General features: G+C 61.8%; 112 protein-coding genes and 3 tRNA genes (2 of these 115 running past the window's edge). 56 read left to right on the forward strand and 59 right to left on the reverse strand.

Annotated elements, in window-relative coordinates; genetic code table 11:
- The 3 genes from mfd to ACZ5YV_RS05390 all read left to right on the forward strand — a co-directional run.
- On the forward strand, nt 1-381 hold the final stretch of the coding sequence (mfd, locus tag ACZ5YV_RS05380) for a transcription-repair coupling factor (protein ID WP_464788896.1). Its footprint begins 3,177 nt before the window's first position; the window shows 381 of its 3,558 coding nt (coding positions 3,178-3,558); its start codon lies off the left edge, out of view; the stop codon is at nt 379-381.
- A gap of 135 nt (nt 382-516) precedes the next feature.
- On the forward strand, nt 517-927 hold the full coding sequence (locus ACZ5YV_RS05385) for a hypothetical protein (RefSeq protein WP_464788897.1): 411 nt from the start codon (nt 517-519) through the stop codon (nt 925-927).
- A 31-nt stretch (nt 928-958) separates the two neighbouring features.
- On the forward strand, nt 959-1,642 hold the full coding sequence (locus tag ACZ5YV_RS05390; protein WP_464788898.1) for a TorF family putative porin: 684 nt from the start codon (nt 959-961) through the stop codon (nt 1,640-1,642).
- Between the two features lie 6 nt (nt 1,643-1,648).
- Here the strand turns inward: ACZ5YV_RS05390 and ACZ5YV_RS05395 are convergent, their stop codons facing one another.
- Nucleotides 1,649-3,667 (reverse strand): putative bifunctional diguanylate cyclase/phosphodiesterase, encoded by a 2,019-nt coding sequence (locus ACZ5YV_RS05395; RefSeq protein ID WP_464788899.1) that lies wholly within the window; start codon nt 3,665-3,667, stop codon nt 1,649-1,651.
- A gap of 121 nt (nt 3,668-3,788) precedes the next feature.
- Between ACZ5YV_RS05395 and moaA the strand changes: the two genes are divergently transcribed.
- The 3 genes from moaA to ACZ5YV_RS05410 all read left to right on the forward strand — a co-directional run bounded on the left by moaA (nt 3,789) and on the right by ACZ5YV_RS05410 (nt 5,729).
- Complete coding sequence (moaA, locus tag ACZ5YV_RS05400) at nt 3,789-4,802, forward strand: GTP 3',8-cyclase MoaA (protein WP_464788900.1); 1,014 nt, start codon at nt 3,789-3,791, stop codon at nt 4,800-4,802.
- Nucleotides 4,799-5,575 (forward strand): NAD kinase, encoded by a 777-nt coding sequence (locus ACZ5YV_RS05405; RefSeq protein WP_464788901.1) that lies wholly within the window; start codon nt 4,799-4,801, stop codon nt 5,573-5,575. Before moaA ends, ACZ5YV_RS05405 begins: the two co-directional genes overlap by 4 nt.
- Nucleotides 5,576-5,654: 79 nt before the next feature.
- Nucleotides 5,655-5,729: transfer RNA gene (locus ACZ5YV_RS05410), tRNA-Asn, on the forward strand.
- Between the two features lie 250 nt (nt 5,730-5,979).
- Here the strand turns inward: ACZ5YV_RS05410 and ACZ5YV_RS05415 are convergent.
- From ACZ5YV_RS05415 to ACZ5YV_RS05430, 4 genes are all read right to left on the reverse strand, one after another.
- Nucleotides 5,980-6,923 (reverse strand): IS630 family transposase gene (locus ACZ5YV_RS05415; RefSeq protein WP_464786945.1). Its coding sequence is split into 2 segments (ribosomal slippage): nt 5,980-6,585 and nt 6,588-6,923, totalling 942 coding nucleotides; the frame shifts between segments, so codons are not numbered across the junction.
- 198 nt (nt 6,924-7,121) lie between these two features.
- Nucleotides 7,122-8,420, reverse strand: coding sequence for an SPOR domain-containing protein (locus ACZ5YV_RS05420; RefSeq protein ID WP_464788902.1), 1,299 nt, complete (start codon nt 8,418-8,420; stop codon nt 7,122-7,124).
- A 13-nt stretch (nt 8,421-8,433) separates the two neighbouring features.
- Nucleotides 8,434-8,952, reverse strand: a complete 519-nt coding sequence (locus ACZ5YV_RS05425) for a hypothetical protein (protein WP_464788903.1) — start codon at nt 8,950-8,952, stop codon at nt 8,434-8,436.
- 16 nt (nt 8,953-8,968) lie between these two features.
- On the reverse strand, nt 8,969-9,691 hold the full coding sequence (locus ACZ5YV_RS05430) for an AAA family ATPase (protein ID WP_449472118.1): 723 nt from the start codon (nt 9,689-9,691) through the stop codon (nt 8,969-8,971).
- Nucleotides 9,692-9,871: 180 nt separating this feature from the next.
- On the opposite strand from ACZ5YV_RS05430, the gene ACZ5YV_RS05435 reads away from it, so the two are divergent.
- The 3 genes from ACZ5YV_RS05435 to purU all read left to right on the forward strand — a co-directional run bounded on the left by ACZ5YV_RS05435 (nt 9,872) and on the right by purU (nt 12,949).
- Nucleotides 9,872-10,918: an SPOR domain-containing protein gene (locus ACZ5YV_RS05435; RefSeq protein WP_464788904.1), complete on the forward strand. Its 1,047-nt coding sequence runs from the start codon at nt 9,872-9,874 to the stop codon at nt 10,916-10,918.
- Between the two features lie 73 nt (nt 10,919-10,991).
- A complete protein-coding gene (locus ACZ5YV_RS05440) occupies nt 10,992-12,011 on the forward strand; it encodes a 2-oxoadipate dioxygenase/decarboxylase family protein (protein WP_464788905.1) in 1,020 nt (339 codons plus the stop codon).
- A 71-nt stretch (nt 12,012-12,082) separates the two neighbouring features.
- Nucleotides 12,083-12,949, forward strand: a complete 867-nt coding sequence (gene purU / locus ACZ5YV_RS05445) for a formyltetrahydrofolate deformylase (protein ID WP_464788906.1) — start codon at nt 12,083-12,085, stop codon at nt 12,947-12,949.
- Nucleotides 12,950-13,494: 545 nt separating this feature from the next.
- On the opposite strand, the gene ACZ5YV_RS05450 is transcribed toward purU, so the two are convergent.
- The 4 genes from ACZ5YV_RS05450 to ACZ5YV_RS05465 all read right to left on the reverse strand — a co-directional run bounded on the left by ACZ5YV_RS05450 (nt 13,495) and on the right by ACZ5YV_RS05465 (nt 17,206).
- A complete protein-coding gene (locus ACZ5YV_RS05450) occupies nt 13,495-13,707 on the reverse strand; it encodes a DUF2093 domain-containing protein (protein WP_464788907.1) in 213 nt (70 codons plus the stop codon).
- Nucleotides 13,707-15,110, reverse strand: a complete 1,404-nt coding sequence (locus ACZ5YV_RS05455; protein ID WP_460987942.1) for an NAD(P)H-dependent flavin oxidoreductase — start codon at nt 15,108-15,110, stop codon at nt 13,707-13,709. The genes ACZ5YV_RS05450 and ACZ5YV_RS05455 overlap by 1 nt, the downstream gene beginning before the upstream one ends.
- A 94-nt stretch (nt 15,111-15,204) precedes the next feature.
- Entirely contained in the window at nt 15,205-16,344 is a 1,140-nt protein-coding gene (locus ACZ5YV_RS05460) for a glycosyltransferase family 4 protein (protein WP_464788908.1), read from the reverse strand.
- Nucleotides 16,337-17,206, reverse strand: coding sequence for an alpha/beta fold hydrolase (locus ACZ5YV_RS05465; protein ID WP_464788909.1), 870 nt, complete (start codon nt 17,204-17,206; stop codon nt 16,337-16,339). The genes ACZ5YV_RS05460 and ACZ5YV_RS05465 overlap by 8 nt, the downstream gene beginning before the upstream one ends.
- A 67-nt stretch (nt 17,207-17,273) precedes the next feature.
- Here ACZ5YV_RS05465 and ACZ5YV_RS05470 point away from each other — a divergent pair, with 67 nt between their 5' ends.
- Both ACZ5YV_RS05470 and astD read left to right on the forward strand, forming a co-directional pair.
- Entirely contained in the window at nt 17,274-18,668 is a 1,395-nt protein-coding gene (locus ACZ5YV_RS05470; protein ID WP_464788910.1) for a protein adenylyltransferase SelO, read from the forward strand.
- Nucleotides 18,669-18,823: 155 nt separating this feature from the next.
- On the forward strand, nt 18,824-20,257 hold the full coding sequence (gene astD, locus ACZ5YV_RS05475) for a succinylglutamate-semialdehyde dehydrogenase (protein ID WP_464788911.1): 1,434 nt from the start codon (nt 18,824-18,826) through the stop codon (nt 20,255-20,257).
- A 166-nt stretch (nt 20,258-20,423) separates the two neighbouring features.
- Here the strand turns inward: astD and ACZ5YV_RS05480 are convergent, their stop codons facing one another.
- From ACZ5YV_RS05480 to cobA, 5 genes are read right to left on the reverse strand one after another with little or no spacing between them, the layout of a single operon-like run.
- Nucleotides 20,424-21,215: a phosphoadenylyl-sulfate reductase gene (locus tag ACZ5YV_RS05480; RefSeq protein ID WP_464788912.1), complete on the reverse strand. Its 792-nt coding sequence runs from the start codon at nt 21,213-21,215 to the stop codon at nt 20,424-20,426.
- Complete coding sequence (locus tag ACZ5YV_RS05485) at nt 21,208-21,648, reverse strand: DUF934 domain-containing protein (RefSeq protein ID WP_464788913.1); 441 nt, start codon at nt 21,646-21,648, stop codon at nt 21,208-21,210. Before ACZ5YV_RS05485 ends, ACZ5YV_RS05480 begins: the two co-directional genes overlap by 8 nt.
- Complete coding sequence (locus ACZ5YV_RS05490) at nt 21,641-23,272, reverse strand: nitrite/sulfite reductase (RefSeq protein ID WP_464788914.1); 1,632 nt, start codon at nt 23,270-23,272, stop codon at nt 21,641-21,643. The genes ACZ5YV_RS05485 and ACZ5YV_RS05490 overlap by 8 nt, the downstream gene beginning before the upstream one ends.
- A 2-nt stretch (nt 23,273-23,274) precedes the next feature.
- Nucleotides 23,275-23,571 (reverse strand): DUF2849 domain-containing protein, encoded by a 297-nt coding sequence (locus tag ACZ5YV_RS05495; protein WP_449472101.1) that lies wholly within the window; start codon nt 23,569-23,571, stop codon nt 23,275-23,277.
- Nucleotides 23,568-24,356: a uroporphyrinogen-III C-methyltransferase gene (gene cobA, locus ACZ5YV_RS05500; RefSeq protein WP_464788915.1), complete on the reverse strand. Its 789-nt coding sequence runs from the start codon at nt 24,354-24,356 to the stop codon at nt 23,568-23,570. Before cobA ends, ACZ5YV_RS05495 begins: the two co-directional genes overlap by 4 nt.
- A gap of 301 nt (nt 24,357-24,657) precedes the next feature.
- Between cobA and ACZ5YV_RS05505 the strand changes: the two genes are divergently transcribed.
- Nucleotides 24,658-25,053, forward strand: coding sequence for an MAPEG family protein (locus tag ACZ5YV_RS05505; RefSeq protein ID WP_464788916.1), 396 nt, complete (start codon nt 24,658-24,660; stop codon nt 25,051-25,053).
- A gap of 42 nt (nt 25,054-25,095) precedes the next feature.
- On the opposite strand, the gene ACZ5YV_RS05510 is transcribed toward ACZ5YV_RS05505, so the two are convergent.
- A complete protein-coding gene (locus ACZ5YV_RS05510) occupies nt 25,096-26,580 on the reverse strand; it encodes a replicative DNA helicase (protein WP_196226296.1) in 1,485 nt (494 codons plus the stop codon).
- Nucleotides 26,581-26,699: 119 nt separating this feature from the next.
- On the opposite strand from ACZ5YV_RS05510, the gene ACZ5YV_RS05515 reads away from it, so the two are divergent.
- The 5 genes from ACZ5YV_RS05515 to ACZ5YV_RS05535 all read left to right on the forward strand — a co-directional run bounded on the left by ACZ5YV_RS05515 (nt 26,700) and on the right by ACZ5YV_RS05535 (nt 29,688).
- Complete coding sequence (locus ACZ5YV_RS05515; RefSeq protein WP_460987934.1) at nt 26,700-27,182, forward strand: UPF0262 family protein; 483 nt, start codon at nt 26,700-26,702, stop codon at nt 27,180-27,182.
- A 72-nt stretch (nt 27,183-27,254) separates the two neighbouring features.
- On the forward strand, nt 27,255-27,881 hold the full coding sequence (locus tag ACZ5YV_RS05520) for a glycoside hydrolase family 25 protein (protein ID WP_464788917.1): 627 nt from the start codon (nt 27,255-27,257) through the stop codon (nt 27,879-27,881).
- Nucleotides 27,878-28,327, forward strand: a complete 450-nt coding sequence (locus ACZ5YV_RS05525) for a cytidine deaminase (RefSeq protein WP_464788918.1) — start codon at nt 27,878-27,880, stop codon at nt 28,325-28,327. Before ACZ5YV_RS05520 ends, ACZ5YV_RS05525 begins: the two co-directional genes overlap by 4 nt.
- Nucleotides 28,328-28,329: 2 nt before the next feature.
- Nucleotides 28,330-28,884, forward strand: a complete 555-nt coding sequence (dcd, locus tag ACZ5YV_RS05530; protein ID WP_449472091.1) for a dCTP deaminase — start codon at nt 28,330-28,332, stop codon at nt 28,882-28,884.
- A gap of 45 nt (nt 28,885-28,929) precedes the next feature.
- Nucleotides 28,930-29,688 (forward strand): metallophosphoesterase family protein, encoded by a 759-nt coding sequence (locus ACZ5YV_RS05535; protein WP_464788919.1) that lies wholly within the window; start codon nt 28,930-28,932, stop codon nt 29,686-29,688.
- A gap of 24 nt (nt 29,689-29,712) precedes the next feature.
- Here the strand turns inward: ACZ5YV_RS05535 and ACZ5YV_RS05540 are convergent, their stop codons facing one another.
- Entirely contained in the window at nt 29,713-30,408 is a 696-nt protein-coding gene (locus tag ACZ5YV_RS05540) for an anti-sigma factor family protein (protein ID WP_464788920.1), read from the reverse strand.
- Nucleotides 30,405-30,893 (reverse strand): RNA polymerase sigma factor, encoded by a 489-nt coding sequence (locus ACZ5YV_RS05545; RefSeq protein ID WP_464788921.1) that lies wholly within the window; start codon nt 30,891-30,893, stop codon nt 30,405-30,407. The genes ACZ5YV_RS05540 and ACZ5YV_RS05545 overlap by 4 nt, the downstream gene beginning before the upstream one ends.
- Nucleotides 30,894-30,981: 88 nt before the next feature.
- Here ACZ5YV_RS05545 and ACZ5YV_RS05550 point away from each other — a divergent pair, with 88 nt between their 5' ends.
- A complete protein-coding gene (locus ACZ5YV_RS05550) occupies nt 30,982-32,289 on the forward strand; it encodes a S8 family serine peptidase (protein ID WP_464788922.1) in 1,308 nt (435 codons plus the stop codon).
- A gap of 100 nt (nt 32,290-32,389) precedes the next feature.
- Complete coding sequence (locus ACZ5YV_RS05555) at nt 32,390-33,079, forward strand: hypothetical protein (protein WP_464788923.1); 690 nt, start codon at nt 32,390-32,392, stop codon at nt 33,077-33,079.
- 203 nt (nt 33,080-33,282) lie between these two features.
- Here the strand turns inward: ACZ5YV_RS05555 and ctrA are convergent, their stop codons facing one another.
- Nucleotides 33,283-33,990: a response regulator transcription factor CtrA gene (ctrA, locus tag ACZ5YV_RS05560; RefSeq protein ID WP_196226306.1), complete on the reverse strand. Its 708-nt coding sequence runs from the start codon at nt 33,988-33,990 to the stop codon at nt 33,283-33,285.
- A gap of 209 nt (nt 33,991-34,199) precedes the next feature.
- Nucleotides 34,200-35,093: a LysR family transcriptional regulator gene (locus ACZ5YV_RS05565; protein ID WP_464788924.1), complete on the reverse strand. Its 894-nt coding sequence runs from the start codon at nt 35,091-35,093 to the stop codon at nt 34,200-34,202.
- A 107-nt stretch (nt 35,094-35,200) separates the two neighbouring features.
- Between ACZ5YV_RS05565 and ACZ5YV_RS05570 the strand changes: the two genes are divergently transcribed.
- Nucleotides 35,201-35,920 carry a pirin family protein gene (locus tag ACZ5YV_RS05570; protein ID WP_464788925.1) on the forward strand — a complete coding sequence of 240 codons (720 nt, stop codon included), beginning with the start codon at nt 35,201-35,203 and terminating at the stop codon, nt 35,918-35,920.
- A 113-nt stretch (nt 35,921-36,033) separates the two neighbouring features.
- Nucleotides 36,034-36,633 (forward strand): NAD(P)H:quinone oxidoreductase, encoded by a 600-nt coding sequence (gene wrbA, locus ACZ5YV_RS05575; RefSeq protein WP_464788926.1) that lies wholly within the window; start codon nt 36,034-36,036, stop codon nt 36,631-36,633.
- Nucleotides 36,634-36,738: 105 nt separating this feature from the next.
- Here wrbA and ACZ5YV_RS05580 read toward each other — a convergent pair whose 3' ends face one another.
- Complete coding sequence (locus ACZ5YV_RS05580) at nt 36,739-37,725, reverse strand: acyltransferase family protein (protein WP_464788927.1); 987 nt, start codon at nt 37,723-37,725, stop codon at nt 36,739-36,741.
- Between the two features lie 64 nt (nt 37,726-37,789).
- On the opposite strand from ACZ5YV_RS05580, the gene ACZ5YV_RS05585 reads away from it, so the two are divergent.
- The 5 genes from ACZ5YV_RS05585 to ACZ5YV_RS05605 all read left to right on the forward strand — a co-directional run bounded on the left by ACZ5YV_RS05585 (nt 37,790) and on the right by ACZ5YV_RS05605 (nt 40,764).
- Nucleotides 37,790-38,467: an RluA family pseudouridine synthase gene (locus ACZ5YV_RS05585; protein ID WP_464788928.1), complete on the forward strand. Its 678-nt coding sequence runs from the start codon at nt 37,790-37,792 to the stop codon at nt 38,465-38,467.
- Nucleotides 38,454-38,858: an alternative ribosome rescue aminoacyl-tRNA hydrolase ArfB gene (gene arfB / locus ACZ5YV_RS05590; protein WP_464789155.1), complete on the forward strand. Its 405-nt coding sequence runs from the start codon at nt 38,454-38,456 to the stop codon at nt 38,856-38,858. Before ACZ5YV_RS05585 ends, arfB begins: the two co-directional genes overlap by 14 nt.
- Before the next feature lie 9 nt (nt 38,859-38,867).
- Entirely contained in the window at nt 38,868-39,353 is a 486-nt protein-coding gene (locus ACZ5YV_RS05595; protein ID WP_464788929.1) for a GAF domain-containing protein, read from the forward strand.
- Between the two features lie 127 nt (nt 39,354-39,480).
- Nucleotides 39,481-40,332, forward strand: a complete 852-nt coding sequence (locus ACZ5YV_RS05600) for an RcnB family protein (protein WP_464788930.1) — start codon at nt 39,481-39,483, stop codon at nt 40,330-40,332.
- A 54-nt stretch (nt 40,333-40,386) separates the two neighbouring features.
- Entirely contained in the window at nt 40,387-40,764 is a 378-nt protein-coding gene (locus ACZ5YV_RS05605; RefSeq protein WP_464788931.1) for a VOC family protein, read from the forward strand.
- A gap of 35 nt (nt 40,765-40,799) precedes the next feature.
- On the opposite strand, the gene ACZ5YV_RS05610 is transcribed toward ACZ5YV_RS05605, so the two are convergent.
- Nucleotides 40,800-41,618, reverse strand: a complete 819-nt coding sequence (locus tag ACZ5YV_RS05610; RefSeq protein WP_464788932.1) for an arginyltransferase — start codon at nt 41,616-41,618, stop codon at nt 40,800-40,802.
- 124 nt (nt 41,619-41,742) lie between these two features.
- Nucleotides 41,743-42,990, reverse strand: a complete 1,248-nt coding sequence (locus ACZ5YV_RS05615; RefSeq protein WP_464788933.1) for a threonine ammonia-lyase — start codon at nt 42,988-42,990, stop codon at nt 41,743-41,745.
- Nucleotides 42,991-43,087: 97 nt separating this feature from the next.
- Here ACZ5YV_RS05615 and ACZ5YV_RS05620 point away from each other — a divergent pair, with 97 nt between their 5' ends.
- Together ACZ5YV_RS05620 and ACZ5YV_RS05625 are read left to right on the forward strand one after the other, a co-directional pair.
- Entirely contained in the window at nt 43,088-43,957 is an 870-nt protein-coding gene (locus ACZ5YV_RS05620) for an NAD(P)-dependent oxidoreductase (RefSeq protein WP_464788934.1), read from the forward strand.
- Complete coding sequence (locus ACZ5YV_RS05625; RefSeq protein WP_464788935.1) at nt 43,954-45,648, forward strand: amidohydrolase; 1,695 nt, start codon at nt 43,954-43,956, stop codon at nt 45,646-45,648. Before ACZ5YV_RS05620 ends, ACZ5YV_RS05625 begins: the two co-directional genes overlap by 4 nt.
- A gap of 1 nt (nt 45,649) precedes the next feature.
- On the opposite strand, the gene ACZ5YV_RS05630 is transcribed toward ACZ5YV_RS05625, so the two are convergent.
- The 19 genes from ACZ5YV_RS05630 to ACZ5YV_RS05720 form a co-directional block, all read right to left on the reverse strand.
- Nucleotides 45,650-47,392 (reverse strand): MFS transporter, encoded by a 1,743-nt coding sequence (locus ACZ5YV_RS05630; protein WP_464788936.1) that lies wholly within the window; start codon nt 47,390-47,392, stop codon nt 45,650-45,652.
- The gene (locus ACZ5YV_RS05635) at nt 47,393-48,145 is read right to left on the reverse strand and encodes an FkbM family methyltransferase (protein ID WP_464788937.1); all 753 of its coding nucleotides are present in this window, start codon (nt 48,143-48,145) and stop codon (nt 47,393-47,395) included.
- Nucleotides 48,142-49,287 carry a glycosyltransferase family 4 protein gene (locus tag ACZ5YV_RS05640; RefSeq protein WP_464788938.1) on the reverse strand — a complete coding sequence of 382 codons (1,146 nt, stop codon included), beginning with the start codon at nt 49,285-49,287 and terminating at the stop codon, nt 48,142-48,144. Before ACZ5YV_RS05640 ends, ACZ5YV_RS05635 begins: the two co-directional genes overlap by 4 nt.
- A complete protein-coding gene (locus ACZ5YV_RS05645; protein WP_464789156.1) occupies nt 49,284-50,573 on the reverse strand; it encodes a hypothetical protein in 1,290 nt (429 codons plus the stop codon). Before ACZ5YV_RS05645 ends, ACZ5YV_RS05640 begins: the two co-directional genes overlap by 4 nt.
- 29 nt (nt 50,574-50,602) lie before the next feature.
- Nucleotides 50,603-51,355, reverse strand: coding sequence for a methyltransferase domain-containing protein (locus ACZ5YV_RS05650; protein WP_464788939.1), 753 nt, complete (start codon nt 51,353-51,355; stop codon nt 50,603-50,605).
- Nucleotides 51,356-51,418: 63 nt separating this feature from the next.
- Complete coding sequence (locus tag ACZ5YV_RS05655) at nt 51,419-52,552, reverse strand: glycosyltransferase (protein WP_464788940.1); 1,134 nt, start codon at nt 52,550-52,552, stop codon at nt 51,419-51,421.
- Complete coding sequence (locus tag ACZ5YV_RS05660) at nt 52,552-53,901, reverse strand: sugar transferase (RefSeq protein ID WP_464788941.1); 1,350 nt, start codon at nt 53,899-53,901, stop codon at nt 52,552-52,554. Before ACZ5YV_RS05660 ends, ACZ5YV_RS05655 begins: the two co-directional genes overlap by 1 nt.
- 94 nt (nt 53,902-53,995) lie before the next feature.
- On the reverse strand, nt 53,996-55,891 hold the full coding sequence (locus ACZ5YV_RS05665; RefSeq protein ID WP_464788942.1) for an XrtA/PEP-CTERM system amidotransferase: 1,896 nt from the start codon (nt 55,889-55,891) through the stop codon (nt 53,996-53,998).
- A gap of 11 nt (nt 55,892-55,902) precedes the next feature.
- On the reverse strand, nt 55,903-57,438 hold the full coding sequence (xrtA, locus tag ACZ5YV_RS05670; RefSeq protein ID WP_464788943.1) for an exosortase A: 1,536 nt from the start codon (nt 57,436-57,438) through the stop codon (nt 55,903-55,905).
- Entirely contained in the window at nt 57,435-58,664 is a 1,230-nt protein-coding gene (locus ACZ5YV_RS05675) for a TIGR03087 family PEP-CTERM/XrtA system glycosyltransferase (RefSeq protein WP_464788944.1), read from the reverse strand. The genes xrtA and ACZ5YV_RS05675 overlap by 4 nt, the downstream gene beginning before the upstream one ends.
- Nucleotides 58,661-59,731, reverse strand: a complete 1,071-nt coding sequence (locus ACZ5YV_RS05680; protein ID WP_464788945.1) for a FemAB family XrtA/PEP-CTERM system-associated protein — start codon at nt 59,729-59,731, stop codon at nt 58,661-58,663. The genes ACZ5YV_RS05675 and ACZ5YV_RS05680 overlap by 4 nt, the downstream gene beginning before the upstream one ends.
- Nucleotides 59,728-60,576, reverse strand: a complete 849-nt coding sequence (locus ACZ5YV_RS05685) for an XrtA system polysaccharide deacetylase (protein WP_464788946.1) — start codon at nt 60,574-60,576, stop codon at nt 59,728-59,730. The genes ACZ5YV_RS05680 and ACZ5YV_RS05685 overlap by 4 nt, the downstream gene beginning before the upstream one ends.
- A gap of 8 nt (nt 60,577-60,584) precedes the next feature.
- Complete coding sequence (locus ACZ5YV_RS05690) at nt 60,585-61,796, reverse strand: XrtA/PEP-CTERM system-associated ATPase (protein ID WP_464788947.1); 1,212 nt, start codon at nt 61,794-61,796, stop codon at nt 60,585-60,587.
- 19 nt (nt 61,797-61,815) lie between these two features.
- A complete protein-coding gene (locus ACZ5YV_RS05695; RefSeq protein WP_464788948.1) occupies nt 61,816-63,399 on the reverse strand; it encodes a hypothetical protein in 1,584 nt (527 codons plus the stop codon).
- A complete protein-coding gene (locus tag ACZ5YV_RS05700) occupies nt 63,396-64,313 on the reverse strand; it encodes a P-loop NTPase (RefSeq protein WP_464788949.1) in 918 nt (305 codons plus the stop codon). The genes ACZ5YV_RS05695 and ACZ5YV_RS05700 overlap by 4 nt, the downstream gene beginning before the upstream one ends.
- Before the next feature lie 11 nt (nt 64,314-64,324).
- Nucleotides 64,325-65,842, reverse strand: a complete 1,518-nt coding sequence (locus ACZ5YV_RS05705; RefSeq protein ID WP_464788950.1) for an XrtA system polysaccharide chain length determinant — start codon at nt 65,840-65,842, stop codon at nt 64,325-64,327.
- A 1-nt stretch (nt 65,843) separates the two neighbouring features.
- Nucleotides 65,844-66,488, reverse strand: coding sequence for an XrtA/PEP-CTERM system exopolysaccharide export protein (locus ACZ5YV_RS05710; RefSeq protein WP_464788951.1), 645 nt, complete (start codon nt 66,486-66,488; stop codon nt 65,844-65,846).
- 133 nt (nt 66,489-66,621) lie between these two features.
- On the reverse strand, nt 66,622-67,854 hold the full coding sequence (locus ACZ5YV_RS05715) for a pyridoxal-dependent decarboxylase, exosortase A system-associated (protein WP_464788952.1): 1,233 nt from the start codon (nt 67,852-67,854) through the stop codon (nt 66,622-66,624).
- On the reverse strand, nt 67,851-69,383 hold the full coding sequence (locus ACZ5YV_RS05720) for an acyl-CoA ligase (AMP-forming), exosortase A system-associated (protein ID WP_464788953.1): 1,533 nt from the start codon (nt 69,381-69,383) through the stop codon (nt 67,851-67,853). Before ACZ5YV_RS05720 ends, ACZ5YV_RS05715 begins: the two co-directional genes overlap by 4 nt.
- Nucleotides 69,384-69,433: 50 nt before the next feature.
- On the opposite strand from ACZ5YV_RS05720, the gene ACZ5YV_RS05725 reads away from it, so the two are divergent.
- Together ACZ5YV_RS05725 and ACZ5YV_RS05730 are read left to right on the forward strand one after the other, a co-directional pair.
- Entirely contained in the window at nt 69,434-70,441 is a 1,008-nt protein-coding gene (locus ACZ5YV_RS05725) for a GNAT family N-acetyltransferase (RefSeq protein WP_464788954.1), read from the forward strand.
- A gap of 29 nt (nt 70,442-70,470) precedes the next feature.
- A complete protein-coding gene (locus ACZ5YV_RS05730; protein WP_464788955.1) occupies nt 70,471-70,761 on the forward strand; it encodes a phosphopantetheine-binding protein in 291 nt (96 codons plus the stop codon).
- Between the two features lie 160 nt (nt 70,762-70,921).
- Here the strand turns inward: ACZ5YV_RS05730 and trxB are convergent, their stop codons facing one another.
- From trxB to ACZ5YV_RS05755, 5 genes are all read right to left on the reverse strand, one after another.
- Nucleotides 70,922-71,884 (reverse strand): thioredoxin-disulfide reductase, encoded by a 963-nt coding sequence (gene trxB / locus ACZ5YV_RS05735; RefSeq protein WP_464788956.1) that lies wholly within the window; start codon nt 71,882-71,884, stop codon nt 70,922-70,924.
- A 128-nt stretch (nt 71,885-72,012) separates the two neighbouring features.
- On the reverse strand, nt 72,013-72,750 hold the full coding sequence (locus ACZ5YV_RS05740) for a proteasome-type protease (protein ID WP_464772196.1): 738 nt from the start codon (nt 72,748-72,750) through the stop codon (nt 72,013-72,015).
- Between the two features lie 24 nt (nt 72,751-72,774).
- Nucleotides 72,775-73,647, reverse strand: a complete 873-nt coding sequence (locus ACZ5YV_RS05745) for a transglutaminase family protein (protein ID WP_464788957.1) — start codon at nt 73,645-73,647, stop codon at nt 72,775-72,777.
- A gap of 16 nt (nt 73,648-73,663) precedes the next feature.
- Nucleotides 73,664-74,596 (reverse strand): alpha-E domain-containing protein, encoded by a 933-nt coding sequence (locus tag ACZ5YV_RS05750; protein ID WP_464789157.1) that lies wholly within the window; start codon nt 74,594-74,596, stop codon nt 73,664-73,666.
- Between the two features lie 166 nt (nt 74,597-74,762).
- Complete coding sequence (locus tag ACZ5YV_RS05755; RefSeq protein ID WP_464788958.1) at nt 74,763-76,172, reverse strand: circularly permuted type 2 ATP-grasp protein; 1,410 nt, start codon at nt 76,170-76,172, stop codon at nt 74,763-74,765.
- A gap of 230 nt (nt 76,173-76,402) precedes the next feature.
- Here ACZ5YV_RS05755 and ACZ5YV_RS05760 point away from each other — a divergent pair.
- Nucleotides 76,403-76,479: transfer RNA gene (locus ACZ5YV_RS05760), tRNA-Met, on the forward strand.
- 131 nt (nt 76,480-76,610) lie between these two features.
- Here ACZ5YV_RS05760 and ACZ5YV_RS05765 read toward each other — a convergent pair.
- From ACZ5YV_RS05765 to ACZ5YV_RS05775, 3 genes are read right to left on the reverse strand one after another with little or no spacing between them, the layout of a single operon-like run.
- A complete protein-coding gene (locus ACZ5YV_RS05765) occupies nt 76,611-77,006 on the reverse strand; it encodes a hypothetical protein (RefSeq protein WP_464788959.1) in 396 nt (131 codons plus the stop codon).
- Nucleotides 77,003-77,485: a hypothetical protein gene (locus tag ACZ5YV_RS05770; RefSeq protein WP_464788960.1), complete on the reverse strand. Its 483-nt coding sequence runs from the start codon at nt 77,483-77,485 to the stop codon at nt 77,003-77,005. Before ACZ5YV_RS05770 ends, ACZ5YV_RS05765 begins: the two co-directional genes overlap by 4 nt.
- Entirely contained in the window at nt 77,485-78,228 is a 744-nt protein-coding gene (locus ACZ5YV_RS05775; protein ID WP_464788961.1) for a hypothetical protein, read from the reverse strand. Before ACZ5YV_RS05775 ends, ACZ5YV_RS05770 begins: the two co-directional genes overlap by 1 nt.
- A gap of 399 nt (nt 78,229-78,627) precedes the next feature.
- On the opposite strand from ACZ5YV_RS05775, the gene ACZ5YV_RS05780 reads away from it, so the two are divergent.
- A complete protein-coding gene (locus ACZ5YV_RS05780; protein WP_464788962.1) occupies nt 78,628-79,059 on the forward strand; it encodes a universal stress protein in 432 nt (143 codons plus the stop codon).
- Nucleotides 79,060-79,087: 28 nt separating this feature from the next.
- Here ACZ5YV_RS05780 and ACZ5YV_RS05785 read toward each other — a convergent pair whose 3' ends face one another.
- The gene (locus tag ACZ5YV_RS05785; RefSeq protein WP_464788963.1) at nt 79,088-80,986 is read right to left on the reverse strand and encodes a potassium transporter Kup; all 1,899 of its coding nucleotides are present in this window, start codon (nt 80,984-80,986) and stop codon (nt 79,088-79,090) included.
- A 189-nt stretch (nt 80,987-81,175) separates the two neighbouring features.
- On the opposite strand from ACZ5YV_RS05785, the gene ACZ5YV_RS05790 reads away from it, so the two are divergent.
- From ACZ5YV_RS05790 to ACZ5YV_RS05805, 4 genes are all read left to right on the forward strand, one after another.
- Nucleotides 81,176-82,402 carry an NAD(P)/FAD-dependent oxidoreductase gene (locus ACZ5YV_RS05790; RefSeq protein WP_464788964.1) on the forward strand — a complete coding sequence of 409 codons (1,227 nt, stop codon included), beginning with the start codon at nt 81,176-81,178 and terminating at the stop codon, nt 82,400-82,402.
- A gap of 80 nt (nt 82,403-82,482) precedes the next feature.
- Complete coding sequence (locus tag ACZ5YV_RS05795) at nt 82,483-83,193, forward strand: head GIN domain-containing protein (protein ID WP_464788965.1); 711 nt, start codon at nt 82,483-82,485, stop codon at nt 83,191-83,193.
- A gap of 490 nt (nt 83,194-83,683) precedes the next feature.
- Complete coding sequence (locus tag ACZ5YV_RS05800; RefSeq protein ID WP_464788966.1) at nt 83,684-84,958, forward strand: ammonium transporter; 1,275 nt, start codon at nt 83,684-83,686, stop codon at nt 84,956-84,958.
- A gap of 4 nt (nt 84,959-84,962) precedes the next feature.
- A complete protein-coding gene (locus ACZ5YV_RS05805; protein ID WP_464788967.1) occupies nt 84,963-85,808 on the forward strand; it encodes a glycosyltransferase family 2 protein in 846 nt (281 codons plus the stop codon).
- Here the strand turns inward: ACZ5YV_RS05805 and ACZ5YV_RS05810 are convergent.
- Nucleotides 85,805-87,136, reverse strand: coding sequence for an MFS transporter (locus ACZ5YV_RS05810; RefSeq protein WP_464789158.1), 1,332 nt, complete (start codon nt 87,134-87,136; stop codon nt 85,805-85,807). The two genes, ACZ5YV_RS05805 and ACZ5YV_RS05810, sit on opposite strands and share 4 nt — an antisense overlap.
- A 166-nt stretch (nt 87,137-87,302) precedes the next feature.
- On the opposite strand from ACZ5YV_RS05810, the gene cyoA reads away from it, so the two are divergent.
- The 7 genes from cyoA (at nt 87,303) to ACZ5YV_RS05845 (ending at nt 94,236) form a co-directional block, all read left to right on the forward strand.
- Nucleotides 87,303-88,439, forward strand: a complete 1,137-nt coding sequence (cyoA, locus tag ACZ5YV_RS05815; RefSeq protein WP_464789159.1) for a ubiquinol oxidase subunit II — start codon at nt 87,303-87,305, stop codon at nt 88,437-88,439.
- A gap of 180 nt (nt 88,440-88,619) precedes the next feature.
- A complete protein-coding gene (cyoB, locus tag ACZ5YV_RS05820; RefSeq protein WP_464788968.1) occupies nt 88,620-90,638 on the forward strand; it encodes a cytochrome o ubiquinol oxidase subunit I in 2,019 nt (672 codons plus the stop codon).
- 6 nt (nt 90,639-90,644) lie between these two features.
- Complete coding sequence (gene cyoC, locus ACZ5YV_RS05825) at nt 90,645-91,289, forward strand: cytochrome o ubiquinol oxidase subunit III (protein ID WP_464788969.1); 645 nt, start codon at nt 90,645-90,647, stop codon at nt 91,287-91,289.
- Nucleotides 91,286-91,675, forward strand: coding sequence for a cytochrome o ubiquinol oxidase subunit IV (cyoD, locus tag ACZ5YV_RS05830; RefSeq protein ID WP_464788970.1), 390 nt, complete (start codon nt 91,286-91,288; stop codon nt 91,673-91,675). The genes cyoC and cyoD overlap by 4 nt, the downstream gene beginning before the upstream one ends.
- A gap of 50 nt (nt 91,676-91,725) precedes the next feature.
- Nucleotides 91,726-92,388 carry an SURF1 family protein gene (locus tag ACZ5YV_RS05835; RefSeq protein ID WP_464789160.1) on the forward strand — a complete coding sequence of 221 codons (663 nt, stop codon included), beginning with the start codon at nt 91,726-91,728 and terminating at the stop codon, nt 92,386-92,388.
- Entirely contained in the window at nt 92,385-93,713 is a 1,329-nt protein-coding gene (locus ACZ5YV_RS05840; protein WP_464788971.1) for an ATP-binding protein, read from the forward strand. The genes ACZ5YV_RS05835 and ACZ5YV_RS05840 overlap by 4 nt, the downstream gene beginning before the upstream one ends.
- Nucleotides 93,703-94,236 (forward strand): response regulator transcription factor, encoded by a 534-nt coding sequence (locus tag ACZ5YV_RS05845; RefSeq protein WP_464788972.1) that lies wholly within the window; start codon nt 93,703-93,705, stop codon nt 94,234-94,236. Before ACZ5YV_RS05840 ends, ACZ5YV_RS05845 begins: the two co-directional genes overlap by 11 nt.
- Nucleotides 94,237-94,244: 8 nt before the next feature.
- Here the strand turns inward: ACZ5YV_RS05845 and ACZ5YV_RS05850 are convergent.
- Nucleotides 94,245-94,318 (reverse strand) — tRNA-Gly (locus ACZ5YV_RS05850).
- Nucleotides 94,319-94,542: 224 nt separating this feature from the next.
- Here ACZ5YV_RS05850 and ACZ5YV_RS05855 point away from each other — a divergent pair.
- Together ACZ5YV_RS05855 and ACZ5YV_RS05860 are read left to right on the forward strand one after the other, a co-directional pair.
- The gene (locus ACZ5YV_RS05855) at nt 94,543-96,507 is read left to right on the forward strand and encodes a hybrid sensor histidine kinase/response regulator (RefSeq protein ID WP_464788973.1); all 1,965 of its coding nucleotides are present in this window, start codon (nt 94,543-94,545) and stop codon (nt 96,505-96,507) included.
- Between the two features lie 149 nt (nt 96,508-96,656).
- Nucleotides 96,657-97,577, forward strand: a complete 921-nt coding sequence (locus ACZ5YV_RS05860; protein WP_464788974.1) for an alpha/beta fold hydrolase — start codon at nt 96,657-96,659, stop codon at nt 97,575-97,577.
- Here the strand turns inward: ACZ5YV_RS05860 and ACZ5YV_RS05865 are convergent.
- The 3 genes from ACZ5YV_RS05865 to epsC all read right to left on the reverse strand — a co-directional run bounded on the left by ACZ5YV_RS05865 (nt 97,560) and on the right by epsC (nt 99,663).
- Complete coding sequence (locus tag ACZ5YV_RS05865; RefSeq protein WP_464788975.1) at nt 97,560-98,504, reverse strand: NAD(P)H-dependent flavin oxidoreductase; 945 nt, start codon at nt 98,502-98,504, stop codon at nt 97,560-97,562. The two genes, ACZ5YV_RS05860 and ACZ5YV_RS05865, sit on opposite strands and share 18 nt — an antisense overlap.
- Nucleotides 98,505-98,596: 92 nt before the next feature.
- Entirely contained in the window at nt 98,597-98,941 is a 345-nt protein-coding gene (locus ACZ5YV_RS05870; protein ID WP_464788976.1) for a DUF2794 domain-containing protein, read from the reverse strand.
- Nucleotides 98,941-99,663, reverse strand: coding sequence for a serine O-acetyltransferase EpsC (epsC, locus tag ACZ5YV_RS05875; protein ID WP_464788977.1), 723 nt, complete (start codon nt 99,661-99,663; stop codon nt 98,941-98,943). Before epsC ends, ACZ5YV_RS05870 begins: the two co-directional genes overlap by 1 nt.
- Before the next feature lie 156 nt (nt 99,664-99,819).
- Between epsC and ACZ5YV_RS05880 the strand changes: the two genes are divergently transcribed.
- Nucleotides 99,820-100,593 carry a sulfite exporter TauE/SafE family protein gene (locus ACZ5YV_RS05880; protein ID WP_464788978.1) on the forward strand — a complete coding sequence of 258 codons (774 nt, stop codon included), beginning with the start codon at nt 99,820-99,822 and terminating at the stop codon, nt 100,591-100,593.
- A gap of 39 nt (nt 100,594-100,632) precedes the next feature.
- On the forward strand, nt 100,633-101,559 hold the full coding sequence (locus ACZ5YV_RS05885) for a hydrogen peroxide-inducible genes activator (RefSeq protein ID WP_460987871.1): 927 nt from the start codon (nt 100,633-100,635) through the stop codon (nt 101,557-101,559).
- A gap of 3 nt (nt 101,560-101,562) precedes the next feature.
- Here the strand turns inward: ACZ5YV_RS05885 and ACZ5YV_RS05890 are convergent, their stop codons facing one another.
- The 3 genes from ACZ5YV_RS05890 to pgsA are packed head-to-tail and all read right to left on the reverse strand — an operon-like array spanning nt 101,563 to nt 102,830.
- Complete coding sequence (locus tag ACZ5YV_RS05890; protein WP_464788979.1) at nt 101,563-102,006, reverse strand: molybdenum cofactor biosynthesis protein MoaE; 444 nt, start codon at nt 102,004-102,006, stop codon at nt 101,563-101,565.
- Nucleotides 102,003-102,263, reverse strand: a complete 261-nt coding sequence (locus ACZ5YV_RS05895; protein WP_464788980.1) for a MoaD/ThiS family protein — start codon at nt 102,261-102,263, stop codon at nt 102,003-102,005. Before ACZ5YV_RS05895 ends, ACZ5YV_RS05890 begins: the two co-directional genes overlap by 4 nt.
- A 3-nt stretch (nt 102,264-102,266) precedes the next feature.
- Nucleotides 102,267-102,830, reverse strand: coding sequence for a CDP-diacylglycerol--glycerol-3-phosphate 3-phosphatidyltransferase (pgsA, locus tag ACZ5YV_RS05900; RefSeq protein WP_460987868.1), 564 nt, complete (start codon nt 102,828-102,830; stop codon nt 102,267-102,269).
- A 146-nt stretch (nt 102,831-102,976) separates the two neighbouring features.
- On the opposite strand from pgsA, the gene ACZ5YV_RS05905 reads away from it, so the two are divergent.
- Entirely contained in the window at nt 102,977-104,272 is a 1,296-nt protein-coding gene (locus ACZ5YV_RS05905; protein WP_464789161.1) for an MFS transporter, read from the forward strand.
- Nucleotides 104,273-104,279: 7 nt separating this feature from the next.
- On the opposite strand, the gene ACZ5YV_RS05910 is transcribed toward ACZ5YV_RS05905, so the two are convergent.
- Entirely contained in the window at nt 104,280-104,462 is a 183-nt protein-coding gene (locus ACZ5YV_RS05910) for a hypothetical protein (protein WP_464788981.1), read from the reverse strand.
- Between the two features lie 108 nt (nt 104,463-104,570).
- Here ACZ5YV_RS05910 and ACZ5YV_RS05915 point away from each other — a divergent pair, with 108 nt between their 5' ends.
- The 8 genes from ACZ5YV_RS05915 to ACZ5YV_RS05950 form a co-directional block, all read left to right on the forward strand.
- Entirely contained in the window at nt 104,571-106,631 is a 2,061-nt protein-coding gene (locus ACZ5YV_RS05915; protein WP_464788982.1) for a transglycosylase domain-containing protein, read from the forward strand.
- A gap of 138 nt (nt 106,632-106,769) precedes the next feature.
- Nucleotides 106,770-107,192 (forward strand): iron-sulfur cluster assembly scaffold protein, encoded by a 423-nt coding sequence (locus tag ACZ5YV_RS05920; RefSeq protein WP_464788983.1) that lies wholly within the window; start codon nt 106,770-106,772, stop codon nt 107,190-107,192.
- Nucleotides 107,192-109,012, forward strand: coding sequence for a cation:proton antiporter domain-containing protein (locus ACZ5YV_RS05925; protein ID WP_464788984.1), 1,821 nt, complete (start codon nt 107,192-107,194; stop codon nt 109,010-109,012). Before ACZ5YV_RS05920 ends, ACZ5YV_RS05925 begins: the two co-directional genes overlap by 1 nt.
- On the forward strand, nt 109,009-109,335 hold the full coding sequence (locus ACZ5YV_RS05930; RefSeq protein WP_464788985.1) for a DUF423 domain-containing protein: 327 nt from the start codon (nt 109,009-109,011) through the stop codon (nt 109,333-109,335). Before ACZ5YV_RS05925 ends, ACZ5YV_RS05930 begins: the two co-directional genes overlap by 4 nt.
- A gap of 47 nt (nt 109,336-109,382) precedes the next feature.
- Nucleotides 109,383-109,847: a Fur family transcriptional regulator gene (locus ACZ5YV_RS05935; RefSeq protein ID WP_464788986.1), complete on the forward strand. Its 465-nt coding sequence runs from the start codon at nt 109,383-109,385 to the stop codon at nt 109,845-109,847.
- A gap of 49 nt (nt 109,848-109,896) precedes the next feature.
- The gene (gene dxs, locus ACZ5YV_RS05940) at nt 109,897-111,831 is read left to right on the forward strand and encodes a 1-deoxy-D-xylulose-5-phosphate synthase (protein WP_464788987.1); all 1,935 of its coding nucleotides are present in this window, start codon (nt 109,897-109,899) and stop codon (nt 111,829-111,831) included.
- Between the two features lie 62 nt (nt 111,832-111,893).
- Complete coding sequence (locus ACZ5YV_RS05945; protein WP_464788988.1) at nt 111,894-112,349, forward strand: SRPBCC family protein; 456 nt, start codon at nt 111,894-111,896, stop codon at nt 112,347-112,349.
- Nucleotides 112,336-112,378 carry the beginning of an ArsR/SmtB family transcription factor gene (locus tag ACZ5YV_RS05950; protein ID WP_464788989.1) on the forward strand. 287 nt of this gene lie beyond the right edge of the window, so the window shows 43 of its 330 coding nt (coding positions 1-43); it begins with the start codon at nt 112,336-112,338; the stop codon falls past the right edge of the window. The genes ACZ5YV_RS05945 and ACZ5YV_RS05950 overlap by 14 nt, the downstream gene beginning before the upstream one ends.

Below are 112,378 nucleotides of genomic sequence, written 5' to 3' on the forward strand. Positions count from 1 at the left end.
CTGCGCATGGGGCTGTATCGCCGCCTGAACGATGTGGAGGATCGGCAGGGGCTGGAGGCTTTTGCTGCGGAACTCATCGACCGCTTCGGTAAACTGCCGACGCCGACGCAGAACCTGTTCAAGATCATCGAGATCAAGCAGAATTGCGTGACGGCCAATATCTCGAAGATCGATGTGGGACCAAAGGGCGCGCTGGTCAGCTTCTTCGAAGACCGCTTCCCGAAGCCGGAGGGCTTGGTCGCCTATATCCAGCGGCTGAATGGAGTGGCGCGATTGCGGCCGGATAGCAAGGTCGTGGTCAATCGTGCCTGGGCTGACCCGGCGGCGCGGCTGAACGGAGCGCTGCAATTGTCGAAGGGATTGGCGAAGTCGGCTAGCTGACAATGGATGGCCCGGAGATTGCCCCTCTCGCCAGCACCCCTTTGTCGTGCGTCAGCAAAGTAGCAGCAACATCGGTCATCTAAATGCTCCGTCGATGACTGGACAGCAAAGTCCGGCATCGAGCAGGAGATTGACATGATTTCGACCTTCGTAGCGATGGCGGCTGTCGCCGCCACGCACAGCGTGCAGATCGACCATGGCGGAACGCCGGTGCAAGCCACCTACTCGGCTCGCGTCGAGTTCGTTACCAGGACGGTCGGTGCGAAAACACCCAACCGCGTGGATATGCAACGGTGCCAATGGACCGCGACGGTCATAGTGGACCGCGCGCTCAATCATAGTCCGGCGCTGGCCCGCACGGTTTCGCATGACAAGCGCTTTTCCGGCAGCGAACATGGGGCATGTACCGCCGGCCGCAAGTCGGGTGAACGCAATATGGCACAGCATGACGCGGCGATCCGTGAACATCTGGTCGCGGTGGCCGAGAAGGATCGCGCGCCGTTGATGGCCGAGCTGGATGCGGTTCGCAATCTTGCCTCAAACTGACGCACGCTTGGTGGCGGCGGCGGCAATGATAATGGCCGCCACCTCTTCCCCCGCCTTGGCGCAATATGCCGACCGGTTTTCGGCAACCGCCGAGGCCACAAGCGATGAACGTCGGCGGGGGTTGAGCTGGAGCGATGGCGACCCGGTTGTGCGAGGGACAATCGCCGTACAGGCGACGGAGGGATTGAGCTTCGATGCCGCAGCGACGTCCTTGTGGAACAGTAGCCGTCACGGCGGCGCAGATGCCGTGGTGGACCTTGGCACATCTTATGCCCGGCAGATGGGCGCGTGGCGGCTTTCTGCGAGAGGGGTATATCATCTGTTTCCCGGCGCGTCGGGACAGGGATATGGCGAGGTTGGCGCTGGCGCAGGCTTTCTGATCGGCCCGGCAAATATCGACATCAACGCCAGCTATGCACCCCGGCAAGGTTCGATTGGCGGAGATAATCTTTACCTCTCGGCTTCGGCGTCCGCTGGCATCCCCGGCACGCCGTTCACCGTTTCGGCGCATGTCGGTCGTTCGAGCGGTCGGACCCGAGATGTGGTCGATTCGACCCGCCTGCGGCCTGATGGCACATATTGGGACCATGGGATCAGCATCGATTATCTGAAGCGACAATGGTTTGCGGGCGTGCGTTATGCGAACAGCAGCATCGATGATCAGGCGCACCACTCGGGAGCAACGTTAATCGGCCGGGCAGGAATCGTTTTTTAGGAGGCCTCAGCCCTTTAACGCCATCGCGGCCAGTTCGGCGGAGGATATCCCGGCGGATCGCAGAAAGCCCTGATAATAATCACAACCTTCGCGCGCCAGCAGATCGAGTTGCTGCTGTGTCTCGACCCCCTCGGCAATGACGCTCATACCAAGGGACTTGGCCATGTGAATGACGCCCCGGACCACGATCCGGTCGCGGGCAGTCCCAGCGATGTCCTGGGCCAGACCGCTATCGATCTTGAGATAGTCGAGGGGGAGGCTCTTCAAATAGGCAAGGCTGGAATAGCCGGTGCCGAAATCATCGACCGCCACCGCCAGCCCCTCCGCGCGAAGAGCGGTGAGAAGCGCGGTGGCCGCAGCGATATTTTCGATAAGGCCGCTTTCGGTGATCTCAACCGTCAGGCGTGAACGGGGAAAGCCGCTTTCGTCAACGAGGTTGAGGAGCTGCGACATGAAGCCCGGCTGCGCGATGTCGGCGGCGGTCACGTTGATCGACAGGCGAAGGTGCGAGAGGGTCCGGGGCCATGCCGCTGCCTGACGCAAGGCTTCCGCCTGGATGTGGGCCGAAAGTGGAAGCATATAGTCGGATCGTTCGGCGGTCGCGAAAAGCATGCCCGCGCCAAGGGGGCCATATTGAGGATGGTTCCAACGGGCGAGCGCCTCCACCCCCGTCATGTGATCGCCACCCACCGGATATTGCGGCTGGAAGACGATGCCGATTTCTCCCCGATGCAGCGCAAGGCGCAGGTCGGTTTCCAGCTGGTCGGCATCGACCTGTCGGCTGCGCTTTTCGGCCGAGAAGATGCGGATACCCTCTCCGCCCCCTGCCCGCGCGTCTGCCAGAGCGGTTCCCGCCCGCCGAAGCAGCCGGGTTGCATCATCGTCTGCTCGCGATTGGGCGATGCCGCAGCGGGCCGTCAGGCGGATTAGGTGGTCGCCCGCGCTGAAGGGCCGGACGATGACGCCGATCAACTGACGCGCGAGGAAGGTTGCGCGGTCGCTCGCAGCTGCCTCGCCTGTTAGGCCGACGAGAAATTCGGTCCCGGCGATGCGGGCCACGATCGCGCCGGGCGCTGCGTCTGCCGCCATCCGCTCGATCCTCCTTGCAATCCGGCCAAGCAGGGCGTCACCGACCACCTGACCATAGGCGGCATTCATGCGGTCGAACTGGCTGATCGAGAGCAGGAGGATCGTTGTCGCAAGACCGGAACGCTTTTCCAACCACTCAAGCGCTGCCTGTCGCGAACGAAGGCCGGTCAGGTCGTCCCGGCCGGTCGCGTCGTCCCCATGCGTATCGGACAACCACTCGACATCGGCAGCCACGACGCCATCGATCAGGCGTAAATGATGTACGAGCCGGTCACCCGGTCGCCCCGGCGCCGCATGGGCAAAGGATTCTGGTCGGCCTGATCGCATCATGCCCCGCAGACCCGCAATAACCGACCGCCGTTCCGCACGGGGTAGGCAGCGAGCAAACTGGGCCGGACTTATCGTCTGGCGATCGAGGTTGAGGTGCCGGGCGAGATTGTCACTGAGACGCAGGGATTGCCCTCCCCGCTCCAATTCCCAGAATAGCGCGTCGCCACGGCGTATGCGCTGGGCGCGCTGGCTGGGCAGCGTACCCCCACCCAGGCGGTCCACGAGGCGCTGGGCCGAAGCGAGCGTCGCCCGCAGTTGATCGGATGAAAATGGAGCGACGAGAAAATGGGTCGCCCCCGCTTCCAGCAGCGCCGTAACAGACCCCAGCGCCTGCGCGTCGATCAGGGCAATGAGCGCTCCACCGCCCGCCTCTACGGCCGGGGAAAAGGCATCGACGAGGCCGCTGGCTCCGTCCGCCGCATCGCGCATGTCGACAAGGGCGATCTGCGCATCGCTATGCAGGAACCGTTGCGGCGCATCCTTCGTGCGCCGGGCCGCGATGGCACGCCAGCCAGCCAGACTAGCCGCGCGCGACAAACCATCCCTGTCACCGGGCGACAAAATGAAAAGGCTGCGCTGTCCATGCAGTGCGGATTCACCGCTCACATCAAAACTCCCGGGGTACAGCGCATGGCGGGCATATAGCAGACAGGCGTTAGCGACCCGTTCACGCTCCTGCAACCGGCAGTGCTTGCACCGGACTTTCCCATGGCCTAGCTAGTCGAGCATGAACAAGCCCGATCTTGGGCGCACGGCCATGACCGATGCGTTGGGCCGCCGGATCAGCTATTTGCGGATTTCGGTCACGGATCGGTGCGACCTGCGCTGCCGCTATTGCATGGCGGAGCGCATGACCTTCCTGCCCAAGGATCAGGTGCTGACGCTGGAGGAGATCGCGCTGCTTGCCGACCTCTTCATCGCCCGGGGCGTTCGCAAGATTCGGCTGACTGGCGGCGAACCGCTGGTCAGACGGGACATTATCGACCTGGTGCGGCGCATTGGACGCCATTTGGGCGAGGGTCTCGACGAACTGACGTTGACCACCAATGGCACGCGGCTGGCCCAGCATGCGGAGGCGCTTTTCGACGCGGGCGTGCGGCGGATCAATGTCAGCCTCGACAGCCGCGATCCCCAGCGGTTCGCCCATGTCACGCGCAATGGGGACATCCGGCCGGTTCTTGAGGGGCTGGCGGCGGCGAAGGCGGCGGGTCTCGCGGTCAAGATCAACATGGTGGCGCTGAAGGGCGTCAATGATGATGAAATCCTGCCCATGCTCCAATGGTGCCACCAGCAGGGATTTGACCTGACATTGATCGAGACGATGCCGCTGGGCGAGACGGGTGAGGATCGCACTGATCATTATCTGCCGCTGACGGAAGTCGTGGAAAAACTGCGGCAGCAGCATGAACTGCGGCCGATCGCGCATCGCACGGGCGGGCCTTCGCGCTATCATGCGGTTGACGGGATGCGTGTTAAATTGGGGCTTATCACGCCCCTGACCAACAATTTCTGTTCAGATTGCAACCGTATGCGCATGACCTGCGAAGGGAAGATATTCATGTGCCTGGGACATGAGGATCATGTCGACCTTAAGACCGCCTTCCGTGAAGGTGGCGTCAGCGCGGTCGAACCACTGATCGACCGTGCACTGCGGTTAAAGCCTGCCAAGCATGATTTTCGCATCGGAGGCGATGCACCTGCTGCGGCGGTTAGCCGCCACATGAGCGTGACGGGCGGATGACCGAAGAGCCGCGCCGCGCTCTGCTCGCGTCCCCCACCCAAGCCGCCAAGGCCGCCGAGGAACGGCTTCGCGCCGCCTATGAGTTCGTTCCTGTCGAGCAGGCGAACATGATCATCGCACTGGGTGGCGACGGGTTCATGCTGCAAACGCTTCACTCCATGCTGGAGAACCGCCGGATCATGCCTGTGTTCGGAATGAACCTAGGCACTGTCGGCTTCCTGATGAACGAGTGGCGCCTGGAACGGCTGGAGCAGCGGATCGAGACGGCCAAGCCTTTCAAGGTCAATCCGCTGCGCATGACGGTGGATACCGTTGATGGCGAACGCTTTTCGATTCCCGCCATCAACGAAGTGTCGCTGCTGCGCGAGACGCGCCAGACAGCGAAGCTGGAAGTCCATGTGAACGGTCGGACAGCGCTGACGGAACTCGTATGCGACGGCGTGCTGGTCGCAACGCCTGCTGGCTCTACGGCCTATAATCTGTCCGCGCACGGTCCTATCCTGCCGCTGGGTTCGGGCTTGGTTGCGTTGACGCCGATCAGCCCCTTTCGTCCCCGCCGCTGGCGGGGGGCGATCCTGCCTGAAAGCACGGCGATCCGTTTCACCGTGCTTGATCCAGTAAAGCGCCCCGTCAGCGCGGTCGCGGATCAGCGCGAAGTCCGTGACGTCGCCGAGGTGGAGGTGCAGATCGATCGAGGGACGCCGCTCACCCTCCTTTTCGACCCGGAACATACGTTGGATGACCGGATCGCAGCGGAACAATTCATCGCCTGAAAAAATTCGCAATTCTGTCCTTGCCATCCGAAGAATCTCGCTGCTATAGGCGCGGCCTGCCCAGCGAGAGCCGGGCTGCTCCCCGATAGCTCAGCGGTAGAGCATTCGACTGTTAATCGAATGGCCGTAGGTTCGAATCCTACTCGGGGAGCCAATTTCGTCCACTTGGGCGGCTCCAGAAAATTGCGGAATATAATGGAATTCGTCCGAGCGGGCGGACAAGGCCTACGCATATTCGCTTGCCGGAATATCGCTGCGTCGCTTCTTACGTAGAGACTGTAGAGATGAATTGCTTGCTGCCGAAGCGACGCTGCTCACCGTCTCGAAAGAGCGTAAACATGACAAACCCCATCCTCATGAGGGGATGAGGTCATCGATCTGAAAGACTTTAGAGTCTTTCTGACTTAGATTGAGGCATATCCGGCTCCACGGATGTAATTGGCGCATTCTGCGGGCGGGAAGTGGTCGAGCAGTTTTCCGATGCGTCGCCATGTTGCCTCGACGGTGCGTTCGTTGGCCTTGCGGAGCAGACGCTTGAGCTTGGAGAACATCTCCTCGATGGGGTTCAGGTCGGGCGAGTAGGGCGGCAGGAAGAACAGCCTGATGCCCGCCGCCTTGAGCAATTTGCGCACGCGGCTGCCTTTGTGGCTGCCGAGATTGTCGACCACGATGATGCTGCCGGGTTCCAGCGCGGGGATCAGGAACTGCTCGACCCACGCGGTGAAGCTCTCGCCGTTTATCGGGCCATCGAGGACGCAAGGGGCCACGATGCCATCATGCCTGAGGCCAGCGATGAAGGTCAGCGTCTTCCAGTGGCCATGCGGCACCTTGTCGATCAGCGGCTCGCCCCGGTGATGCCAGCCATGGGTGCGGGTCATGTTGGTCTTCGCCCAGGTCTCGTCGATGAAGACCATGCGCTTGGGATCTACCCAGCGCTGGACCCAGCGCCAGCGGTTGCGGCGTCGGATGACGTCGGGCCGGTCCTGTTCCTTGGCGAAGAGCGTCTTTTTTTAAACGTCTTGCCCAAGCGGCCCATGAACCGCCACAGCGTGTCGCAGCAGACCACCACACCACGCTCTTCACGCAGCTGGGCCAGCAACTCGTGCAGCGTCAGGTCCTTCTTCTGCTCGATCCGCGCAAGCAACCACTCGCGCTCACGCGCCAGCAACGGGAGCATGTGACCGCCGACCTTGCCCGGCTCAACAGACCCGCGCGTTCGCCATGACTGCGCCCAGCGAACCCCCGTGGCCGGGCTCACCTCCAGCAACCGCGCAGCCCCCCGCGCCGACATGCCTCGATCCAGAGCCCGACAAAACCGAACCCGCAAATCCTGTGATAATGGCCTCATCCATGCTGGCCTCCTCACCAGTGGCCACCTTGAATCACACTTCCAACCGTCTGGAAATCCCCAACGATTCATTCAACATCGGAAAGACTCTAGAGCGCGCTGCGTTTAATCGGACGCAGGTCGCGCGCCCTAGTTTTTTTGTTATCGCATCGTTTTAAGCGCGAAACCGGTTCCCACTTTTGCGCACGATGCTTTAGGTCAGCGCGATGCGAACTGACGCGGCTTGGATGCCAGCGCCCAGCGCTGCGGCTCCGCGCCGGGGGCCTTTTCCCGAACGAAGCATTGGCCACGTCGAGCGCGGATTGCGCGGCATAGCGCAGTCGCTTCCCCGCGATCGTCAAAGCCGCTGACCGCGAGGCGAGCATAGCTGACGCCGTTCACGGTAATCTGGCTGGTGAGGACCGGCAAAGCGGCTATCGCGCTGTTCCGGCGGGCGATATCGTACCATTTCTCCTTGGCGATCGCAGCGTTTGAATAGGCGCCAAGTTGAACGACCCACGGGCTGTTCCCATTGCCATCGAAACGAAGCGCCGGGCGAGCCGCGAGCGGAGCGCGAGCGGCTGCCTGCTGGCGAAGCCCTGCCGCCTTTACCGGAGCATGGGATACTTTCAAGGGCGTCGCGGGGGCGACATAAGGCGTGAAGGCGACCGTCTGCTGAACTGGTTCCTGCTTCGTCGCTTCGGGGGCAACCTCCTCGGCAACGGAAGCGGTCGGCGTTTCGACAGCACTTGCCTCTGCCATCTGAACGGGCGCGGCTTCGGTCGTGAGGGCGAGCGCAACGGGCTGGCCCGCGTCACTGCCATCGACGGCAATACCCATCAGACCGGCAATGCGCTGCTGCGCGAAATCGGGAGCGGCGGTCTGCGCCCACTGGGCGATCCGCTGGTTGGCGGCGAGCGGTTCAAGGTCGAGGCCTGCCATCACGCGCGCGTCCTTCCACCGTCCCGCCAGCGCATAGGCATAGGCGAGATTTTGGCGCGTGCGCGCTGTGGCCGACGGATCGTGGATGGCTTCGGACAGGATGCGAACACCCTCCGCTGCGTCGCCCGCCATTGCCATAGCGAGCCCGTAGTCGCTCGCGGGAACGACGTCTGAATTGGTTGCGAGCAGCTCGCGCGCAGCGTCATTCTTCCCAAGCGCGACCTTTACCAGGGCGAGGCTGACGATGGTGCGGGGATCGCGATTGCCAAGGGTCATGGCGTCGCTGAGCGCGGTTTCGGCGGAGATGAGACGGCCGCTCGCAATATAGGCGCGACCCAGCAGCTGCCTATAATTGGCGTCTTGCGGAGCAGCTTGGACCGCTGCCTCTGCCGCCGCGACTGCGCGAACGCCATCCCGGCTGATCAACGCCTTATCGATGGCTGCTGTCACACGGCTGGAATCCTCCTTGGCCGCTGCGATAGCGGACGGACGGAATGCTGCGCCGGTGCAGCCGACCATCGTGGTCCCGACGATCAGTGACGAAAGTGCCGCCTTGGAAAGAGCGCTGCGCTTCATGGCTTGATCCTTCTTACTCTGCTTCGTCGCGCGGCAGTTGCTGCGCGAGCCGGTCGATTTCCGGCAGGCTGGAGAGGAAAATATCGAGTGCTTCGGTCACCATCTGTTGGGCAGAACGGCCCGCGACGGCGCTAGCAAGGCGCAGCTTCAAATGACGATCCGCGTCCAGCCTCAGCGTGAAGGCGGCCTTGCGGCCCTTGCTTCCGGAACGGATGGCGGGGGCGATCGTCTTGACCGCTTCTTCCATGCGCTCGGCCAATTCCTCTCGTTCGACAACGACGGAAGGGATGGGCGCGGCTACCGGCGGCAGCGTCATCGGGGTAAGCCCGACAACGGCGCGAGGCTCGGCAGGCACCGGCTCAGGCTCGGTCACGTCGAAGCCCATGTCGTTCCAGCCCAGATCATCCTGCAGCAGCGCTGCCGTTGCCTGATGGCCAAAGCCCATGATGGGGCGGCGCATGGCGGGTTGAGCAGCGCCCTTGCGGGCGAGAAGTCCGGAGGTCAGCGAAGCGAGTGGCTTGGGTTCGGCCATGATGTCTTCCCTCCCTTTACTGACCCACGACGCGGCGGCCGAAGCCACCGGTCGCTGGACGAACCGCACCGCTGGTGCCCGCCGTGCCGTTGGGCACCGAAAAGACCGTGCGACGGAAATTCTTTTCCAGGCGATCGGAAACATAGGTCCACAATTGCGTGACCTCGCCCGCCGAACGGCCGTTGGGATCAACCTCCATCACCGTGCGGCCGTCGATCATCGATGCGGCGAAATCGGTGCGGTGATGCAGCGTCACGGGCGCGACAGTGCCATGCTGGGAGAGCGCCACGGCAGCTTCCGACGTGATCCGCGCCTTGGGCGTCGCGGCGTTGACCACGAAGATCAGCGGCTTGCCTGCCCGTTCGCACAGGTCCACCGTCGCACCAACAGCGCGCAGGTCATGAGGACTTGGACGGGTCGGCACCACGATCAGTTCGGCCACGGAAATGACGCTTTGAATAGCCATGGTGATCGCCGGGGGCGTATCGATGACGGCAAGTTTGAAGCCCTGCTGACGCAGAATTTCAAGATCGGCCGCGAGACGAGCGACCGTCGTCTGGGCGAAGGCGGGAAATTCAGCCTCTCGTTCATTCCACCAATCGGCAAGGGACCCTTGGGGATCGATGTCGATCAGAACCACCGGGCCAGCGCCTGCCCTTTGCGCCTGAACGGCCAAGTGACCAGACAAGGTGGTCTTCCCCGATCCGCCTTTTTGCGATGCCAATGCGAGTATGCGCACGCGCGTTTCCCCCAGAAAATCCAATTGCCTGTTGGACTGCCACGGGGGCACCTAAAAATTGGTTAACTTCGGCGCATCCTTTGAAAGGAAGCATGATATGAAGAATGCTCCTCCTAATGCTAAGAGAGCGTTAACCTTGTTAGCTCATAGGCGGGGGCTACGCTGTTCTTTTAGGAGCACATGCACATGAAGTACATCTGGGGCATCTTGGCCGCCGCAACGATGCTGAGTCTGGCGCCGCCTGCCCTTGCCGATGTAAAAGCCGGGGTCGATGCCTGGCAGCAGGGTGATTATGAAAAAGCCGTCAGCGTCTGGCGGCCGCTTGCGCAGGCAGGCGATCCCGATGCGCAATTCAATATGGGCCAGGCGAACAAGCTTGGACGCGGTGTCAAAGCCGACATGGCCGTCGCGCTTGATTGGTATCGGAAGGCCGCAGCGCAGGGGCACGTCCGGGCAGAGGACAATCTTGGGCTGCTGATGTTTCAGCAAGGGGAGCGGGCTAGCGCCCTTCCCTATCTTCAGCGATCAGCGGCCCGCGGCGAACCGCGCGCCCAATATATCGTTGGCACCGCCCTTTTTAACGGAGATCTGGCGACCAAGAACTGGTCCCGCGCCTATGCCCTGATGAGCCGGGCGTCGGCGGCGGGGCTGGCGCAGGCGACGGCCAGCCTGAAGCAGATGGATAAATATATCCCTGATGATCAACGTCAGCAGGGGCTGGCGCTGGCGCGGGAGATGGGCCAGAACGAGGTAGCGGCGCTGGCGGAAGCCAATGGCCGATTGTCCACCATGCCCATTCTGCGCGAAGAAGCGCCGTCGATGGCGAGCGCCGATCTGCGACCTGCGCGCGCTCCGGAAAAGCCCGCGCCCGCCAAGTCATTGCCGAAGCCGAAATCTGAAGCACCCAAGGCCGCCTTAGCCGCCGCCCAAACGCCCAAACCAGTTGCTGAAAAGGCGAAGGCCAACAAGACGCCAGAGCCCCAGGTAGCTGCCAGCGGACCTTGGCGCGTACAACTGGGCGCATTTAGCGAAGAGGCCCGCGCGCGCGCGCTTTGGACCAGTCTGCGCGGTAAAGTGGCTGGTCTGTCGGCCTATCAGCTTTTTCTGGTGAAAGGCGGCGCCATGACCAAGTTGCAGGCTGGGCCGTTGGCGAACAACGCGGAAGCGTCTCGGCTTTGCAGTGCCATCAAGGCTGCTGGTGCCGACTGCATGCCCCGTAAAATGTGACGAGGCGTAATACTGGCTCTTGGAAGTCAGGGATCAGCGCGCGATAACGGCCATATCCGATATGGAGCGCGCCATGGCCGTCGATAGCGAGCAGGGAAATGTGACAGCGCTGGTCAGGGCCACGCTGGGCGATAGTGCTGCGGAGCAAGCGCTTGCGGCGCTTACGATCGCACCGCCTTTGCTGGCGGAAACCGACCCCTATGTCTCTCGAGCAGCGCTTGCCATGGCCTTGAACGTCATTCTGTTTCACGGCCTACTGCAACGGGTTCCGAGCGGCTCTGCTTATGTGGCTGACAGGCTGGCCAGCGGCGGCAAGGTGGTGTTCGATCATGGAGCACTGCGGACGATCCGCCTGCCCCAAGGCCCCACGGGAGCTTTGCCCGCCGGGGAAGACGCCTTCACGCGTATCTTAAGGCCATTGGGCTACACGCTGGCTGGGGTTTATCCCCTGGACCGGCTGAAGATGACCGGCCGCGGCTATGCTCATGCCGACGCTCGCCAGGACATTCCTCAATTCTTCGTCTCGGAACTGCATGTCGATCGATTTGATGCCGAGTTTGGTACAGTTGCGGCGCGCGTTTTTGGCACGTCGCGTGATCCGCTCGATCCGGAAACGCTGGCAGTATTGGGCGCCTATGAAGCGGGACAGCTTGTCCCCTTTGAGCATGCGCGGACGGCCTTGCTGGTTCTGGTGTCTGCCTTCGATCGGCAGCACGATCCTGCCACGTTGGAAGATTATGAGCTGTTGCTATCGCGGTCGCCTGAAGCCGCATGGATCGCGACGGAGGGTAACGCCTTCAACCATGCCACCGACCGGGTGTCGGATGTAGCGGCCTTGGCCCAGCGGCTGAAAGCTGAAGGTTGGCCGATCAAGGATGAGGTTGAAATTTCCCGCAATGGCCGCGTGAAGCAGACCGCCCTTCGCGCGGACCCGGTCGAACGGTTATTTGCCGGAAACAAAGTGCGGCAAGTCCCTGGTTCTTTCTACGAATTCATCAGCCGGGATGTCGATCCCGCAAGCGGGATGCTGGACCTGTCATTCGACGCGGGGAACGCGACCGGAATTTTCGCGATGACCAGCGCCAATGGTTGAGTTCCTTTAACGGCTTGATCATGGGAGCGGCATAAGGCAACGGCTTTCCCGATCATTCGCGGAGGCTCCCTTTGAACAATCCGGTTATCCCATCATGGGTGCTGACGCTTGTCTGCTCCGACCGTGTGGGAATCGTTGCAGCGGTCAGCCAGTTCCTGGCGGAACGCGGGTGCTTCATCACGGACAGCCAGCAATATGCCGACAGGGAAGCAGGGCGCTTCTTCATGCGGGTGGCCTTTGAGGCGACCGATGGCCGGATCGCGGATACGGAGCAACTGCAAGGCGAGTTCGATGCTGTAGGCGCGCGCTTCGGCATGGACTGGCGTATCACCGCCGCGCAGGAAAAGCCGCGCATGCTGCTCGCCGTTTCCAAGGGCTCGCACTGTCTTGCCGACCTCCTGCACCGTTGGCAGACAGGGACGTTGGCCATCGACATCATGGGAGTGGTGTCGAACCATCCCGATATGCGCCGGATTACCGAATGGCATGGCATCCCCTACCATGAGCTTCCGCCCAACGGGGATAAGGCGACGCAAGAAGCGGCTTTGCTGGATGTTTTCAGCCGATCACGATCGGATTATCTGATCCTCGCACGCTATATGCAGGTGTTGTCCGAAAAGCTTGTGGAACAGCTCGAAGGACGTTGCGTCAACATCCATCACAGCTTCCTGCCAGGGTTCAAGGGCGCGCGGCCCTACCACCGAGCGCATGAGCGCGGCGTCAAACTGATCGGCGCGACGGCGCATTTCGTGACCGCCGACCTCGATGAAGGGCCGATCATCGAGCAAGCCGTGGAGCGCGTCGACCATCGTGCCACGGCCGAAGACATGATCCGCATCGGCCGCGACATCGAGGCGCAGGTTCTGGCGCGGGCGGTCGGCTGGATCGCTGACCGCCGGGTGCTCCTGAATGGGGGCAAGACCGTCGTTTTCCGCTGATCAGATGCCGAGTTTCGCCCAAAAGTCTTCGGGCGCGATCACGGCATCAGCAGCGGCTCTGGGCTTCCGCGACCAGGACGAGTGTGGAATGTAGATGTCACGCCCTGTGTCCCGAGGGCGTTTGCGGCGTGCAAGAATGGGTCGAGGGCTCATCGTCTTCTCCTTAAGCGGAGGAACACGAAACCTTGCGTGGTCGCATGGGGGCCGTGCGCTTTAGCCGTTGTTGACGCGGAGCAAGCTGTCATCCTTCAAAAGCCGCGGAGCCTTAAGCTCGAGGCCTTTCTACAATGCCGCTTTTGAAAGGAAACATAGTTTTGCTTTAACGGCAGTCGCTTACGCTTGCCGCCGTTGCCCAGGTTCGATCAAAATAGAATGTCGTAAATAAACCAGCCCACAATGAGGAAGCTGGTGACGACACATATCCGATCGCCATAGATATCAATTCGCGACATCGCCGACATCCTTCCGCACGCGGCGATCTTTGTCGCCTGCGTGGACAGGATAACGCATCAAACCAGGAAAGGGAACAAAAAGTGCAGCGCCGATCAGGCGTTGACTAAGCCGCGATGACGCAGGAACGACTGGGTCGCCTCAACAGGACCCCGATAGGCCTCCTGAAATTCGGCGCTCCAATATTTAAGGTCGTCAAGATCGATACGTGCGCCCGAAACCGCACAAAGGACGAACTGGCCCGGGCGCACTATGTCGAAATGTGGCGTGTGATATTCCAACACCGCCAATCCCTGAATCTCCGCCATCAGTCGCCCGTCAAAATACGGTCTACGAGCTGCTTCACCGTCGGCACGAAACCGTTGGAATAGAAAGGATCCTGCTTGAACTTGTAAGCACCATGTCCGGCGAACAGGAGGTTCTTGTCCAGGTCCCCGCCATGCACCGCTTCTTGCAAGGATTTCTGAATGCAGAAGCTCCTTGGATCGGCGAGACGGCCGGTGGAGTTCGTCTCACTGTCCATCCAGCTTGAGAATGCGCACTGGCTGAGGCAGCCCATGCAGTCGGTCTGATCCTTGCGGATCTCCGCCCTTTCCTCTTCGGTGACGAATACCAGCGTGTTGTCGGGCGTCTTGAGAGCGGAGGTAAGGCCCTGCCCCACCCACTCGCGCGCGCGCAACAGGTCGCCGCGCGTCACCCAGAAATTCTTGCCCTTCACGCCTGCATCAAGCTGATGCGTGTGGTCGCCAGCCTGTTCCGTGCTGAACGGAATCTGGCGTTCCGACCGCGCCTCGAGCTGGCGGAGGAAGGGGTTACGGATCGCCGAGCTGTAGAAGCCGGTCGGCGAAAAGCGATGAAGCAGCACGTCACCGGGTTCCAACTGAGTCAGGCGTTCCTTCCACAGCTGAGGAATGGGGCTTTCCTGCGTCAGCAGCGGGCGTGTGCCGAACTGGAACGCGATGGTGCCCAGTTCCGGATTGTCGATCCAGTCGTTCCAATCCTTGAGGTGCCAGACCCCGCCCGCCATGACGATCGGCACTTCGTCGGATATGCCGCCTTCGCGCATGGTTTCCCGAAGCGCCTTGACGCGCGGATAGGGATCCTGAGGCTCCCGAGGGTCTTCAGCATTGGAGAGGCCATTATGACCGCCCGCCAGCCATGGGTCCTCATACACCACGGCCGCCAGCCATTCGGAAGCCTTTGAGTAAGCGCGCTTCCACAAGGCGCGAAAGGCACGGCCCGAACTGACGATAGGGAGGTAGCTCACGCCATAAGAGGCCGCGATTTCGCTGAGCTTGTAGGGCATGCCCGCGCCGCAAGTGACGCCTGCCACCATGCCTCTGGTCTTTTCCAGAACGCCGTGCAGCACGCGCTGCGCACCGCCCATTTCCCAGAGGACGTTGATGTTGATCGCGCCCTTACCACCAGCGATTTCGAAAGCGCGCTTCACCTGTTCGACCGCGCCATCGACGGCATAGGCAATCAGTTCTTCATGACGATCGCGGCGGGTTCGGCCGTGGTAGATCTGGGGAATGACATTGCCCATGCTGTCATAGCTGTCGGCATTGACGGCCGACACGGTGCCGATGCCGCCCGCAGCGGCCCATGCACCGGAACTGGCGTGATTGGAGACGGCCACGCCCTTCCCGCCCTCGACCAGCGGCCATACTTCACGACCACCATAGATGATGGGCTTCAAACCCTTGAACAACCTAATCTCCCGCGCAACAGCTGCTGGGTCACCCGTCGACTAAGCGCCGCTCTATAGCAGCTTTCACGACTGATGACGAATTTACGGCCGCGCCCTACCGCAAAATATGGGGGCTGGATAGTACCTGTCCATAAAGCGTCGCATAAGCATCCACCATTGCGGCCTCTTCGAAATCGCGTTGAGCCCGGTGCAGGTTCGCGTCACCCAGACGGTTGCGAAGCTCGGAGCTTGCTGCCAGCCGTCCTAGCGCGTCGGACAGCGCCGCCTCATCAAAGGCGATGAATGGCTGGTTTTCCGGCGCGACCATCTGAGCGACATCTCCGACATCGGTTGACGCCACCGGCAGGCGCGCGGCCATCGCTTCCACCAGCGAAATGGGGAATTGTTCACTGTCCGAGGACAGCGCAAAGATGTCGAGCAAGCCAATGAAACGCGAAGGATTGGGCAGAAACCCGGGCATGCAGATGTCATCAAGCCCATGCCGCGCCGCTTCCGCCATGATCAAGTCGCGCTCAGGCCCTTCTCCGATGACTACCAGTTGCAGCTTATCACGGTGCGGCGCGACGGCGCGGACCAGACGGGGGATATTCTTCACCGGACGCAAGCCGGCCAGCGTGCCGACAAGCAACTTGCCCGGTGAGCGCACCAGCCCTGGAATGGCGTCGGAAACGGGTTGAAGATATTGTGCGACGTCGATCCCGTTGCGGATCAAATGAACTTTCCGCGCAGGCTGATGCCACATCGCGCGGGCAATCTGATTGAGCCGGATGGACGGCACGACGACGGCCTGAGCGCGCTGGAGCGCCAGTCGGCGGTAGAGGTTGCGCCCCGTCCTGAGGCGCTCAGCCTCCTCGATGTTGAAGCCATCCTCATGATGGATGAGCGGGGGCATCGGTAGAAAGGATGAGCAGAAACGATGGGCCATGACGGCATCCATCGCGCCCCAATTATAGGTAAGAACGAGATCAAAGCTGGACATGAAGCGTCCCAGCGCCCGGAAGCGGCCGGGGCCGGGACGGCCGGTGAGTTGCGGGGGATCGGGGAAGCTGACATCTATTCCCGGCGCGATCGCCGATCGGGCGCCCATTGCTTCTGGCGCTGCGCTGACGATCGTATGGCTGGCGCGGTTTCCCCACAGGTTCATCAGGCGGACGGCACGCGCTTCCTTGCCGCCGAGGGAAAAACTGCCGTGAACATGAAGAAAGCGGGGCGGCCGCCGATGAGTGTCAGCCATGTAGGACTCGGGCGAGTAGGCGGTCGATGGCGGCGGCGGCTTCCAGCTCGTCCAAAATGGGCGCGTGGCCGACGTCGGGAACGGTCACGAGTTCAGCGCTCGAGCCAATATCTGACAGCATGCGTTCGGCTGTTGAGGCGCTGATAACGTCGGAGTGTTCGCCGCGCAGAATCAATGAAGGAATGCCATGGAAGGAAGACATTACAGGCCACAGGTCGACCCCGGCCTCTCCTCCGGCCAAGCGGAGGGGTTCGGCTATGCGCATGTCATAGTCCAGCACGACGCGGCCTCCGCTGTTGAGGCGGTACAGGCGCTTGGCCATGGCTAACCATTGTTCGAGGCCATAGCGGGGATAGATGTCGCGGTTCGCCTCTTCGAGGGCGCGTGCGGCCTGGACCCAGCTTTGATGTGATTGGCCAACGCCAACATAGGTGCGGATGCGGTCCAGGCCCGCCTGTTCGAGCTTTGGCCCGACATCGTTCAAGAGCGCACCGGCCAGCCATTCGCGGTGAGTCGCGGCGATCAACATGGTGATGAGGCCGCCGAGCGAAGTGCCGATGGCGACGAAACGGGTGATGGCAAGATCGACGAGAAGGCGGCTGATGTCCTGCAAATAGGTCAGCGGGACATAGGTCATCGGGTCCTTGGCCTGCGCGCTTTCGGCCCGGCCACGCATGTCGGGGCAGATGAGGCGCCAATCACCCGCCAGACGATCGGCCAGGGGTTCAAAATCGCGCGCGTTGCGGGTCAGGCCGGGCAGGCAGAGCAGTGGTGGGCGACCATCTTCACCGCCGCCATAATCGCGATAATGGAGCCGGAGGCCGTCGGGAGACCACCAATAGCCGTCGGTGAAGCTGGTCAACGGTCGTGCGCCCTCAAATAAATGTCCAGCGGTTGCAACTTCCTGCCCCGCTCCCCCATATCGCCGCATGGACAAATCCTCGCAAGCAAACAGATACAATCCGGCAAAGGAAATCTTCGGATTACAGCCGGATTTCGCCGATGAGGTCGCCCCAGCCGACTTCCCACAGACGATCTTACGATATCGTAACGACCGGGCCGCAGCCAGCGTAGGGTTGGAAACGCTGAGCGATAAGGAGTGGATTCGTCATTTCGGGCGATTTAACCCCCTGCCCGGCAACCTGCCCCAGCCCTTGGCGCTGCGTTATCATGGACATCAGTTCCGAACCTACAATCCCGACATAGGCGACGGCCGGGGTTTCCTGTTTGCGCAATTGCGGGATGGCACTGGACGGATTCTGGATCTGGGGACGAAGGGATCGGGGCAAACGCCCTATAGCCGCTTCGGCGATGGCCGCCTGACGTTGAAAGGCGGGGTTCGCGAGATATTGGCGACCGAGATGCTGGAGGCGCTGGGCGTCAATACGTCAAAGACCTTCTCGCTGATCGAGACCGGCGAGGCGCTGGAGCGCAATGACGAGCCCTCCCCCACCCGCGCGGCCGTGATGGTGCGGCTTAGCCATTCGCACATCCGCATTGGATCGTTCCAGCGCGCAGCCTATTTCGACGACAAACCCCTGTTGGAGCGGCTGACCGATTATTCGCTGCGGTCGCTTTATGACGAGGAGCCGGGGAACCACGCCCCCGCGCAATTGCTTGGGCGCGTGGTCGAACGGACGGCCGATCTGGCGGCAAGCTACATGGTTGCAGGGTTTGTGCATGGCGTGCTGAACAGCGACAATATCAATGTCACGGGCGAGAGCTTCGACTATGGGCCTTGGCGCTTCACGCCCTTGTGGGAACCAGGCTTTACGGCGGCCTATTTCGATCATGCCGGACTTTATGCATTTGGACGACAAGCAGAGGCGATCCATTGGGACGTGGCGCAGCTAGCTGTTTCCTTGCGCCCATTGGTCGAGGCAGAACCTTTGATCAAGCAGTTGGAGCGGTTTCCCGAGCTGTTCGGGCAGGCAACGGTTCGGCGCTTTTGCTGGCGGCTGGGTGTCGCGCCTTCAGGAGAGGCGGACGCGATGATCCAGGCGGCCGTCAATGGCATGGCCGCGAGCGGGACGCCGATCGACCGCTTTTTCCACGATTGGCGTGGTGGAGAGCCGCGTGACGGGGCGGACTATTCGGGTGAGGCATGGACTCCGTTCCGTGAGGTTGTCGCGGGGATGGAGGCAGGTGGCGGCAGGGAACATGAGTATTGGAGCGATGCGGCGCCCTGTTCGATGCATATCGACGAGGTTGAGACGATCTGGAGCGCCATTGCCGAGCGGGATGACTGGTCGCTGTTGCACGAGAAAGTGGCCGCGGTTCGGCGGATGGGTGAGGCTATGGGAAGTGGGCCGGAGGTGCCTTGAGGCGGGTGGGTTATAGAAAGGCGGCGCGTGTGAGCCACTGCGCTCGCTCCCCCTCTCCCCCGCCCTCTCCCCGGCGGGGAGAGGGAGCTTTTTCTTGTTTTCGCACGGCTGGGGTGCCCCTTCCCTAATCGGCGGTTATCCGCCATATCGGCTGTATGTCCGCGACGCTGACTTCGATTGAACCCGCCACTGGCACACTGTTGTGGCAGGGGACTGCCAGCGATGTAGAGGCGGAGGTCGCAAGGGTCACGACCGCTTGGCCCTCATGGGCTGCACAACCGATTTCCTATCGCATCGAGACGCTGCGTCGCTTCGTCAATGTCGTGCGCGCCAATGAAGAGGCGTTGGCCGACCTGATCGCGCGGGAGACCGGAAAACCGCTTTGGGACGCGCGAACCGAAGTCACGGCCGTGATGAACAAGGTCGACATTTCGGTGGCCGCCTATTCCGAGCGGACGGGGCAACGGCGGTTGGAATCGGCAATGGGTGCCCGCCAGTCGGTGCGGCACAAACCGCATGGCGTCATGGCGGTGTTAGGCCCCTATAATTTCCCTGCCCATCTGCCCAATGGCCATATCATTCCTGCCCTGCTGGCCGGGAATGGCGTGCTGTTCAAACCGTCCGAAAAGACGCCAGCGGTGGGCGAAATGCTGGTGCGTTTCTACCATGAGGCGGGCGTGCCGCAGGATGTCGTGCGGCTGGTGCTGGGCGGGCCGGAAGAGGGTAAGGCACTTGCGGCCCATGCCGACGTGAACGGCATTTTATTTACCGGGTCGGCATCAACGGGCCTGGCGATCAATCGGCAGTTCGCCAGCAATCCGGGCAAGATATTGGCGCTGGAAATGGGCGGGAATAATCCGATCGTCGTCTGGGACACCGGCGATATCGCCAGCGCCGCCGTCCTGGTGGTGCAGTCGGCTTTTCTGTCGAGCGGCCAACGCTGCACGGCTGCGAGCCGATTGATCGTCAAGGAAGAGCTGGCCGACCTGTTGATCGGTGAGGTCAAGAAGATCGCCGACCGGCTGATCGTTGATCATCCGCATGCCGACCCTGCCCCCTTCATGGGACCGGTCATCGACAATCATGCGGCGGACCAACTGACCGAAAGCTTCCTTTATCTGATGAGCCATGGCGGGCGGCCAATAAAGCATCTGGTGCGCCTGTCGGAAGACAGGCCGTTGTTGAGCCCCGCGATCATCGACGTGACCGCGATGACGGAACGGCCCGACGTGGAGCTATTCGGGCCGTTGTTACAGGTGATCCGCGTTCCCGATTTCCCGGCAGCGATCGCGGAGGCGAACAATAGCCGTTATGGCCTGTCGGCCTCCCTGATCGGCGGATCGCCTGAGCAATATAATCAGTTCTGGGCGAATATCCGGGCGGGCATTGTCAACTGGAACCGGCCGACCAACGGCGCTTCGTCCTCGGCGCCCTTTGGCGGTCAGGGCATTTCGGGCAATCATCGGCCGAGCGCTTTTTATGCGGCGGATTATTGTGCTTACCCTGTTTCATCGGCGGAGATCGAGCAGCCACGGGCATCGATCGGAATTGGACTGAAGGAAGTGGATGTCAGTGGGATGGGGGATTGAGGGAGTTATCTCGGCGTCCTTCCAGCCATTTCTGACGTCATGCCAGCGAAAGGCGTAAGCTGGCAACTCAGCACAAGGGATCAAATGGGCATCGCGTCATCCCAGCTTCCGTTGGGATGACGCGATGTCGATGTCTATCTCGCCCAACCGAAGTCGGCTCAGTCAATCAGAACACAGGCTGATTAGCCGGGTCTTCCGGATCAACCACGGGCGCCGGGATAGGCGTCACGGGCGTGTGAATGCCGCATTCCACCTTGTCCCAACCGCGCCAGCGTCCTGCGCGCGGGTCTTCACCCGGCAGCACTTTCGACGTGCACGGCTCGCAACCCACCGACAGATAACCTTGCGCCTCCAGCGGATGGCGCGGCAGGTCATGCTCCGCGAAATAGGCTTCCAGATCGTCCTTCGCCCAATCACCCAGTGGATTAATCTTCAGGCGGCCGTCTTCCACCTCGAAACGCGGCATATTCTGGCGCGTGGTGGATTGAAAAGCCTTGCGCCCGGAAATCCACGCGTCCAGCCCGTCCTTGGCGCGCTGCATCGGCTCGACCTTGCGGATGTCGCAGCATCCATCAGGATCATAGGACCAGCGCAGGCCCGTCTCGTCCTTCTTAGCCAGTACTTCCGCATTGGGAGTGACCGACCGGCTGTCGGAAAAACCCATCCGGCTGATGAGCGTATCGCGATAGTTCAGCGTTTCCGCGAACATCTTGAGCGTATCGACGAAGATCACCGGCACGCTCTTGTCCGCCCGCGCCACCAGATCGAGCAGCACGGCGCTTTCCGTACCGAAGGAAGACACAACCGCTACCTTGCCTGCCAGACCTTCGGCAAAGACGGTCTTGAGCATCGTCAATGCATCCACGCCTTCGAAACGCGCGTTCAGCGCGTCCGCGTCGGCCTGCGTGAAGGCAGGGCGGGCGTCGATTACGTCAAGCTGGCGGGCAGGTTCAGCCATTTATACTCTCCGGGTGCCGCTTCGCCCAAACCGGGCTGCGGCCATCGACGGTCTTTTGATAGACGTCGGCATAGCGATTAAGGGCGCGATCGACGGCGGCATCGTCCAGCGCCTTGTCGGGACGGAAGCTGTCGAAACCGCAGCGGCGCATCGCGTTGATCTGATCGACCAGCACATCGCCCACCGCGCGCAGTTCACCCTGATAACCGGCCTCGCGCAGGATACGGGCGGCCGAATAACCGCGCCCGTCACCATAGGCGGGGAAGTTCACCTCAACCAGCGACAGCCGGTCGAGATAGGGCAATAACTCGCGCGCATCCTCGCCCGCTTCGATCCGCACGGCAGTCGAATTGGACTGGCCGGTGAAGGATTCGACCGTCACGGCAGGTTCCTGCGCGGCTTCACCGTCGCGGAAAGTCAGGAACTCAACCATAGATCGCCTCCTTGAAGGGCTTCATGCCAAGACGGCGATAGGTGTCGAGGAAGCGTTCGCCTTCCTCCCGCTGAGCAAGATAGAGGTCGGTGACCTTCTCGATGGCATCGACGACGCCATCCTCCGAGAAGCCCGGCCCCGTGATCTGGCCGACGGCAGCATCCTGCGCGCCGGAACCGCCAAGCGACAGCTGGAAATTCTCCACGCCCTTACGATCCACGCCCAGCACGCCGATATGACCGGCATGATGGTGGCCGCAGGCGTTGATGCAGCCGGAGATTTTGACCTTCAGCTCGCCCAATTCCTTCTGGCGGCCGACGTCGGCGAACCGTTCCGAAAGCTTCTGCGCCAATGGAATCGACCGCGCATTGGCAAGGCTGCAATAGTCAAGGCCCGGGCAGGCGATGATGTCGCCGATCAGGTCAAGATTGGCCTCCGCCAGCCCAGCCTCGTCCAGCTTCTGCCAGATGGCATAAAGGTCCGCCTTTTTCACATGCGGCAGAACGAGGTTCTGCGCATGGGTCACGCGCAGTTCGTTCAGCGAATAGTGTTCGGCGAGGTCCGCCACCAGCTCGATCTGCTCGGCCGAAGCATCGCCCGGAATGCCGCCGCGCGGCTTCAGGCTGATGTTGACGATCGCATAGCCCGGCTGCTTGTGCGCCGCGACCTGCCGGTCCGCCCACAGGGCGAAGGCCGGGTCGCTACGGTCGATCTCGTCGCTCAGACCCTGATCATAAGTCGGGTTGGCGAAGAAGGGCCGGATGCGGTCCAGCTCCTCGCGCGGCGGGTTCAGGCCCAGTTCCCGCATGTGCGCAAACTCTTCCTCGACCTGCCGCTTATATTCCTCGACGCCCAGTTCATGGACCAGGATCTTGATCCGCGCCTTGTACTTGTTGTCGCGGCGGCCATAGCGATTATACACGCGCAGGCATGCCTCCAGATAAGGCACGATCTCATCTTCGGTGATGAACTCATTGATAAGAGGCCCAACCATTGGCGTACGGCCCATGCCGCCACCGGCATAGACTTCCGCACCAATCTGCCCATCGCGCGACACCAGCTTCAGGCCGATATCGTGAAGCCGCATCGCCGCGCGATCCTCTTCGCTGGCGATCACTGCGATCTTGAACTTGCGCGGCAGATAGGTGAATTCCGGATGGAAGGTCGACCATTGGCGCAGCAGCTCGGCCCAAGGGCGCGGGTCCGTCACCTCATCAGCGGCGACGCCAGCATATTGGTCGGACGAGATGTTGCGGATGCAATTGCCGCTCGTCTGGATGGCATGCATCTCAACCGTTGCCAGCTCGGCGAGGATGTCGGGCGCATCGGCTAGCTTGATCCAATTATATTGCAGGTTTGTGCGCGTGGTGAAGTGGCCATAGCCCTTGTCATATTTGCGCGCGATCTCACCCAGCTTGCGCATTTGCGGCGCGTTCAGCGTGCCATAGGGGATGGCAACGCGCAGCATATAAGCGTGAAGCTGGAGATAGAGGCCGTTCATCAAGCGCAGCGGCTTGAACTGGTCTTCGGTCAGTTGCCCGGCCAGGCGGCGTTGCACCTGATCGCGAAATTCCTCAACGCGGGCGTCCACGATGGACTGGTCATAGCTGTCATAACGATACATGGTCAGATCACCCAGTTGCCGGCATCGGCGTCATTCGGTTTAAGCGTCAGGTCGGGGCGCACCGTCGGTCCCAGAGCGCGGATGCGGTCCTTGATATGGGCCGGGCGCACGCCTTCGTCGGTCAGGGTGGCGTCGATCACATAGGGAGCGACCACCCGCAGCGCGGCTTCCTCGGCACGGGCAAGCTCGTCGCCCTTGTCGCCCACATCAACGGATTCGCCGACCTGCCGCGACCAGCCGTCGCCCGCCCACCAGATCACATCCCCGGTGCCAAGGTCATTGCCGGTCAAAATCTTCACGAATGCATCTCCGCCCCATTATTCACCTGTGCAGCCCAGCCGACCAGCACGTCCTGCGCCAGCGCATAGGCCGCCACTTCACCGACCACAATCAGGGCCGGACTTTTTACTTTTTCACGCGCCACCATGTCACCCAGATCGGTGAGCAGGGTGCGCAGCGTGCGCATATCGGAGCGCGTGCCATTTTCCAGCACCGCAACCGGAATGGCAGGCGACACGCCATCGGCAATAAGCTTGTCGGCGATATCCGCCGCCGTCGCCACGCCCATATAGATAACCAGCGTGCGGCCATGGCCAGCAAGCCCGGACCAGTCCTGATCCGTCAGCCCCTTGCACTGGCCCGCGACGAAGGTCACCGCGCTCGCCGCATCACGATGGGTGAGGGGAAGCTGCGCCTGCGCCGCGCAGCCGATCGCCGCGCTGATCCCCGGCACGATCTCGACCGGCACGTCAGCGGCGCGGCATGCTTCCATTTCCTCGCCTCCACGACCGAAGACGAATGGATCGCCGCCCTTCAGCCGCACGACATTGCGTCCGGTAAGCGCCAATTCCACCAGCAAGGCGTTGATGCCCTCTTGCGGCATCGAATGGCGGCTGCGCTGCTTGGCGACGGAAATCAATTCAGCATCGACCGAAGCCATCGCCAAAATCTCGGCCGAAACCAATCCGTCATGCACGATGACATCCGCCTGCGCGATCAGGCGCGCAGCGCGCAACGTCAGCAGTTCCGGATCACCCGGACCCGCGCCGACGAGAAAGACGGTAGCAGGGAGTTGTTCGGCCATGCTGGCCAGATGGCGGAAGCGCTCAACCGTTTCAATTCAGAATGCTTTGCCCATGGCGAAGGAAAATTTGGGGGATGGGGTGTCCAGGTCCGACACCCGACCCCTTCATCCCCGCAAAATCATCTCCATTCAGGCCGGAGGAACTCGGCCGCTTCATCTATACTAGCGTAGGGAAATGACACCGTTCGCCGTCGAGCGAGCCTCATCTTTCCCGTCTTACAGATGATGCCTCAAAGCCTCATGGTGCGAGCGGAGGAATGGCGATAACGTAACTCTCTTACCTGTGGAAAGGGGATACCGCATGGCGATCGAGCTCAAGATTTTGGCGTGGAGCTGCGTGCTCCTGATGGTGCATATTTTCGCGGCGGCGCATTTCAAAACGAAGCAATATGGACCGAAGTGGAACATGGGCGCGCGGGACGAGACCTTACCCCCGCTGGAGCCGATCGCCGGGCGGCTGGTGCGCGCGCAGGCAAATTTCCTTGAGACCTACCCCATCGCCGTCGTCGCGCTGCTCAGCGTGGTGATAGCCGACCGGACGAGTGACCTGACGGCCATCGGCGCATGGCTGTGGCTGGGCGCGCGGATCGTCTATCTTCCGCTTTACGCGATGGGCGTGCCGGTGGTGCGGACGCTGGTATATATGGTTGGGCTGATTGGTCTTATATTGGTGTTGCAGGCGCTCATCACGGGTTGAGCGCCCTCGCCCCTTAGTTCGAGCAGAGCCGAACTCAGTAGATCACTCATAATCGCCCATATAACCGCCGTCCGCGAGGTCGGAGAAGCGGGTGATCTTTGCGTCGAACTTCATACGGATACGGCCGGTCGAACCGTGACGCTGCTTGGCGACGATCAGTTCTGCAAGGCCGTAGATCCGCTCCATCTCCTGCGCCCATTCGAGATGTTCGCTACTCTCCTTGTTCCCCGGCTCCTTCGCGGCGACATAATAATCCTCGCGGAAGACGAACCAGACCATGTCGGCGTCCTGCTCGATCGAGCCGGATTCGCGAAGGTCGGACAGCTGCGGTCGCTTGTCCTCGCGCTGCTCGACCGCACGACTAAGCTGGGAAAGGGCCAGCACCGGGACATTAAGTTCCTTCGCCAAAGTCTTGAGACCACGGGAAATTTCTGAAATCTCCTGCACGCGATTGTCGCTCCCCCGGCCGCTGCCCTGTAGCAGTTGGAGATAGTCGACGATGACGAGGCCAATGTCATGACGCCGCTTCAACCGGCGCGCACGCGTACGCAGCGCCGCGATGGTCAGACCCGGCGTGTCATCAATGAACAGCGGCAGTTCCTGAAGGTCGCGCGCGGCGCGGGACAGGTTCTGGAAGTCGGCGCGGCTGATCTTACCCATGCGCAGCGCCTCTCCGCTGATGCCCGACTGTTCGGCAAGCACGCGGGTCGCGAGTTGGTCGGCCGACATTTCGAGGGAGAAGAAGGCGGTCTTGGCGCCCATATTCTTTTCTGGCGGGATGCCATCGACATGGTCGCGCATCCAGCGGGACGCGGCGTTATAGGCGATGTTGGTGGCGAGCGAGGTCTTGCCCATCCCAGGACGCCCCGCGAGGATCATGAGATCCGAATTGTGGAGGCCACCAATCTTTTCATTGAGACTGTTGAGCCCGGTGGTGATGCCGGAGACGTGGCCGCCACTGTTGAGAGCGCGTTCGGCCACCTGCACGGCCATGGTGGTGGCGGTGGCGAAGCTCTTGACGGAGCCGGTCTCGCCCTCGCCCTCGGATACTTTATAGAGCGCGACTTCGGCCATCTCTATCTGCTCGCGTGGGTTGACGTCCTCGCTAGTATCCAGAGCATTTTCAACCAGTTCTCGCCCAACATTCACAAGCTGGCGCAGGAGCGCGAGGTCATAAATCTGGCTGGCGAAATCGCGCGCGCCGAGCAGCGCCGCACCATTGCCCGTAAGCTGCGCGAGGTAGCCGACGCCACCCAGTTCCTTAAGAGCCGGGTCCTGTTCCAGCATCGGCTTAAGCGTGACCGGATTGGCGACCATGTCGCGCTCAACCAGCTTCATCACGGCTTCATAGATGCGGCCATGCAGAGGCTCGAAGAAATGCTCCGCCTTGAGCTTGAGCTGGACATCCTCGGCAATGCGGTTGTCGATCATCAGCGCGCCCAACAGCGCGGCTTCCGCCTCCACGTTGCGCGGGAGTTCGGGGATGCCTGCTTCTGCGGCGGGATTAATCTGCACCAGTTCGACCATGCGCCTCTCATCGCCCTCGCCGGGGTTCTGCGCAAGGGGCAAGCTGTGTCCCGACAGGCAAAGCTGTGGAGAACTCCCCCTTGCTTTTCATCGTCGGCAGCAGCAGGGACTATGGACCCATGACCGACCCGCGCATCATCGACATCACGCTTGACGAGCGGACGATCCTTTGGCGCAATGCCGATGTCGAGCAGGAGCGGCGGATCGCCATATTCGACCTGCTGGAAGATAATTATTTCGCGCCCCAGCGCACCCATGCCGATGATTATGCAGGTCCCTACCGCGTGCTGCTGCGCGTCGAGGATGGGCGGCTGGTGATCGAGATCAAGCGGGAGGATGGCGAACCGCTGGAGGCGATCATCCTCGGCCTCGGCCGGTTCCGGCGTCCGATCCGGGAATATTTCGCGATCTGCGACAGCTATTATCAGGCAATCAGCAATGCCTCCCCGCAACAGATTGAAACGGTGGACATGGCGCGCCGGGCCATCCACAATGACGCGGCGGAAATGCTGATCGAGCGGCTGGAGGGCAAGATCAAGGTCGATTTCGACACGGCACGACGCCTGTTCACGCTCATCTGCGTGCTGCATATCAAGGGGTAAGGGGACATTCGCCAGCATTCTTCCGGCCGGTTTCTGGTCCGCATCGTTGCGGGCGCGCTGGTTATCGCCCTGTTGGTGTTGGGGGCATGGAGCTATGCCTGTCGCTGGGCGCCGGGGCGCGACGTCTATCCGGTTCAGGGCGTAGCCGTTTCCGCTGACGGAGGCGCTATCGATTGGGGCACGCTGGCCGCCAACGGCGTAGATTTCGCCTATATAAGAGCAGCCAAGGGCACAGAGGGCCGCGACCCTGCCTTTGCGCGGAACTGGTCTGCGGCGCGATCGTCCGGTTTGCGCTATGGCGCGGTGCTGGATTTCAGTCTGTGCGGCCGCGCGGCCGGTCAGGCGACACGCTTCGTCACGACAGTGCCACGCGACAATGCCGCCCTGCCCCCGGTGATCCGGCTCGACTTTGATCCTGGCTGCACTGCGCGGCCGGGGCGGGACGCGGTGCTGTCTGAACTCAATACGCTGGTGAACCTGGTCGAGAGCAATGCGGGCAAGCCGGTGCTCCTCAACATCTCTAGGGCTTTCGAGGAGGAATATGACATTGCGTCGGGCATAAACCGGACGCTCTGGCTGGACGGAAACTTCTTTCCCCCCGACTATGCCACCCGTCGATGGGTGATGTGGACGGCGAATGACATGCGTCATATCGATGGCATCGATGGCCCGGTCAGATGGGGCGTGGTTGCGCCATGAACACGAGTGCAGACGTCAGGACGCTGATCGAGGCAGCGCGTGCGGCGAAGGCAAATGCCTATGCCCCGTACAGCCGTTTTGCGGTCGGAGCGGCCGTGCGCTTGTCCGATGGCGAGGTGGTCGTTGGCGCGAACTTCGAAAATGCGAGCTTTGGCCTGTCGCTCTGCGCTGAAACGGTGGCGCTGGCGGCAGCTAATGCGCAGGGGAGGCTTGGCGATGTTCAGGCGATTGCGGTCGTCGGCGGTGGCGCCGATCCGATAACGCCTTGCGGAAGATGCCGCCAGATACTGAACGAAGCAGAGCAGGTGGCGGGACGGCCGATCGCCATTTATTGTGCGGCGGGCGATGGCGAGTCCATGGTCCAGCATAGCGTCGCCAAACTTTTGCCTTTCTCTTTTGGACCCAATGATTTGGGTCATGATCCTTCCAGTAAGAGTTCAAAATAATCATGTCGATTTTGTCGGATAAATGGATTCGCGAGCAGGCCATTTCCCAAGGAATGATCGAGCCATTCGTGGAAAATCAACGGCGGGACGGCTGCATAAGCTATGGCCTTTCCTCTTATGGCTATGATGCGCGCGTGGCCGACGAGTTCAAGATTTTCACCAATGTCGATAGCGCGGTGGTGGATCCCAAGGATTTCGCGGCGAACAGCTTTGTCGATCGCAAGACCGACTGCTGCATCATCCCGCCCAACAGCTTTGCGCTCGCCCGGACGGTCGAATATTTCCGGGTGCCACGTGACGTGCTGGTGATCTGCCTTGGTAAATCCACCTATGCGCGGTGCGGCATCATCGTGAACGTGACCCCACTGGAGCCGGGCTGGGAAGGCCATGTGACGCTGGAGTTTTCCAACACCACGCCCCTCCCCGCTAAAATCTACGCCAACGAGGGCGCGTGCCAGTTCCTCTTCCTCAAGGGCAATGAGCCGTGCGAGGTCAGCTACGCCGACCGGGCGGGGAAATATATGGGGCAGCAGGGCGTTACATTGCCTCGACTCTAGGCGACGTGCGACAAGGGCGATGATGAATTTCAATCGGCGCCAGTCATGCTGAAGTTTTTCCGCCGCGGTGCATCGCCAGCGCCCTCTTTCGTGCCCGACATAGGCGGGGATCGACGGGTCTATGCCATCGGGGACATTCACGGGCGGTTCGACCTGTTCGAACAGCTGCTGCGGTTGATCGATCAGGATGACTCGGCCCGTGCACCCCTGCCCTGCCATCTCGTCCTGCTGGGCGACCTGATGGATCGCGGGCCGCAATCCGCCGCCGTCATAGAGCATGCCATATCCTTGTGGCGGGCATCCCCGAATGTGCACCTGATCAAAGGCAATCATGAGGAGGTCTTTGTCGGCGCCGCGAAGGGCGATGCGCAGTATGCGGGCTATTGCCGACGCATTGGGGGCGTGGCCACGCTTGAAAGCTATGGGCTGAAATCCGGCGTTGGCACAGCAATGACGGACAAGGACATCGCGTCATGGATGCTGGAAAATGTGCCCCGTGAGCATGTCGATTTTCTGAACGATTTTGCGGATAGTCTTGTGATGGGCGACTATCTGTTCGTTCATGCCGGGATCAGGCCCGGCCTGCCGCTGGAGAAGCAGGACGCAGCGGATTTGCGCTGGATCAGGGGTGAGTTCCTACATGACCGGCAAGCCCATCCTTATATGGTGGTCCATGGGCACAGCATCGCCAGCGAAGTCGATGAACAGGCCAACCGGATCGGGATAGACACGGGTGCCTGGAACAGCGGCAAACTGACGGCGATCGGCCTTGAGGGCACGGAGCGCTGGTATTTGCAGACTTAGCCAGAACGAAAAGACGTCCGAAGTTCAGCGCCAGCCCTTCTCCTTCGCGGCAGCCTCCTGGGTCGCGTCGGCGGGGGAGCCTTCCATCAGGGCACCGACCGTCGCCATGATGCGAGCGTCGATGGAGGATGCCTGACGGTAATCCGTTGATTGCGGAGTGCCGGGAATCAGTTGCTGAACCTGCCAGCCTTTCCCCCCGCGACAGGCAACTCCGGACAGGGCGCCGCCTTCGAAGCTGCGGCACCAGCCTCCGCCCTTGCGCTGAAAACTCAGGCCAATGCGGATTGATGCGTCCTGTTGTGCCGAGGCAAGTTGGGTTTCGAGGGCAGATGCGAGTTCGCCCCTCGCCGTCATGACGCCATCCTTGACCGCAATGGGTCCAGCGGGGCCGCTCGACAAGCGGCCGACGCCAAGACCCAAGACAAGACTGGCGGCAATCGCGCCGCCGATGCCCCAGCTGCGCCATTTGGGGGTTGCGGCACGGGTGATGGGCGTGACCTTCGCCCGTTCCTCCAGCAGCGCGCGCATGGCCGGTGGCACCGACTCAGCTGCCACTGGAGCATAGTGGCCAGACAGACGCTGCCGCAAATGCCGGTGCATTTCGAGCCGCTGGGCCAAGGCCGGATCGTCCGCAACGGCGCGATCGACGCGACGGCGGTTAACTTCGTCCAGTTCGCCATCGACCCAGGCGATCAGCATGGCTTCGTCAATGTCGGTCATGCCGCTTCTCCCAGCAATTCGATAAGGGCACCGCGCCCCCGGACCAGCCGGGACGTCAATGTGCCCATGGGGACGCCCATTATGCTGGCGGCTTCCTTGTAGGAAAGCCCCTCCACCAGCACGAGAGCGATGGCTTCGCGCTGTTCGTCCGGCAGGGCCTGCATCGCGCGATCGACGTCGGAGAGCGTAACATGCGCTTCCACATCCTGGTCGCCTGCATAACCGACATGCTCCCCTGCTTCTTCGGGCGCGAAGGTCCGCACGGCGCGATGCCGCGAACGGGCTTCATCGATCCAGAGATTGCGCATGATACGATACATCCAACTGTCCAACCTTGTCCCCGGCTGCCATTGTTCGCGCGCCCGCAGCGCCCTTTCCAGCGCCGCCTGGCAAAGGTCGTCCGCATCGGCGCGATCCCGCGAAAGGCTGACGGCGAAGCGCCGTAGCCGGGGGAGGATCGCCAACAGATCGCTTTCGAACGACATCCGGTCTCCATCACATGTTCAGGGATGAAACGGCTGTGCCCACACGTTTCATCCCTGAAGGCTTAAATCTACCGGAAATAAATGCGTGATGACTCATTATGGATGCGAAAGGACCGGAAAATTCGCTTTCGCGGCGTCCGGGGGTAAAGAGATAGAGATGAAGATCCCACGTTCCTGGATCGTTGCGGGGCTGCTGCTGACAGGTCCGGCGGCGCACGCGCAACTGCTGCCCTCCCCCGGCGGAGCGTTGGGGCAGGTCGGAAGCATCCTCGACGATGCTGACCGAGCGCTGGAGCGAACGGAACTGGATCGGCTAGCCCCCGGCCGCCTGGCCGAACGCCTGGCGGCGGCGAGGGCAGCGCGGATCGGTGATCTGTTGCGGCGGCATGGCGACAGTGTGGAACTGGACGACAGGAAAGAACCGGCGCGGCGTGGCGTCATCCTTCTGACGAGCGCGAAACAGGCGAGCATCGAAGCGCTGCGTAGCGCTGGCTATACGGTGGAAAGCGATGCTGTTGAGGGGATCGACCTGCCGATCGCGCGCATCACGGTTCCGTCGGGCCGCAGCCTCGCCCGCGCGTTGAAGCAGGTGCGCTCGATCGCGCCCGAAGCGGAGGCGAGCGCGGACAATCTCTATTTCCCCGGCGGCGTGGCGCCCAAAGCGGCAGGGGCGGCATTGGCGGGAACTGGCCCCGTCCGGTCGCGAGCGGCGGGGATGATCGATGGGGGCGTTGCCCTTCACCCATCACTGACCGGCGCGGTCGAGCAGCGTGGCTTTGCGCGCGGTGCACCTCGGGTCAGTGCGCATGGGACGGCGGTCGCGTCGCTGATCAGTGGATCAGGGACTATCCGAGGCGCGGCGCCGGGGACACCGCTGCTGGTGGCGGACGTCTATGGTGACGATCCGGCGGGCGGCAGCGCCTTTGCTATCGTCCGCGCGCTGGGGTGGATGGCGGCGCGAGGGATCAAGGTCGTGACGGTAAGCCTGGTTGGACCGGACAATCCTCTGCTGGCGGGAGCGATCCGGCTGGCGCGGGATAAGGGCGTGATGGTGGTCGCAGCGGTCGGCAATGACGGCCCGGCCGCGCCACCCGCCTATCCCGCATCCTATCCTGGCGTTGTCGCCGTGACCGGAATAGATGGCCGCGGCCGTTTGCTGCCTGAAGCGGGGCGCGCACGGCATGTCGATTTCGCGGCACCCGGTGCGGATATGAACGCTGCCCACACCGATGGCGGCAAGGGCCGCGTGCGCGGCACGTCCTTCGCAGCGCCGCTGGTTGCGGGGCGTTTGTTCGCAAACGGCAGCCTCAACGGGCTGATCGCGGAAGCCAGGCCGGGAGGCGGCAAGGCACTCGGACATGGGATCGTCTGCGGCAATTGCAGAAATATAGATTGAATATCAGTATCTTGTAAAAAACATTCTTGCGTCAGGGATGAAGTCGTATCGCCATCCCGTTGTCCTTGCATCGGATCGAAAACGAACAAGGAGACGATCGATGAAGAAGACACTCATTCTTGCCACTGCCTGCCTCGCAGCCCTGACCGCAGTTCCTGCATCCGCCCAGCTTCTGGGTGGCGGCGGCGGCCTTGGCGGTGGCCTGGGCGGCACTCTGGGCGGCGTGGGCGGATCGCTGGGCGGCACGTTGAACGGTTCGGGCGGTATCGGCCTCGACCGCGCTGTCGATCTGGAGAATGGCCATGTTTCGGCGAAAGGCTCTGGTTCGGGCCGGGCCGATGGTGCCGCGGGCGGATCGTTGAGCCACAAGGGCAAGAGCCATGGCGCGAACGCTTCGGGTTCCGCGAGTGGATCGGCAAGCGGCGGCCTGACGGCAGATACGCTCGGCACCAACGATGTCGCCAATGCGGTTGGCGGCGTAAGGGACAGTGCCAGCCAGACGGCAGGAGCAGCGCGAGACCGTGCGATCACCGCTGGCGCAGCAGCGCAGGGACAGGCCAGTGCTACCGCGCAGGCAGCACGCAACCGGGCAAGTGGCGCGGCGAACGGCGCTGGATCGGCGGCCGGTAACGCAGCGGGCGCTGCGCAGTCTGGCGCGGCCAATTCGGCGGGCAGCACCAGCAACGCCCTCAACGGTGGCGCTGCGCTTAGTGCCACGGGTCAACTCACAGGAAGTGGACAGGCTTCCGGGTCCAGTGGAAGCACGTCGTCCAGTCAGGCGGACAATTGACCCCACGGGGCGGATTCCCCCACTTCGGGCTTTGAGCCCGCCTCTCTTCCGCCCCTCCGCCTGACAAGACAGGGCCGGTGACCCCAAAAGGTCACCGGCCCTTTGCATGTCGGCTTAAGCGATCAGCGCGCAGAGGGACCAACGACAAAGGCCGGTAATCCTTTCGGATCACCGGCCTTTTTGTAACATTGCGAGGTTGCGGGTCAGGCGACCTTGGTCGCCACCTCTTCTGCTTCATCAGGATCGCGCAGCACATAACCACGACCCCAGACGGTTTCGATATAATTGTCGCCACTGCAAGCCAAAGCGAGTTTCTTGCGCAGCTTGCAGATGAAGACGTCGATGATCTTCAGTTCAGGCTCGTCCATGCCGCCATAGAGATGGTTAAGGAACATCTCCTTGGTCAGCGTCGTGCCCTTGCGGAGCGAAAGCAGCTCCAGCATCGCATATTCCTTGCCGGTCAGATGGACGCGGTTGCCATCCACTTCGACCGTCTTGGCGTCCAGGTTCACGGCCAGCTTGCCCGTGCGGATGACCGACTGCGAGTGTCCCTTCGACCGGCGCACAACGGCGTGGATGCGGGCGATCAGCTCTTCGCGGTGGAACGGCTTGGTCACATAATCATCGGCGCCAAAGCCGAAGGAACGGACCTTACTGTCCATTTCCGCAATGCCGGAAAGGATGAGCACCGGCGTCTGCACCTTGGCGGCGCGGAGCTTCTTCAGCACGTCATAGCCGTGCATGTCCGGCAGGTTCAAATCCAGACAGATGATGTCGTAGTCATACAGCTTACCAAGGTCGAGACCTTCCTCGCCCAAGTCCGTCGTGTAGACATTGAAGCCTTCGGTCGTGAGCATAAGCTCGATCGCCTTGGCCGTTGTCGGTTCATCTTCTATTAGCAGAACGCGCATATTGAAGCCCCTGTCCTTGCAGATCCCGTCAACCCCTAAGAACGGCGTCTGCTCCAATTCATTAACCAAAAAACTTCTGAAGGACAAAGGTTAATTTTTCGCTAACCCGCAGAAATGCGCGAGTCGCGGGAATTTGAATCTGTTTGCAAAGATTTATTGTCGAAGTGATTCATTTTGAGTCAAGATAGATTCACCTGCGCAACGAAGCTTCAGCAACCGTGGTTGCGAGCGATGAAGTCGAGCAGCGCTTCCACCCGCGCAGGCCGCAATCGCGAGGGCGGCGTGACCAGATGCAAGCCAAGTGGCGGCGGCCTCCAGTCGATAAGGACCTCTTCCAGTTCACTTGAAGCGAGCGCTTCGCCCACTATGAAATCGGGCAGCCGAGCAACGCCTATGCCTCCCCGCAGCGCAGGCAGCATCGCGTCACCGCTGTTGACGGTGAGGCGCGCCCTTACCTGTATCACGACATTCTGCCGCCCCGGCCCCGAGAAGCGCCACACGTCAGGCGTCGGCGCATTGGCATAGCAAAGACAGTCATGGGCACCGAGGTCGGACGGATGTTTGGGCCTGCCCCGCTCCTCCAAATAGGCGGGAGAAGCGATGACATGCATCTTGACGTCACCCAACCGCCTCGCGCGGAGCGAGCTATCGGGCATGTCGGCAATGCGGAGGGTGGCGTCGAGCCCCATCTCGATCATGTCTATCCGCGCATCGGACAGGTGAAGATTGATATCGACGGCGGGATGAAGCTTGGCAAACTCAGCGACCAGCGGCGCGATGCGGAGCAATCCGAACGTCATCGGCGCCCCCAGCCGAATGGTTCCGGACAGTTCGTCCGTATCCTGGCGGGCGGCTTCCTCCGCCGCCTGCCCTTCCTCGAAAATCCGGGCTGCATGACTGGCAAGGCGCTTTCCGCTTTCCGTGAGGGCCAGGCGGCGACTGGTGCGGTTGAACAGGCTGGTCTCAAGATGCTGCTCAAGGCGTGTGACCGCCTTTGAAACCGTGGCTTTCGAAACGCTGAGCGCCTTGGCGGCGTCGGTGAAGCTGCGATGTTCCACAACGGCGGCGAACATCGCCCATGCTTCAAGGTCGGGAAGACGCATAAAGGAAACAATCCGTTTCAATGCTGTTGGTTTAAGAAACGATCCTGATCGTTAAATCAGTCGGAAGCAAGCGGGAACGCTTTTCCGCCGCAACGAAAGGCACAAATATGATCACCGCCGCAGGAAACCGCATCGAGCGTCGCCCCTTCGAGACGCTGGGTCATGCCGACCATGGCTGGCTCAACGCTCGCCATCATTTCTCCTTCGCCAACTATCATGACTCCGATCGCATGGGTTGGGGCGCTATCCGCGTATGGAATGACGATGAGATCGCGGCAAACACCGGATTTCCTCCTCATCCCCACCGCGACATGGAAATCGTCACCTATGTCCGCAAGGGCGCGATCACACATCAGGACAGCCTGGGCAACAAGGGCCGCACCGAGGCAGGCGACGTACAGGTGATGAGCGCAGGCACCGGCATCCGCCACTCCGAATATAATCTGGAGGATGAGACGAGCACGCTGTTCCAGATCTGGATCATACCGAAGGATCAGGGCGGCGCACCGAGCTGGGGCGCCAAGCCCTTTCCCAGGGGCGATCGTGCCGGACGCTTGGTCGTGCTGGCCAGCGGCTATGCGGAGGATGAGGAGGCGCTACGCATCCGCGCCGATGCCCGCCTACTGGGTGGGACGGTGAAGGCTGGCACCAGCGTGACCTATGAAAGCGCGGAGGGACGGCACCTGTATCTCGTGCCCGCCACGGGGCGGATCGAGATCGACGGCCAAACCTTTGAAGCGCGAGACGGGGCCGCGATCCTGGGCGGACAGCCGATCACGATCACCGCGATCGAGGATAGCGAAATCGTCCTCGTCGATAGCGAATAGGCTCGCGCAGCCTATCGGCCGCTCGCTCACCTTGCCCCCCTAAGGGGGCGAGCGGTCGCATTATTCAAGAAACCTTTTCCCGATCAATGCATTACCAAGACTGGAGACGCTTCATGGCTAAGGTGCTGGTTCTCTATTATTCGTCCTACGGCCACATCGAAACGATGGCGAAGGCCGTCGCGGAGGGCGCGACCGCCGCTGGCGCTCAGGTCGATATCAAGCGGGTTCCTGAAACCGCGCCCTTGGAGGTCGCCCGGAATGCGGGCTTCAAGCTGGATCAGGATGCGCCGATTGGCACCGTAGCGGAACTTGCCGACTATGATGCAATCATCATCGGCACCGGCACCCGCTTCGGACGCATGTCGAGCCAGATGGCGGCTTTCCTTGATCAGGCAGGCGGCCTTTGGGCGCGCGGCGCGCTTAACGGAAAAGTTGGTGGCGCCTTCACATCTACTGCCAGCCAGCATGGTGGGCAGGAAACGACGCTGTTTTCCATCATCACCAACCTGCTGCATTTCGGCATGGTGATCGTGGGGCTGGACTATGGTCACACCGGGCAGATGGGCGTCGATAAAGTGCGCGGCGGTGCGCCCTATGGCGCCACGACTATCGCGCATAGCGATGGCAGCCGTCAGCCTGATGAGGATGAACTGGAAGGCGCCCGGTATCAGGGGCGGCGGATCGCGGAGACCGCGATCAAGCTGCACGGGTAGAAATTTGGCTGCCCCCTCCCCCTCTCGGTGCAGCGGTTGAGCCTTGGGTCGCAAGGCACAACGATCGGGGCTGGTGCATAGGATGGGTGCACCGGCCCTTTTTTTTCAGAGGAACAAGCGACCGCCAACCGGGCTGGCGCGCAAAAGATAATAGACGGCGATGGGCAGCAACAGCGCATGGAGCAGCAACCAGGGCTTGTCCAAATGCGGTGAGAGATAGTGGATCACCGCGACATGCAGGTACATGATGACGAGCGAGGCTCTGCCCACCGCCGCCAACCATCCGCCAAAAGGCGCGACATGGACCGAAATGCGGAAGATCAGCAGAGACGTCGCGACCGCTGAACCCACCGACAGGATCGGCCACCCGTAATCCGCGGCCTTCATGTTAAGCGTGGGGAAAAGACCGGATAGCCCCGCCAGAGCCAGCGCACCCAAGGGGAGCCACATCCAATGCCTCCACGGCACCTGCTGCCATACGGCTCCGATCCATAGCAGCACAAGGGCCATGGGGACGGTCAGCAACCCCAGCACGGACGTCTGGGTCGCCTCCCCTGCTACATAAGCTACAACAGAGACAGGTATGATCGCGATAAACCAGCGCCGGTCGAGAGGATCGGGCCAACGGGACAGCAGGGCGTTGAACAGGATGCGCGCGGCCATCAGGCAGGGCACGAACCAGAATATGGTATAGGGACCGCGCAGCCATGATCCGCCAAGAAGGATCGGCAATATATCGTCCGGCCATTGGTTGAATATGGGCCGTTGCCCCTTCATGGGCTCGATGATCTGATCCGCGATGATCAGCAATGCGAGGAAGGCCGCATAGGGGCGCATCTGCGACGCCAGTTGACGCAGGGCGAACCCTTTGGGGGGTTGCGGACGGGAAAGCAGGCCCGACAGCAGGAAGAATAGCGGCATGTGAAAGCTGTAGAGTGCATCGCGGAGGGGGCCGCTTTTCCACACATGTCCGGCCACCACGGCGATGATGCCAATGCCGCGCGCTACATCGATCCATTCCAGCCGCCCGCCACCCTGCACCCATTCCGATGGCGTCGACTTGTGCTGGACCTCGTTCCCCCTGTTCTCCATGGCTTCCACGCCCTATAGGACAGCGCGCGCCCGTCAATCTTTCCAACTGCTCCGGAATCACTCCTTGTCCCTATTGCATGACCGAGTTCTCTTCATCGATGGCGAAGCCATCATCCTCGACAAGCCCGCTGGCTTGCCAGTCGATGCCCCGCGCGACGGTTCGCTGAGCCTGGAGAACCACCTTTCGTCACTGACCTTCGGCTTTCAGCGCTGGCCCCTGCCGGTGCATCGGCTGGATCGGGACACCAGCGGTTGCCTGCTGCTCGCGCGCAATCCCAAGGCGCACAAGCGCTATGCCGCCGAGTTTGAGGCAGGAACGGTCAGCAAGCGCTATGTCGCAGTCGTTGACGGTGTGCCGGAAACCGAAAGCGGCACGATCGAACTGTCGCTGAAGAAAGTCAGCAGCGCGGCCAAGGGCTGGCGCATCATTGCGGCAAAGGAAGGAAAGTCTGCCGTGACCGAATGGCGAAAGCTGGCGGTGAAGGACGGCCGCTCGCTGATGGTCTTCACACCGCGCACCGGACGAACCCATCAGATTCGCGCTCATACATTATATGGCCTGGGCTTCGGCATCGCTGGCGACCCGGTCTATGGCACCGGCGAGGGACCAATGCTGCTACACAGCCGTTTCCTTAGCATCCCGCGCGGGAGCAAGGCTCCGGCAGAGGCGACAGCTCCTCTGCCCGCCACCTTTGCGGCAGCGGGCTTCGGGCCAGAGTATCTGGATGATGCCGGACTTTGACATTCCGGAAGATGCGCTGGAGGAGCGCTTCATCACCGCCGGTGGTCCCGGCGGGCAGAATGTCAACAAGGTCGCCACTGCGGTCCAGTTGAGGGTGGCTCTCTATCGGTTGGGATTGCCGGTCCATGCCTTCCGAAAAATAAAGGAACTGGCGGGGTCTCGCCTGACTTCCGGTGGAGAGATCGTAATCCAGGCGTCCCGCTTCCGCACGCAGGAGGCCAATCGCCAGGATGCCCGCGACAGGCTGGCCGAGATGATAGCCGAGGCTTACAAACGCGATCCCCGGCGCATCGCCACAAAGCCGGGCGAGGCAGCAAAGGCACGCCGGGTGGACGCCAAGAAGGCGCGCAGTTCGGTGAAGCAGGGGCGTGGCAAAGTGCGGATGGATTGAGGACTGCCAATGTTTAATTTCAAGGCACCAGCGCATAGCGACAAGTCCGCACTCTATGCGGACCTCCTGTCGGCCGTCGATGCAGTGACGAATGGCGAGCCCGATGCCGTCGCCAACATGGCCAATGTCGCGGCGCTGATTTGGCAATTTCTTCCGGACCTTAACTGGGCAGGCTTCTATCGCATGGTAGAGGGTGAACTGGTGCTCGGCCCGTTTCAGGGGAAGCCAGCCTGCATCCGCATTCCTCTGCGCCGGGGCGTCTGCGGTACGGCGGCGGCCACGGGAGAGACGCAGCTGGTCGAGGATGTCCACGCTTTCCCCGGGCACATCGCCTGCGATGCCGCCAGCGCGTCGGAGATCGTTGTGCCGGTGAAGGTCGATGGCCGCGTCGTCGCGGTGCTTGATCTCGATAGCCCAGTCCCGGCGCGTTTCGATATCGCCGACCAGAATGGGCTTGAAATGCTGATCGAACGGATCGGCGCTCGGCTCGCTTAACCACGCTGCTCCGTTTCGGGACAGGCGGGGCGTTCCCCCCGCGTGGATCGTGGCGGATCATCATGCTAAACCAGACGTTAACGTCACGGCCATGCCCAAGGCAGCCATGAACAACGGGGAGTTTTGCATGCGGATCTGGAGCATCATGCTGGCGGGCACGGGCCTTGCCCTCGGCCTCGCTACACCGGCTTTAGCGGGTGATGCCGCCGGGACTGGCGCGACGCTCCCTGTTTTGGGCAAAAGCTTTTCCGGTATGCGGCCGGTTCATGCCGGAATACACCGCGCAACGATGGTCCACCGCTGGCGACCCCGCGTTCAGGGTCGCTGGTTTGCGGGCTGGTATGCGCCGGGCGGTTGGGGCGGTTACCGGCGGCCGGTCATGGGCTATGTCCTGCCATCCTATTGGGTGAGCCCCACCTATCGGATCGGCAATTATGGACGCTACGGCCTGCCTGTACCCGCCGATGGCTATGGTTGGTCCCGCTATTATGACGACGCCGTGATGGTCGATCGGCACGGCCGCGTCCGGGATCATCGCAGCGACGTCGATTGGGATGCGCGCGATCATGAACCGGATCGGCCCGGCGTCCCCTATGACGATGATGTGACCGCGCATGATGGACCTACACCCCCGCCCCATGAATATGAAGGGCGCTGGACCGGCACGTGGCGCGACGAAAACGGCCGCACGGTGAGCGGCGAATATGAGGGCCGTTTCGAAGGCGAGGCGCGCAGTAACTATGGCGTGGATTATGACGCTCCGCCCTATGGCGCACCACCGCCCATCGTCCGGCATGATGGCCCCGGCGCCCCGGTGGTGACGACGACACAGGCTCCCGGCTACATCGCGGGCGGCTATTATTATCCGGGTGCCACGACAACGACAGTGGTCATCACGCCGACGGTCACCACCACCAGCTATGTGACCGAAACAACGACGCGCCGCCATGGCGTCAAACGCAGGTGCAACTGCAAATAGGATCAGCAGTTTAGCCTGTCTGAATACCCGGTGGGCAAGGACAGGAGAGACGGCATGATCCATCATGTGTCGGTTGGGACAAACGACGTCGAACGCGCGCGGGCGTTTTACGACCCGCTGATGGCACTGCTAAGCTATCGCAACTTACGCGATTATCCGCATTCGCTGGATTATGGCGTGACGGATGTGGCGTTCAGCGTCGAAACACCAGTAAATGGGGGCCGGGCGTCGTCTGGCAACGGCGTTCATATCTGTTTCGAAGCGGCCGATCGCGAAGCCGTCCGCGCGTTTCACCGGCTGGCGCTGGAGCTTGGCGGCACCGATGAAGGCGCGCCGGGCGTTCGCCCCAATTACGACGCCCATTATTATGGGGCATTCGTGCGCGATCCGGATGGAAACAAGATCGAGGCCGTGACCTTCGCCGCGAAATAAACGGATGCAGCCTTGTGGCGGTCGAGGCCGAGGGCCTATTTCCGGAAGATACCCGCCAGTTCAATCGGCAACGGCGGTTCGTCGCGGGGCAGCACACCCCGAATGGCCTGCACCTGCTCCTGCGGGTCGAAACGAACCCAACCGCTGCGGCTCAGCTTTTCCAGCGGGCGGTAGCGGACCTTATATTGCATCCGCTGCGACCCTTCGACCCAATAGCCGAGATACACATAGGGCAGACCGGCCTTAGCCGCGCGCAGGATGTGATCCATTATGATGAAGTTGCCCAGGCCCTTGCGATGCTCCAGCTCTGTATCGAAGAAGCTGTAGATCATCGACAGGCCATCGCCCTGCCGGTCGGTCAGGCATGCGCCGATCAGCTTGCCGGGGCGGCCATTTTTACCAGGCTCGCGATATTCGACGACATGGCTTTCGACCGGGGTCTGCTCGACCATGTCGGCGAAATCCATCTCGTCCATCTCGGTCATGCCGCCGCCCGGATGACGCGCCTTGAGATAGCGCTGGAGCAGTTCGAATTGCTCCTCGGTGGACCATGGCTTGCATGCCGTGACGATCAAGTCGCTGTTGCGGCGGATGAGCTTGCGCTGTGTCGCGTTGGCCGTGAACTCTCCTGCCACCACGCGAACCGACACGCAGGCGGAGCAGTCGGCGCAACTCGGCCGGTACGCGACATTCTGGCTGCGGCGAAAACCAATGCGGCCAAGCGCATCGTTAAGTTCCGACGCATTGTCGCCGTTAAGTTCGGTAAAGACCTTCCGCTCGCTCCGGCCCGGAATATAGGGGCAGGGGCTGGGGTTCGTCACAAAGAAGCGCGGAAAACGAAATGGTGCGCTCACCCCACGGTCTCCGTCAAAACGCTGCGCGAAACTTGAGTCATGGACAGACTATGACGCCCGCAGCCTTCCGTGAAAAGGTCATTTACCACGAAAAAAATGCGTACTCCCTGCGCCGGGAGGCCGATCAGGCAACCTCGATCGGCGCGACCTCATATCCTGCGGCGCGCAGGGCCGTGATCAGCCGATCGAGATGCTCCCCATCGCGGGTTTCGCATTCGACGTCGAGGCTAAGGCCCTTGGCAGGAAGATTGGTGAAGATGCGCTGATGCGACAGCTCCAAAATGTTGACCGCTTCCTGATCGAAGATACGGGCGACATGGAACAGCGCGCCGGGGCGGTCTTGCAAAATGATACGCAGGCGCGCCAAACGACCCGACCGCGCAAGATCACGCAGCAACACGTTCGCCAGCAGGCGCGTGTCGATATTGCCGCCCGTCAGGACCAGGCCGACATTGCGGCCCGCGAACAATCCCTTGTGCATCAACAACGCAGCAAGCCCGGCCGCGCCTGCGCCCTCGACCACCGTCTTTTCGATCTGGAGCAGCAGGCTCAACGCCTCCTCCAGATGCCGTTCATCGACCAGCAGGATGTCGTCGGCCAGACGCTCGACAAAGCGGCGCGTCAGCTCACCCGGCTCCTTCACCGCGATGCCTTCGGCCAGCGTATCGCCGTCGCAGGGAAGGTTCGCCTGCTTGATATGGCTGTACATCGACGGATAGAGTTCCGCCTGCACGCCATAGATGCGGATGTCGGGCTTCATCGCCTTGGCCGCAGTGGCCATGCCGGAAAACAGGCCGCCGCCGCCGATCGGTATGACCAGCGTGTCGATCTCGGGCGCGTCCTCCAGCATTTCAAGCGCGACAGTGCCCTGCCCGGCCATGATGTCGGGTTCATCGAACGGGTGAACGAAGGTCAGACCATTTTCCTTGGCCAGTTGGCGCGCATAGGTGCTGGCGTCGTCAAACTTCTCGCCATGCAACACGACCGTCGCGCCATGCCCTTGCGTCTGTGTCACCTTCACCGTCGGCGTGGTCACGGGCATGACGATCGTCACGGGCACGCCCAGACGGCGGCCGTGATAGGCAAGCCCCTGCGCGTGATTGCCAGCGGAAGCGGCGATCACGCCCTTTTCCTTCGACGCCGCGTCCAGCTGAAGCAGGCGATTGAGCGCGCCGCGTTCCTTGTAGGCAGCGGTAAACTGGAGATTTTCGAACTTCAGGTAAACCTTGCAGCCGAGCATGTCGGACAAGGTCTGGCTGATCAGCGTCGGCGTATGCACGACCGCGCCCGAAATCCGCACGCGCGCCGCCAATATGTCATCGACGGTAACGGGCAGCGGCATCGCGCTTTCGATCTTGCTCAACGTGTTCATGCGCTCGCCCCTAGCGGAAATTTACCTCGGAAGGAACTGGCCCTTGGCGAAATCTCGTCCTATGGCAAAAGGCCACGCGGCTAACTGTACGAGGCATATGGCTAATATCGCGTTTATCGGTCTGGGCGTCATGGGCGGCCCGATCGCCGGGCATCTGGCGAAGGCCGGACACGAACTGACCGTCTACAACCGCTCGATCGGAAAGGCGAAGAAGTGGGCCGAGGCCTATGGCGGCGCCGTGGCTGTCACCCCGGCCAAGGCGGCGGAAGATGCCGAAATCGTCATCAGCTGCGTTGGCACCGACGATGACCTTTCGCAGGTCACCGTTGGCAAGGAAGGCGCGTTCCGGACAATGAAGCCGGGCAGCCTGTTCATCGACCATACGACCGTATCGGCACGGATCGCGCGGCAACTGTTCGTCGAAGGGGAAAGCCGGGGGCTTCACTGCGTCGATGCGCCCGTATCGGGTGGTCAGGCGGGCGCGGAAAATGGGCGCCTGTCCATCATGTGCGGCGGCACGGAACCGGCGGTCGAGGCCGCGAGGATCGTCATGCAGAGCTATGCCGCGCGGATCGTGCATGTCGGCGGTGCGGGAGCCGGGCAAACGACCAAGATGGTGAACCAGATTTGCATCGCGGGCGTTCTGCAAGGGCTTTCCGAAGCGCTACGCTTTGCGCAAGCTGCCGAACTGGATTTGGACAAGGTGTTCGAAGCCGTGTCCGGCGGCGCCGCGCAAAGCTGGCAGATGGATAACCGCTGGAAGACTATGGCACAGGACAGTTTCGATTTTGGCTTCGCAGTTGATTGGATGCGCAAGGACCTTGGCCTTGCCCTCGAAGAGGCGCGTGCCAATGGTGCAACCCTCCCCGTGACCGCACTGATCGATCAATTCTATGCCGATGTGCAGGCGATGGGCGGAAGCCGACAGGATACGAGCGCGCTGGTGAGGCGGATCACCAAGGCATGAAGCGCGCCCTTTTGGCGGCCATCACCGCACTCGCCCTGCCCTTTCCCGCTTTGGCATCGGGGGTCATCGACAATGTGAATGGCATCGCGGTCGACGCCAATGGACGCACCGTGCGGTTTCGCGCACTGCTGATCGACGACGAGGGCAAGGTCGAAAGACTGCTGCCCGGACGCTATGAAGCGCCACCCCGCAAGAAGAAGCTGAAAAAAGGCGAGAGCTGGCCGAAGGGTCTGGACTTCCAACTGGACGGCGGGGGCAAGACATTGATCCCCGGTCTCATAGACGCGCATGGCCATGTCATGGCGTCGGGCCTGACGCAGATCACACTCGACCTGTCAGGCACGCGCTCGCTGGCTGACGCGCAGGGCAAGATACGGGAATATTTCGCCGCCAATCCCGGACGGAAATGGATCATCGGCCGGGGGTGGAATGCCGAGCTTTGGGGGCTTAATCGGGCGCCCACCGCTGCCGATCTCGACATTGCCTCCGCCGATGTCCCAATATGGCTGGAAAGCGCGGATGGTCAGGCGGGCTGGGCCAATGCAGCGGCAATGAAAGCCGCCAACATCAGCGCCACAAGCAAGGCGCCTGCCGGTGGCCGGATCGAGATGACCGGGGGCAAGCCATCCGGCGTGTTCGTCGGCAAGGCGATGGACATGATCCAGCGGGTTGTCCCCCCTCCCGCCCCCAAGGACCGGGACATCGCGCTGGAAAAGGCGCAACAATTGTTGCTGGCGAACGGCGTCACCGGCATTGCCGACATGGGCACCACGATCGAGGATTGGCAGGCATTTCGGCGCTCGGCCGATCGAGGCGCGCTGCGCGTGCGGATCATCTCCTATGCGCAGGGCCTCGACAATATGGTGCTGATTGCAGGCCCTGAGCCGACACCGTGGCTCTATGATGACCGGCTGCGCATGGGTGGCCTGAAACTGGCGCTGGACGGATCCAGCGCATCTCGTGGAGCGTGGATCAAGGCCGATTATGCCGATGCGCCGGGTCAGCGTGGATATTCGCTGATCCCATCGACGCAGCTGCGCAACATGATGAGCCGCGCGGCGATGGACAATTTCCAAATCGCCGTCGATGCCTCCGGAGACGCGGCCAACAGCGAACTGCTGGATGCGATCACGGAACTGAGCCAAACCTACAAGGGCGACAGGCGCTGGCGCATCGAAAAGGCAGAGATTGTTGATCCGGCGGACCTTCCCCGCTTCGGACAAAATGGCGTCATAGCGTCTATGCAGCCCGCGCTTCAGGCCGCAAACTGGCGCATGGCGGTTGCGCGCATGGGCGAGAACCGGCTGAGGGGCGGTTATGCGTGGAAAGCGATGCTCGACAATCGCGCGCCATTGGCGTTCGGCTCCGGCGCGCCTGTGACAAATCCGAACCCCTTTGTCGGCATGGCCGTCGCCATGAGCCGCGAGGATGCGGCCGGCGAACCGGCGGGCGGATGGATGCCCCAGCAGCGAGTGAGCTTTGAGGCAGCGCTTGACGGCTACACGCGGCAGGCGGCCTTCGCAGGTTTCGCGGATAAGCGCTTCGGCAGCCTGATCCCCGGACAGAGGGCGGATTTCGTCCTCATCGACCGGGACATTTCCATCGCTCGGCCCGCCGACATACGGGCGACGCAGGTTCTGGAAACATGGATCGGCGGCAAGCGGGTCTTCATGAAGGGCACCAAGCCCTAGATTATAGTACGTCGCCCGACGCGTTCATCGCATCATCGATGGTTTCAGGCAGCGGCGGCAACACCGGCTTGTCGCATCCAGCAGCCTTCATATGCGCGCGGAGCGCGTCCATGCGCCCGAGATTCCAGCGAGCGAGCGGTATGCCCAACGGGCGGAACTCGGCGCGGTCGAACAGTTCAACGACATAATGCTGGCAAAGCTCGTCCACCTGCCCCAGCGTCAACATCCCAAGGTTCATCACCATGGGCCGCCCCGGCACACCGTCCCGGCCGCGCACTAGGTCGGTCACATATAATCCGCCGCGCGGATCGACCAGCACCACATCGGCCTTCGACGCATCGATCATGCGATGGCTGGCGGCATAGGGCGCGACGAACACATGCGTGCGCCAGACAAGAAAGGTGCTCATCGCCAACGTTATCGCCACGGCCAGGTAAATGGGCCGCATCGCCGCCGGACGGAAACGCGCCCAGCCTAGTCCTGCCAGAAGGCAGAACGGCCCGATGAAGCCATGGGCATAGCGAAAGCCCCAGCCATAGCCCTGCGCCAGCGCCAGCGCGCAACCGGCAAAGCAGCCAAGCGCCAGCGGCAATGCGATTTCCTGCCCCCGCAACGCCTTGCGCCATTGCATCGCCATCACACCCAGCGCCGCCAGCGGCACCATCAATATATTGTTCCATGCGGCAAAGCGGCTGAGGTTGACCAGCGGTTGCCAGCGGTCGCCCAAACGTTCGAACAGGCTCCCCACCTTGTCCGCCACCCCTGCGGAAGGCCGGACATCGGCGGCAGGCCCCAACGACTGGACAAGGAAGCCGGGCCAAAGCTTTGCCCACACGACAACGATGGCGATCAGGATCAGGACGTGAAATGCGGCCACGGCCCAGCGGCGGGACAGAAGCATCCACAATATGAAGGGCGCGATGAAGATAGGCGGGAAATGCCATTGATGCAGGCCAGCCGCCACCAGCGCCACCGCACCGGCGCTGACATGACCGATCACGCCACCCCGCAGGACAAGCGCGAGCCAGACCATGTTGAGCGCGAAATGGCCCGTCATCGCATAGGGGGTCATCGCCGTGACCCAGAGCTGCGTGGACGACAACCCAAGCAGCATCGTCACCCAAACGGCATCGTCCCGCGTCGGAAAAAGATGCAGCGCCACGCGCCACAGGGCAAATAGCCCGGCAATCAACAATGCTGGACCCGCCAGATTCGGGTCGCCCAACTGCCAGAACAAGGCCTGAATCGCGCTGTTCATCGGCAAATAGGCAGCGGTCCAATAGTCGGCAGCGCCAAAGGGAGAGAAGAATTCCGGCATGATCGCGCGCCGATAGGCTTCCCATTCGGCGGGGATCGGCCGGGCGAACAATCCCTCGCGCATATAGGCGGCCGCAAAGCGCGCGACTTCCTCGTCTCGCGAAATCGAATAGTTCTGGAACAGCCAGTAATGGCCCGCCCAGGCGACGAGGCCAAAGACGACGATCAGCGGCACGATCACCCGCGCGCGGGGCTTTGGCAGGCGGAACCCCATCCCCTCGGCAAAAAGCGCCGCCAGCGTCAGCAGTAACAACCCGCCCAACAGAGCGGGAAAATCCTGATCCAGAAACAGGATGACCGCCAGGCTGACACCTTGCCGATACGTCACATGCCACAGAAATGTAGCGCCCAGCCACAGGGTCAGACCGATGGCACCCGCCAGGAAAAGGCGGCGGGCATCGATAGGCCGGGCGGGCGGAACGTACATTCAGCTTTCCTGCGGCAGCAGCGCCCAGTTGACGAAAATGCCGTCCATTTCGACGAGCAGCGGAAAATGTCCCTTGTTGTTGGCGAAGAAAGCCGAGGGAATGAAATCCTTTTGCTCCAGCCAGTCGATCATCGCCTGATAGCCGGTGCCATTTTCGTATATGGGCCTCACGCCAAGTTCGGTCTGCACGCCCGCCATGGCACCGATCGAGGCCCCCGCACCTTCGCAGACGGAAAGATCATGACCCTGCGTGTCCATCTTCAGGAACGGACGGGAAAATCCATGCTCCGCCCGCAACTCCGGCAGAAGCGTGTCGATCCGCCTGCATTGCATCTCGACCGTCCGGGTGACTTTGTTGCGCTCGGCAAAGATGGCATCCTGCCGATCCGACGGCTTCTTGAGCGAGCTGAACTGATCGGCCGCCATGATGTTGAAACTGGCGGTTCCTTCAAAGTCGGACAAGGCAAGGTTGAACACATGCCATTTGGCGTCAGATGCCGCCCGGCGGGATAGCTCGGCAAAGACATCGGGATTGGGTTCAAAGGACAGGATCGTGCCGGCAAAGCCGACGTCCTTGCGCAACATGGCCGCATATTGCCCCCGGTTAGCACCGACATCGAACACGCAATCGACCGCAAAGGCGGAGAGGAACCGGCGAAGCGCCTGGATTTCCGGATATTGATGCACCCGCCCGGCGACGGCGAGGCGGATCGCCAGCGCGCGGTCGGCCAGTTCGCGGACATATCGGCTCATGCGCGCGAGACTATAACAGAGCGGTAAATGCCGATCGTTGCCAACGCCATGTCCTTCCAACTGCCCAAAGTCTCACCATAGGCGCGTGCCGCCGCGCCAGCCGTCTGCCTGATGGCGGGGCTTTGAATTAGCCGCAAGAGGGCTTGAGCAAGATCGTCCGGATTTCCGGCCGCTGTGCGGATCGCCACTCCCTCCGGCAAGGCGGCGAACATGCCCACGCCCGATGTCACCATCGCCTTGCCATGGTGCAGGGCCGACAGGAACGCGCCGCTTGAATCGATTTGGCGATAGGGGAAGATGATGGCATCGGCCTTTGCCATGTGGGCGTCCAGCCGCCCTTCCGTGAGGAAGCCAAGGTCGGCAATCAGCCGACCAGCAAAGCCCTCAGCCCGGACTCTTTCCAGCAATGGCGCTACATCCATGAAGGGCTTGCCTGCCACCACCAGTTCGAAAGCATGCCCCGCCCGCCAGAGCGACATGCAAGCCTCGATCAATATATCGACGCCCTTATACGGCCTGATCGTGCCGAAGAAGAGCAGGCGCGGGACGGAGGCGTCCGGGATAGCGGCCAGTTCGGCCATTGTTGCAGGTGCCAAACGCATCGGGGGATGGGGCGTCACATGAATGCGGGCAGGTGCGATCCCCTGTGCCTCCAATGCCTGGCGCGTCGTATCGCCATGCACGATCAGCGCATCGAATAGGTCGAGCAAGGCGCGATATCCTCTGCCCTGCACGCCTGCATCGGCATGATAGGCATCCGCATTGTGGACCGTATGGACCAGTGGAACCCGCCCCTTCAATCGGCGCAACAGCAGGCGGTCGGCGGGCGCGAGGGGCAGCCATTGGAAATGCGCAACGTCCGCCGCTGCCAGCGCACTGACCCGGCCGAGCGCGCAGGCGGCGCCATATTCGGCGGCCTTGATCAGACGAAAGGCCTTGCCCTCCCCCAATCGCGCTCGCAACGCTTCGCTCCGACGGAAGAATCTTGATTCGTATTGATAGCTCTCCGGCGCGATGGCGTCAGTGGATCGCATCGGGCGGCCGAGCAGGGTCACATCCGCCCCCTGTGCGGCAAGACCGCTGCACAGGCTGTCATCATATCGCCCGGTGAAAAGCGACGGATCGACCATTGCGATCTTCATCGCGCGGCCGGACCTTGCAGCAGACGGCACAACGACAGGGCATGGAGCGCTGCGACCACGATCATCGTCAGCGCATAAATCGCGAGGAAGCCTCGATCGAACCTGTCACCCAGCATCATGGCGAGTGGCACGCTGAGCAGCGATCCGGCGAGGAAGGGTAGAGAGCGCTTGAGCAGGTGAGAAAAGCGCCCGAGCGCCGCCTGGACATAGACCGACACGCAGATCAGCGTCAGCGCCAGCAAAGCGCCATCAATCAGCAGCAGATCGGTCATGCCAATGGCGGCTCGTCCGGCGAACAGCTTTGCGAAGACCCACTGCCCAAGCATCAGCAACGCAGCCGACGCGGCTAGGGCGAAGATAAACCCGGCCGCCAGTGCCCGGGCCAGCAGCTGTCGCAGGCGGGGTCGGTCTCCCCCGTGAAAAGCTCGGGTGATGCGAGGAAGCGCGGCCTCCACCATGGCGCGGATCGCCATGGAAAGCGCCCGCGACATCTTGAACAGGAAATCGAAAAGCAGCATCGGCCGCGCGTCCTGCGTGGCGATCGCTATGGTGAAATAGGGCGCATTATAGGCCACGATCTCAGACACGGTGAACAGCGCTGACGCACTTATATCCCGCAAATAATGGGTGCGCACATATGCCCCGCCCCGGCGAAAGGCGAGCCAGTGCCGCGTCGTCATACCCAACCGATCATGCACCAACTTGATGGCATATCCGATCACGGCCATGCTGATGATCAGTTGCAGCGCCACCGAAAGACGCGCGTCCAACCCTTTGAGGATCAGCAGCAGCAGCGCGATGGTCATCATCCGCCGCAAACAATCCAGCATCTCCCACACAAAATTCCCATCGACCGCCGCCAGCGCTCGTTTCGCGAGCAGCGCCGGAAGGTTGATGCAGGCGGACAGGAAAAAGAGAATGAAGAGAAGCGGCATCGTCGTGTCGATCCCCCCCGCCACCAGCGCGACGAGCAGGATCACCACCCCGCCAAGGATCAGCATGCCCAGGAACAGGAAAAGGACGCCCATTTCCTCCAGACGGAAGCCGTCCCCGCTGTCTCCGCCATGGCCAAGCCAATGACGCCGCAGTCGGGCATAGATGATGCTGGTCAGGCCGAACTCGGCAGAAATGGTGAAGTTGCCGAAGGCGACCAACAGCAGAAATGCCTGAAACTCGCGCAGCGGCAGGACGCGCACGAAAACATAAGTGACGGCGAAACCCCAGATCAGCGTGAGCCCGACATTGGCGAGCTTGATGAGGGCAATGAAGCGGGCAGACCCTTCCATCCTGGCGATGGTCCTGCCGACCAGCACGCTCACCGGGCGGCGCTTCCCATGGGCTTGCGAGCGCGGAACAAGCGGTCATCCAGCGCAAAGAAGTGGCGCGTGTCGGCATCGATCCCGCTCGCGTCAATCTCTTCCAGCTGGAAGCCAGCTGCGCGAATGCGATCGGCGAAATCCAGACCATATTGGCGCACATGGTCCCACTGGCCAAATCGCCGTTCCCGCTCGCGGGGCGGAATGTCGAAGCTGCCATCCTCAGTCGGCTTGTCCCACAGCGGCACGATCAGCCAGGCTTCGCCGCCGGGCTTCAAAGCGCGATAGATATTGCGCAGGACGGCGTGATCGTCCGGCACATGCTCCATGACATGGCTGGCATAGAACAAGTCATATTGTTCAGCCTCCTCCAACGCCATCAGGTCCACGCGGCGCATGCCGGGAACCGAATAGCGCGCCGGATCAAGATCCGCGGGTACATAACCGGCGGCGGCAGAAAAGCGGCGGACAAGGCTGCCTTCATTGGGCGCCATGTGCAGGATGGCCCCATCTTCCGGAACCGTCAGCGTCTTTTCCGCGATCAGATGGTTCATCAGCCGTTCGCGCGGCGATGCTCCGCAATTGGGGCACCCCCATTCCGCATTCTCGCCATAGCGGAAGAAGCCGACTACTGACTGACCACATGCCGGGCACGCCCGGTTAGCGCGCGCGCCCATCGCCTTGCGCAGGACAAGCATGGTCCGGGTCAGATGCTTGCCGACAGCTTTCGCCACCCGCTGGAAAGTAATCACGCCTTGGCTCCGATCAGCATTGGGGAGGGCCTATACATGATGCCCCGCCTTTGGCGAGAGGGATCAGCGTGACTTTGCGGGATTCCAGACAGTGACCGTGCGGCCCGACATGGCTTTCATGACTCCCTGAAGCGTCGCGGCATAGGCGATGAGAATGTCGGTCACCGCCGCCAAAGGCCCCGACTTCGCCCGCAAGCCTAGCGTCAGCAAAAGCAACGCGAGCACCGTCCCACCAAGAGCCAGCAAAGGCGAAATGCGGACAGCCAGCAACAGGGCCGCAATCCCACCGGTCAGGATGAAAACTCCCCCAAACCACCTGATGATCTTGCGAGAAGCATATTTGAACCGGTCGAGCGGCCGCATTCGGCGAAGCTGCGGACGAAGATACAGATGCGTGTGCCATGCGCGAGCGGCGATTCGAACCTTTCGCCGATATTCATCGCCCCTGCCCGCAACCAGTCGCTCCCTGGCGATGACGTCCTTCGCCTTGACCAACCGCGATTCCGCGAACACCACCGCCATCGACACAGTCAGGTCATCAAGCACACTGTCCGGAAAGACAGGATAGAGCGCGCGACGGATGGAAAAGATGGAACCGTCGGCACCAAGCACATTGCCAGTGCGCGATTCCTCGTCCTTCAATCGCTCCTCCATCCGCCAGTAGAGCGAACCCACCGATGCCGTCGCGCTCTCACCCTCGCCCATATAATGCAGCGAACCAAGAACGCCGCCCACATCAGGATCAGCATAGCGGGCGAGAAGAATGCCGATCGCCTCCTCGTCCAGCATCACATTAGCGTCGGTGAAGATCAGCACATCGCCACGTGCGCGCGCCGCCAGCTGCTTCATGCCATGCGCCTTACCGCTGCGACCCGGACCCTGTATCAACGTCACCAGATCACCCCGTGCGGCTATCAGCGACGCGGTCTCGTCCAACGAACCATCGTCAAAGGCCAGAATCTCAAGGGCGGGATGGCGACGCTTTAACATCGCCAGATTGGCCAGCTTCTCCGGCATCGCCGCTGCCTCATTATACGCGCAGAAGAGCAGCGAAGCCGAGGGCACTTCACCCGCGCGCGCCGCGTCCGGCTTCGTCGGCAATGCGCGCAGGATCAGCGGGTAAAAGAGGAACGGCCAGAGCAGCGCCACCACCGACGCGACAAGGATAAGCAAAAGGATCAGGTCCACACCGCGCATCAATAGGCCTTATGATGCACCAGCACCCCGATGGTCGCCATGATGATACGCAGGTCACGCGAGATCGACCATTTCGTCACATATTCCAGGTCCGACTGAAGCCGGTCGATCAAATCTTGATGATGGTCGGTCGATCCGCGATGACCACGGACCTGCGCAAGGCCGGTCATGCCCGGCTTGATGCAATGCCGCTCCCAATAGCGCTCATCGACTTCCCAATAGAGGCTGTCGCCCGCCTTGGCCGCTGCGGCATGGGGACGCGGCCCGACAATGCTCATGTCGCCGCGCAGCACGTTGAAAAGCTGCGGCAGTTCGTCGATGCTGGTGCGGCGCAGGAAGCGTCCGACAGGCGTCACCCGATCGTCGTCCCGCGCTGTCAGCTTGTCCGCCTTGTGGTCGGCCGCCTCGATCCGCATCGACCGGAACTTGTAGATATTGAAGGGCCGCGCATCGCGCCCGATCCGGGGCTGTTTGAAGATGACGGGTCCGGGGCTGGTCAGCTTCACCGCCAGCGCGGCGGCGATCAGCACCGGCGAAATGGCGATGGTCGCAGCTGTCGCTACGATAATGTCGAAAATCCGTTTGATGATCCGGTCGCGGAACTGGAACGGGCCGCCCGCCACGATGATGGTCGGTTGCCCATCGAACTCATCGACGCGAGCAGGTGCGAACCGCAGCAATTCGGGCACCACGATCTCACCGCGCGCGGACAGGGACTTGAGCGCCACCGACCAGTCACTCATCCGCTCCATCGGGCATGCGACAATCACACGCTCCGCCATGCCAACCGCCGCCGCCAGCCGTGCCGCCATGTCGGCATCGTGGCTGGCAGGCCGCAAGTTCGCGGCGGCCGCATCGATCACTTCCATATGCGGGCCGGTCTCAATCTCCACGCCATCCATGATGACGGCGGTAAGGTGCGGCACCTCGCCCAGCAAGCGAGCGCCAAGCCGGGCAATTGCCAGCCGTACCAGCGCGACGCTGACCGCCGAAAAGCCAAGGCCGACGACAAAGGTCAAACGCGAAAGCTGCTCGGCGATCTTGCCCAAATAGACCACCAGCAACATCAGCAACGCCGCCTGCGCCAGCGCCGAAAGCCCCCGGAAGATGCCGCGCCGGATGTCGTCCAGCATGTGAATGCCGTAAGCCCCGCCCTGCACCGCCAGCAATATATAAAGCGGCGCGACCATGGCGAACATCACGAGGCCATGCGGCTTCCCCGGCTCGCCCAGCAGCGCGCCCAGCACGAACCAGTTCGCCAGCAGAAATGACAGGAACAGTCCTGCCAGGTCTCCAAGGAGGCACAGCAGATAAAGTCGCGCTCGAACTATTTCCTTCGAAACTGTCACTTGCGTCCTGCTTGTCCTTAACCCGCCCGCTCCGTTGGCACCGGCGGGACTGCCATGCAAGGCTTTGCGTGAAAGAGCCTTCTTTGCCAGCAGGTCAAAGGCCGAACAAGCGGGTCAACGACTTGTCCAGCATCAGCAGTTGCCAGAGCAAGCGGCCATGATCGGCCATCCCGGACTTGTGATCGGCGGCGATGCGACCCAGCGCCTTGGCGTCGAACCAGCCGGTTCGGGCAAGCGCGGACCCACCCGCAATGGCGCTCGCCTCACCCGCGAGCGGCCCGCGAAACCAGTTGCTGATCGGCGTCACGAAACCCATTTTCTGACGATAGAGAATGTCGTGGGGCAGATAAGGCTCCATGGCCTTCTTCATCAGATATTTGCCGCTATTGCCCCGGATACGCTGGGCAACGGGCAAGCGAGCGGCGAACTCCACCAGCCGATGGTCCAGCAACGGCTCGCGCGCTTCCAGCCCGACAGCCATGCTCATCCGGTCGGTTTTGGTAAGGATGTCGCCCGGCAACCAGATATGAATATCGGCATATTGCGCCCGGTCCAGCGGATCGCGCGCAGGCGCGTCCGCCATGGCACGGATATAGCGGTCCTCCGCCCGATAAGCGCCCAGCCGACTGCGCATGTCCTGACTGAACAGCCTTTGGCGCAGCGCATGAGGTGTCACGCTGACGGATGCCGCATAAGCCTCGCTCCCCTCACCCGCCAATTCGAGGAAGGTCGACTTTGCCCGCAGCGCTTGGGGCGCCCAATCGGCTTTCGGATACCAGCGGCCTAAGGTGCCGAACAGCGGCTCTCGAACCGATGCGGGAAGGAGGCTGCGCACCCGCTCCCCCTGCATCTGGAAACGATGGCGGCGATATCCGGCAAAGGCTTCATCGGCACCATCACCCGACAGGGCGACCGTCACTTTCTCCCGCGCCAGTTCGCACACCCGATAGGTGGGCAGCGCGGAGGCATCGGCGAAAGGCTCGTCAAAATGATAGGCAAGCGTATCGATCAACCCATAATCATCGGGCGATACGATCCGCATACGGTGATCGGTAGCAAAGCGCCGGGCAATCCGGTCGGCATAGGCACTTTCGTCCAGGCTCGCCACATCGAAGCCGATGGTACAGGTTTTGACCGCCTGATTGGACGCCTCCGCCATCAAGGCGACGACGCTGCTACTATCCACACCGCCGGACAGAAATGCTCCCAGCGGCACGTCGGAAACCATGCGTGACCGTACCGCCTGCCGCATCAGGGCGACCAGTTCCTCCTCCAACGTCTCGGGCTTCGCCTTGCTGCGTTCGGCAAAGGTCACATCCCAATAGCGTTGCGGCTGCGGCACGGGTCGCCCACGCACCAGCCGCAATGTGTGACCCGCCGCCAACTTGCGCACGCCCGCAACGATGCAGGCGTCGTCGGGCACATAGCCATAGGCCATGAAATCCTCGACCGCAGCCAAATCTGGGGCGCGGCGGAGCAGCGGGTGAGCGAGCAGGACCTTCAATTCCGACCCAAAGATCAGACTGCCATCCGAAAGCTGCGCATAATATAGCGGCTTCACCCCCAGCCGGTCGCGCACCAGCCACAGCGACTGCGCCCGCGGGTCGAACAGGGCAAAGGCGAACATGCCATGGAACCGCTCGACACAGGCCTCGCCCCACTGGCGATAGCCGTGGAGGATGACCTCCGTATCGCTGTCCGTGCGGAAGACATGGCCCTTGGCCTCCAGCTCGGCGCGAACTTCGGCGAAATTATAGATCTCGCCATTGAAAGTGACGGCCAGGCTCTCATCCTCGGTCAGCATGGGCTGCGCCCCGCCGCCAAGGTCGATGATGGATAGACGCACATGGCCCAGCCCGACGCCCGGCGCCGTCCACACGCCGCTGCCGTCAGGCCCGCGATGCGGCATCACGTCCAGCATCGCGCGCACCCGCGCCGGATCGACCGGCTTGGCCGTTTCAAGATGGAAGATGCCCGCTATCCCGCACATGCGAACGGGCTTTAGCGGATGCCGAGGCTGCGGTCAGCCAAATCCTTCACATCGCCAATATCTTGCAGGAACAGCGCGATGGCGGAGTCGGCGGGCTTGCCCTGCCGCTCTTCGGCCGAGACGATGATGGCGGCGGCGCGCTGATCGCGGCCGAGCAACCGGGTCAGCATCGTGTCGACCTTCACGCGCGGCGCGCTGCCGGTGACGGGGCCGTCCCCCACCTTGTAGAAGCTGACGGCATGGCGGACCACCGGCCCGGGGGCGGTCATCTGCTCGCCTAGCCCGTTCGAGGGGGCGGGCGCAGGCGAGGACCATGACCAACGCTGGTCAGGATTCGCGGCGCCTTGAGCAAAGCCCACAAGCTCACGCCCCTCATCCTGCCGATCAAAGCTGGCGATGGCGAGGTCAACCACATCTCCCTCCGCATTCCGGTAGCGTCCAAGGACAAGATAGTCCGCCCCATCGAATCGCGGTCTCCAGGGGTAGCGGGGCTGCGCCGAAGTCAGTGCCCAGTCCTTGACCGCAGGGAGAGTCGGCGCACCAGTTAGTGACTTGCTCGCCGCCGCGCTCACGATCAGCCAGACGGGCGCGACAAGCACCAACACGCTCGCTGCACCGACGGCGACGACAAGCGGGAGGCGACCACGAATGAGACTCCCAAGCCGAGCAGGATCAAACCATGGATCACCCGGCCGTCGGTCGAAAAAGGGCCACGCTGCGGCCATCACCACCGCCATGATAATGGCGAAAAAGACCCATCCATACATGACATGGTCAAAGCCGACAGCGGCCTCGATATTGGTCAGATGTGCGATCCATATTGTCCCGAATGCGCGCAAGCCATTGGCCAGCACCGCCAATATCAGCGCACCGGCCATGAAGAGGATGCGGCGCGGCCAGCTCGCAAAGCAGACATTGCAGACCAGCGCGCCATAGGCCGTCATCGCAATGACGAACTTCGCGCCCGAGCAGGCCTCCGCCACCCGGAAATAGCCGGTGGGCGTCGTTATGAAGATGCCGTCCAGATGCGCGGGAACGCCCGCAATGCCGAGAAAGACCATGCACAGCCGCGCCGTGATCAATTGCAGCGGCGCGACCAGTTCCTCCCCCATCGGCACCATGAAGAAGGCATAGAAAAGCGGGAACAGTAGCGCTCTCGCTACGGCAGGCCCGAGCAGCGTGATGACGCTACCCTGCAACATCAGGATGATCGCCGCATGGCGGAACACCGCGACACCCGCCGCCGCTCCCAACAGCCAGGCGAAGGCGCCCAGCCCCATCCAAATCAATCCGGGAGCCCAGGCTACGGGCTGAAGCTGGCGCAGGCCGGGAAGTCCCTGCTGCACCAGCCAGGCGATCAGGAACGGGATGAAGAGGCAATGGCCGAAGGTGGACGCATTCCACCATATCGACACCATGCTCGCCGCATCGCGATGGAACAATGTGAGGATCAGGAACGCCAGAACGCCAAGCGCGGCGAGATGCCCGCGCCAACCTTCCACGCCAACGCTGCGCGCTCGAGACAAAGGCAGCGTCCTGTCAGTCACGCGGCCCGGCTGCCTAAAGCGGGCACAGGACCAAACAGCATATCCGGCAAATCTTTAAGCGTTTCCGACCAGCGATAGCGTTGCTCAACCCGTGAACGGCCAGCCTCGCCCAGACGCCGTGCTCGCTCAGGATCGGCCAGCAGCGCGCATATCTTCTCAACCTCTTCGGCAGGATCAGCCGCGATGAGAAAATGCACCCCGTCCTGCGCATCGATGCCTTCGGCTGCTTGCGGCGACGCGACTATGGGCCGCGCCATGGCCATCGCCTCCAGCACCTTATTCTGTATTCCGCGGGCGATCCGAAGCGGCGCAACCACAATATCCGCCGCCGCCAGCCAGCCGCGAACATCAGGCACCGCGCCAGTCACAATGACGCCGGGTAACTGCGACAGCGCACTAACCTGCGGCGAAGGATTGCGCCCGACGATGGCAAAGCAAGCCTCGGGATGTCTGGCTCGCAAGGCTGGCAAACTATCACGCGCAAAGCTTTCTACCGCCTCGACATTGGGCCGATAATCCATCTGCCCGGTGAACAGGATGAGCGGACCCGCCGGTCGCGTAACCCCATCAAATTCGGCCGCCGGATCGAAATAATCCAACGCCACGCCATTATCCATGCCGATGACCCGCGCGCCGTCCAGGCCCGCAGCCTCCCGGAACAGTGCGGCCTCGGCTTCACTAACGAAAGCGCTGACATCAGCACGCTCGGCAGTGGCACGCTCAAAATTGAGCAGAACCCGCCCTTCGCGCCGGTTGATCCACCCCATGGCACCGCCGCCTGCCGCTCCATAGCTCGCATATTTGGCCGAATCGAAATCGACGAAATCCATGACGAAACGAACGCCATCGGGAAGCACCGGCACAAAATGCGCCATCTGCACCGAATAGGCCATCACCGCCGCGATCGGCCGCTCCGCCAAAGTCGTCCGCACCCATTGATGCAGCCGCTTGTCATCAAAGAGGGACACCAGCATCGGCTGCCGCCTAACCAATCCGGACAGACCCGCCACAACGCGCGACCTGTCGCGCTTCAGCACGCACTGGCTCGCCGTCATCTCCGCCATGGCCGGGGCGAAGCTCAGATCGCGATCGTCATCCGCAAAGCAGCCGACATGCACGGGCGCTATCTCCGCCAGCCGCTTCAATATGTGATAGGAACGTATCTTGTCGCCCCGATCAGGTGGAAAGGGGATGCGGTGACAGAGGAAAACTATCTCGCCCGTCATCCCAGCCCCCGCGAAATCAGCGGCCCGATCAGGTTGGCGATCGGGAGCGGCAGCTTCTTCCACATCTCCACGCGACGCTGATATTGCGCGCTGTTGGGATTGATGTCGCGCCGCTCGCCCGTCGCCGACCAGCTATGATAGGCGAGTGGCACTGGATCAAAGCCAAAGCTTTTCTTCCACGCGGCTTGCCCGCTCCCCGTCTTGGACCGCCCGAAATCGAACAACCGCATGCCGCGTGTCCGCCCATGGCCCATCAGCCGGTAATACATGAGTTCGTTGGAACGCAGCCGCCGCGCTTCGGCAACACCTCCGCCCCAGAATGGCATGACCCGCCCCTGATGGTAGAGTGTCAGCACTCCCGAAACCGGCCGGTCACCCTCATAGACGATCAATATGTCGGCATCCTCACCGAACGCCGCCAGCACTTCGCGAAACAGGCGCCTCGGAAAAACCGGCGTCCCGAGATTGCGCACGCTCTGCGCATAAACATCATAATGCGCCCGCACGAGATGATCGCCGCGCCCAACCTCAACCCTCAACGCCGGATTAGTCAATGCCTTGCGCAATTCCGCCCGGTGCTTGCGTGGGACAGCGAGCAACTCACCCTCGTCATCGGCAGCGATCGGCCTGACGAAGCCGAGATGGCTCCCCTCATGAATTGTCCAGCCCTCGCCGGGTGATGACCCGCCGCGCAGTTCGACCGAAGCGACGCCGCGATCCCGTGCAAATCCTTCAGCAGCGCTCGCCAGCGCCGACGAAATGGCAGAATCGCTCGTCAATATGCCGCCATCGACGGCAAAGCCCGAAGACACGAGCGCTTCACCGAACAGGCGGCTTTTCATGTGCGTCAGCGGGAGAAGACCCGCGATCTGGCCCGACGATGCTACCGCAGCCAGCATATGCGCACGATTGCCAGTGCCACGCTCAACCGCCTTGATCCAGGCAGGCCGATGGAAAGGCGTTCCGTCCACCATGCCCTCAACGAAGGCATCCACCGCAGCCACCTGCACGGCGTCGTCCAAATCGAGCGTAACAACGCCGACACCTGCTCCGCCATCCACCCTCATGCCGCCAACTCCGCCTCGCGAGCGACAAGCGCATCCACGCGCGTCCAGGAAAAATCAGCGGTCAGCCGACGCAGCTTGTCCGCCATCACGGACAGATTGCTGTAATGGCGCAAACGCGATCGAAGCGGCGCTCCCGCCACGCGCGGCTGGTCGGGATCAATTTCCCAGGGATGGAAATAGATGATGGCGGGCTGCTTCTCCCGCCCATTCACTTGCCGGATAGCCCAGCGGGAAAAGCCATAGGGCAGCAAACGGAAAAACCCTCCGCCCCCAGCCGCCAACCTCCGCCCGCCAAATTCGGCAGTCGTCACCGGCAGCTCCAGCAAATCACTCCCCGCCGCCGGCCGCCAGGCAAAGCGGGGCGATTCAGGCCAGCCATAATGATCATGTCGGATCGGCGCGACGCTACTGGAATAACGATAGCTCTCTTCCGCCAATATGGCGTGCGCCCATGGCGTGCGATGATCGATCGAAAAGCTGGGCGCCCGATAGCCAATGACGCGCTGCCCGCTGGCATCCTCCAGCAAAGCGCGCGACCGGCGCAAATCCGTGCGAAACGCCTCCGGGCTCATCGTAAAGACACGCGCGTGATCATAGCCATGGCTCGCCACCTCATGCCCAGCCTCGGCTATCCGCCGCATCAAGGCGGGGTAGCGTTCCGCCACCCACCCAAGCGTGAAGAATGTCGCGCTGACCCCCGCCTCGTCAAACAGGGCCAGCACGGCATCCGTATTGCGCTCCACCCGATGCGTCAGTCCGTCCCATGAAGACCGGCTGATCGTGCGCTCAAAAGCGCCGACATGAAACCAATCCTCCACATCGACCGATAGGGCATTCAGCACCATGGTCGGGTTCAGGCAGCGGCGCTGTGCGGCGCGTCGCCCATCCGCTGTTCACGCTCCACCCAGTCCACCAGCAACGTCAGTACCCGGCGCAGCGCCGTATCCTGTTCGCCCACACGGAATTCAAGCGACGAAAGCCGCTCCTCGATCAGAGTGAAGCAATCCTTCAGCGCCTCAGGGTCCACCGCCTGGATGGCGACCTGTTCGATCCGCAGCGAATCTACTTCCGCGCGCAGCGTGGCAATCTCGTCCATCAGCGCGGGCGATGGCTCAGGCTGACGCGACCGCAGCGCATTAAGTTCGGCGCGCAGTGTTTCGCGCGCGGGTTCCACCTGCGCCGCGACCGGAGTCACAGCAGGCGCCTCCTCCGCACGGTCCAGCACGGATGACGGCATCGGTTGCACGGCAACATCGCTGTCCGCGCCCATATCCTCGATCACCGCCTGCACCGCAGCCGCATCGATTTCCGACAACTGATCCAGCGCACCCAGCAGCAGCACACGGCTGGCAAGAACGTTCACCCGGCGCGGAACGCCCCCGGTCGCGGTATAGATGGCCGCGAACGCGTCCGGCGTGAACTGCGGATCGCCGTTCCATCCGACAATCGACAGGCGATGCAGGATGTAAGGCTCGATCTCCTCGGGCTGCATCGGATCGAGATGATGGGTCGCGATCACGCGCTGCCGCAACTGCTCCAGCTGCGCGGACTTCAGCAGATCGCGAAATTCCGGCTGGCCCAGCAGGAATATCTGCAACAGCGACTGCCCGCCCAACTGGAAGTTGGAAAGCATGCGCAGCTCTTCAATCGCCGAAACAGAGAGGTTCTGCGCCTCATCGACGATCAGCAGCGACCGCCGCCCTGCGCGCGCCTGACCATGCAGGAACGCCTCGATCTGCCGCAAAATCTGCGCCTTGGGCATGTCATCGGTCGGCAGGCCAAAGCTCTGCGCGGTTAAGCGCAGCATGTCGTCACCGCCAACCTGCGTCGATACGATCTTGACCGCAGTGAGCCGCGCCGGATCGATCGTCGCCATCAGGTGCCCGACCAGCGTCGTCTTGCCCGCGCCGATGTCGCCGGTAATGACGATGAAGCCTTCACCCTGCGCCAGACCATAGCCCAGATAGGACAGCGCCTTGCGGTGGGTCGCGCTCTCAAAATAGAAATGCGGGTCGGGGGTCAGCTGGAACGGGCGGCCCTCAAATCCGTAGAACTGGTCGTACATCTCTCGTCTCCGGACGCGATTAGAAGCTGTACCGCAGGCCGACCTGGCCCATGGCGTTGATGACGGCATCCAGATCGTCCGCCTTGGCGCTGTCGAGCCCAAGCGAAGCGGATGCCTGAAGATTGCGGTTGATAAGGCGGTTGTAGCTGGTGAACGCACCCAGGTTCAGCACGTCGAGCCGCGCGCCGCTCGCATCGAAATAATTGGCGTAGACGGCGCTATCCAGGCTGGACCGACTGTCGATCACATAGCTGAGCGATGCGGTGCCATACCAGTTCTGGTCCCGCGTTCCGCGCACGAACACCGTCTGACCCGAAGGCGTCACAAACTTGCGCTGCGAATAGCCAAGGCCGACGCCAAGGCCCCAAGGCCCCCGCTGCGCCGCATATTGGGCGGCAACGCCCCGATAGCGGAAGTTCGCGTCGGTAACTCCCGTCAGCGCGTCGTTGAAGCACTGCCCACCACCGCTTTGCGAGAAGGCGCAGCCGGTGAAATCTCCAGTGAAGGGATTGCGCACGACATTCAGGCTGCTGCCCGAGACCGCCGCGACATTGGAGGTGATGATCCGCCCAAAGCTGTCGATGCCGTCGAATACCACCAGCGCGAACGACTGGCCGCGACCCTGCCATACGAAGCTGCCCGTATAGCTCATCCCGCCATAGCGCTCGCCGACCCGCGCCTCCAGCGAGGTGCGGCGGTTGGGACGCCAGAGCACGCCAACGTCCCAGATGATGTCATCGAAATCATAGATCAGCGCGCGCGGCGAACTGTCGTCAGTGACATAACGGCCGTTGCGGACCACCGGCACGCCGCTCCCGTCAAGCTCAGGCGAACGTTGGCTGATCTTAATCCGTTCATAGCCTACACCCCCGGCAAGGGCGACGGTCTGCGACACCGGCAGCGTAGCATCCACGCGGCCCCATGCATCCTCGAACCGCTGATCCAGTTCGCTCGCATCTTCCCGGTCATAGCCAGCGCTAGCCACGATGCCGAGCGGCAGCCAAACACCCGGCGCCACGCCGACCGAGCCGGCCAGGCTATGCGAAACCGAGTCAGCGAAGGAGCCGACATTGGGCGCTCCGGCGAAGTCGGCGTTCACATCTTCATCGACCCGCGCGTAGCCGAGGCGATAGGAGGCGGTAACGTCGATGTCGCCGAAGGATGACGCGTAGGACGGCCCCACATAACCGGCATAAACCTGGCTCGTCTGGCTATCGTTCAGCGTCGCCGCGCCCGATAGCCCATCGGTGCGTATGCGCGTCGCAAGCGCCCCGGCGTTGAGCGTCAGCCCATGCGACACCAGATACTGGCCCGACACGATACCGCTGATCACATCCTGATCGCTGGCCTCACGCCCCCAGCCGAAGCTGTGATTATATTGAATGTCAGCAACCGCCTCGACACGGCGCGTCTGCAACTGCGCGGTCAGTCCCGCCGTCACATTAGTATAGGTCAGGACATCGCCGCCACCTTTCAGCGGCACGAGCACGGTCTGATCGACGCCCAGATAGGGCGTGACTTCGACCTTCCGCTCTTGCGCCTTGGCGGGCGAAGCGGTCAGCGCCAGCGCGCCCAGCAACCCCAGGGAAGTACGCAGCATCATGCGTCGTCGCTCCCCTCGCCATAATAGCTGCCAAAGCGGCGACCGCTGGCGGAGAAGGTCACGCCGTTCAGCAGCAACTGCACCTGCCCCGCCGCCTTCAGCATGCCCGCCGCGTCACGCAGCGCGCTTTCGCTCGTCTGGTCGGCGCGCACCACCAGCAACGCGATGGCCGCATGGCTCGCCAGCACGGCACCGGCCGACGCAGCGAGCAAAGGCGGCGAATCGAACAGGATGACCCGGTCCGGCCGCCCCTCGGTCAGGCGGTGAAGCAGCGTTTCCGTCCGCGCCGAAGCCAGATATTCCGTGTCGTTGTTGCTCCGCTGTCCCGCAGGCAGCACGGCAAAGGACGGAATATCCGTCCGGATCACACAGTCCTCGATCGCGACCGACGGATCGACAATGGCATCCATCAGCCCCTGCCCGCTCGTCAGGCCCAGCGCCTCTGGAATGCCCGGCTTGCCGAAGTCAGCATCGACCAGCAGGATCTCCCGATCCTTCTCCGCCGCCAGGCTAAGCGCCAGGTTGATCGCGCAGAAGCTCTTCCCCTCCCCGCTATGGGCCGAGCACACCAGCACACGATTGCCGCGCGGATCATCGCCAAGCTGCGCAAGCAGATCGCGCTTCAGCAGCCGGAACTCCTCGCTAACCGCAGTCGCCGGACTATCGGGCGACAGCCAGCCATTCTCGGCCAGAGCAATCCGGTCGATACTCTGCACCGGCCCACGCCAGTCAGGCGCGCGATATCCCGCCTCCACAGCCACCGGCCGGGCAATCTCCACCACTGGCGGCAAGACCTCATCGGCAGGCACTTCCACAGCAGGAGCGGCACGCCCCTGCAAAGCCGCGCTGAAATCGTAGATTTCCGTCGCCCGCTCGATCAGCGAACCTTTGGAAAGGGAGCTATGCTTGTTCATCTTGCCGCTCCTCAGGCCATGCCACGCTGGATAAATTCGACGAGGATCAGCAGCACGCACAGCGCCGCCAGCCCCCCACTCGCACCGGCGAACCATTTCAGCCGCTGCTTCTCGACCGCCCTCTGCGCGGCGCTAACCGTCTGCGTGATCGAACCGATGACCGGCAGGCCAACCGCCCGCTCCAGCCGTGCCGCCGTCGGGAAGCTGCCCTTGAGCTGCCCCATCGCAAAGGCGCTGCCGACGCCTGCACCAATGCCGACGATCAGTACGCCGAGCAGCAGTAGCGGCCGGTTCGGCGCCGATGGCGCGGTGGGCGCACTCGGCGGATTGATCACGCGGAACTGAACGGAGCCCGTCTCGGTCTTCACATCACCGCGCAGGCGCACATCCTCGCGATCAGCAAGCAGCTTGTCATATTGAGTCTTCAGCACCTCATAATCGCGGTCGAGCTTTTCCTGCTCGGCGGCGAGGCCCGGCTCATCGGTCTGGCGCGATGACATGGCGTTCAAGTCAGCCTGAAGCTGCGCCTTGCGCGTCTGCAAAGCCTGAACAGTCGCAGCCCGCTCCGCCTGCATCGACTTGATCGACAGATACGCAGGATTGGGCGAACCAGCCGCCCCGCCACCGCCGCCACCCTGACGGCGCAGCGCTTCGACCTGACGCTGGGCCGCGATCACGTCCGGATGGTCAGCGGTCCAACCCCGCGCGCGCATTCCGGCAAGGTCCGCCTGAGCCTGCGCCAATGCGGAAGGGCCGCCCGAAGCGCCAACACCCGGCAACACCTGCGGCGTTCCAGCAAGCTGGCCGTTCATGGCGCTCAGCGCACTCGACGCCTGCACCAGCTGCGACTCGATATTGTTGATCTCCATCCGCGCCGCGTCCATGCGCTGGCCTATGGAGCCCGCGCCCGGCAGCATCCCAGCATAGCGCTGCTCGAACTCGACACGACGTTGCTCTGCGGCAGCCAATTGACGCCCGCGCGCCGCGATCTGCTGGTCAAGGAAGGCAAGGCTCTGCTTCGTCTCGACACGGTCGGACGAGAGGTTCGTTTCCTGGAAAATCTCGATCAGCTTCTGCACCGCCTGCTGCGCGATCCGTGCATTGGCTCCGTCCGACAGGCTGGAATCCGCCGACTTGGCGCTGATATCGATCATGCTCGGATCGATCTGCGCCATCACAGTGATGCCTTCACGCAGCGCCGTAATCTTGGCCGCCATGTCGCGCGGCCCGCTGATCGTCTGGTTAAGGTCGGTTTCCTTGACCACCCGCTCCAGATTGGCGGTGCTCGCCAGCGTCTGGCGCACGCGGTCCAGATCCTGCTGCGATTGGACCTGCGTAATGCCGACCTTGTCCTGCAACAGCGACTGCGTATTCACGTAAACACGCGCCTTGCTCTCATAGCTGTTGGGCACCAGAGCCACCCCCAGCCACCCCAGCATGCACACGCCCCAAGCCACGGCCAGCGCCAGCCAGCGCCGGGTCCATATGCCGTGAAGCGCGATCAGCAGTTCGTCGTAAAGACCGGCCATATCAGAACATGCTTTCAGGAATGATGATGACGTCGCCCGGCGCCAGCATGACGTTTGCCTTGCTGTCGCCGCGCTTCAGCAGATCGCCGATGCGGACGTTGAATTCCTGCTGCTTGCCCTGCTCCTTGTTGAAGCGAACCAGCCGCGCCCGGTTGCCCGCCGCATATTCGCTAAGGCCCCCAACGGAAATCATGGCGTCAAGCAGCGTCATGTTCGCACGATAGGGAATGGACGCAGGCTTTTCGGTCGCGCCGACGATCCGCACCTGTTGGCTGAACGTGCCGGAAAAATTGTTGACGATCACCGACACCAGCGGATTTTCGATATATTTGGTGAGCGCCACCTTCATGTCGTCGGCCAGTTGCTTGGGCGTCTTGCCCACGGCTGGCATGTCGGCGATCAGGGGCGTGGTAATCCGCCCATCCGGCCGCACCTGAACCTTCGCGCCCAATTCCGGGTTGCGCCATACAAAGACAGTCAGGTCATCGAGCGGCCCGATCACATATTCCTCGCCCGGCCCTTCCTGCTGCGCCACGAAGGATGCCGAGGGCAGCTGGGCACCACCGCCTCCAGAAGCGCAGCCCGACAGCGCCAAAGCAGGCAGCGATGCGCCGATCAGAGCTCGGGAAAGCGACAGGAAACGCATATCTTCACCTCATGACAGGGCCGCACGCCTGCACGGCCGCCAAGCAAGTGAAGCGGCCGCAAAGCGATGGGCTTTGGGCCTCTTCTTGCCGCTAAAGGGTAAAGATACGGTTAGGCGTCAAACTATTGGTATATCAGCCAAGTAATAGTTCGAGCGCAGGCGGGTGCCCCAGAAAGGCGGAAGGGCTAGCCGAAGCGCCATAGGCCCCCGCCGCGAAGATCGCGATCAGGTCCCCTTCCACCACCGGCGGCAAAGCAACCTTGTCCCCCAGCTTGTCGATCGGCGTGCACAGACAGCCCACGACCGTGACGGCCTCCTCCGCAGGCGGCGCGCCATAACGGTTCGCCACCGCCATCGGATAGTTGCGCCGAACCACCGTGCCGAAATTCCCGCTTGCCGCCAATTGATGGTGCAATCCGCCATCCACCACGACGAACGTCTCGCCCTGGCTCTGCTTCACATCGACCACACGGGTCAGGTAGACGCCCGCCTCGCCCACCAGCCAGCGACCAAGCTCCATGGCGAACTCACTGTCCGCCAATATATCAGCGCGGGCATGCAGCGTCTGGCCCAGCGCCTCGCCGATCGGCGCAATGCCCAACCGCTGATCGCCCGGAAAATAGGGAATTCCAAATCCCCCACCCAGGTTGACGAGCGGCGGCGCAGTACCCACTGCATCCGAAAGCCGCGCCGCCAATCCCACTGTTGCCGCCTGCGTGTCGATCAAGGCTTCCGCGTCCAGCGCCTGCGAGCCCGCGAAAATATGCCAGCCGCGCCAGTCCGCTCCCGCGTCGATCAACGATCGGGCAAGCCCCGCCGCCCGATCGGCATCGATGCCAAAGGGCTTGGCCCCGCCGCCCATGCGCATGCCCGAGCCCTTAAGGTCAAAGTCGGGATTGACCCGCACGGCGAGCCGGGGCGTCCGCCCCCGCTTCTCCGCGATGGCAAGCGCTCGGCGCGCCTCTCCTTCCGACTCCAGGTTCAGCGTCACGCCAGCATCGATCGCAGCGGCAAGTTCGTCGTCGCGCTTTCCCGGCCCGGCAAAGCTCACATGCGAGGCATCCATGCCCGCTTCCAGCGCACGCGCCAGTTCACCGCCCGAAGCCACGTCAAAGCCATCGACCAGCCGCGCCATGCGCTCCAGCAACGCCGGATAGGGATTCGCCTTCACCGCATAATGGATCGACAATTGCGATGGCATGGCCTCCCGCAAATCGCGCACCTGCCGCTCGACTATCCCCATGTCATAGACGAACAGCGGCGTATCCCCCGCCTCGTCCACCAGACTCGCTGCACCGCATCCGCCGATCAGCAACATGCCTTCCTCACCCTCGAAAAAGGGCGGAACAGGTCCCATCGGCTTCATCTGTCATATTCCTTGGCCAGTGCCACTCGGTCGATCTTGCCATTAGGCGTCCGAGGAAAATCCGCCAGCCGGATGATCGTCCGGGGCTGCATGAAATTCGGCAATTCGGTCTTCAACCTCGCCTCGACCGTCGCCTCGGCATCAGCATCGCCAGATCGGATGAGCAGCAGCACCGCCTGCCCCAACCGTTCATCCTTGATGCCCAGCGCGACGGCCTCCGCCACCCCAGGCACCGCCGCCGCCGCTTCCTCAATCTCTGTCGGACTGATGCGATTGCCCGAGGATTTGATCATCGCGTCATCGCGTCCAACGAAATAGAGCAGCCCTTGCGCATCCCGTCGCACGCTATCCCCTGACCAGACCGCCATACCGCCAAAGCGAGAGGACGGCGGCGCAGGCTTAAACCGCTCTGCCGTGCGCGCCTCATCCCGCCAATAGCCTCGCGCCACCAACGGCCCGCAATGGACCAACTCACCCGCTTCATCATCGTCCGTCAGGCTGCCGTCGGGCCGCACCACCAATATCTCCGCATGCGGTATCGCCGACCCCATCGAGTCCGGATAGCTGTCCACCAGCGCGGGCGGCAGATAGGTGGACCGAAATGCCTCCGTCAGGCCATACATGGGATAAAGGTCAGCCTTGGGGAAAAGGCCGCGCAATTTAACCACCAACGGCCGGGTGAGCGCGCCACCGCTATTCGTCAGGCGCTTCAGCTTCCCCGCCACTTCCGGCTTCCACTCAAGCTCGGTGAGCTGGACCCAAAGCGGCGGCACCCCGGCCAAGGTCGTGATGTCGCGCTTGTCCACCGACTTCATGACGTCACGCGCCGTCAGATAGTCAAGCGGATAGACGCACCCGCCCGCATACCAGGTCGAAAACAGCTGATTCTGCCCATAATCGAAACTGAAGGGCAGCACGCACAAGGTCCGGTCCTCGGCATTGAGGCCCAGATAGCGGGCCACACTCGCCGCACCGAGCCACAGATTGGCGTGGCTGAGCATCACCCCCTTGGGCCGCCCGGTCGAACCGCTGGTATAGAGGATCGCCGCCAGATCATGCGGCCCGGCTTCGGAGGGCGGCAGTCCATTCCCGCCGCTCATGGCTGCCGCCGCATCCTCCTCCCGCAACAGGCGGCAATCGCCCGGAACATCCCCCTGCTCCAAAGTATCAAGCCGCGCCGGAGTACCGACCAGCAACCGCGCGCCGCTGTCGGCTAGGATATGCGCGACCTGCGCATGTTTCAGCAGCGGATTGACCGGCACATGCACCAGTCCCGCGCGCGGGGCCGCCAATGGCATCAGCGCGGCAACCGGACCCTTGGCAATCCAACTGGCGACGCGCGCGCCCTTTTCCAGCCCGAATCCCGCCAGCCAACCCGCAAGGCGACCAAGCGTCGTTTCAAGCTCTGCATAATTCTGCGATCCCGACCGGCCATCCAGCGCCGGACGCGCCGCCTCACCCCGCAACAACAGGTGGTCGATCGGGCGAACTTCCTCGCCATCGATCAGGGCGGTTCGGCTTAACTCCATTTCCAGACTTTTCACCTAAGGCATGGGGGCAGTGCCGGGGAGATAATGATTTGCTGGTCACAAGGGAATACAGCACGATCGCAGATGCCCGGCAGGCGCTGGGCGGGCGGATGGATCGCGCCGCGACGCCTTCCCTGTTCGACCGCATCGACTGGTTCGAATCGCTGCACGAACATTGTTTCAACAACCAGCAAGTCCGCATCCTTCAGGCTATAGAAGGACAGGTCGAAGCATGGCTGTTCCTGCTGTCGCCCTCTCCCGAACGGCAAAGCGCGCTTGCCAACTGGTACAGCTTTGCCTGGTCGCCGATATATCTCGGCGATCCTGATGAGCCGATGCGCCGCCGCCTGGCAGAGATACTCGCCGCCGAACTGTTCAGGACCGGCCGCCACATCGACTTTTATCCGGTCGGCGATACAGCGGAAATGCTGCTCGATGCCTTCCGGCGCAGCGGCTGGTTCGGCGTCCGTCGGCCCATGGGTGGACGCCATATCCTCGCCCTGAACGGCCGCGACTTCGCCGCCTATTGGGCGGATCGCCCCAGCCGTCTGCGCAATCAGGTGCAGCGAAAGGCCCGCTCCAGCCGCTTCACCATCGAAATTCACCATCAGGTCGATGATGCCCTGTGGCACGACTATGTGACGGTGCATGCAAGCAGTTGGAAACAGCCGGAACCCGGCCTCTCCTTCCTACGCACACTGGCCGAACGTGAGGCCGCCGCCGGAACACTCCGGCTCGGCTTTGCGCGCCTCAACGGCCAGCCAGTGGCGACCCAGCTCTGGACCATCGAAAATGACGTCGCCCTCATCCACAAGCTGGCGCATGACCGCGCCTTCGACGGCGCTTCTCCAGGCACGTTGCTCAGCCACGCGATGTTCGCCCACGCCATAGATGCCGACAAGGTCCGCCACATCGACTACGGCACCGGCGACAACCCCTACAAGGCCGAATGGATGGAGCAGCGGCAAACGCTCTACCGTCTCGACTTCTTCAATCCACGATTTGCCTCGACATGGATTCCCGCCGCGCGAACCGCGATTTCCGCCCTTGTGGGCTGAAGGCGGAACGATTAGGTAAGCCCCCCATCATGCGGGCGAAAACCTCTATGCCGGTCGACCGGACAAGCGACATGTCAAACGCGATGCGCGATCTGCTTCGCGATGTGCTGGCCCTGTCGCAGGAACGCGTCGATGCGTTCGACGCCGACACGCCCCTGTTCGGCGCTTTGCCTGAACTGGACTCCATGGCCGTCGCTACGCTGCTGACGGAGATGGAGGACCGGCTCGACATCCTGATCGAGGATGACGATATTGACGGCGAAACCTTCGAGACCTTCGGCACGCTGGTTGCCTTCGCGCGGACGAAGCTAGAGTCCTAACCCTCTCATCGCCCCCCACCACCCGTTCGGGCCGAGCCTGTCGAAGCCCTCTTCTTTCCTTGAAGGACAAGGAGAGCCCTCGACAAGCTCAGGGCGAACGGAGGATAGCGAAGACCCAGCAACGCGAAGCACGCAACGCGCACCCCCGCTCCACGCCCGCTTACTCCGCCGCCAGCGCCTCAAAATCCGCTTCGGCCAGGAACTTCTCCACGTCCAGCGCCGCCATGCAGCCCATGCCCGCCGCCGTCACCGCCTGCCGATAAATCTTGTCGCTGACATCACCCGCCGCGAACACGCCAGGAATAGAGGTACGCGTCGTGCCCGGTTCCACGATCAGATAGCCCTCATCCATCGGCAGCTTGTCCACGAACAACTCAGTCGCAGGCTGATGCCCGATCGCGACGAACGCCCCATCAGTCTCGATGTGCGAAGCCTTGCCTGTGACCGTATCGACCAGATCGACGCCAACCAGCCCGTCCGGATTGCCGCCACCCACAAACCGCTCGATCTTCTGGTTCCACAGCACCTTGATGTTCGGATGCGCAAACAGCCGCTGCTGCAAAATCTTCTCCGCCCGCAGCGAATCACGGCGGTGGATCAGTGTGACGTCATGGCTATGGTTGGTGAGGTACAGCGCTTCCTCGACAGCGGTGTTACCCCCGCCGATCACCACAACCTTCTTGCCGCGATAGAAAAATCCATCGCAGGTCGCGCAGGCGGAAACGCCCTTGCCCTGCAACAGCTGCTCGCCTTCCGTACCCAGCCACTTCGCCTGAGCGCCCGTCGCGATCACCAGAGAGTCCGCAAAATAGCGCGTCCCGCTATCTCCAGTCAGGCGGAAAGGCCGCTCCGACAGGTCAACATCGACAATCTGGTCATACATCATCTGCGCGCCGACATGCTCGGCCTGCGCCTGCATCTGCTCCATCAGCCACGGTCCCTGAATCACGTCGCGGAAGCCCGGATAATTTTCCACGTCGGTCGTGATGGTCAGCTGCCCGCCCGGCTGCATGCCCTGCACCACGATCGGCGCCAGCCCCGCCCGCGCCCCATAAATGGCGGCCGAAAGCCCGGCCGGCCCCGAACCGAGGATCAGCATGCGAGTGGAATGGGTAGCGGTCATCAAATTCCCCAGCTCTTTGGATTCGTTTGTCGGGATGAAATAGGCAGCAGCGCCGGGCGCGCAAGCCTGACTATCGCATGGAATTGCTTGGGCGCGGGCAAGCTCCGCCTCCCCCGCCTCTCCAGCCGTCAGTCAATGACGTTGGGCAGGTCCTCAAACCCCTTGCGCAGCGCCGCCGACCAGCTGAGCGAAAGCAGCTGAAATTCCTCGTTATCGGCCTCTATCCGGGTGCGGACACGGAAATCGAACTGGCCGCGCTCGATCACCGTCAGGTCCAGCGGCATGCCCACCGACAGGTTCGACCGCAACGTCGAATCCATCGACACCAGCACGGCTTTGGTTGCATCCTCCAGACTCGTCTCGCGCTTGATGATCCGGTCCAGAATCGGCTTGCCATATTTATGCTCGCCAATCTGGAAAAAGGGCGTGTCCTCCGTCGCCTCGATGAAGTTGCCCGCCGAATAGATAAGGTAAAGGCGCGGCTTTCCCCCCCGCCGTTCCCCCGCGAGCAGGATGGAGGCATCTGCACCGGACCCCTGCATTTCGATGGTGCTGCGATAATGCTGCTGCATCTCGCACATCGCATCCCCCACCAGTTGCGCCGCGCGGTGCATCGTCGCGCAATTCAGGATGCTTTCAACGTCCGGATCGACCTGCGAATCCTTGATCGCGCGGCCCAGCATCGTCTTGACGCCCTGTGTGATGGACAGGTTGCCCGAACACATAAGCACCAGCGCCCGCTCGCCCGGCACGCTGTAGGTAAAGCTTTTCCGAAAGCGCGCGATATTATCCATGCCCGCATTGGTGCGGGTGTCCGACAGCATGACCAATCCCTGGTCCACGCGCACCGCCACACAATAGGTCATCGCCCACCGGGCTCCTGTATCCGTTCAACCCTGCGGGATGGCAGGCTGAAGGCTTTGTTGTTGCTGTCGTTGCAGCTGCCTTTCTTCCACCCCTTCCTCCGCCTGCGCGATCCGGACGTCCGCGTCAATCCAGATATCGCCCGCCGCCGTCACGGATCCCCGGATGGGCGCCGCCGCATTGGCATCCAGGCCCGACGCCAGCCGCAAATAGCGCTCCGTCACACAGACCCGGTTCGACGGATCGAACCCGACCCAGCCCAGATCCGGCACGCACGCCTCAACCCAGGCGTGGGTTTCATGCAGGGCAACCCCGCCCTCCGCCAGCAGATATCCTGTCACATATCGCGCCGGAATGCCCAGGGCTCGCGCCCCCGCGATGAATATCTGCGCATGGTCCTGACAAACCCCCGCCCCCAGCGCGAAGGCTTCCGCCGCCGTGGTATCCGAAGACGTCACGCCGCCCCGATAGACCACAGCATCGCTGACCGCCGCCGACAAGGCATGTAACCGCGCCAGCGTCCCCCCATCATCCGGCAGGGAAAGCGCCATGTCCCGAATGGCATCGGACGTCCGGGTCAGCTGCGTTTCCCGCAGGAAATAGACCGCAGGCACCCGGCCGTTTCCATGCCCCAGAACACCGCTCGTCTCGCTCGTCTCCGCCAACCCTTCGGCAACGATCGCCGCATTGTCCAGCCGGTCATGCCGTATCCAGACAGCCTCCATCTCGCCAAAGCTGTTGCGGCGGAACCCTTCGACCGGCTCGCCATTCACGCTGACCTGCCATTCCAGCACCCTTTGCGACGCCGTGTCGATCGGCATCAGCTTCAGGCGCATCGCCACCCGGCCTGCCGTCGCGGCATAACGATAAGTCGTTTGATGGCGGACCAGCAGTTTCAAGGCGTACCGCGCTCCTTCATCCGAAATGATAGGTCTGGGCGATCTCGGCGCCCAATTGGTTGGTCATCTTCAATCCGCCCAGCACGGTTTCATGCAATCCGACGCGGAAAATCTCTCCGCTGTCCAGCTGTTCCAGATCGTTCACCATTTGCCGCACCGTCTCATGGCACGTGCCCCGCCCATTGTGCCAACCCGCCAGCCGGTTGAGCCTATAGGCAAGCTGTTCATAGCAATAGGCCACACTGCGCGGGAAAAGCCGGTTCAGCATCAGGAAATCGGTGATCTGCCAAGGCGTATAGGTGCCGCCATAGACATGGTGATAGGCCCGCGCTCCAGACAGAGCGTAGAGGACGGAGGTCCACTGATAATGGTCCCGGTTGCCCCCGATCACCTCGGTTTCTGGCAACAGCACATAATATTTGACGTCCAGCAGCCGCAACGTCATCTGCGCCCGCTCGAGCGCCGACCCGGCACGCAGGAAATCATGTCCTTCATTGCGCAACTGCCCGGAATGCGCCGCACCCCGGAAAGTCATGACCCGCGTCTTCACCCAATCGATCAGCGCGGGAAGCTGCTGCCGCGCTTCCCCCACATCATAGCTGTCCAGCTTGCGCCACCCTTCGTTCAGCGCCTCCCACATGTCCTGGGTCAGCATGGTGCGCGCCGACTTGGCGTTGGCACGCGCCTTCAGCAGGCAAGACCGGATGGAACTGGAATTATCAAGGTCCAGCATCAGATAGGATATGGCGTCCCTCTCGGCCACCTGTATGCCTTCGGGAAATGGGCCATCGACCCCGGCTGCCCGTACCACTGACCGCCATTCGTCGCGATGATGCGCCCCCGGCAGGATCGCCATCCGTTGTCCCATGGTAAGCAAACGGGCCGTAGCCTCCGCCCGCTCCATATAACGCGCCATCCAGTAGAGATTCTCGGCAGTCCGGCTCAGCATGGGCGCACCCACCCCCTCTCCGTCATGCCGCCTCTCATCGTCATCCCGCTTCTTACCGTCATCCCAGCGAAAGCTGGGATCTCAGGCCAGAGCGCACTGCATAGCCTCACGAGATCCCAGCTTCCGCTGGGATGACGATGACTGCGAAAGATGCTGGCAACCTCCATCAGTCCTGCAACACCCATGTATCCTTCACCCCACCCCCCTGACTGGAGTTCACCACCAACGACCCTTCCGTCAGCGCAACCCGCGTCAGCCCGCCGGGCACCAGCCTGATCTGCTTGCCCACCAGACAATAGGGCCGGAAATCCGCATGCCGCCCGACCACCGAAGCCGGACCAAGGGTAGGCACCGTCGAAAGGTCCAGCGTCGGCTGCGCGATGAATTCGCCCGGATTGGCCCTGATCCGCTCCGCATAGGCGGCGATTTCCTCGCTGGTCGACTTGGGACCGATCAGCATTCCGTAGCCGCCCGACCCATGCACCTCCTTGGCCACCAGTTGGTGCAGATGCTCCACCACATAGGCGCATTCGTCCGGCTTCCCGCACTGCCATGTCTGGATATTGTCCAGGATCGGCTGCTCACCCAGGTAAAATCGGATCATCTCCGGAACGTAGATATAGACCGCCTTGTCATCCGCGATCCCCGCGCCCGGCGCCGAAGCCAGCGTCACCCCGCCATTGCGATACACGTTGAAGATGCCGGGAATGCCCAGCAGGCTGTCCGGCCGGAACACCAGCGGATCAAGATATTCGTCATCGATCCGGCGGTAGATGACATCGACCTGGCGGGGGCCAAGCGTCGTCTTCATCCACACCCGATCCTCGTCGACGAACAGATCGGCAGGCTCCACCAGCTCCACGCCCATCAGATCGGCCAGGAAACTATGTTCATAATAGGCGCTATTAAGTGATCCCGGCGTCAGCAGCACAACCACGGGATCACCCTTGCACGCGGGCGGCGCGACTTCCTTCAGGCTCTTGAGCAACTCGGCAGGATAATCATCGACCGGCGCCACCAGCCCCTGCGCGAACAGCTCAGGGAACATGCGCGTCATGATCTCGCGATTTTCCAGCATGTAGGACACGCCCGATGGCGTACGGCAATTATCCTCCAGCACCTCGAACCGCGACGGGCCGGTGCGGACGATGTCGATCCCGACGATATGGCTGTACACCTTCCCCGGCGGGGTAAAGTCCGCCATCTCGGCGAGATAGGCGCTATTCTGGTAGATGATGTCGGCGGGCATGATCCCCGCCTTCACAATCTCTCCCCGATGATAGACATCATGCAGGAACGCGTTGAGCGCCCGTGCCCGCTGCCTGATACCCCGGTCCAGCACCCGCCATTCCTGCGCGGTGAAGATACGCGGCAACAGGTCGAACGGGATCAATCGCTCCGGATCGCCGCCCTCGCCATAGACCGCAAAGGTAATGCCGATCCGCCTGAAAATCGCTTCCGCTTCATCCAACCTGCGGTTAAGCCCCGCGATGCCCGTCCGTTCCACCCAATTCTGCACTTCGGCATAACAAGGCCGTATCGAACCATCCGGCTCAAACATTTCGTGGAAGGGCAAAGCGTCGATCCTCCCTCGGGCCTAGCCCGGTTGTGCATTGCAACATTAGTGCAACGTGGCGGAACGATTGCAAGCGCAAAAAGGGCGCCGACCAAGATTTCCCCGCGCCCGACGTCCGGCGACCTGCCCAGAAGAGAATTTGCACAGCCGTCGCCAAACCCCGTTGACCCCACAAGTCGCTCTGCCTATAGCGCGCGCACCGCAGGGCGACTGCCCGGCGCAGCCCATGGGGCGGAGTAGCTCAGCTGGTTAGAGCAGCGGAATCATAATCCGCGTGTCGGGGGTTCAAGTCCCTCCTCCGCTACCACCTTTACAGTCCGCTTTTATCCCGCGGAAATCCGTGGTTCATTGTGGCGGTGTTTTGGGGGACAAGCATTGAAAACAAACGCGAAAATGCTTCTACGGCTAAATGGTCGCAGCCGTCTCGTCAGACCGGACTCAGGGCTTCTGACGCACCGCCATAACCGAGCAAATGGTGAGCAGCGCTAAAACAATAAGTGACGCGTAAAGAGGCCCATGGCCCTCATCCGAAGGCGTTACGACAGCCGACTGCTGCTTGAGTGTGGTGGCATATTTTATCACGTCGCTTGCGCCTTGTGATGTCATATACATGACGATCACCAACAAGACTGCTACGACGCCCCCAGCGTTCATAGCACCCATTGTTGGCTTAGCCTTCAACAACTCCCGGAATTCGCGAAACAATAGCTGCACTAGATCTTTAAGAGACAAACTCGTGAGCTTATCAACAGCCAGCAACAGGCCGAACCCGAATAGTATGTAGAACACTAGCGGCCAATTGACGCCGCTACTTACCTTATCAAGAATAGTCATCTGCCAGCCCCTGCGGCGTTTCCAACTATTCCCATCAGAATGAAAGTCACGCCCGATACAAACACAACCGCAAGAACTAGCGGATGCATAATCGGCGATGCACTGACATGATTGCCGAGGACTAAGCTCAACGAAAGTACCACGATTATCAAGCCCGCAAATTTGAGAACAGATGTCACTGCAACCACCCTCAATCCGACCGTGTCATTTGCCAACGCAGGTACCGTCTGCGGGCTGCTTTCCGCTGGAACGTGCGCGAACGAATTTGCAGCAATATTCCAGTTATTGAAAGTGTTGATCGTTAAAGAGTTGGCAGGCTGCGAATACGCAGGATGACCTAGATAACCGGCCAGAACGCGGTTCACAGCTTCCGATTGGTGGTCAGGGCTGTACGCGACATAGCGGTTCCAAACCGGCACATCGGGCATCGTTTGCGGCACACTCGGGATACTTGCGGCAATGGTTTTAGGATCCGACATCAATCCAGCCTAATCATGTCGCCAAAGAATTCCTGAACCTCTGACCCGACGAAGGCCGCGAGTGGATCGACAAGCCGCTGGAAGTTTCCGGGCTGAGGGTCATCCTTCGCGGGCCGCGTGTTCACATCGGCTTTCAGGTGAAGCGCGTGCTGGGACGTCTCCGTGAAGTCTAGGTCTACCGTGATTGTCTGACCAGGCTGACCTTGAAACTGGAACTGCCGGACCTCACTAGCTTCCAAAGCTCTCACAAGCCCATCTTTCTGGTGCCATAGATTGAGGCCGAACGAATACGGCGAAGGAGGCCTTTTGGCGAATATACCCGAACCCAGCTCTTCCAGCGCCGCATTGACCACCTCTGGCGCAGCTGGAAGTGTCACTCCAACGGTTATACCGCAGAAAAATCGAGCTTGGTGCAGGACGTCGTCGAGTTTGTCCATCTCTTCGGCAGCTCGCACTAATGCGGGCCGGACACCCGACGCAGGCCGCCCTGCTGAGAAATCGAGCGTGAGCTGGACCTGATTGTTAGATGCCGCCAAGCCCTTCTTGTTGCCCTTTAGACCGAATCGGGGAGTATCGGGGGGCGCATCTACCGGGGTCGGGAAGATATCCGCTTGCGGTGAAAGGTAGCTTGCAAACGCTGTTTCAAAATTACCAAACAAACGCCGAACTTCTTGGGGTGGAAACCGCCTCGTGAGCGTAATCTGCGTTAACGATGTAACTGCTTTAAGTTTCTCGAGGCTCATTGGCGATCCATTACGATTCGAAGCATCGAATACCATTCAAACGTCAAAAAGCTAACAGAATGTGCAAAAGTGGACCGGGCGGCCAGGCCTCGCGATGACATGGCGCCATGAGGGAGGCGCTCGATCCGGTATGCTCTCAATAACGCCATTGTCCGATGACGGGAATGCTGGGGAAAACCATTCAAACCCTAAACTCTTGAGCGGACTGTCGAGGCGGTAACGTCCTCTACCAATTATAATCCACATTAAAATCAGCAGTCGGCGTCATCCTGACTCTCTTTCGCGTCCGGCGCGGGGGTATCTGCGCGCTGCCGTCTCGGCCGAAACGCTTTGTTACAGATGCTACACCTTTCGGCTCGCCCCTCCTGATAGACAGTCATGGTCAAGAGAGGAGAGACCATGGCTTTTTCATCTATATTGGTCGCTATCGACATCCATGATCATGATCACGCAAAGTCCGCACTGGAGGCGGCAGCGGCGCTTTCCGGAGGCGGTGCGAAAGTGCATATCCTTTATGTGCGATACTTCCTTCCTGTAAATTATGAAGGCGCGATTACCGTCGATTTCGACACGCAGGAGATCACAGAGGCTCAGCGACAGGTCGACGAATGGAAAGTCGAATTCGGCCTGACTCGTGCCAGTTTCGCGTCCCATCGCGGCCGAGTGCGTGATGAAGTTCTGGATGAAGCGCAACGCGTGGGCGCCGACCTCATCATCATCGGCTCACATCAACCGTCGCTCTCATCCCGCGTGCTGGGTTCCAACGCCGCCGCGATCGTCCGCAATTCGCCGATAAGCGTGCTCATCGCTCGTCAGAAAGCGACCGGCTAACGAATGCCCCGCCAGCCGATGCGCCAGATCAGATTTCCAGCTGCGACCCCAGTTCCACCACCCGATTGGTCGGCAGCTTGAAAAACGCCATCGGACTTTCCGCATTGCGCACCATCCACGCGAAAAGCCGCTCGCGCCAGATGGCCATGCCGGGGCGCGAGGAGGGCACCAGCGTTTCACGGCTGAGGAAATAGCTGGTGTCAGCCACGCCGATCGGCCCGCCGCAGTCGCGCACTGCCTTCATCGCGGCGGGCACATCGACATTTTCCATGAAGCCGTGGCGCAGCATCAGGCGATAGAAACCCGTGCCATGATCTTCGACGCTGGTCCGTCCGTCATAGGGCAAATGCGGGACTTCCTCCGCGCGCACGGTCAGGATGATGTTGCGTTCATGCAGGATGCGGTTGTGCTTGACGTTGTGGAGCAGGGCCGGCGGAACACCCTCCGTCGTTGAGGACAGGAAGATCGCCGTACCCGGCACCCGCTTCAAGGACGCTCCGGCTGACTTGATGAACAGGTCGAGGTCCATCGCATCTTCGCGCAGACGGTTGCGCATGATCCGCCGCCCCGACGCCCAAGTCGTCAGCACCAGGAAGGATATGGCCGCGACCAGCAGCGGGAACCATCCGCCATCCGGAATCTTGGTCGCGTTCGACAGGAAATACGCGCCATCGATGATCAGGAACAGGCCCGTAACCATACCCGCGACGAAGGGGTTCCAGCGCCACACGCTGAACATCAGCGCCCCCATCATGCAGGTGGTGATGACCATGGTCCCGGTCACGGCGATGCCATAGGCCGCCGCCAAATTGCTCGAACTGCCAAAGCCCAGCACCAGCATGATCACCAGCACCAGCAGCGTCCAGTTGATCAGCGGGACATATATCTGCCCCGCCGCCGACGCGCTGGTGTGCAGGATACGCAGGCGCGGCAGGAAACCCAGCTGCACCGCCTGCCGCGTCACGGAAAAGGCGCCGGATATGACCGCCTGGCTCGCAATCACCGTCGCCATCGTCGCCAAAATCACCAGCGGCAACCTCGCCCATTCAGGGGCAAGCAGGAAGAATGGATTTTGCGCCGCCGCAGGCTCATCCAGCAGCAACGCCCCCTGCCCCAGATAATTAAGCATCAGGCACGGCAGCGCCGCGTAAAGCCACGCAATGCTGATCGCCTTGCGCCCGAAATGCCCCATGTCGGCATAGAGCGCCTCCGCCCCCGTCACCGCCAGCACCACCGATCCCAAAGCCAGAAAGGCCAGTTTAGGGTCGATCAGGAAGAAGCGCAGCGCCCACCATGGATTGACGATGGAGATGATCTCCGGGTGCCGCAATATGTTCGTGATGCCCAGAATTGCGAGCACCAGGAAATAAACCACCATGATCGGCCCGAACAACGCGCCGACTCGGGCCGTGCCGATGCTCTGGATGATGAACAGGGCAATCAGGATCACGATCGCAATCGGCAGCACCATAGGCGTAAGACCAGCCTGCACCACCGTCAGCCCCTCGACCGCCGACAGCACGGATACCGCCGGAGTGATGATCGCATCCCCGTAAAAGAGCGCAGTGGCCAGCACGCCCAGCGCCGCGATCGTCGGCGTCCAGCGCGTCTCGCCCATCCGCCGCCCGATCAGCGCCAGCAACGCCATGCTGCCGCCCTCGCCATTATTGTCGGCTCGCAGGATGATGAACACATATTTGACCGTGACGACCAGCGTCATGGTCCAGAAGATCAGCGACAGCACGCCATAGATATGGGCCGGATCGACCGCCAGCGGATGGTGGCCGACAAAGCTTTCCTTCAGCGCATAGAGTGGAGAGGTCCCGATGTCCCCGAACACCACCCCCAACGCGCCGAGCGCGAGGCCGTGTAGCGGACCATGCGCCGCATGGCTCCCCCCGCTAACCGGCAAGTCCTTGTCAGCCATAAGGCAGAAAACCCCCAACTTTGGCGAGCGCCTATGCCACAACCGGGGATGACAGCGCTATGGGGTACAGGCGGCGATCCGCTATTTTATATTTTGGCCCGCTGACTTCAAAAGTCCCGCCTACCCCTTGTCAGTCCGGGGAAAGCGCGCCAAGGACGGCAGCAACTTGGACTGAGGGGATGCTGGCCGATGAGCCATTATGACGTTCTGATCGTAGGCGCGGGCCATGCAGGCGCGCAGGCGGCCATTTCGCTTCGTCAACTCGGCTTTGAAGGGTCCGTCGCCATGATCGGTGACGAAAAATACCCACCTTATGAACGCCCGCCCCTGTCGAAGGAGTATTTCGCGGGCGACAAGGTCTTCGACCGTATCCTCATCCGCCCCGCCGCCTTCTGGGAAGAACGCAAGATCGACATGCTGCTCGGCCACCGGGTGAAGGCCGTCGATCCGGAAAACCAGACCATTACCACAGGCAATGAGCAGATTTCCTACGGTAAGCTCATCTGGTGCACGGGCGGCAGCCCGCGCATGCTGACCTGCGACGGCGCCGATGCGCCCAACGTCCATGCCGTGCGCCGCCGCGACGATGTCGATGCCATGATGGCGAAGATGGATCAGATCAATCATGTCGTCGTGATCGGCGGCGGCTATATCGGGCTGGAAGCAGCCGCCGTGCTGACGAAGTTCGGCAAGAAGGTCGTGCTGCTCGAAGCGCTCGACCGCGTCCTAGCCCGCGTCGCGGGTGAAGAACTCTCCCGCTTCTACGAAGCTGAACATCGCTCCCATGGCGTTGATCTGCGCACCGGTGCCGCGATGGACTGCATCGAGGTGCAGGACGGCAAGGCCACCGCCGTGCTGATGCAGGATGGCGAGCGGATCGAAACCGACATGGTGATCGTCGGTATCGGCATCATCCCCGAAACCGGCCCGCTGATCGCAGCGGGTGCTGCTGGCGGCAATGGCGTCGATGTCGATGAGTATTGCCGCACCAGCCTGCCCAACATCTATGCTGTCGGCGACTGCGCATCCCACGCCAACCGCTTCGCGCGCGGCGCCCAGCTTCGCCTTGAGTCGGTACAGAACGCCAATGATCAGGCAAAGACCGCCGTCGCCCACATCATGGGCAAGGGAGAAGCCTATGACGCCGTGCCATGGTTCTGGTCCAACCAATATGATCTGAAGCTCCAGACCGTGGGTCTTTCGATCGGCCATGACCACACCATCCTGCGCGGCGATCCGGCGACCCGCAGCTTTTCGGTCCTGTATCTGAAGGCCGGAAAGCTCATCGCGCTCGATTGCGTCAATGCGGTGAAGGACTATGTGCAGGGCCGCGCCCACGTCCTTTCGGGCGCCCTGCTGGACCAGGCGCAATTGGCCGATCCCTCGGTCCCGCTAAAGGAAGTCGGCCTCGCCTGAGACCGGCCATCGGTACTTGCCCCCGCGCAAAGCGTTGCTATCACCTTGAAGCAATGCGCTTTGTCACGAAAGGTAAGGCCATGACAGGTCGATTGCGACAGCTCCTCTGGCCCCTGATCGCAGGCACCGCGCTACTGCCCATGCCCGCCGCATCGGCGACGCGCGGCTACACCATCACCAGCTTCGACGCGATCCGCGTCGATGCGCCTGTGGAGGTGATCATCACCACAGGCGCGGGCGCTTCCGCCAAAGTCGATGGCGATCAATCCCTGATAGAACGACTGCACATCGATGTGTCCGGGCGTCTGCTGACAATCAGGATGGACCGCGCCCAGCCCGGCGAGAAAAGCGGCGGTCGCGCGACCGTCCGGCTCTCGACCGGCACGCTTGAAAGGCTGGTGCTGACCGGTGGCGGCTCCATTTCGGTCAGCCGTATGAAGGGCTTGCGCGGAGAGATCGTGCTCGGCGGCAATGGCGATGTCAGCGTCGCGGCCGTTGACCTCGATGAACTCAGCCTCGGCCTCGCAGGCGCAGGCCGCGCAACCTTGGCCGGGCGAGCGGCAATCGCGACAGTGCGGGTAAACGGCCCGGGCGCCGTAGCTGCCGATGGCCTGCGCACCCGCCAGGCGACGGTCAGCAATGACGGCCCCGGCAATGTCGCCCTGACCGCAGACGTGACCGCCAAGATATCCGCATCAGGTTCGGGTGACGTCACCATAGTCGGCAAGGCCGCCTGCCAGGTCGAAAATCGCGGCACAGGCCGCATCTCCTGCGGCGGCGAAGCCTATTAGAGCTTGATCGTCTTACACGGAGCGTCGGCGTCGAGGCTCATTTTCCGTCACCCCGGGCTCGACCCGGGGTCCCGCTGCCTCGACGGCGTCAGAAAAGGAGTGGGACCCCGGATCAAGTCCGGGGTGACGATCACTCAAACATGATCATGTTCTAGGGTGTGTGGGGATTCAGTTCAGGATGAGGCGAAAATGGTGAATTTCGAGAACCTCGAAGCGAGTCACGTGCCTCGCTTCGACGCAGCGTACTTCAGTACGTGAGCACCGGAAGCGCAGAAAGTCGCCATTTGCAGCCCGTCATGGACTGAATCCCCACACACCCTAGGTGCCGTGGCTTTCATCGCGATCACCTAACCCCGTTCGGGCTGAGCTTGTCGAAGCCCCTTCTCTTTCTTGAAAACCCCGCCCCCACAACCGCCCCTCCCCACTAAGCTTATCAAAGTGTTTACCGCCACCCCATAGACATAGGACACCAGACATATCGGATCGTCCCATGTTCGCTCGCGCCCTCCTCCTCTTCCTCTTCATGGCCTCGCCCCAAACGGCAGAAGCGCAGGTAGCGATGGCCGTCGCGGACAGCGGAGACACGGCCTGGATGATCCTCTGCGCCCTCCTCATACTGCTCGCCGGGCTTCCGGGCCTGCTTCTGCGCCACGCGGGCCTCGTCAATGTGCGAAGCGCGCTCTCGGCAAGCACCCAGCTTATCGCCGTCGCGGCGGGCGCATCGCTCGCCTGGGCCATCGCGGGCTATAGCCTCAGCTTCGCACCCGGCAGCGCATGGCTGGGCGGCGGCGCGAACCTTCTACTCGCCAACCTAGGCTCCCTGAAGGCTGGACTGACCGTTCCCGAATCCGCCTTCATCCTGTTCCAGATGGCCCTGGCCCTCTTTGCTGTCTGCCTCCTCCCCGGCGCCACGGCTGGACGCGCGCGCTTCGGCTGGATCGCGGCCCTTGCTCCGCTCTGGCTGCTGATCGTCTATGCCCCGCTGGTTCACGGCATCTGGGGCGGCGGCTGGCTTGCAGCGCTCGGCGTCATCGACTTTTCCGGCGGCCTCGTCATGCACATGAGCGCAGGCTTTTCAGCGCTCGCACTCTCCCTGATCCTCGGCCGCCGTCCCCGACAAGTCGGCGCAAGCCACGCACCGGTACTCAGTCTCGCGGGTGGCGCATTGATCTGGATCGGGTGGGCGGGCATTTCCGGCGGCTGGGCTCTTGGCGCCACGGACAATGCCGCCACGGCCATCCTCAACACACATTTCGCTGCCAGCGCGGGCGCCCTCGCATGGGCGCTGTCGGATCGCGCCGCGACCGGCCGCATCAGCGCCACCGGCATCATGTCGGGCGCCGTCGCTGGTCTCGCCGCCATTTCTGCCTCCGCCGCACTTTCGGGTCCCGGAGGGGCAATGCTGATCGGCCTTGTCGCCGCCCTTCTCTGCCGCATCGCAAAGGCGACGTTCGGGCGCGGCGTCGATGATCCGGCGTCGGTTTTCCTGCTCCATGGGCTAGGCGGCCTGATCGGCGCCTTGCTGTTGCCGTTCTTCGTTCAGCCGCTCCTTGGTGGCGTCGGTTTCGAAGGCGACATCAGCCTCATAACGGCCATGCTGAGCCAATTGGCCGGTGTCATCGCCGTGGCCCTCTGGTCCATGGCGGGAACCTCTATCGTCGCGCTGCTGCTATCGGTCGTACTGCCCATGCGTCTAACGGCAGAGGAAGCCGCTGAGGGCCTTGATCAGGTCGATCATGGTCAACAGGGCTGGGACTTCCGCTAACATCATGGGCATCGCCGTCGGCATCTTCGCCCATCAGGAGGAGCGGCGGATCGGCACCTGCCTTGCCTCGCTCCCGCTGGACCGGGCGGACACCGTCTATCATGTCCTCGTCAACGGCTCGACCGACGCCACCGCCGCCCGCGCCCGCGACATGACAGCCGGGCGAGCCAATGTCCGGGTGCATGACATCGCCCAAGGCGGCAAGTCGCGAACGTGGAACTACCTGATCCATGATCTGCTGGACGGAACCGACGAAGCCGTCATCCTCCTCGACGGCGACGCCCAGATCGCACCCGGCTCCATCGACGCGCTGGTGCGGGCGGTAGCAAGCGACGGCATCAATGCGGCGGCGGGCATGCCTCTCAACGGGAGAATGGCCGCGCATTACCGCCATCTGCTGTCAACAGACGGCGGCCTCTTCGGCGATCTCTACGCACTGTCCGGCCATTTCGTGAACCGCATCCGCGCGCGAGCGTTGCGGCTGCCCGATGATCTGATTGGCGACGATGGCCTCGTCGCGGCCTGGGCTCATACCGATCTGCAAACCGACGCCGCCTGGCAGCGCGAGCGTGTCATCGCTTGCGAAGAAGCAGGCTTCCTCTGCGAACCCGTCCGCCTCACCAGCCCTGCAAGCTGGCGCATGCAATATCGGCGGATGACCAACTATTCGCTGCGCTTCTTCCAGAACCGCATCGTCTCCGACATCATGGGCCGGGAAGGCCCGGACGCCCTGCCGCGCCAACTGCGCAGCCTCTACGCCACATGGCTCCCCCGCCTCGCCCCGCGCTCCGGCCCGACCGGCTGGTTCGACCGGAAAGCACTCGCGCGGATGAGGCAGATGGCGGCTTAGCGGTCCTTGCCCGCCAGCTCCTTGTTGATGAAAAGCGCCAGCCCCGTCACAACCGCGCCGGAGAAGAGATAAGCGCCCGAAGCCGCCAACCCGAACGTGACCGACAGCGCCAACGCCACCAGCGGCGCAAATCCCGCCCCCACCAGCCAGGCAAGGTCCGAAGTCAACGCCGACCCCGTATAGCGCGTGGCCGTCGAGAAGTTGGACGCCACCACACCCGAAGACTGCCCAAAGCTCAATCCCAGCAGCATGAAGCCCAGGATCATGAACGCGATCTCGGCCAGCTCCCCACCATTGAGCAGCAGCGGCGCAGCGATGCTGAATATCCCGATCCCCAGCGCCGACCAAGCCAGCAGCTTACGCCGCCCCACCATATCCGCGACAAATCCCGACACGACGATGGCCAGCACGCCCACGCTCGCCCCAATCGCCTCGATCACCAGAAAGCGCTCCAGCGGCTGCTTCGTATAGAGCGCGATCCAGGACAGCGGGAACACCGACACCATATGAAACAGCGCAAAGCTCGCCAGCGGAGCAAAAGCGCCGATGATGATATTCCGCCCCTCCGTTCGCACCGTCTCCAGCACCGGCGAAGGCTGCAACTCCCGCGCCTCGAACAGCCGCTCAAACTCATGCGTCACCACGATCCGCAAGCGCGCGAACAGCGCCACCACGTTGATCGCGAACGCCACGAAGAAGGGATAGCGCCAGCCCCAATCCAGGAAATCCGCCCGCGACAGGTTGAACAGGAAGAAAGCGAACAACCCACTCGCGACCACCAGCGCCAGCGGCGCGCCCAGCTGCGGCATCATCGCATACCAGCCGCGCTTGTTCTGCGGCGCGTTCAGCGACAGCAGCGACGCGAGCCCATCCCACGTCCCGCCCAGCGCAATCCCCTGCCCCGCACGGAGCGCCGCCAGCAGCACCGCCGACCATATGCCAACCGTCTCATATCCCGGGAGAAACGCGATAAACGCCGTCGATCCCCCCAGCAGGAACAGCGCAATGGTCAGCTTCACCCCCCGCCCATAGGCCCGGTCCACCGCCATGAAGATGAACGACCCGATCGGCCGCGTCACGAACGCCAGCGCGAAGATCGCGAAGGACCACAGCGTCCCCGCCAGCGGACTTAAAAAGGGAAAGACATGCGCCGGAAACACGATGCACGACGCGATGGCATAGACGAAAAAGTCGAAAAACTCCGACGTCCGCCCGATGATCACGCCGATCGCGATCTCACCCGGCGCGACCTTATGATCCCGCGCCGTCACAAGGCGTGCGTCGCGCTCCATCTGCGTGGACGATGGTGTGGTGGTCGCGGCGTTCATCGGTCTGGACAAGCCTTCATGCTGCGGGAACGATCCATGCCAAACATCGTTGCAGCATAGCGAATCGCCCCGGTGGTCGAAAGGCCATTGCCCTATTTTGCGCCTGCGAGGGGATAGGACAAAAGGTCCAATGTCGATCGCCACGCCACCCCCTTATGCGGGCTTCATGACCGCACGCCCTCGCCCCTTTTCCCGAGCTTTTACGCGCCGAATCGCGCCCTTGCTGCCGCTTCCCCTTGGCGCGTGCAACTGGGTGGTCATGTCCCCCGCAGGCGATGTCGCAATGCAGCAGCGCGACCTGATCATCATTTCGACGCTGCTCATGCTGCTCATCATCCTGCCGGTGATGGCCACGACGATCTGGTTCGCCTGGCGCTACCGGGAAAAGGCGCAGGCTAAGGATTATGACCCCGACTGGGACCATTCGACCAGCCTTGAGCTGCTGATCTGGTCGGCCCCGCTGCTGATCATCATCGCGCTCGGCGCCATCACCTGGACCAGCACGCACCTGCTCGATCCCTACCGCCCGATCGAGCGCATCGATGCCGCGCGCAAGGTCGAACCGGCGGCCAAGCGCCTCCAGGTCGAAGTCGTCGCGCTCGACTGGAAATGGCTGTTCATCTACCCTGAACTCGGCATTGCCACAGTCAACGAACTCGCCGCGCCCGTCGATCAGCCGATCGAGTTCAAGATCACCTCGGCGACGCTGATGAACAGCTTCTTCGTCCCCGCGCTCGCAGGACAGATCTACGCCATGCCCGGCATGCAGACGGTCCTCCACGCCGTCGCCAACAAGCCCGGCACTTTCGAAGGCTTCTCCGCCAACTATTCCGGCGCAGGCTTCTCCAACATGCGCTTCCGCTTCAAGGCGATGGACCAAGCCGGGTTCGACAAGTGGGTTGCGCAGGTAAAGGCCAGCAACGCAAATCTCGACCGCGCCACCTATGTGAAGCTGGAGCAGCCGAGCAAGAAGGTCCCGCCCATGTATTTCGCGGGCGTCGAACCAAAGCTCTTCCACGCCGCCCTCAACATGTGCGCCCAGCCGGGCAAGCGCTGCATGGATAAGGTCATGATGACCGACATGATGGGCGGTGCTGGCAAGGAATCGGCGCGCGACACCGAAGGCCTGCGTCATGACGGCACTATCGATGTCGGCGGCTACCATCCGGTCGAGCCGGGCAAGAAGGGCGAGATTGCGCAGCCTGCGGGAATGACGCCTGCGGCAGAGCGCACGCCTGCTGCGCAGGGGCATGAAGCGCCGGCGCAGAAGGATGCCGATGGGCATGCGCATCATGGTCGGTAAGCCCCTCATATCACCCCTCCCCTTCAGGTCGAACGGAGGCACGCGACTCCGTTCGAGGGCCGGGGGTGGGGGAGCGCCCCAAGCGCCGCATTATCCGGCCAATCCCCACCCCAACCCCTCCCCTCAAGGGGAGGGGCTTAAGATAATCTCCTCTTCCTCCCTCCCAAGGTCCTGACCCCCATGTCCCCCCATCCCGCATCCGAAAATAGCGGCATCTGGAAACTGATCTTCGGCCGCCTGGACTGGAGCGCCGTCCCGATCCACGAACCGATCGTCATGGGCACCTTCGTCGCGGTCGTAATCGGCGGCATCGCAGTCCTTGGCCTCGTCACCAAATACCGCCTCTGGGGCATGCTGTGGCGCGACTGGTTCACGACCGTCGATCACAAGCGCATCGGCATCATGTACATGATCCTCGGCCTCATCATGTTCCTGCGCGGTTTCGCCGATGCGCTCATGATGCGCCTGCAACAGGCATGGGCCTTCAACGGCTCGGAAGGCTATCTGAACGCCCACCATTATGATCAGATCTTCACGGCCCATGGTGTGATCATGATCTTCTTCGTGGCCATGCCGATGATCACCGGGATCATGAACTATATGGTCCCGCTGCAAATCGGCGCACGCGACGTCAGCTTCCCCTTCCTCAATAATTTCAGCTTCTGGATGACGACGGCGGGCGCGGTCATCACCATGATGTCGCTGTTCGTTGGCGAATTCGCGCGCACGGGCTGGCTGGCCTATCCACCGCTGTCAGGCATCGCTTACAGCCCGGGCGTCGGCGTCGATTATTATATCTGGGGCCTTCAGATAGCAGGCATCGGCACGCTGTTATCGGGCGTCAACCTGATCGCGACCATCGTGAAGATGCGCGCGCCGGGCATGTCGATGATGAAGCTGCCGATCTTCGTCTGGACCTCGCTCTGCTCCAACATCCTGATCGTCGCGGCATTCCCCGTGCTGACCGCCGTTCTCGCGCTGCTCAGCCTCGACCGCTATGTAGGCACGGCCTTCTTCACCAACGACATGGGCGGCAACCCCATGATGTATGTGAACCTCATCTGGATCTGGGGCCATCCGGAGGTCTACATCCTCATCCTGCCGCTGTTCGGCGTGTTCAGCGAAGTCACCTCGACCTTCTCGTCGAAGCGCCTCTTCGGCTATTCCTCGATGGTCTATGCGACGGTCGTCATCGCGATCTTGAGCTATCTCGTCTGGCTGCACCACTTCTTCACCATGGGCTCGGGCGCCAGCGTCAACAGCTTCTTCGGCATCACGACGATGGTCATTTCCATCCCGACCGGGGCCAAGCTCTTCAACTGGCTGTTCACCATGTATCGGGGGCGCATCCGTTTTGAACTGCCGATGATGTGGACGGTCGCCTTCATGCTGACCTTCGTGGTCGGCGGCATGACCGGCGTGCTGCTCGCGGTTCCACCAGCGGACTTCGTGCTGCACAACTCGCTGTTCCTGATCGCGCACTTCCACAACGTGATCATCGGCGGCGTGCTGTTCGGCCTGTTCGCGGCGATCAACTATTGGTGGCCCAAGGCGTTCGGGTTCAAGCTGGACCGCACCTGGGGCGTGCGGAGCTTCTGGCTGTGGGTCGTGGGCTTCTGGGTCGCCTTCATGCCACTCTATATCCTCGGCCTGATGGGCGTCACCCGCCGCATGCGCGTGTTCGATGATCCCTCGCTCCAGATCTGGTTCCAGATCGCGGCGTTGGGCGCCCTCATGATCGCTGCTGGCATCGCCTGCATGTTCATCCAGTTCGGCGTCTCCATCATGAACCGTGACAAGCTGCGCGACACGACCGGCGATCCATGGGACGGCCGCACGCTCGAATGGGCGACCAGTTCGCCGCCGCCGGATTATAACTTCGCCTTCACCCCGGTCATCCATGATGGCGACGCATGGGCGGACATGAAGAAGCGCGGCTATCAGCGCCCGCTCTCCGGCTATAAAGCGATCCACATGCCCAGCAATACGGGCACCGGCGTCATCATCGCGGGCCTGTCGGTCGCCTTCGCGGTCGGCATGATCTGGTACATGTGGTGGCTCGCGGGCCTAAGCTTCATCGGTATCCTTGCCGTCACGATCGGCCACACCTTCAACTACAAGCGCGACTTCTACATCCCCAAGGATGTGGTGGAGCGCACCGAGGGCGAGCGCACGCGTCAACTCGCCATGCAGGGCTGAACCAACATGGCAAGCGCACCTACGATTGACCCCGCCTTCCTCGACAAGGACGGCAATCCGCTCTTCCACCTGGAACATGAGCCCCACCATCCGGAAGGCTCCAGCACCATGCTGGGCTTCTGGATCTACCTGATGAGCGACTGCCTCATCTTCGCCTGTCTCTTCGCCACCTATGCAGTGCTTGGCGGCAGCTATGCGGCGGGGCCGAGCCCCAAGGACCTGTTCGACCTGCCGCTGGTCGCGCTCAACACCGCGATGCTGCTCTTTTCATCCATCACCTATGGCTTCGCGATGCTGGCGATGGAAAAGAACCGCGTGGCGGCCACGCAAGGCTGGCTCGCCATCACCGGCCTCTTCGGCCTCGCCTTCCTGTCGATCGAACTGTACGAGTTCGCGCACCTCATCCATGAAGGCGCGACCCCGATGCGGTCGGGCTTCCTGTCGGCCTTCTTTACGCTGGTGGGCACGCACGGCCTCCACGTCACCTTCGGCACGATCTGGCTAGTGACGCTGATGGTGCAGGTTGCGAAGAAGGGCCTGATCCCCGCCAACCAGCGCCGCCTCATGTGCCTGTCGATGTTCTGGCACTTCCTTGACGTCGTCTGGATCGGCGTCTTCACCTTCGTCTATCTCATGGGGATGCTGCGATGAGCGCGCACGGCCACAGCCATCACGACGATCATCATGGGCAGGCGCCTGCCCATGGCACCTTCGGCAGCTACATGATCGGGTTCGGCCTGTCGGTAATCCTGACGGCCATCCCCTTCTGGCTCGTCATGACCGGCGTGCTGGGCGATCCGCAACTGACCGCCTTCACCATCATGGGTTTCGCGGTCGTTCAGATCCTGGTCCACATGATCTACTTCCTGCATATGAACACCCGTTCGGAAGGCGGCTGGACGATGCTGGCGCTGATCTTCACGATCGTGCTGGTCGTCATCACCCTGTCGGGATCGATCTGGGTCATGTATCATCTCAACCATAATATGATGCCGCAGATGGATATGAGCGTGCATGACATGAGCCAGATGCCGTGACAGACCCCCAACCCCGCCGTCGCTCGGCGGGGTTCCTGATCATCTTCTCGATGACCGCCGCCCTGGCGGTCGCGGGGCTGGTCAGTCTTGGCGTCTGGCAAGTGCATCGCCTGGCATGGAAGCGCGACCTGATCGCAAAGGTCGAAAGCCGGGTCCACGCCGCGCCTGTCCCGGCGCCCCCTTCAGCCAGCGACAAAGACGCCTACACCCGAGTGATCGCGACCGGCCACTTCCTGCATGACCGCTCCACGCTGGTGCAGGCATCGACAGCGCGAGGCGCAGGCTTTTGGGTGCTGACCCCGCTTGTCACCGATGGCGGCTTCACCCTGCTCGTAAACCGGGGCTTCGTACCGCCGGAAGCCCGCACCCGCTTTTCCAGACCATCTGGTCAAGTCCGCGTGACCGGCCTGATGCGCCTCAGCGAACCGGGCGGCGGCTTCCTGCGCTCTAACGATCAGGCCGCAAATCGCTGGTATTCACGCGACGTTGCCGCCATCGCCGCCGCGCGCCGACTTCACGCGCCGGTCGCCAATTATTTCATCGATGCCGAACGCAGCGGCCCGCCAGCATCCCTTCCCATAGGCGGCCTGACCGTCCTTACCTTCCCCAACAGCCACCTTTCCTATGCCCTCACATGGTTCGCGCTGGCGGCGATGGCGGCTGGCGCCTACATCTTCGTCATGCGCCATGAATGGAAGGAAAGACGGTCTTGAAGCGGTGGCTGTCCACCGGCGCCCGCCTGCTGCCCAGCCAATGGCCAGCGGACGCGGCCGGGCGCAAGAATATGGCGCTGCTCGCCCAGCTCCGCTGGATCGCGATCGCGGGGCAGGTCGCGACGATCCTCTTCGTGCATTGGGGCATGGGGATCAGCTTGCCTGTCGCCGCCATGCTGCTGGTCGCCTCGATCGGGGCAGCGGTGAATGTCGCCACCTTTGCTACGCTGCGCCGCCGTACCGACGTTGCGCATATCGAACTGTTCCTGGCGCTCGTCTTCGACGTGCTCTTGTTGACGACGCAACTGTATCTCAGCGGCGGCGCGACCAATCCCTTCATCGCGCTCTACCTGCTTCAGGTGGCGCTGGGCGCGGTGCTGCTCGATCGCTGGAGCATCTGGGGCATCGTCCTCCTGTCGCTGCTCTGCGCGGCGATGCTGTCTCTCGTCTACCGGCCGCTGGAGCTTACCGACGCGCTGGAGGGGCGCCTCTTCGACCTGCACATCCTCGGCACCTGGATCTGCCTCGCCATGATCGCGGTGCTGCTGGTCCTTTTCATGAGCCGGGTAACGCGAAACCTCCAGGCCCGCGAAGCCTATCTCGCCCAATTACGCCAGCAAGCGGCGGAGGAAGAACATATCGTCCGCATGGGCCTACTAGCCTCCGGAGCCGCTCATGAACTCGGCACCCCCCTCTCCCAACTGGCCGTCGTGCTAGGCGACTGGCGCCACATGCCCGAAATCACCGCGCACCCCTCGCTTCTCGAGGAAGTCGGCGAGATGCAGACCGCCGTCCAACGCTGCAAACAGATATTGACAGGCATTCTCATTTCCTCAGGAGAAGCCCGAGGCGAAGCTCCAAAAATCACGCCAATTCGCGATTTCATTCTTGAAATCGCCCAAAGCTGGCGCTCCACCAACCCCACCATCCCCCTCCGCTGCGATTTCGGCCCCCACGATTATCCCCGCATCATCGCCGATCCCGTCATCCGCCAAGCCATCACAAACCTCCTCGACAATGCCCGCGAAGCTGGCGCCACCTACATCGACCTGCTCGTCGGGCGGGACAGCAACTCGCTCAACATCGCCGTCCGCGACAATGGTAAGGGCTTCAGCGAACAAATGCTCGCGGACTTCGGCAAACCCTACCGCTCCAGCAAAGGCAAACAAGGCAGCGGCCTCGGCCTCTTCTTGGTCGTCAACGTGGTCCGAAAACTCGGCGGCAACGTCTCCGCCAGCAACGGCGCAGACGGCGGCGCGCTCATCCTGCTCCGCCTCCCGCTCAGCACGGTCGCCTTCGAAGAGGAGTTGCCCCATGGAGGATGACCGACTGCTGGTCCTTGTCGAGGATGACGAAGCCTTCGCCAAAACGCTCAAGCGCTCTTTTGAACGGCGCGGTTATCAGGTCCTGACCGCTGACAACCATGCCACCCTTCTCGCCCTGCTCGAGAAGCACCGTCCCCATTATGCAGTAGTCGATCTCAAGCTTGCATCTGAGTCCGGCCTGGTTTGCGTCCAGACGCTGCATGCCCATGATCCGGAAATGCTGATCGTCGTCCTGACCGGCTTCGCCAGCATCGCGACCGCTGTCGAAGCGATCAAGCTCGGCGCGTCGCACTATCTCGCCAAGCCCTCAAACACGGATGACATTGAGGCAGCATTCGCCCGGTCGACTGGCGACCCATCAACGCCCCTCGCCCCACGTCCAACATCGATCAAGACGCTTGAGTGGGAGCATATTCATGAGGTGTTGAAGGACAGCGAATTCAACATATCAGAAGCAGCGCGCCGCCTCGGCATGCATCGCAGGACGTTGGCACGAAAGCTCGCCAAGCGGCAGGTCGGCTGATGCAAGAATGGAGCGGGTGAAGGGAATCGAACCCTCGTCGTAAGCTTGGGAAGCTTCTGCTCTGCCATTGAGCTACACCCGCAACGCCGCCGGGATTAGCGGCTGATCCAGGGAAGGTCAACGATCTCCCTTAGCCCCGCCAAAAAGCTCCCGGCATGGGCTCTTCTCCCCAAACCCTTCAAAAATATGCGTTAGTTAATAGAGCGATATGGGCTGAGTGACAGATTGACGGTTCACCGGCGGAACGATGAACCGTTCGGGGTGTTTGTCAGTTTTCAGGAGATACAATAACTTAATGGGGAACTTATGAACACGGCGGCGCCGGAGGACTCTGGAAACCGCTTCGAATTGCTTGTCCAGAGCGTTACTGATTACGCGATCTACATGCTCTCAACCAATGGCACGATTGTTAGTTGGAACGCAGGAGCGCGCCGGTTCAAGGGATATGAGGCCGAGGAGATTGTCGGCCAACATTTTTCCCGCTTCTACACCCCGGAAGATCAGGCGGCGGGCATCCCTGCCCTTGCGCTCGAAACCGCGGAGCACGAAGGGCGGTTCGAAGCCGAAGGATGGCGCGTGCGCAAGGATGGCGGGCGCTTTTGGGCAAGCGTCGTCATCGACCCCATCCGCGACTCCGCAGGCAAGTTGATCGGCTTTGCCAAGGTGACGCGCGACCTCACGGAACGGCGCACTGCCGAAGAAGCGCTCAAGGCAAGCGAGGAGCGCTTCCGCCTGCTGGTGGAAAGCGTCACCGACTATGCGATTTATATGCTCGACCCGGTGGGCACCATCACAAGCTGGAACGCAGGCGCAGAGCGATTCAAGGGATACACCGCGGACGAGATACTCGGCCAGAATTTTTCCCGCTTCTATTCGGAAGAAGACCGCATGGCCGGAATACCCTCCCGCGCTCTTGAAACGGCGACCCGAGAAGGACGGTTCGAGGCGGAAGGATGGCGCATTCGCAAGGACGGGTCGCGCTTCTGGGCCAACGTCGTCATCGACGCCATTCGCAACCCCATGGGCCACCTCATAGGCTTCGCCAAGATCACGCGCGATCTGACCGAGCGGCGGGAATCTCAACTGGCACTCGAAGAAGCGCGCGAAGCCATTTTTCAGTCGCAGAAGATGGACGCGATCGGCAAGCTGACGGGCGGGGTCGCTCATGATTTCAACAACTTGCTCGCCGTCATCATGGGAAGCCTGGACCTTGCAAGGCAGCGGCTGCAAACCGGAGCCGATATTTCGCGCTATATCGACAATGCGATGACGGCGGCCGATCGCGGGGCCATCTTGACCCAGCGCATGCTGGCCTTTGCCCGGCGTCAGGAGTTGAAACTGGCCAGCATCGATTGCATCGCCCTGGTGCGAAACATGGCCGGGCTGCTGAAATCGACCTTGGGTTCCACCGTTACGATCGAGACCCGTTTCCCCCTGTCCCTCAGCGCCGCGCATGCAGACCCGGCGCAGCTGGAACTGGCGCTGCTGAACCTTGCCGTAAACGCCCGCGACGCGATGCCGGGGGGCGGCCGGATCATTGTTGAAGGTGCCGAGGCTCATCTTACGGCGGAACAACGGCCTGATTTGCCCTGTGGTCATTATGTCCGCCTTTCGGTCATCGACGAGGGGGAAGGCATGGATGAACATACCCTCGCCCGGGCTCGTGAGCCGTTCTTCACCACCAAGGGCGTAGGCAAAGGCACCGGCCTCGGCCTTTCCATGGTCCACGGCTTTGCCCAGCAGTGCGGCGGGTCGCTGATCATCTCAAGCGAGCCGGGACAGGGCTCGACTGTCTCGCTCTGGCTTCCAGTGGCTGATGATGAGATTGACGCGGAGGAGGACGAGCGCCAGAGCCTGACCATCGTTGAGCCCACAGATCAGCCGCTCGTCATATTGGCGGTCGATGACGATGACTTGGTTCTCACAAACACGGCGGGCATGCTCGAGGAATTGGGACATACCGTGTTTCAGGCAGGGTCAGGAGCGGATGCTCTACGAATGCTGACCGAGGGGGACGTTGATCTAGTCATCACGGACCACGCAATGCCTCATATGACGGGAGCGCAACTGGCAGACGTCCTGACTGAAAGCCATCCCGGCCTGCCCGTCATCATCATCACGGGATATGCCGAACTGCCCCCTGGCGCCACAAAACGGCTGAGGCTCGACAAGCCATTCAAACAGGCCGATCTAGCGCGCATGGTGGCCTTGGCCCATCATGATCGGGCCGCTGACCGGGTGATTCCGTTTGGGCGATCAGAAGGCTTTTGATCGACCCAATCATTTCTTCAGCGTCTCCCACTTTGGCACGCTAAGGGCGGGAACTCTGCTCACTATCGCCATCAATTTTCTCAAAAATGCTGCTATAATGACTAAGTTATGATGCTGGCCGTCCAGAAACGCGGAGTGCGCCCGAGGACATGAATATCACCCCAAATTTTGCCAGTCCGTTGGGCGAATGTCCGGACAACGTCGCCACCCTAAGCCCGACATCGCATTTCTTCACTTCGCTGCGCACTCGCCTGCATTATGTCGATTGGGGAAACCGCTCCGCACCCACATTGATCCTGTTGCACGGCGCCCTGGATCATGCGCGCAGTTGGGATTGGACGGCTCGGGCACTTGCGCGGGACTTCCATGTCGTGGCTCCTGATCTTCGGGGCCATGGCGACAGCGCCTGGTCTACCGAGGGCACCTATTTGACGGCGGACTTCGTCTACGACCTCGCCCAGCTTGTGGAGCAGGTGGAGCGGGACAAGGTTGTTCTGGTGGGCCATTCGTTGGGCGGATCTATAGCCTTGTGCTATGCAGGCCTCTTCCCGGAGCGCATCGACCGCCTGGTCGCGATTGAAGGGCTGGGCCTTTCCCCGGAGAGGCTTAAGGACAAGGCAGCCCATCCCGCACCCGATCGCTGGCGCGAATGGATCGAGCAGCGCCGCGCGAGCGCTCGCAAGCAGCCTCGTCACTATCCCACGCTCGAAGCGGCAGTCGCGCGCATGCGGGAACGGAACGATCACCTGTCAGGAGAACAGGCGCTGCATCTGACGGTTCATGGCGTGAACCGAAATGAAGATGGCAGCTATGATTGGAAGTTCGATCCATATCTTCGCCAAACGCCGCCGCAAGACATGGTTGGAGATGATCTACCGCAGTTCTGGTCGCGGGTTCACTGCCCAGTACTCCTTTGCTTGGGTCTGGACAGTTGGGCATCGAATCCCGTGAATGACGGCAGGGCAGCGCACTTCCGTGATGCGCGACTGGTGGAATTTGGCGAAGCCGGACACTGGTTGCACCACGACCAGTTTGACGCATTCCTTGCAGAACTACGCGCCTTCCTTTGATTGGAAGGATGCAAGGGCAGCAATGTACTGCGCCTTCAATTGCTCTATGAACGAAGCGGCGGGCTGAATTTTCTCGACCGCGCCTATTCCTTGGCCCGCCCCCCAAATGTCGCGCCAGGCCTTTTTCTCATCCTCGGCCATCGCGGCGATATCCATGTCGGCGGCATTCGTCAGCTTGTCGGGGTCCAGCCCGGCTGCTGTAATGCTAGGTCTCAGATAATTGCCATGCACGCCGGTGAAGTGATCCGAATAGACGATGTCGGCGGCGCTACTGTCTACGATCATCTGCTTATATTTGAGGTCGGCGTTCGCTTCTTCCGTCGCGATGAAAGCAGAGCCCATATAAGCCAGATCAGCCCCCATCATGCGGGCAGCGGCAATCGCTCGGCCGGTTGAGATCGCACCTGACAGGATCAGAGGGCCGTCAAACCATGCGCGGATTTCTTCCACCAGCGCGAACGGCGACAATGTGCCCGCATGGCCCCCTGCCCCTGCGGCAACCGCAATCAGGCCGTCCGCCCCCTTTTCGATCGCCTTCCTCGCGAACATGTTGTTGATGACATCGTGGAACACAAGGCCACCATAGCTGTGGACCGCTTCGTTGACGTCGGCACGAACGCCCAGCGAGGTAATCACGATCGGGACGCGATATTTCACGCAGAGAGCTAGGTCCTCCTCCAACCGGGCATTTGTCTTATGGACGATAAGGTTGACCGCGAAAGGCGCATCATCCTCAGTCAGTTCCCGGCGGAGAAGTTGAAGCCACTCTTCGAACACGCCTGAAGGCCGTGCGTTGAGCGAAGGAAATGAGCCCACAATGCCAGCGCGACATTGAGCGATCACAAGCGCGGGCCGGGACACGATGAACATCGGAGACGCTATCAGCGGCAAGGATAAACGATCTTCAAGCAGCTTTGGCAAAGTCATCAATCGGCCTTATTCGTCGTTGGCTCTGGCACCCCTTATCGGCTGCCACCTTTGGTCTTCGCGATATTGGACACTCGCTATCAGAAACAGCGCTAATCCCGCACAATCTTAAGCAATCTGCGTTCGACGGGCGCAAGAATGCCCTGAAGTTCAGCGCCTCGTTTTAAAATGCCTCCGGCCTCCCCGATCAGCGCCCACATTCCTTGCCGGTGACGGAGCGAAGGCCGCTTCTCGATGCGATATTCCGGGCGTTCGGCGGCCCGCCGAAAGGCGGAAAAAACTGCTGCATCACAACCGAGATCGATCGCATAGTCCCGCCAATGCCCAGCCGACACCATCCGGCCGTAAAGATCCATAATGCGCTGCAATTCCAGTCGGTCGAACCCCGTCTGTCCCATCGGATTGGCTTGAGATGGGAACGGGGTCACATTGCTCATCAGGCGCGACCACGCTCCTGGAACAAGGGGATATCATTATCAGGGGATTCATGAGCCCCTTCCTGCCGCTGCTCCAGCAGCTCTGCCAGACGCTTCTGCAACTGCTCGATTTCTTGCTGAAGCTGTTCCAGCTTATATTTTTCCGGATCATGGCAATCGCTACAGGGCGTGCCATAGGGCAGGAATTCGCGCTGATAAGCGGTCACATCAACGACCATTTGCCGAGCCGGAATACCGACCATCGTCGCGCCGTCGGGCACATTTTTCGTGACCACTGCGTTAGCACCCACCCGCGCGCGCGCGCCGACATGTACAGGACCAAGCACCTGCGCGCCCGATCCGACGATAACTCCAGCGGCCAGGGTCGGGTGCCGCTTGCCTGCAATGCCGTTCGCAGGGTCGGTGCCGCCAAGCGTTACATTCTGATAAAGAGTGACATCGTCACCGATTTCAGCCGTTTCACCAATCACTGTGAAGCCGTGGTCAATGAAGAAACGCTTGCCGATGCGCGCACCGGGATGGATGTCGTTACCGGTGAGAAAGCGGGAAAAATGATTGACCGCGCGCGCCATGAAATAGAGCCTAAGGCCGTAGAGGCTGTGCGCGACGCGATGAAACCCAAGAGCCCAAACCCCCGGGTACAGGAGGATTTCAGCCCGCGAGCGCGGAGCGGGGTCACGCGATTTGACCGAGTCTAAATAGCCAATAAGATTGCGCAGCATGCAGCAGCCCCTGAAAACCGAAGGCTACTACATAGGCCTGCAATAATCCATTTTCCAGATGCGTGGCTATTTCGGCTTCTGACCATAAAACAGAATGTTTCTTGGAGAGCTATGATATACCAAGCAATGCGGTAGACAATCAACAGGGGCCTTTGAATGACCGATCCCATCCTCGCTCATCTCAGCGAACTTCTACCCTTTATCCTGATCGGTTTCGGAGCCCAAATGATCGATGGGGCTTTGGGAATGGCGTACGGCGTGATTTCCAGCACCCTGCTTCTGGCATTGGGCGTGCCGCCAAGCAGAGCGTCCGCCAGCGTACACGCCGCCGAAACTTTCACGACCGCTGTCTCGGCCATAAGCCACATCGCCCACCGGAATGTCGATTGGCGGCTATTTTCACGCCTCATCATTCCCGGCGTCATTGGCGGCGTGACAGGAGCCTACATTCTTTCAAACATCGACGGATCAGTGATCAAGCCTTTCGTTCAACTCTACCTGACCGCAATCGGCGTTTATCTGATCTGGCGCGGCTTTCATCTGCCACCCCATCCACGAGACCCGAAGTGGGTGGCACCACTTGGCCTCGTCGGCGGTTTCATGGATGCCTCGGGCGGCGGCGGCTGGGGGCCGATCGTCACTTCCAATCTTCTGATTCAAGGGTCCAGTCCGCGGCACACGATCGGCACCGTCAACACCGTCGAGTTCGTTCTGACGCTGGCGATTAGCCTGACATTCATCCTTCATCTGGGCTGGCAGGCCTTTACGACCTACACCGTCGGCCTGTTACTCGGAGGCATAATAGCGGCACCCTTTGGCGCAATGCTTGCCCGTCACGTCGCACCTCGGATGCTATTCACAGCGGTTGGCACAATCCTGACGCTTACGTCCCTGTTCGGCGTAGCCAAATGGCTTGGATATATCGGCTGACGCTCTTATCTTCGGCTTTCTAATCGAGAAAGGCGATCGATGTCGAGTTACATGCCCACGCTGAAGCAGCTGCAATATCTTGTTGCGCTGAAGCAGCACGGGCATTTCGGCAAGGCGGCCGACAGCTGCTATGTCACGCAATCCACGCTTTCGGCGGGTATCCGCGAACTGGAATCGCTGATCGGCGTGACGCTGGTTGAACGGACGCGAAGGGTGGTGCGCTTCACCGCTCTGGGCGACCGTATCGTGGAGAAAGCGCATCGCGTTCTGCGCGAAGCGGAGGAACTTGCGGCTATCGCCGAAGCCTCGGGCAAGCCGCTCACCGGCGAGTTGCGCATGAGCGTCATCCCGACAATCGCGCCTTTCCTGCTACCTCGCCTGCTCCCCCGCTTGCGGGCGGATAGGCCCGAACTCAAGCTTTACCTCCGGGAGGAAACGACGCAGACCGCGATCGAGTCACTTCGTCACGGCAACGTGGACTGTGTCCTCCTTGCCCTGCCCTTTCCCACCGGGGAGTTGGACAGCGAACTGCTGTTCCAGGACCGGCTATATGTCGCATTTCCTCAAGACGATCCCCGCGACCCGCCCGAGTGGGTGGCGCCTGACATGATCGATGAGACGAAGCTGCTTTTACTGGAAGATGGTCATTGCCTGAAGGACCATGCTCTTGCCGCGTGCAATCGCCCCGAAATCCGTTCGAGCGCGATGATGATGGGCACCTCCCTCCATACGCTGGTTCAGATGGTCGATAATGGCCTTGGTATGACGATCATGCCGGAAATGGCCATTACGGGCGGAATATTGGATCACACACAGATCGCCGTACGGCCTCTGCGATCCGACCGGTCGCACCGTGACATTGCTTTGGTCTGGCGCAAGAATAGTCCGAGGGAAAAGGAATTTCGCCTGCTCGCCGAGCTTCTGCGCGATGCCGCCGATTTACCGCAATCCAGTGTAGCCGCCTGATCTTCAGCGGGTCCAATCGCGCGCCTTCGCCTCATCCTCAACCCGCGCCTCCACCCAGGCGGCCGCCCCATCGGCAAAATACTCCTTCTTCCAGAAGGGCGCGTCAGACTTCAGCCAATCGATCAGAAAGGCGCAACTTTCCAGCGCGGCCGCCCTATGTCGCGATGCCGTGCCGACAAAAACGATGTGTTCGCCTGGATTGAGCTTTCCAAAGCGATGAATCACGCGCACGGCCAAAAGCGGCCAACGCGCGGTCGCTTCATCGACTATCCGCTCGACCTGAGCTGCCGTCATCGCCGGATAATGCTGAAGCTCGAGTGAAACTAGCGCATTATCGCCGCGCACGACCCCTGTGAAACTGGCAACGCCCCCGCCTCCCGCAGCTTCCAGCAGCGCCAACTCGGCGCCTACGTCGAAATCCTCAATCTGGATGGAAACACGGTTCATCCGCCGGTGACCGGCGGAAAGATCGCTAGCTCGTTCGCTTGCCCGATCACTGTTTCAAGCGGCACAAAGCGCTGATCCAACGCTGCGCGCAGCCGCCCCGTATCACCCAAAGCTTCAGAATAGCGGCCTCCACGTTCCGCAAGCTGCGCAATCAGATTTGCGACACTCATGTCGGCGGCGGGCCGATCGACTTGTTCACCGTCGCAGCCGATAATTTCTCGCACCCAGGCGAAATAGAGGATTTCGAGTTTAACCACGCATCAGTCCATATGCTTGATACCGACCCGCAGATAGTCCCAACCGGTAATCAAAGTCAGTATTGCTGCGGCCCAGAGGGTCACGATACCCAGCAACTGAACCAAGGGAAATGCGGGAACCGCGCCCGCCAGGATCAGGGCGCCCAAGGCTATCAGCTGAAAGGTGGTTTTCCACTTGGCCAGGCGGGACACCGGCACCGAAACCTGAAGACCCGCCAGAAACTCACGCAACCCCGACACGGCGATTTCGCGCAATAGTATGATCATGGCGGCAGCGATGTGGATACCCGCGATGTCGCGAGTGGCGGCCAACATCAGAATAACTGCGCCAACCATGATCTTGTCGGCGATGGGATCCAGAAAGACGCCCAGCTTCGAAACGGTCCCTTGGGCTCGCGCCAGATAGCCATCGAAATAGTCGGTGATGCCCATCAGGCAATAAAGCCCGAAGGCAAAGGCATAGCCAGTCGTCCAGCGAGCACCGACCTCTGCGGGCCAGAGCAACGCGACAAGCAACGGGACGGTCAGTATCCGCGAAAGCGTCAGCAGATTGGGCAGCGTCAGCATGGCGGCGGACTGCCACAGTCCGCCGCGTAGCACAAGCAGCCGTGATGAGGGCCTCGACCGCTTCTCATTCGGATGCGTTGGACAGCCGACGCGGCAGCCGCTAGACCCCGCTCCGCTCGTCCACAGCGAAGAAGACCTTCTTGCCTATGCAAGCCTCACTCAGGCTCCTTAACAAGCGACGTTTCCTGCCGCTTTTCGTCACTCAATTGCTCGGGGCCTTTAACGACAACCTGTTCAAAAATGCGATGGTGCTGTTCGTCGTGTACAGCGTTTATAATGACGAACGGTCGGAAACCTGGTTCAGCGCGTTGGCGACGGGCATATTCATCCTGCCATTTTTCCTCCTGTCCGCGCTGTCAGGCCAACTCGCCGATCAGCGGGACAAGGCCGTCATCATACGATATGTAAAAGCAGCCGAGATCGCCATAATGCTGGTTGGCGCCATTGGCCTGGGGCTGATCTGGAGCGGCATAGCGATCCATGGCGTGGCCATTCCGCTGTTGCTCTGCGCACTCTTTGCGATGGGCGTCCATTCCACTTTCTTCGGCCCGATCAAATACGCCATCCTGCCTCAGCACCTGCACGACGACGAAGTGCTCGGCGGCACAGGCCTCGTGGAGGCTGGAACCTATATCGCCATCCTTGCCGGAACGATCCTGGCGGGCCTGATTCCCGTGGAGGTCGCAGCCATCGGCATCGTCGTGACAGCTGCGATCGGCTATGTGGCAGGCCGAGAAGTGCCGCCCGCGCCTTCATTGCTTGAGCGGCAGCCAATCGACTTCCACATCATCCGGTCATCGATCGCGCTGGTGCGGGGTACAATGCATATCCGGCGCCTCTATCTGGCCATCATGGCAATCAGCGTCTTCTGGGCCGTCGGCTCAATCCTGTTCATCCAGTTCCCGCCGCTCGTCAAAAATGTGCTGGCAGCGGACAAGTCAGTGGCCAGCTTGTTCCTGGCGATCTTTTCCGTGGGCATCGCCATTGGGTCGATCGCGATCAACCGGCTGCTGCAGGGGCATGTGTCAGCGCGTTACGCACCCGCATCCGTCATTGGCATGGGTCTGTGCATCGTCGCGTTTCACATTGTGTGTGATCTATGGACACCTGACGGAAGCGGCGCGATGCTCTCGCTCAAGGGCTTTCTTGCCCATCCCCTGGCGCTAGCATTATCGGCATGCCTGCTTGGTGTGGCGACATTCGGCGGCATGTTCGTGGTGCCGCTTTATGCATTCCTCACGACGACGGTCGAAAAGTGCGAAGCTGCCCGCACCGTAGCCGCAAACAACATCGTCAATTCAGGCGCCATGGTTCTGGGATCATTTTTTGCAATTGGCCTAAGCATCGCAGGCATGTCTGTCATAGACCAGCTTTTGCTGGTGGCCGCGCTATGCCTCCCCTGCGCATGGATCGCATGGACGCTTCACAAAGCCTGCGACTGAGGCCGGATCAGAAGATAAAGCTGTAAAAGGCGGTGAAGAATGCGCAGAAGCTCAGAACAAACAGCTTCCAGTCGCTCTCATCCGAGGTAGAGGCCGAAGCGTCTTCCACCTTCAGGACGTGACGCGGCAGCCGCTGACGAAAGGCATGGCGGGCAGCTTCGTTCGTAAGGATAAGCGGACGCGTTCGCATGGCATCGAGTTAACGCCTGATTCACTATTTCGGCCACCCATTATCGTGGTTAACCCGAGAGTGTCCCGAGACAGGACGCTATTGACTGTATCAATCTGATAATACAGCATGCTGGAGCCAATGAAAGATCCCCTGCCCGCGCCTCAGCCCGATCAGCCACCCCGCGAGTTCGGAGCAGGGCCACCCAGCGCCTTCGTTCCATCCACGCCATGGCGAAAGCGGCTGCATGTCACAGGATGGATCGTCGCCGGGCTGCTCGCACTGCTGATGCTCGTGATAGCCTGGCTTGCAGTCACCGCACCGCTTTCGCGATCGTTGAAGCCGATCGCGCCGCCAAGCGTCAGCCTCATGTCCGCCGACGGTCATCTCATCGCCCGTCGCGGCGCGATAATCGATCGCCCCGTTTCGATGGCAGATCTGCCCAAACATGTGCCTCAAGCCTTCATGGCGATCGAAGACCGGCGCTTTTACAGTCACTGGGGCGTCGATCCGCGAGGGATAGTACGAGCCGCCTGGCACAATCTATGGTCGGACGGTTCGTCGCAGGGAGGGAGCACCATCACCCAACAGCTTGCCAAGGGGGTGTTCCTTTCCAGCGACAGAACGTTCGGACGAAAAGCCCGGGAGGCGCTGATTGCCTTCTGGCTGGAAGCATGGCTGACCAAGGATCAGATTTTCGAACGCTATTTGTCGAACGTTTATTTCGGCGACAATGTCTATGGATTGCGCGCCGCTTCGCTGCACTATTTCAGCCGCCAGCCCGAACGGCTCACCATTCCGCAGGCCGCGATGCTCGCGGGATTGCTGAAGGCGCCATCTCGCCTCGCGCCGACCGCGAACCTGAAAGGAGCACGGGAGCGCGCCGCTCTGGTGACGCAGGCGATGGTGGACGCTGGCTATATCAGCAAGGCCGAACGCAACGAGCTGCGCCCAGCGCGGCTGGAAGTGCGTGAAACGCCGGATCCGACGACTGGCACCTATTTCGCCGACTGGGTACTGCCCGAGGCGCGTGACCGCGCGGGCGCGGTTTATGGAGCGCAGACTGTTCCAACGACGCTCGACTGGCGGATCCAGCGCCTGGCCGAAGCCGCAATTCGCCGAGCGCCTCTAGGCCAAGCCGAAGCAGCTCTGGTGGCGATGAAGCCCGATGGCAGCGTGGTGGCCATGGTCGGCGGCAAAAATTATCGCGCGAGCAGCTTCAATCGGGCCGTGCAAGCAAAGCGGCAGCCCGGATCGACCTTCAAGCTCTTCGTATATCTGGCCGCATTCCGATCCGGAATGACGCCGGAGGATTTTATCGAGGACACGCCGATCACCAGCGGGACCTATCGGCCCGCCAACCACGGCGGCAAATATCGCGGCCGCATCACCTTGCGTCAGGCATTCGCGGCGTCGAGCAATGTGGCGGCAGTCAGATTGACGCAAAAAGTGGGCGTCGATGCTGTCATAAAAGTCGCGCGCGACCTGGGCATCGCGGCACCGCTGACAGAAGATCTCAGCCTTGCGCTAGGCACGTCCGAAATCCCGCTCATCCAGCTCGTGCAGGCTTATGCCACCGTAGCGGCGGGTGCCTATCCCGTCATCGCCCATGGCCTGCCTCCCGAAGAACAGGGGTGGTTCGGCCGCCTGATGAGCCGTCAGCGTCATTTCAGCCAGGATCAGCTGGAGATGATCCGCGACCTGTTGTCGTCGGCCGCAAACCGGGGAACGGGCAGCGCAGCGGCACTTCGCACCAGCACATTCGGCAAGACGGGAACCACCCAGGATAGCCGTGACGCGATCTTCGTCGGATATGCCGGTGGGTTGGTGACGGCCGTCTGGATCGGCAATGACGATAATGCTCCGCTCCCCGGCGGCGCGGCAGGCGGCGGCGTTCCTGCGCGCATCTGGCGAAACTTCATGGCCGGAGCAATCAACGAACCTGTCGAAACACCGCCCGAACAACAGGATAGCGACCTCGTCAACGCAATCGCGAATGTGACGGTGGAAGGAGGCCTGGGCAATATGAGCCTTGGTGTCGATGACAATGGTGTTTCGGTCAACATAGGCCCCAATCAACTGCGCCTGCCCATCGGCCAGCCTGAAGCGCCGCCCTCCCCCGCCGTCCCCGCTACGCCGCCGCCGCGGATCGTGCCGACACAGCCGACCGATGGAGGCCAGGAACCTTGACGTGATTGATGCCTGAGGGGGGCTGGCGGCATGCCACGGCGCGACGACATGCCGCCAATGCCGCAGCCAAACTGCGAATAATCTACCGATGATATCTGCGGCCTTTCTCAGGCGCCCTAGCTGCCCTAAAGGGGAAGCATGAGCGCCCCCCTCTACAACAAGGACATATTGCGCCTCGCTGCCAGCATCCCGCATCACCGGCGACTGGCAGAGCCGCAGGCAACCGTGGAAAAACGATCGCCCACTTGCGGATCACGAGTGACAGCAGACGTAAGAATGGAAGGCGGCAAGCTGGTTGAGCTAGGTCTGGACGTTAAAGCCTGCGCACTCGGTCAGGCTTCGGCTGCGCTTATGTCGGCTCAGGCAATTGGCCTGACAGCAGCCGAACTCGAGACCGCGCGAGACAGGCTGGCCGCCTATCTCGCTGGCGAGGGCGATGATCTGGATTTCTGGCCGGGGTTGACCGTCCTCGCTCCCGCCCGTGGATATCCGGCGCGTCACGCCTCGATCCGGCTGAGTTTCGAGGCGGTGGCAGAAGCCGCCCGCGTGGCGGAGGCCTGATGCCTACTCCCCCTGCTGCGGCGGCGCATGCGCCCCTCAACGCAACCGACCTCCTGCTGTCCGAAGGCGTAATCCTGCTGGGCGCGGCGGTGCTGTTCGTCATGCTCTTCCGCCGCTTCGGCCTTGGCGCAGTTCTTGGCTATCTGGTTGCAGGGGCGTTGGTCGGCCCACAGGGTCTTGGCCTTGTAGGCGGGGCGGAATCGAAGCTGGCGATTGCCGAAATTGGCATTGTCCTGTTGCTTTTCCTCGTCGGTCTTGAACTTCACCCGGCGCGGCTCTGGCGATTGAAACGCGACATCTTCGCCCTCGGCCTTGCCCAGGTGGTGATGTGCGGTTTGGCTTTGACCGCCATCATCTATTTTTCGACCGGCTTCACCTGGGGCGCAGCTATTGCGCTCGGCCTCCCCTTGGCGTTGTCTTCCACGGCACAGGTTCTGCCCAGCCTTAAAAGCAGTGGACGCATTAACTCTCCTTTTGGCGAGAAAGTCTTTTCGATCCTGCTTTTTCAGGATCTGTCGATCGTCCCGCTAATCACCATCGTGGCGGCGTTGTCACGCAACCCTGCGGATGTGGGAGGTCCGCCAGGCATACAGCTTGCGGGCTATACGGTTGCTGCCATTGCAGGACTGGTACTGGCTGGTCGTTTCATCCTGCGCCCTTTGCTTCAGCTAGTGGGACGGTTGGGCGAGCGTGAACTCTTCGTGGCAGTCGGATTGTTCACGGTTCTTGCCGCTGCTGCCCTCATGCATGCGCTTCACCTGTCCACGGCGCTGGGCGCGTTCGTCGCAGGCGTGATGCTGGCCGATTCTCCCTATCGGCATGAGATAGAAGCGGATGTAGAACCATTCCGCTCTATCCTGCTGGGCCTTTTCTTCCTAGCGGTCGGGATGGTGTTGGACCTGCATGCCGTTGCGGCGAACCCTTTGTTCGTCATCGGCATGGCGGCGATGCTCGTCATGACAAAGGCATTGCTGATCACCGGCCTTGCCCGGCTGTTCGGCATGGAATGGACGCAGGCGATCGGTGCAGGCCTGTTACTCAGCCAGGGCGGCGAGTTCGGCTTTGTTCTTTTCGCCCAGGCGCAAAACGCCCTTTTGATAGCTCCTCAGGGTGCCAGCCTGTTCAGCGCGATTGTGACCTTTTCCATGGCCACGACGCCATTTCTCATGCTCTTTGCCCGAAGGTTGGAGTTCGCGCAGCCGAAAGGTCAGCGAAATCCCGCTGGCCCGGACGAGGCCACGCGCGGAACCGCGATCATCGTGGGCTACGGGCGTTTTGGACAAACTGTCGCCCAGATGCTGATGGGGCACGGGTTCGAAGTCGTTCTGATCGACAAGAAGCCCGCCCAGATCGAGGTTTCGAGCCGGTTCGACATGAAAGTCTATTATGGCGATGGCACGCGAATCGATTTGCTCCGCCGATCGGGAGCCGAGGAAGCCCGCTTGATCGCTTTCTGCCATGACGATCCGTCGCTGGACAGCCGTGTGCTGGAACCTATCGCCGAGGCATTCCCTCAAGCAGCACTTCTTGTCCGCGCCTTCGACCGGCGGCAATTGCTCGCGTTGAAGGATATGGATCTTGCAGGGATTGTCCGTGAGGTTTTCGAATCCGCCATTTGCATGGGAATCCAGGCGATGGACACGCTGGGCGTGCCGCAGGCGGAAATAGAAGAGGTTGAACGCAAATATCGCGAAAATGATGATCAGCGGCTGACGGTCCAGGGCGAGCAAGGGACGTTGCTGGCCGCCAAGGAACTGATGTTCAGGCCCGGCAGGCGGATGCGTCTGATGGCTCGGGGAGAAGAAGAGGAAAACGCATGATCCCGGTCCTGGCCTCGCTTTCCGCGGCGCTCGCCATCGCTGCGGGCGCTTTTGGTGCCCATGGCGCATCCAGCCATGAAGCGGCCGAATGGTTGCGGACTGGCGGCTTATATCAGTTGATCCACGCAGTTGCCGCACTGACGCTGGCTAATGGAGCGCGCGGCCCGGCGTCGCTGCTTCTGATGGGCGCCGCGATCTTCGCGTTCACCCTCTATGCCATGGCCATGGGAGGTCCGCGTTGGCTGGGTGCTGTGACGCCTATCGGTGGCACGTTGATGATTGCGGGGTGGTTGTGGGCAGCTTGGGCTTATTGGCGCGCCTGACAGGCCGCCCTTGCCCCCAAACCCGCCCACGCATAGATTGAACCCATATGGCCGAACACCATCATCATCACGAACCCACTGGCGCAAGCCTGGCCGACGCAGCCCGCAACGCGCTGGAAGCTCAGAACGAGCAGTGGACGCCCATGCGTGCTGCGATATTCGATGCGCTGGCTGCCGAAGAAAAGCCGACGTCGGCCTATGACATTGCCGACAGCGTTTCCAAGGTTCGGGGAAAGCGAGTGGCGCCTAACAGCGTCTATCGTATCCTCGACCTGTTCGTGGCGAACAACATCGCCATGCGCGTGGAAAGCGCGAATGCCTATATCGCCAACGCCCATCCGGGTTGCCATCACGATTGCATCTTCCTCGTCTGCCGCAACTGCAAGGAAGCGACCCATGTCGATAATGATGTGGTGACGAACGACGTTCGCGCCGTGGCGGAACATCAAGGATTCCGGGCAGAACGGCCCGTGATCGAGATACTCGGAACCTGCGCCAAGTGCGTAGCGTGAAGCAGGCGTTGCGCTTTGATCAGGAACGGCCTAGCGCGCTTGGGAGTCTATGCCTTTAATGAATGACAGTCCCACAACGCCGCTGCTCGACCAGATAAACTGGCCCGCGGATCTGCGCACGCTCAAGCCCGAGCAACTGCCTCAGCTTGCCGATGAACTCCGGCAGGAAGTGATTTCTGCCGTCGGGGTGACTGGCGGCCATCTGGGATCGGGGCTGGGAGTGGTCGAACTGACGACCGCTATCCATTATGTTTTCGACACGCCCAATGACAAGCTGGTCTGGGATGTGGGCCACCAATGCTATCCGCATAAGGTGCTGACCGGTCGGCGCGACCGCATCCGAACCCTTCGCCAGGGCGGCGGCCTTTCGGGCTTCACCAAGCGGGCCGAAAGTGAATATGACCCCTTCGGCGCCGCTCATAGTTCGACATCCATCAGCGCGGCACTGGGATTTGCCGTTGCCAGCAAGCTCGCAGGAAAGCCGGGCAAGGGCATAGCAGTGATTGGTGATGGCGCCATGTCGGCAGGCATGGCGTATGAAGCCATGAACAACGCGCGTGAGGCCGGAAACAGGCTGATCGTGATCCTGAACGACAATGACATGTCGATCGCGCCTCCTGTGGGCGGCCTTTCCGCCTACCTTGCTCGCTTGGTATCGAGCCGCGAATTTCTGGGCCTGCGCGACCTTGCCAAGCGGCTCGCACGCAAATTGCCCCGCCCTCTCCACAATGCCGCCCGCAAAACCGATGAGTTTGCTCGCGGTATGGCAATGGGGGGCACCTTGTTCGAGGAACTGGGCTTTTACTATGTCGGCCCTGTCGATGGCCATAATCTCGATCAGCTGATACCCGTTCTGGAAAATGTCCGTGATGCCGCTGAAGGGCCGTGCCTCGTTCATGTCGTGACCCAGAAAGGCAAAGGCTACGCCCCTGCTGAAGCGGCGGCGGATAAATATCATGGCGTCCAGAAGTTCGACGTCATCACCGGGACGCAGGCAAAGGCGCCTCCGGGGCCGCCTAGCTATACTACGGTGTTTGCCAACGCCCTGGTCGCCGAAGCCCGGCGCGACAGCACTATCTGCGCGATTACCGCTGCCATGCCGTCGGGTACGGGTCTCGACAAGTTTGCGGAGGCTTTTCCAGAGCGTTCGTTCGACGTTGGAATTGCTGAACAGCATGCGGTGACCTTCGCTGCCGGGCTTGCGGCACAGGGCATGCGGCCTTTCTGCGCCATCTATTCGACCTTTCTCCAGCGCGCCTATGATCAGGTCGTGCACGATGTCGCGATCCAGAATCTCCCGGTGCGCTTTGCTATCGATCGGGCCGGGCTGGTGGGTGCAGACGGTTCGACTCATGCGGGCAGCTTCGACATCACCTACCTCGCCACGCTTCCCAATATGGTCGTTATGGCGGCTTCCAACGAAGCGGAGCTGGTGCACATGGTCCACACCTGCGCCGTTTATGACAGCGGGCCGATCGCCGTCCGTTATCCGCGCGGCAATGGCGTGGGCGTGCCGTTACCGGCGACGCCCGAGAAGCTAGAGATCGGCAAGGGACGAATCGTCCGGGACGGCCGACAGGTCGCCATATTGTCGCTCGGCACCCGTCTGGAGGAAGCGTTGCGCGCCGCTGAGGCCTTGGAAGCGAAAGGACTGTCCACGACTGTGGCGGATTTGCGGTTCGCCAAGCCATTGGACGAAGCGATGATCCGTCGCCTGCTCACCACGCATGAAGTTGCCGTGACGGTAGAGGAAGGCGCCATCGGGGGCTTGGGCGCCCATGTATTGACGCTGGCGAGTGATCTGGGGCTGATCGACAATGGCCTGAAGCTGCGCACTCTGCGCCTGCCGGATGTTTTCCAAGATCAGGACAAGCCGGAACTGCAATATGCAGACGCGCGGCTGGATGCGGCGGCGATCATCGACACCGTACTGACGGCGTTACGGCATAACAGCGCCGGAATAGCGACAGAAGCCCGGGCATAAAGCAACCAAATGGTTGCATATCTGGAAGCAGAACGCATATAAGCAATCTGGAGGTTGCTTATATGGTGGATTCAATCAGTAAAAGCATCGAAATCGCCGCGTCGGTCGAACAAGTTTGGGACGCGCTGATCGATCATGAAAAGTTCGGAGCCTGGTTCCAGGTCGCTCTGGATCAGCCTTTTGTCGCGGGCAAGGCATCGACGGGGCATATGACCTATCCCGGCTTTGAAGAATATCGCTGGGAAGCACGGGTCGTAGCTGTCGAACCCATGAGGCGGTTTGCTTTTGAATGGCCTGCAACTGGCGGTGACAAGCAGTTGATGAACAGCGGCGTACCGGTGCCGGAATGGACATTGGTCGAGTTTCTGCTTGAGCCTGCTGGCAGCGGTACATTGTTGACGGTCACGGAAAGCGGGTTTGACAAGGTGCCTGAGCCGCGCCGGAGCAATGCCGTGCGCTCCAACGACGGCGGTTGGGCAGAGCAGGTAAAGAATATCCAAAAATATGTGGAAGGTTGAGGAAGCACCGGCGCAGCTGTTTGCCGCAT

This window comes from Sphingobium sp. TomTYG46, from assembly GCF_055396345.1.

Bases quoted from the DNA above. Each gene is read 5' to 3' on its own strand.
- moaA (WP_464788900.1), top strand. From the start codon at position 3,789: ATGAACAAGCCCGATCTTGGGCGCACGGCCATGACCGATGCGTTGGGC.
- trxB (WP_464788956.1), bottom strand. From the start codon at position 71,884: ATGACCGCTACCCATTCCACTCGCATGCTGATCCTCGGTTCGGGGCCG.
- ACZ5YV_RS05870 (WP_464788976.1), bottom strand. From the start codon at position 98,941: ATGAGCAATGTGACCCCGTTCCCATCTCAAGCCAATCCGATGGGACAG.
- ACZ5YV_RS05435 (WP_464788904.1), top strand. From the start codon at position 9,872: ATGCACATGAAGTACATCTGGGGCATCTTGGCCGCCGCAACGATGCTG.
- ACZ5YV_RS05645 (WP_464789156.1), bottom strand. From the start codon at position 50,573: ATGGAAGGGTCTGCCCGCTTCATTGCCCTCATCAAGCTCGCCAATGTC.
- ACZ5YV_RS05595 (WP_464788929.1), top strand. From the start codon at position 38,868: ATGTTTAATTTCAAGGCACCAGCGCATAGCGACAAGTCCGCACTCTAT.
- epsC (WP_464788977.1), bottom strand. From the start codon at position 99,663: ATGCTGCGCAATCTTATTGGCTATTTAGACTCGGTCAAATCGCGTGAC.
- ACZ5YV_RS05580 (WP_464788927.1), bottom strand. From the start codon at position 37,725: ATGGAGAACAGGGGGAACGAGGTCCAGCACAAGTCGACGCCATCGGAA.
- ACZ5YV_RS05860 (WP_464788974.1), top strand. From the start codon at position 96,657: ATGAATATCACCCCAAATTTTGCCAGTCCGTTGGGCGAATGTCCGGAC.
- ACZ5YV_RS05720 (WP_464788953.1), bottom strand. From the start codon at position 69,383: ATGGAGTTAAGCCGAACCGCCCTGATCGATGGCGAGGAAGTTCGCCCG.
- cyoC (WP_464788969.1), top strand. From the start codon at position 90,645: ATGGCAAGCGCACCTACGATTGACCCCGCCTTCCTCGACAAGGACGGC.
- ACZ5YV_RS05705 (WP_464788950.1), bottom strand. From the start codon at position 65,842: ATGGCCGGTCTTTACGACGAACTGCTGATCGCGCTTCACGGCATATGG.
- astD (WP_464788911.1), top strand. From the start codon at position 18,824: ATGTCCGCGACGCTGACTTCGATTGAACCCGCCACTGGCACACTGTTG.
- ACZ5YV_RS05470 (WP_464788910.1), top strand. From the start codon at position 17,274: ATGGACAAATCCTCGCAAGCAAACAGATACAATCCGGCAAAGGAAATC.
- ACZ5YV_RS05885 (WP_460987871.1), top strand. From the start codon at position 100,633: ATGTCGAGTTACATGCCCACGCTGAAGCAGCTGCAATATCTTGTTGCG.
- ACZ5YV_RS05715 (WP_464788952.1), bottom strand. From the start codon at position 67,854: ATGAAGCCGATGGGACCTGTTCCGCCCTTTTTCGAGGGTGAGGAAGGC.
- wrbA (WP_464788926.1), top strand. From the start codon at position 36,034: ATGGCTAAGGTGCTGGTTCTCTATTATTCGTCCTACGGCCACATCGAA.
- ACZ5YV_RS05835 (WP_464789160.1), top strand. From the start codon at position 91,726: ATGACCGCCGCCCTGGCGGTCGCGGGGCTGGTCAGTCTTGGCGTCTGG.
- cobA (WP_464788915.1), bottom strand. From the start codon at position 24,356: ATGGCCGAACAACTCCCTGCTACCGTCTTTCTCGTCGGCGCGGGTCCG.
- ACZ5YV_RS05740 (WP_464772196.1), bottom strand. From the start codon at position 72,750: ATGACCTATTGTGTGGCGGTGCGCGTGGACCAGGGATTGGTCATGCTG.
- ACZ5YV_RS05550 (WP_464788922.1), top strand. From the start codon at position 30,982: ATGACTCATTATGGATGCGAAAGGACCGGAAAATTCGCTTTCGCGGCG.
- ACZ5YV_RS05555 (WP_464788923.1), top strand. From the start codon at position 32,390: ATGAAGAAGACACTCATTCTTGCCACTGCCTGCCTCGCAGCCCTGACC.
- cyoD (WP_464788970.1), top strand. From the start codon at position 91,286: ATGAGCGCGCACGGCCACAGCCATCACGACGATCATCATGGGCAGGCG.
- ACZ5YV_RS05665 (WP_464788942.1), bottom strand. From the start codon at position 55,891: ATGTGCGGGATAGCGGGCATCTTCCATCTTGAAACGGCCAAGCCGGTC.
- ACZ5YV_RS05635 (WP_464788937.1), bottom strand. From the start codon at position 48,145: ATGAGCCGATATGTCCGCGAACTGGCCGACCGCGCGCTGGCGATCCGC.
- ctrA (WP_196226306.1), bottom strand. From the start codon at position 33,990: ATGCGCGTTCTGCTAATAGAAGATGAACCGACAACGGCCAAGGCGATC.
- ACZ5YV_RS05385 (WP_464788897.1), top strand. From the start codon at position 517: ATGATTTCGACCTTCGTAGCGATGGCGGCTGTCGCCGCCACGCACAGC.
- ACZ5YV_RS05460 (WP_464788908.1), bottom strand. From the start codon at position 16,344: ATGGCTGACACTCATCGGCGGCCGCCCCGCTTTCTTCATGTTCACGGC.
- ACZ5YV_RS05625 (WP_464788935.1), top strand. From the start codon at position 43,954: ATGAAGCGCGCCCTTTTGGCGGCCATCACCGCACTCGCCCTGCCCTTT.
- cyoB (WP_464788968.1), top strand. From the start codon at position 88,620: ATGTCCCCCCATCCCGCATCCGAAAATAGCGGCATCTGGAAACTGATC.
- ACZ5YV_RS05600 (WP_464788930.1), top strand. From the start codon at position 39,481: ATGCGGATCTGGAGCATCATGCTGGCGGGCACGGGCCTTGCCCTCGGC.
- ACZ5YV_RS05510 (WP_196226296.1), bottom strand. From the start codon at position 26,580: ATGGTCGAACTGGTGCAGATTAATCCCGCCGCAGAAGCAGGCATCCCC.
- pgsA (WP_460987868.1), bottom strand. From the start codon at position 102,830: ATGCTGACGCTGCCCAATCTGCTGACGCTTTCGCGGATACTGACCGTC.
- ACZ5YV_RS05675 (WP_464788944.1), bottom strand. From the start codon at position 58,664: ATGACGGGCGAGATAGTTTTCCTCTGTCACCGCATCCCCTTTCCACCT.
- ACZ5YV_RS05730 (WP_464788955.1), top strand. From the start codon at position 70,471: ATGCGGGCGAAAACCTCTATGCCGGTCGACCGGACAAGCGACATGTCA.
- ACZ5YV_RS05680 (WP_464788945.1), bottom strand. From the start codon at position 59,731: ATGAGGGTGGATGGCGGAGCAGGTGTCGGCGTTGTTACGCTCGATTTG.
- ACZ5YV_RS05490 (WP_464788914.1), bottom strand. From the start codon at position 23,272: ATGTATCGTTATGACAGCTATGACCAGTCCATCGTGGACGCCCGCGTT.
- ACZ5YV_RS05910 (WP_464788981.1), bottom strand. From the start codon at position 104,462: ATGCGAACGCGTCCGCTTATCCTTACGAACGAAGCTGCCCGCCATGCC.
- ACZ5YV_RS05440 (WP_464788905.1), top strand. From the start codon at position 10,992: ATGGCCGTCGATAGCGAGCAGGGAAATGTGACAGCGCTGGTCAGGGCC.
- ACZ5YV_RS05845 (WP_464788972.1), top strand. From the start codon at position 93,703: ATGGAGGATGACCGACTGCTGGTCCTTGTCGAGGATGACGAAGCCTTC.
- ACZ5YV_RS05775 (WP_464788961.1), bottom strand. From the start codon at position 78,228: ATGAGCCTCGAGAAACTTAAAGCAGTTACATCGTTAACGCAGATTACG.
- ACZ5YV_RS05420 (WP_464788902.1), bottom strand. From the start codon at position 8,420: ATGAAGCGCAGCGCTCTTTCCAAGGCGGCACTTTCGTCACTGATCGTC.
- ACZ5YV_RS05925 (WP_464788984.1), top strand. From the start codon at position 107,192: ATGCCTACTCCCCCTGCTGCGGCGGCGCATGCGCCCCTCAACGCAACC.
- ACZ5YV_RS05780 (WP_464788962.1), top strand. From the start codon at position 78,628: ATGGCTTTTTCATCTATATTGGTCGCTATCGACATCCATGATCATGAT.
- ACZ5YV_RS05390 (WP_464788898.1), top strand. From the start codon at position 959: ATGGCCGCCACCTCTTCCCCCGCCTTGGCGCAATATGCCGACCGGTTT.
- ACZ5YV_RS05915 (WP_464788982.1), top strand. From the start codon at position 104,571: ATGCTGGAGCCAATGAAAGATCCCCTGCCCGCGCCTCAGCCCGATCAG.
- ACZ5YV_RS05700 (WP_464788949.1), bottom strand. From the start codon at position 64,313: ATGAACAAGCATAGCTCCCTTTCCAAAGGTTCGCTGATCGAGCGGGCG.
- ACZ5YV_RS05710 (WP_464788951.1), bottom strand. From the start codon at position 66,488: ATGCGTTTCCTGTCGCTTTCCCGAGCTCTGATCGGCGCATCGCTGCCT.
- ACZ5YV_RS05880 (WP_464788978.1), top strand. From the start codon at position 99,820: ATGACCGATCCCATCCTCGCTCATCTCAGCGAACTTCTACCCTTTATC.
- ACZ5YV_RS05800 (WP_464788966.1), top strand. From the start codon at position 83,684: ATGTTCGCTCGCGCCCTCCTCCTCTTCCTCTTCATGGCCTCGCCCCAA.
- ACZ5YV_RS05640 (WP_464788938.1), bottom strand. From the start codon at position 49,287: ATGAAGATCGCAATGGTCGATCCGTCGCTTTTCACCGGGCGATATGAT.
- ACZ5YV_RS05865 (WP_464788975.1), bottom strand. From the start codon at position 98,504: ATGACTTTGCCAAAGCTGCTTGAAGATCGTTTATCCTTGCCGCTGATA.
- ACZ5YV_RS05405 (WP_464788901.1), top strand. From the start codon at position 4,799: ATGACCGAAGAGCCGCGCCGCGCTCTGCTCGCGTCCCCCACCCAAGCC.
- ACZ5YV_RS05540 (WP_464788920.1), bottom strand. From the start codon at position 30,408: ATGACCGACATTGACGAAGCCATGCTGATCGCCTGGGTCGATGGCGAA.
- ACZ5YV_RS05605 (WP_464788931.1), top strand. From the start codon at position 40,387: ATGATCCATCATGTGTCGGTTGGGACAAACGACGTCGAACGCGCGCGG.
- ACZ5YV_RS05425 (WP_464788903.1), bottom strand. From the start codon at position 8,952: ATGGCCGAACCCAAGCCACTCGCTTCGCTGACCTCCGGACTTCTCGCC.
- dxs (WP_464788987.1), top strand. From the start codon at position 109,897: ATGCCTTTAATGAATGACAGTCCCACAACGCCGCTGCTCGACCAGATA.
- ACZ5YV_RS05765 (WP_464788959.1), bottom strand. From the start codon at position 77,006: ATGACTATTCTTGATAAGGTAAGTAGCGGCGTCAATTGGCCGCTAGTG.
- ACZ5YV_RS05630 (WP_464788936.1), bottom strand. From the start codon at position 47,392: ATGTACGTTCCGCCCGCCCGGCCTATCGATGCCCGCCGCCTTTTCCTG.
- ACZ5YV_RS05485 (WP_464788913.1), bottom strand. From the start codon at position 21,648: ATGGTTGAGTTCCTGACTTTCCGCGACGGTGAAGCCGCGCAGGAACCT.
- ACZ5YV_RS05935 (WP_464788986.1), top strand. From the start codon at position 109,383: ATGGCCGAACACCATCATCATCACGAACCCACTGGCGCAAGCCTGGCC.
- ACZ5YV_RS05565 (WP_464788924.1), bottom strand. From the start codon at position 35,093: ATGCGTCTTCCCGACCTTGAAGCATGGGCGATGTTCGCCGCCGTTGTG.
- ACZ5YV_RS05905 (WP_464789161.1), top strand. From the start codon at position 102,977: ATGCAAGCCTCACTCAGGCTCCTTAACAAGCGACGTTTCCTGCCGCTT.
- ACZ5YV_RS05450 (WP_464788907.1), bottom strand. From the start codon at position 13,707: ATGGCGGAGATTCAGGGATTGGCGGTGTTGGAATATCACACGCCACAT.
- ACZ5YV_RS05785 (WP_464788963.1), bottom strand. From the start codon at position 80,986: ATGGCTGACAAGGACTTGCCGGTTAGCGGGGGGAGCCATGCGGCGCAT.
- ACZ5YV_RS05890 (WP_464788979.1), bottom strand. From the start codon at position 102,006: ATGAACCGTGTTTCCATCCAGATTGAGGATTTCGACGTAGGCGCCGAG.
- ACZ5YV_RS05805 (WP_464788967.1), top strand. From the start codon at position 84,963: ATGGGCATCGCCGTCGGCATCTTCGCCCATCAGGAGGAGCGGCGGATC.
- ACZ5YV_RS05750 (WP_464789157.1), bottom strand. From the start codon at position 74,596: ATGCTGAGCCGGACTGCCGAGAATCTCTACTGGATGGCGCGTTATATG.
- ACZ5YV_RS05795 (WP_464788965.1), top strand. From the start codon at position 82,483: ATGACAGGTCGATTGCGACAGCTCCTCTGGCCCCTGATCGCAGGCACC.
- dcd (WP_449472091.1), top strand. From the start codon at position 28,330: ATGTCGATTTTGTCGGATAAATGGATTCGCGAGCAGGCCATTTCCCAA.
- ACZ5YV_RS05770 (WP_464788960.1), bottom strand. From the start codon at position 77,485: ATGTCGGATCCTAAAACCATTGCCGCAAGTATCCCGAGTGTGCCGCAA.
- cyoA (WP_464789159.1), top strand. From the start codon at position 87,303: ATGACCGCACGCCCTCGCCCCTTTTCCCGAGCTTTTACGCGCCGAATC.
- ACZ5YV_RS05810 (WP_464789158.1), bottom strand. From the start codon at position 87,136: ATGAACGCCGCGACCACCACACCATCGTCCACGCAGATGGAGCGCGAC.
- arfB (WP_464789155.1), top strand. From the start codon at position 38,454: ATGCCGGACTTTGACATTCCGGAAGATGCGCTGGAGGAGCGCTTCATC.
- ACZ5YV_RS05790 (WP_464788964.1), top strand. From the start codon at position 81,176: ATGAGCCATTATGACGTTCTGATCGTAGGCGCGGGCCATGCAGGCGCG.
- ACZ5YV_RS05505 (WP_464788916.1), top strand. From the start codon at position 24,658: ATGGCGATCGAGCTCAAGATTTTGGCGTGGAGCTGCGTGCTCCTGATG.
- ACZ5YV_RS05525 (WP_464788918.1), top strand. From the start codon at position 27,878: ATGAACACGAGTGCAGACGTCAGGACGCTGATCGAGGCAGCGCGTGCG.
- ACZ5YV_RS05920 (WP_464788983.1), top strand. From the start codon at position 106,770: ATGAGCGCCCCCCTCTACAACAAGGACATATTGCGCCTCGCTGCCAGC.
- ACZ5YV_RS05930 (WP_464788985.1), top strand. From the start codon at position 109,009: ATGATCCCGGTCCTGGCCTCGCTTTCCGCGGCGCTCGCCATCGCTGCG.
- ACZ5YV_RS05515 (WP_460987934.1), top strand. From the start codon at position 26,700: ATGACCGACCCGCGCATCATCGACATCACGCTTGACGAGCGGACGATC.
- ACZ5YV_RS05545 (WP_464788921.1), bottom strand. From the start codon at position 30,893: ATGTCGTTCGAAAGCGATCTGTTGGCGATCCTCCCCCGGCTACGGCGC.
- ACZ5YV_RS05655 (WP_464788940.1), bottom strand. From the start codon at position 52,552: ATGCGCGGTGTGGACCTGATCCTTTTGCTTATCCTTGTCGCGTCGGTG.
- ACZ5YV_RS05945 (WP_464788988.1), top strand. From the start codon at position 111,894: ATGGTGGATTCAATCAGTAAAAGCATCGAAATCGCCGCGTCGGTCGAA.
- ACZ5YV_RS05685 (WP_464788946.1), bottom strand. From the start codon at position 60,576: ATGGTGCTGAATGCCCTATCGGTCGATGTGGAGGATTGGTTTCATGTC.
- ACZ5YV_RS05690 (WP_464788947.1), bottom strand. From the start codon at position 61,796: ATGTACGACCAGTTCTACGGATTTGAGGGCCGCCCGTTCCAGCTGACC.
- ACZ5YV_RS05695 (WP_464788948.1), bottom strand. From the start codon at position 63,399: ATGATGCTGCGTACTTCCCTGGGGTTGCTGGGCGCGCTGGCGCTGACC.
- ACZ5YV_RS05480 (WP_464788912.1), bottom strand. From the start codon at position 21,215: ATGGCTGAACCTGCCCGCCAGCTTGACGTAATCGACGCCCGCCCTGCC.
- ACZ5YV_RS05620 (WP_464788934.1), top strand. From the start codon at position 43,088: ATGGCTAATATCGCGTTTATCGGTCTGGGCGTCATGGGCGGCCCGATC.
- ACZ5YV_RS05535 (WP_464788919.1), top strand. From the start codon at position 28,930: ATGCTGAAGTTTTTCCGCCGCGGTGCATCGCCAGCGCCCTCTTTCGTG.
- ACZ5YV_RS05615 (WP_464788933.1), bottom strand. From the start codon at position 42,990: ATGAACACGTTGAGCAAGATCGAAAGCGCGATGCCGCTGCCCGTTACC.
- ACZ5YV_RS05570 (WP_464788925.1), top strand. From the start codon at position 35,201: ATGATCACCGCCGCAGGAAACCGCATCGAGCGTCGCCCCTTCGAGACG.
- ACZ5YV_RS05855 (WP_464788973.1), top strand. From the start codon at position 94,543: ATGAACACGGCGGCGCCGGAGGACTCTGGAAACCGCTTCGAATTGCTT.